At 31.7% G+C, this 90,085-nt stretch carries 80 protein-coding genes and 1 pseudogene; 7 read left to right on the top strand and 74 right to left on the bottom strand.

What is annotated here, in order from left to right:
- Positions 1–230 precede the first annotated feature (230 nt).
- The 11 genes from codY to ylqF form a co-directional block, all read right to left on the bottom strand.
- Positions 231–1,007, bottom strand: coding sequence for a GTP-sensing pleiotropic transcriptional regulator CodY (gene codY, locus AC2FB1_RS00005; RefSeq protein ID WP_490673241.1), 777 nt, complete (start codon positions 1,005–1,007; stop codon positions 231–233).
- Between the two features lie 21 nt (positions 1,008–1,028).
- Complete coding sequence (gene hslU / locus AC2FB1_RS00010; RefSeq protein WP_490673242.1) at positions 1,029–2,429, bottom strand: ATP-dependent protease ATPase subunit HslU; 1,401 nt, start codon at positions 2,427–2,429, stop codon at positions 1,029–1,031.
- A gap of 66 nt (positions 2,430–2,495) precedes the next feature.
- Positions 2,496–3,041 carry an ATP-dependent protease subunit HslV gene (hslV, locus tag AC2FB1_RS00015; RefSeq protein ID WP_002448739.1) on the bottom strand — a complete coding sequence of 182 codons (546 nt, stop codon included), beginning with the start codon at positions 3,039–3,041 and terminating at the stop codon, positions 2,496–2,498.
- Positions 3,042–3,935, bottom strand: coding sequence for a tyrosine recombinase XerC (gene xerC / locus AC2FB1_RS00020; RefSeq protein ID WP_490673243.1), 894 nt, complete (start codon positions 3,933–3,935; stop codon positions 3,042–3,044). It lies immediately after the preceding gene.
- A gap of 135 nt (positions 3,936–4,070) precedes the next feature.
- Positions 4,071–5,378, bottom strand: a complete 1,308-nt coding sequence (gene trmFO, locus AC2FB1_RS00025) for an FADH(2)-oxidizing methylenetetrahydrofolate--tRNA-(uracil(54)-C(5))-methyltransferase TrmFO (protein WP_490673244.1) — start codon at positions 5,376–5,378, stop codon at positions 4,071–4,073.
- Positions 5,379–5,401: 23 nt separating this feature from the next.
- Complete coding sequence (topA, locus tag AC2FB1_RS00030) at positions 5,402–7,471, bottom strand: type I DNA topoisomerase (protein ID WP_490673245.1); 2,070 nt, start codon at positions 7,469–7,471, stop codon at positions 5,402–5,404.
- A gap of 135 nt (positions 7,472–7,606) precedes the next feature.
- Complete coding sequence (dprA, locus tag AC2FB1_RS00035; RefSeq protein WP_490673246.1) at positions 7,607–8,479, bottom strand: DNA-processing protein DprA; 873 nt, start codon at positions 8,477–8,479, stop codon at positions 7,607–7,609.
- Between the two features lie 484 nt (positions 8,480–8,963).
- Positions 8,964–9,869 carry a succinate--CoA ligase subunit alpha gene (sucD, locus tag AC2FB1_RS00040; RefSeq protein ID WP_490673247.1) on the bottom strand — a complete coding sequence of 302 codons (906 nt, stop codon included), beginning with the start codon at positions 9,867–9,869 and terminating at the stop codon, positions 8,964–8,966.
- Between the two features lie 21 nt (positions 9,870–9,890).
- On the bottom strand, positions 9,891–11,057 hold the full coding sequence (sucC, locus tag AC2FB1_RS00045) for an ADP-forming succinate--CoA ligase subunit beta (protein WP_490673248.1): 1,167 nt from the start codon (positions 11,055–11,057) through the stop codon (positions 9,891–9,893).
- 129 nt (positions 11,058–11,186) lie between these two features.
- Positions 11,187–11,954 (bottom strand): ribonuclease HII, encoded by a 768-nt coding sequence (gene rnhB, locus AC2FB1_RS00050; RefSeq protein WP_490673249.1) that lies wholly within the window; start codon positions 11,952–11,954, stop codon positions 11,187–11,189.
- Positions 11,938–12,822 carry a ribosome biogenesis GTPase YlqF gene (gene ylqF / locus AC2FB1_RS00055; protein WP_490673250.1) on the bottom strand — a complete coding sequence of 295 codons (885 nt, stop codon included), beginning with the start codon at positions 12,820–12,822 and terminating at the stop codon, positions 11,938–11,940. The genes rnhB and ylqF overlap by 17 nt, the downstream gene beginning before the upstream one ends.
- Before the next feature lie 261 nt (positions 12,823–13,083).
- Between ylqF and AC2FB1_RS00060 the strand changes: the two genes are divergently transcribed.
- Positions 13,084–15,669, top strand: a complete 2,586-nt coding sequence (locus AC2FB1_RS00060) for a YfhO family protein (protein ID WP_490673251.1) — start codon at positions 13,084–13,086, stop codon at positions 15,667–15,669.
- A 13-nt stretch (positions 15,670–15,682) separates the two neighbouring features.
- Positions 15,683–18,307, top strand: coding sequence for a YfhO family protein (locus AC2FB1_RS00065; RefSeq protein WP_490673385.1), 2,625 nt, complete (start codon positions 15,683–15,685; stop codon positions 18,305–18,307).
- Positions 18,308–18,400: 93 nt separating this feature from the next.
- On the opposite strand, the gene rplS is transcribed toward AC2FB1_RS00065, so the two are convergent.
- From rplS to recG, 15 genes are all read right to left on the bottom strand, one after another.
- Complete coding sequence (gene rplS / locus AC2FB1_RS00070; protein ID WP_490673252.1) at positions 18,401–18,751, bottom strand: 50S ribosomal protein L19; 351 nt, start codon at positions 18,749–18,751, stop codon at positions 18,401–18,403.
- A 105-nt stretch (positions 18,752–18,856) separates the two neighbouring features.
- A complete protein-coding gene (gene trmD / locus AC2FB1_RS00075; RefSeq protein ID WP_490673253.1) occupies positions 18,857–19,594 on the bottom strand; it encodes a tRNA (guanosine(37)-N1)-methyltransferase TrmD in 738 nt (245 codons plus the stop codon).
- Positions 19,594–20,094: a ribosome maturation factor RimM gene (rimM, locus tag AC2FB1_RS00080; protein ID WP_490673254.1), complete on the bottom strand. Its 501-nt coding sequence runs from the start codon at positions 20,092–20,094 to the stop codon at positions 19,594–19,596. Before rimM ends, trmD begins: the two co-directional genes overlap by 1 nt.
- 139 nt (positions 20,095–20,233) lie before the next feature.
- Positions 20,234–20,509 (bottom strand): 30S ribosomal protein S16, encoded by a 276-nt coding sequence (rpsP, locus tag AC2FB1_RS00085; RefSeq protein WP_002448807.1) that lies wholly within the window; start codon positions 20,507–20,509, stop codon positions 20,234–20,236.
- A 618-nt stretch (positions 20,510–21,127) separates the two neighbouring features.
- Entirely contained in the window at positions 21,128–22,498 is a 1,371-nt protein-coding gene (gene ffh / locus AC2FB1_RS00090) for a signal recognition particle protein (protein WP_490673255.1), read from the bottom strand.
- A 20-nt stretch (positions 22,499–22,518) separates the two neighbouring features.
- Positions 22,519–22,851 carry a putative DNA-binding protein gene (locus tag AC2FB1_RS00095; RefSeq protein ID WP_490673256.1) on the bottom strand — a complete coding sequence of 111 codons (333 nt, stop codon included), beginning with the start codon at positions 22,849–22,851 and terminating at the stop codon, positions 22,519–22,521.
- Positions 22,838–24,067, bottom strand: a complete 1,230-nt coding sequence (ftsY, locus tag AC2FB1_RS00100) for a signal recognition particle-docking protein FtsY (RefSeq protein ID WP_490673257.1) — start codon at positions 24,065–24,067, stop codon at positions 22,838–22,840. Before ftsY ends, AC2FB1_RS00095 begins: the two co-directional genes overlap by 14 nt.
- The gene (smc, locus tag AC2FB1_RS00105; protein ID WP_490673258.1) at positions 24,064–27,633 is read right to left on the bottom strand and encodes a chromosome segregation protein SMC; all 3,570 of its coding nucleotides are present in this window, start codon (positions 27,631–27,633) and stop codon (positions 24,064–24,066) included. Before smc ends, ftsY begins: the two co-directional genes overlap by 4 nt.
- 69 nt (positions 27,634–27,702) lie before the next feature.
- Positions 27,703–28,434, bottom strand: coding sequence for a ribonuclease III (rnc, locus tag AC2FB1_RS00110; protein WP_490673259.1), 732 nt, complete (start codon positions 28,432–28,434; stop codon positions 27,703–27,705).
- A gap of 81 nt (positions 28,435–28,515) precedes the next feature.
- Complete coding sequence (locus tag AC2FB1_RS00115) at positions 28,516–28,749, bottom strand: acyl carrier protein (RefSeq protein ID WP_001830184.1); 234 nt, start codon at positions 28,747–28,749, stop codon at positions 28,516–28,518.
- Positions 28,750–28,879: 130 nt separating this feature from the next.
- The gene (gene fabG, locus AC2FB1_RS00120; protein ID WP_490673260.1) at positions 28,880–29,614 is read right to left on the bottom strand and encodes a 3-oxoacyl-[acyl-carrier-protein] reductase; all 735 of its coding nucleotides are present in this window, start codon (positions 29,612–29,614) and stop codon (positions 28,880–28,882) included.
- Entirely contained in the window at positions 29,607–30,533 is a 927-nt protein-coding gene (gene fabD, locus AC2FB1_RS00125) for an ACP S-malonyltransferase (RefSeq protein ID WP_490673261.1), read from the bottom strand. The genes fabG and fabD overlap by 8 nt, the downstream gene beginning before the upstream one ends.
- Positions 30,526–31,512: a phosphate acyltransferase PlsX gene (gene plsX / locus AC2FB1_RS00130; protein WP_490673262.1), complete on the bottom strand. Its 987-nt coding sequence runs from the start codon at positions 31,510–31,512 to the stop codon at positions 30,526–30,528. The genes fabD and plsX overlap by 8 nt, the downstream gene beginning before the upstream one ends.
- Positions 31,505–32,074, bottom strand: coding sequence for a transcription factor FapR (gene fapR, locus AC2FB1_RS00135; RefSeq protein WP_490673263.1), 570 nt, complete (start codon positions 32,072–32,074; stop codon positions 31,505–31,507). The genes plsX and fapR overlap by 8 nt, the downstream gene beginning before the upstream one ends.
- 139 nt (positions 32,075–32,213) lie before the next feature.
- On the bottom strand, positions 32,214–34,265 hold the full coding sequence (gene recG, locus AC2FB1_RS00140; RefSeq protein WP_490673264.1) for an ATP-dependent DNA helicase RecG: 2,052 nt from the start codon (positions 34,263–34,265) through the stop codon (positions 32,214–32,216).
- A 161-nt stretch (positions 34,266–34,426) separates the two neighbouring features.
- Between recG and AC2FB1_RS00145 the strand changes: the two are divergent.
- Positions 34,427–34,994: pseudogene (locus AC2FB1_RS00145) on the top strand (LysE/ArgO family amino acid transporter).
- 59 nt (positions 34,995–35,053) lie between these two features.
- On the opposite strand, the gene fakA reads toward AC2FB1_RS00145, so the two are convergent.
- Positions 35,054–36,712 (bottom strand): fatty acid kinase catalytic subunit FakA, encoded by a 1,659-nt coding sequence (fakA, locus tag AC2FB1_RS00150; protein ID WP_490673265.1) that lies wholly within the window; start codon positions 36,710–36,712, stop codon positions 35,054–35,056.
- Positions 36,713–36,726: 14 nt separating this feature from the next.
- Positions 36,727–37,101, bottom strand: coding sequence for an Asp23/Gls24 family envelope stress response protein (locus tag AC2FB1_RS00155; protein ID WP_002448841.1), 375 nt, complete (start codon positions 37,099–37,101; stop codon positions 36,727–36,729).
- Positions 37,102–37,370: 269 nt separating this feature from the next.
- Here AC2FB1_RS00155 and rpmB point away from each other — a divergent pair, with 269 nt between their 5' ends.
- On the top strand, positions 37,371–37,559 hold the full coding sequence (gene rpmB, locus AC2FB1_RS00160; protein ID WP_002448748.1) for a 50S ribosomal protein L28: 189 nt from the start codon (positions 37,371–37,373) through the stop codon (positions 37,557–37,559).
- Positions 37,560–37,612: 53 nt separating this feature from the next.
- Here rpmB and AC2FB1_RS00165 read toward each other — a convergent pair whose 3' ends face one another.
- The 9 genes from AC2FB1_RS00165 to AC2FB1_RS00205 all read right to left on the bottom strand — a co-directional run bounded on the left by AC2FB1_RS00165 (position 37,613) and on the right by AC2FB1_RS00205 (position 46,662).
- Positions 37,613–38,251 (bottom strand): thiamine diphosphokinase, encoded by a 639-nt coding sequence (locus AC2FB1_RS00165; RefSeq protein ID WP_490673266.1) that lies wholly within the window; start codon positions 38,249–38,251, stop codon positions 37,613–37,615.
- Between the two features lie 4 nt (positions 38,252–38,255).
- Positions 38,256–38,900: a ribulose-phosphate 3-epimerase gene (rpe, locus tag AC2FB1_RS00170; RefSeq protein ID WP_490673267.1), complete on the bottom strand. Its 645-nt coding sequence runs from the start codon at positions 38,898–38,900 to the stop codon at positions 38,256–38,258.
- Positions 38,900–39,775: a ribosome small subunit-dependent GTPase A gene (rsgA, locus tag AC2FB1_RS00175; protein WP_490673268.1), complete on the bottom strand. Its 876-nt coding sequence runs from the start codon at positions 39,773–39,775 to the stop codon at positions 38,900–38,902. The genes rpe and rsgA overlap by 1 nt, the downstream gene beginning before the upstream one ends.
- Before the next feature lie 312 nt (positions 39,776–40,087).
- Positions 40,088–42,112, bottom strand: coding sequence for a Stk1 family PASTA domain-containing Ser/Thr kinase (gene pknB, locus AC2FB1_RS00180; RefSeq protein ID WP_490673269.1), 2,025 nt, complete (start codon positions 42,110–42,112; stop codon positions 40,088–40,090).
- Positions 42,109–42,852, bottom strand: a complete 744-nt coding sequence (locus AC2FB1_RS00185) for a Stp1/IreP family PP2C-type Ser/Thr phosphatase (RefSeq protein ID WP_490673270.1) — start codon at positions 42,850–42,852, stop codon at positions 42,109–42,111. Before AC2FB1_RS00185 ends, pknB begins: the two co-directional genes overlap by 4 nt.
- Positions 42,853–42,857: 5 nt before the next feature.
- Positions 42,858–43,943, bottom strand: coding sequence for a dual-specificity RNA methyltransferase RlmN (rlmN, locus tag AC2FB1_RS00190; RefSeq protein WP_490673271.1), 1,086 nt, complete (start codon positions 43,941–43,943; stop codon positions 42,858–42,860).
- A 1-nt stretch (position 43,944) separates the two neighbouring features.
- Complete coding sequence (gene rsmB / locus AC2FB1_RS00195; protein WP_490673272.1) at positions 43,945–45,252, bottom strand: 16S rRNA (cytosine(967)-C(5))-methyltransferase RsmB; 1,308 nt, start codon at positions 45,250–45,252, stop codon at positions 43,945–43,947.
- The gene (gene fmt / locus AC2FB1_RS00200; RefSeq protein ID WP_490673273.1) at positions 45,249–46,181 is read right to left on the bottom strand and encodes a methionyl-tRNA formyltransferase; all 933 of its coding nucleotides are present in this window, start codon (positions 46,179–46,181) and stop codon (positions 45,249–45,251) included. Before fmt ends, rsmB begins: the two co-directional genes overlap by 4 nt.
- The gene (locus AC2FB1_RS00205) at positions 46,174–46,662 is read right to left on the bottom strand and encodes a peptide deformylase (RefSeq protein WP_490673274.1); all 489 of its coding nucleotides are present in this window, start codon (positions 46,660–46,662) and stop codon (positions 46,174–46,176) included. Before AC2FB1_RS00205 ends, fmt begins: the two co-directional genes overlap by 8 nt.
- A 175-nt stretch (positions 46,663–46,837) precedes the next feature.
- Here AC2FB1_RS00205 and AC2FB1_RS00210 point away from each other — a divergent pair, with 175 nt between their 5' ends.
- Positions 46,838–47,041: a TM2 domain-containing protein gene (locus tag AC2FB1_RS00210; RefSeq protein WP_490673275.1), complete on the top strand. Its 204-nt coding sequence runs from the start codon at positions 46,838–46,840 to the stop codon at positions 47,039–47,041.
- 116 nt (positions 47,042–47,157) lie between these two features.
- Here AC2FB1_RS00210 and priA read toward each other — a convergent pair whose 3' ends face one another.
- From priA to gmk, 4 genes are all read right to left on the bottom strand, one after another.
- Positions 47,158–49,566: a primosomal protein N' gene (gene priA / locus AC2FB1_RS00215; RefSeq protein ID WP_490673276.1), complete on the bottom strand. Its 2,409-nt coding sequence runs from the start codon at positions 49,564–49,566 to the stop codon at positions 47,158–47,160.
- On the bottom strand, positions 49,566–50,771 hold the full coding sequence (coaBC, locus tag AC2FB1_RS00220) for a bifunctional phosphopantothenoylcysteine decarboxylase/phosphopantothenate--cysteine ligase CoaBC (protein WP_490673277.1): 1,206 nt from the start codon (positions 50,769–50,771) through the stop codon (positions 49,566–49,568). Before coaBC ends, priA begins: the two co-directional genes overlap by 1 nt.
- A 262-nt stretch (positions 50,772–51,033) precedes the next feature.
- Positions 51,034–51,240, bottom strand: coding sequence for a DNA-directed RNA polymerase subunit omega (gene rpoZ, locus AC2FB1_RS00225; protein WP_490673278.1), 207 nt, complete (start codon positions 51,238–51,240; stop codon positions 51,034–51,036).
- Positions 51,240–51,863 (bottom strand): guanylate kinase, encoded by a 624-nt coding sequence (gene gmk / locus AC2FB1_RS00230; protein WP_490673279.1) that lies wholly within the window; start codon positions 51,861–51,863, stop codon positions 51,240–51,242. The genes rpoZ and gmk overlap by 1 nt, the downstream gene beginning before the upstream one ends.
- 158 nt (positions 51,864–52,021) lie before the next feature.
- Between gmk and AC2FB1_RS00235 the strand changes: the two genes are divergently transcribed.
- A complete protein-coding gene (locus AC2FB1_RS00235; protein WP_490673280.1) occupies positions 52,022–53,725 on the top strand; it encodes an Rqc2 family fibronectin-binding protein in 1,704 nt (567 codons plus the stop codon).
- 60 nt (positions 53,726–53,785) lie between these two features.
- On the opposite strand, the gene AC2FB1_RS00240 is transcribed toward AC2FB1_RS00235, so the two are convergent.
- From AC2FB1_RS00240 to bshC, 31 genes are all read right to left on the bottom strand, one after another.
- Positions 53,786–54,190, bottom strand: coding sequence for a VOC family protein (locus tag AC2FB1_RS00240; RefSeq protein WP_070719237.1), 405 nt, complete (start codon positions 54,188–54,190; stop codon positions 53,786–53,788).
- Between the two features lie 319 nt (positions 54,191–54,509).
- Entirely contained in the window at positions 54,510–54,725 is a 216-nt protein-coding gene (locus AC2FB1_RS00245; RefSeq protein ID WP_490673281.1) for a hypothetical protein, read from the bottom strand.
- A 27-nt stretch (positions 54,726–54,752) separates the two neighbouring features.
- Positions 54,753–55,361: an orotate phosphoribosyltransferase gene (gene pyrE / locus AC2FB1_RS00250; protein ID WP_490673282.1), complete on the bottom strand. Its 609-nt coding sequence runs from the start codon at positions 55,359–55,361 to the stop codon at positions 54,753–54,755.
- A 1-nt stretch (position 55,362) separates the two neighbouring features.
- Positions 55,363–56,055 (bottom strand): orotidine-5'-phosphate decarboxylase, encoded by a 693-nt coding sequence (gene pyrF / locus AC2FB1_RS00255; protein WP_490673283.1) that lies wholly within the window; start codon positions 56,053–56,055, stop codon positions 55,363–55,365.
- A gap of 106 nt (positions 56,056–56,161) precedes the next feature.
- On the bottom strand, positions 56,162–59,335 hold the full coding sequence (gene carB, locus AC2FB1_RS00260; RefSeq protein WP_490673284.1) for a carbamoyl-phosphate synthase large subunit: 3,174 nt from the start codon (positions 59,333–59,335) through the stop codon (positions 56,162–56,164).
- Entirely contained in the window at positions 59,328–60,434 is a 1,107-nt protein-coding gene (locus AC2FB1_RS00265) for a carbamoyl phosphate synthase small subunit (protein ID WP_490673285.1), read from the bottom strand. Before AC2FB1_RS00265 ends, carB begins: the two co-directional genes overlap by 8 nt.
- A gap of 1 nt (position 60,435) precedes the next feature.
- Positions 60,436–61,710, bottom strand: coding sequence for a dihydroorotase (gene pyrC, locus AC2FB1_RS00270; RefSeq protein ID WP_490673286.1), 1,275 nt, complete (start codon positions 61,708–61,710; stop codon positions 60,436–60,438).
- Between the two features lie 2 nt (positions 61,711–61,712).
- Positions 61,713–62,606 (bottom strand): aspartate carbamoyltransferase catalytic subunit, encoded by an 894-nt coding sequence (locus AC2FB1_RS00275; protein WP_490673287.1) that lies wholly within the window; start codon positions 62,604–62,606, stop codon positions 61,713–61,715.
- Between the two features lie 25 nt (positions 62,607–62,631).
- Positions 62,632–63,945, bottom strand: a complete 1,314-nt coding sequence (locus tag AC2FB1_RS00280) for a uracil-xanthine permease family protein (RefSeq protein WP_490673288.1) — start codon at positions 63,943–63,945, stop codon at positions 62,632–62,634.
- Between the two features lie 222 nt (positions 63,946–64,167).
- Entirely contained in the window at positions 64,168–64,695 is a 528-nt protein-coding gene (gene pyrR / locus AC2FB1_RS00285; protein WP_490673289.1) for a bifunctional pyr operon transcriptional regulator/uracil phosphoribosyltransferase PyrR, read from the bottom strand.
- 267 nt (positions 64,696–64,962) lie between these two features.
- Positions 64,963–65,880 (bottom strand): RluA family pseudouridine synthase, encoded by a 918-nt coding sequence (locus AC2FB1_RS00290; RefSeq protein ID WP_490673290.1) that lies wholly within the window; start codon positions 65,878–65,880, stop codon positions 64,963–64,965.
- Between the two features lie 11 nt (positions 65,881–65,891).
- The gene (gene lspA, locus AC2FB1_RS00295; RefSeq protein ID WP_490673291.1) at positions 65,892–66,368 is read right to left on the bottom strand and encodes a signal peptidase II; all 477 of its coding nucleotides are present in this window, start codon (positions 66,366–66,368) and stop codon (positions 65,892–65,894) included.
- 84 nt (positions 66,369–66,452) lie between these two features.
- Positions 66,453–66,929 carry a CHAP domain-containing protein gene (locus tag AC2FB1_RS00300; RefSeq protein ID WP_490673292.1) on the bottom strand — a complete coding sequence of 159 codons (477 nt, stop codon included), beginning with the start codon at positions 66,927–66,929 and terminating at the stop codon, positions 66,453–66,455.
- Between the two features lie 351 nt (positions 66,930–67,280).
- Positions 67,281–68,798, bottom strand: a complete 1,518-nt coding sequence (locus AC2FB1_RS00305; protein ID WP_490673293.1) for an NAD(P)H-binding protein — start codon at positions 68,796–68,798, stop codon at positions 67,281–67,283.
- A 202-nt stretch (positions 68,799–69,000) separates the two neighbouring features.
- Positions 69,001–71,751 carry an isoleucine--tRNA ligase gene (ileS, locus tag AC2FB1_RS00310; protein WP_490673294.1) on the bottom strand — a complete coding sequence of 917 codons (2,751 nt, stop codon included), beginning with the start codon at positions 71,749–71,751 and terminating at the stop codon, positions 69,001–69,003.
- 219 nt (positions 71,752–71,970) lie between these two features.
- Positions 71,971–72,648 carry a DivIVA domain-containing protein gene (locus tag AC2FB1_RS00315; RefSeq protein WP_490673295.1) on the bottom strand — a complete coding sequence of 226 codons (678 nt, stop codon included), beginning with the start codon at positions 72,646–72,648 and terminating at the stop codon, positions 71,971–71,973.
- Between the two features lie 60 nt (positions 72,649–72,708).
- Positions 72,709–73,482, bottom strand: a complete 774-nt coding sequence (locus AC2FB1_RS00320) for a YlmH family RNA-binding protein (protein WP_490673386.1) — start codon at positions 73,480–73,482, stop codon at positions 72,709–72,711.
- Positions 73,483–73,561: 79 nt separating this feature from the next.
- Positions 73,562–73,858 (bottom strand): YggT family protein, encoded by a 297-nt coding sequence (locus AC2FB1_RS00325; protein WP_490673296.1) that lies wholly within the window; start codon positions 73,856–73,858, stop codon positions 73,562–73,564.
- Between the two features lie 22 nt (positions 73,859–73,880).
- Positions 73,881–74,471 (bottom strand): cell division protein SepF, encoded by a 591-nt coding sequence (locus tag AC2FB1_RS00330; RefSeq protein WP_490673297.1) that lies wholly within the window; start codon positions 74,469–74,471, stop codon positions 73,881–73,883.
- A 5-nt stretch (positions 74,472–74,476) separates the two neighbouring features.
- The gene (locus AC2FB1_RS00335) at positions 74,477–75,151 is read right to left on the bottom strand and encodes a YggS family pyridoxal phosphate-dependent enzyme (RefSeq protein ID WP_490673298.1); all 675 of its coding nucleotides are present in this window, start codon (positions 75,149–75,151) and stop codon (positions 74,477–74,479) included.
- 62 nt (positions 75,152–75,213) lie between these two features.
- The gene (gene pgeF / locus AC2FB1_RS00340; protein ID WP_490673387.1) at positions 75,214–76,011 is read right to left on the bottom strand and encodes a peptidoglycan editing factor PgeF; all 798 of its coding nucleotides are present in this window, start codon (positions 76,009–76,011) and stop codon (positions 75,214–75,216) included.
- 185 nt (positions 76,012–76,196) lie between these two features.
- Positions 76,197–77,375, bottom strand: a complete 1,179-nt coding sequence (gene ftsZ / locus AC2FB1_RS00345) for a cell division protein FtsZ (protein WP_490673299.1) — start codon at positions 77,373–77,375, stop codon at positions 76,197–76,199.
- Between the two features lie 29 nt (positions 77,376–77,404).
- Positions 77,405–78,838 (bottom strand): cell division protein FtsA, encoded by a 1,434-nt coding sequence (gene ftsA / locus AC2FB1_RS00350; RefSeq protein WP_490673300.1) that lies wholly within the window; start codon positions 78,836–78,838, stop codon positions 77,405–77,407.
- Between the two features lie 103 nt (positions 78,839–78,941).
- Positions 78,942–80,087: a cell division protein FtsQ/DivIB gene (locus AC2FB1_RS00355; protein WP_490673301.1), complete on the bottom strand. Its 1,146-nt coding sequence runs from the start codon at positions 80,085–80,087 to the stop codon at positions 78,942–78,944.
- 18 nt (positions 80,088–80,105) lie between these two features.
- Positions 80,106–81,452 carry a UDP-N-acetylmuramoyl-L-alanine--D-glutamate ligase gene (gene murD, locus AC2FB1_RS00360; RefSeq protein ID WP_490673302.1) on the bottom strand — a complete coding sequence of 449 codons (1,347 nt, stop codon included), beginning with the start codon at positions 81,450–81,452 and terminating at the stop codon, positions 80,106–80,108.
- Between the two features lies 1 nt (position 81,453).
- On the bottom strand, positions 81,454–82,419 hold the full coding sequence (gene mraY, locus AC2FB1_RS00365) for a phospho-N-acetylmuramoyl-pentapeptide-transferase (RefSeq protein WP_490673303.1): 966 nt from the start codon (positions 82,417–82,419) through the stop codon (positions 81,454–81,456).
- Positions 82,420–82,593: 174 nt separating this feature from the next.
- Positions 82,594–84,840 (bottom strand): penicillin-binding protein, encoded by a 2,247-nt coding sequence (locus AC2FB1_RS00370; protein WP_490673304.1) that lies wholly within the window; start codon positions 84,838–84,840, stop codon positions 82,594–82,596.
- Complete coding sequence (ftsL, locus tag AC2FB1_RS00375; RefSeq protein WP_490673305.1) at positions 84,821–85,222, bottom strand: cell division protein FtsL; 402 nt, start codon at positions 85,220–85,222, stop codon at positions 84,821–84,823. Before ftsL ends, AC2FB1_RS00370 begins: the two co-directional genes overlap by 20 nt.
- Before the next feature lie 13 nt (positions 85,223–85,235).
- Entirely contained in the window at positions 85,236–86,171 is a 936-nt protein-coding gene (gene rsmH / locus AC2FB1_RS00380; protein ID WP_490673306.1) for a 16S rRNA (cytosine(1402)-N(4))-methyltransferase RsmH, read from the bottom strand.
- Positions 86,172–86,185: 14 nt separating this feature from the next.
- Complete coding sequence (mraZ, locus tag AC2FB1_RS00385) at positions 86,186–86,617, bottom strand: division/cell wall cluster transcriptional repressor MraZ (RefSeq protein WP_490673307.1); 432 nt, start codon at positions 86,615–86,617, stop codon at positions 86,186–86,188.
- Between the two features lie 141 nt (positions 86,618–86,758).
- Positions 86,759–88,372 (bottom strand): bacillithiol biosynthesis cysteine-adding enzyme BshC, encoded by a 1,614-nt coding sequence (gene bshC / locus AC2FB1_RS00390; protein WP_490673308.1) that lies wholly within the window; start codon positions 88,370–88,372, stop codon positions 86,759–86,761.
- Between the two features lie 193 nt (positions 88,373–88,565).
- On the opposite strand from bshC, the gene AC2FB1_RS00395 reads away from it, so the two are divergent.
- Positions 88,566–89,012, top strand: coding sequence for an N-acetyltransferase (locus tag AC2FB1_RS00395; protein WP_490673309.1), 447 nt, complete (start codon positions 88,566–88,568; stop codon positions 89,010–89,012).
- 66 nt (positions 89,013–89,078) lie between these two features.
- On the opposite strand, the gene AC2FB1_RS00400 is transcribed toward AC2FB1_RS00395, so the two are convergent.
- Entirely contained in the window at positions 89,079–89,765 is a 687-nt protein-coding gene (locus AC2FB1_RS00400; protein ID WP_490673310.1) for a YjjG family noncanonical pyrimidine nucleotidase, read from the bottom strand.
- A gap of 121 nt (positions 89,766–89,886) precedes the next feature.
- Positions 89,887–90,021, bottom strand: coding sequence for a beta-class phenol-soluble modulin (locus AC2FB1_RS00405; protein ID WP_490673311.1), 135 nt, complete (start codon positions 90,019–90,021; stop codon positions 89,887–89,889).
- Positions 90,022–90,085 lie beyond the last annotated feature (64 nt).

Here is a 90,085-nt window from a genome sequence, read left to right on the forward strand (position 1 = left end):
ATTCAAAAAATTAAAATTGAACGGTTTAGTTAAGTAATGCTTATTTTATTTGTAAATGCTTGACTAATCGTAGGAAAGGAGTGTGACAGAATTTATTTTGAATTTGTCGTCCCTTGTTGTCCTCTGATAGAATTGAAGAATTTTGATACGAGTTCAATTTAATCACGGACTGTCAATATATTAAAATTGCCTAAGACAATTCGTTTTGTCCTAGGCTCTGTAAAAATGATTTATTCACTTCGATTAAGTTCATCTAAAAATTTTTCTTTTTTAACTTTGATAAATGTACCTTTCATGCCAAGCGATCGTGACTCTATCACTCCAGCACTTTCTAATTTACGTAACGCATTTACAATTACAGAACGAGTAATACCCACTCTATCTGCTACTTTAGATGCAATTAATAGTCCTTCATTACCACCAAGTTCTTCAAAGATATGTTCAATTGCTTCTTTTTCAGAATAAGATAATGAATTAATTGCCATTGTAATAGCTGCTTTATCACGGGCTTCTTTCTCAACTTCATTATGTTTCTCACGTAAAATTTCCATACCAATAACAGTAGCAGCGTATTCTCCAAGTACTAAATCATTTTCATTAAAGTCATCTGTTACTCTTCCTAAAATCAGTGTACCTAAACGTTCGCCACCACCTAAAATTGGGAAAATAGTTGTTTTACTATCAATAAATACTTCTCTATGTTCTGGAGGGAATACTGTCAATTCTGAATCAATATCAATATTTGCTTCAGTTTGTTGAACTTTCATAAGTAAATCAGTATATTCACTTGGAATATGTTTACTTTCAGTCAACATATTACTGATTCGTTCACTCTTTAAAAGTTCATTTAAACTTGAACCTAAAATTTTACCTCGTCGAGAAACGATGAAGACATTTGTAACAGTTACACTACTAATAGTTTGGGCAACATCTTTAAAGTCTACCGCAATGCCTTTATGTTTTTGTAATAATGTATTTAATTCTCTAGTTTTAGATAATAAGCTCATAAAATTTCTCCTTTATTTATATTATAAAATAAATGCACTTAAATCTTTGTTTGTTGAAATAGATTTCAACTTATCATCAACATACTGTGGTGTTATATCTACTACTGCATTTGGCATATTTGGTGCTTCAAAAGATAAATCCTCTAGCATTTTTTCTAAAATAGTGTGTAATCGACGTGCACCAATATTGTCTGTATCTTGATTCACTTGATATGCCATTTCAGCTAATCGTGTTACCGCTTCATCAGAGAAGTTTACAGTAACTTCTTCAGTTTTTAATAGTGCTTCATACTGCTTGATAAGAGATAACTTAGGTTCTGTCAATATTCTATAGAAATCATTGACAGTTAAACTTTCAAGTTCAACTCGAATTGGAAAACGCCCTTGTAACTCAGGAATCAAGTCACTTGGTTTAGAAACATGGAAAGCGCCAGCTCCAATAAATAGCATGTGCTCAGTATTTACAGTACCATACTTAGTTTGAATCATGCTACCTTCAAGGATTGGTAATATATCTCTTTGAACACCTTGTCTTGATACATCTTGACCACTATTAGAATTATTTGTAGCTACCTTATCAATTTCATCAATAAAGATAATTCCCATTTGTTCTGCTAATTCTAAAGCTTCTTGATTTGCAGTTTCTTGATCAATTAATTCATCTGCAAAATCATCAGTTAGTATTTTACGTGCTGTTTTTACTGGTACTTCTCTTTCAACTTTTCGTTTAGGCATCAATTGATTCATCATATCTTGCATTTGTTGATTTTGACTTGTACCTAACATTCCTAGTGCACCAGGGTCTTGTTCAACTTTAATTCTAACTTTTTCTTCTTCTAACTTACCAGCTAAAAGTTGTTGTCTTATCTCTGAACGTTTTGTTTTGATTTCTTCTGTAGGGGCTTCTTCTTCCTCATCGTTTTGATTAAAATTAGGAATAGCACCACCTAAAAGAGATTCAAGTGGATTATTATTTTGAGCTGCTTTTTTCTTCATACTAGGAACAAGCAATTTCACTAATTTTTCGTTAGCTTTTTGTATTGCTTCATCTTTAACTAATGCTTTCTTTTGCTCTTTTACGAGTCTTACTGACACATCCACTAAGTCTCTAACCATACTTTCTACATCGCGTCCGACATATCCAACTTCAGTAAATTTTGTAGCTTCCACTTTAATGAATGGCGCCCCTACGATTTTTGCCATACGGCGCGCAATTTCTGTTTTACCTACACCAGTTGGGCCAATCATTAAAATATTTTTTGGTGCGATTTCTTGTTTAGCTTCTTCATCAAGAAGACTTCTTCTGTACCTATTTCTTAAAGCGATTGCTACTTTGCGCTTTGCATCTTCTTGACCTACAATATATTCATCTAATTTAGATACGATATCTTTAGGTGTTAGTTTTATACCGTTTGCATCCATTTACTACTACCTCCAACTTAATGTATGTCCATATCAATTCATTTCCATATTATTTGTATTTGCTATTTATAAAGTCTCGACAATAATATTATCATTTGTAAATACACAAATATCTGAAGCGACTTTTAAGCTTTCGTATGCCATTTCTTTCGCAGTCATGTGAGAAGCATGACGTTTAAGTGCTCTTCCTGCACTTAATGCATAGTTCCCTCCTGAACCAATAGCAATTAAATCATCGTCAGGAGCAATGACTTCACCTGTACCACTTACAACTAGGATGCCATCTTTGTCCATTACGATAAGCATAGCTTCAAGTTGACGTAATTGCTTATCTCCACGCCATTCTTGAGCAAGTTCTACAGCAGCACGTTCTAAATTACCACTAAATTGTTGTAATTTAGTTTCAAATTTTTCAAATAACGTAAATGCGTCAGCTACGCTTCCTGCAAAGCCTGCCAAAACTTTACCTTCATATAAGCGTCTTACTTTTCTAGCTGTTTGCTTCATAATTACTTGTTCACCAAGTGTAACTTGGCCGTCTCCAGCCATTGCAGCTTCTCCATTGTGTCTTACAGCATATATCGTTGTAGCATGTAATGATGTCTTACTCATTTATTTACTCTCCTTTTTTGCTCGAGGATGTGCATTTAAATACACTTTACGCAATTGTTGATTAGATACATGTGTATACTTACCAGTTGTAGAAAGGTTAACATGTCCTAATAAAGATTGAACTGTTCTTAGATCTGCACCTTGATTCAACAGATGTGTAGCAAATGTATGTCTTAATTTATGAGGATGAATTTCTGTTACACCTGCTGTACGTTTTACTACATCATTGAGAAGATATCTAACGCCTCTCTCAGTAATTGGATCACCTTGCATATTAACAATTAAATAAGGATGGCTTTTACTTTTGAGTGGCTTAAATTCTTCTAAATATTGTTCAATACTTTGTCTGCAAAATTCTCCAAAAGGTACAAATCGTTCTTTATTTCCTTTACCCAGCACCTTTACTCCTGGTAGATTCATATCTAAATCTGTGAGCTTTATATTCACAAGTTCTGAAACACGAATACCTGTAGCATATAGTAATTCAATTACTACCCTATCTCTTAACCCTTTTTTCACGTCGCTAGAAACAGTATTAAATAATGCTTCCATCTCTTCTTCATAAAAAAACTGAGGAAGATATTGCTCTCTCTTAGGATGCACAAGTTGTATAAAGGGATTATTTACGGATACGTCTTGAGTCATCCAGAACTCATAAAATGTTCTTAATGTTGATATTTTTCTTGATACAGTAGTACGTTTCAAATTATTGGAATATAAATAACTTAAATAATTTCTTGCATCTTTATATTCAAACGTTTTTAAATTTAATAGTTCCTGTTCTAAGAACTGATTAAATTGAATTAAATCGTCATGATACGCTTTTAATGTATGGTCGGAGAAATTTCGTTCAACTTTAAGCATATTCAAAAATTTCTTTTGGATTTCTTCCACTAAAAATCCCCTCCATCATATGCATTGTAGCATATAAACCGAGGGGGACTAAAATAATTAGCTATAGAATTCAAAATCTTTTGAGAATTTATGAATAATTTAAATATTCTTAAAAAGTTTTAGTGTGATTTGATTTTATAAAGTTTTTTTGAAATTTTCTAAATAGTCTAGAGCACGATACGCCTGTGCCTCATAACGTTCTTTTTTATCTTTAATACGACGTTCAAGTGATGGCAATAAACCAAAGTTAGCATTCATTGGTTGGAAGTTTTTTTCATTTTTAGCATGAGAAATATAATAAGCCATACTACCTATCATTGTTTCTCTTGGGAAAATAACTTCTCCTTTTCCAAGTAACTTATGAGCTAAATTAATACCTGCTACAAGTCCACTTGCTGCACTTTCAACATATCCCTCTACACCTGTCATTTGTCCTGCAAATTGAATTCTATCATTATGAATTAATTCATATTTTTCATTTAAAACATCAGGTGAATTAATAAATGTGTTTCTATGCATAACACCATATCTAACAATATCAACGTTTTCCAAACCTGGAATTAATTGGATGACTTCTTTTTGAGCACCCCATTTTAAATGTGTTTGAAATCCAACAATATTGTAAAGTGTACCAGCTGCATCATCTTGACGTAATTGCACTACAGCATAAGGACGCTTACCAGTTTTAGGATCTTCTAAACCTACTGGTTTCATTGGACCAAATAATAATGTTTTGCGACCTCTACTAGCCATTACTTCAAATGGCATACATCCTTCAAAATACTTTTCTTTTTCAAATTCATTTACAGGTGCAACTTCTGCTTCTAAAACTGCATCATAAAATCGATTGAATTCTTCTTCAGTCATAGGACAATTTAGATATGCTGCTTCACCTTTATCGTAGCGTGATTTCAAATAGACTTTATCCATATCAATTGAATCTTTTTCAATGATTGGAGCTGCTGCATCATAGAAATATAGCTGATCCTTACCAGTAATCTCCACAATTTCTTTAGCCAAATTTTCAGTTGTTAACGGCCCAGTGGCAATGATTGTATGTCCTTCTGGAATACTATGAATTTCTTTATTCAAAACAGTTACATTAGGATGATTTTTCAATGTATCTGTAATATAACCAGCAAAGTCATGTCTATCTACTGCTAATGCACCACCAGCTGGAACTCTAGCTTTATCAGCAGCTGCAATAATTAACGAATCTAAACGTCGCATTTCTTCTTTAAGCACACCTACACCATTTGTTAATGCATTACCACGTAGTGAGTTAGAACATACTAACTCAGCAAATTTGTCTGTATGATGGGCAGGTGTTTGTTTAACAGGTCGCATTTCAATTAAGTTCACTTTAATACCACGTTCTGCTAATTGATAAGCTGCTTCTGAACCAGCTAATCCTGCGCCTATAACATTAACAGTTTGACTCATATACATTCTCCTTTAATAAAATTCTATTTTTGTATTTCTTCTTTATAATCACAATTTGAACAAATTACTTGAGAACTACGTCCTTTCTTATGCTCCATCAAGTAGTGATTACATTTTGGACAATCTCTTCCTATTGGTTTATCCCAAGAAATAAAGTCACACTCTGGATAATTTGAGCAACCATAAAATAATCTATTTTTCTTAGATTTTCTCTCAACTACGTCGCCATCTTTACATTTCGGACAAGTGACACCAATAGTTTTAACGATGGCCTTTGTATTACGACAATCAGGGAAATTAGAACACGCCATAAATTTACCATAACGTCCCATTTTTATCACCATAGGGGCGCCACATACTTCGCAATCTTCACCGGCTGGTTCATCTTTAATTTCAACTTTTTCCATTTCTTCTTCCGCACGAGCAACATCTAATTTAAAACTACCGTAGAAATTATCGATAACTTTTCTCCAACCGATATCGCCTTCTGCAATTTTATCAAGCAATGTTTCCATGTTGACAGTGAATTCAACGTCAATAATTTCTGGGAAGTAATCCTTAACTTGCTCATACACGATTTCCCCTAGTTCAGTTGGTACAAAACGTTTGCTTTCAAGTTTAACATAATTACGTTTTTGAATTGTGTCGATGGTTGGAGCATATGTTGAAGGTCTACCAATTTTTAATTCTTCTAATGTCTTAACTAATCTTGCCTCTGTGTAACGTGGAGGAGGTTGAGTGAAATGTTGTGTCGGTTCAATCTGAGTTGCTGTTACTTTATCACCTTGATTTAATTTTGGTAATTTATTCTCTTTATCATTATCTTTATCGTCTTTTGTTTCAACATACAATGTCATAAAGCCCTTAAATTTAATTGTTTGTCCATTTGCTCTAAATTTAATGTCATTTTGTGTCACATCTAAAGCCACAGTATCTAAAATTGCAGGAGCCATTTGACTTGCTACAAAACGCTCCCAAATCAATTTATACAAACGGTGTTGATCACGTGTTAAAAATGCTTTCATTTCGTCTGGTGTACGTAATGTACTTGTTGGACGAATAGCTTCATGGGCATCTTGATCCCCCTGTTTACCTTTTGCTTTACGATTTGAAACATAATCATTACCATATTTATCTGCAATATATGATTTTGCTTCATCTTTAGCAGTTTGTGAGATCCTTGTTGAATCTGTTCTCATATATGTGATTAAACCAACTGTACCTTGCCGTTTCAAATCGATACCTTCATATAATTGTTGCGCAAGCATCATCGTCTTACGTGCTTTAAAATTAAGTTTACGTGCTGCTTCTTGTTGTAACGTTGAAGTTGTAAACGGATTTGCAGGATATCTCGTTTTTTCTTTTTTATTCACATTAGTGATTTCAAATTCATCACCATTTAATTCAGATGTAATTTTTTCTACATCTTTTTTTGTTTTTAATTTATATGGTTTATTTTTATAATGTAAGAATTTAGCAGTGAACTTTGCTTTTTTATATCTAAATTCGCCTTCAATTGACCAATATTCTTCTGGTTTAAAATTACGTATCTCATTTTCACGATCAATAACTAATCTTAAAGCAACTGATTGTACACGACCTGCTGACAATCCTTTTTTTACTTTCTTCCATAGTACTGGAGAAATATTATAACCTACAAGTCTATCTAAAATACGACGCGCTTGTTGTGCATCAACTAAGTTCATTTCAATACCACGAGGATGTTTAAAACTTTCTTTTACTGCATCTTTTGTGATTTCATTAAATACAACTCTGTTTTCTTTTGATTCTTCAAGTTCTAAAATTTTTGATAAATGCCAAGCAATCGCTTCACCTTCGCGGTCAGGGTCACTAGCTAAGAAAACTTTTTTAGCTTTTTTTGCATATTTTTTTAAATCTTTAACAACAGGACCTTTACCTCGAATTGTTATATATTTTGGTTCATAGTTATCTTCTACGTCGACACCCATTTGACTTCTTGGTAAATCACGCACATGTCCCATAGAAGCAATAACTTTATATCGTTTACCTAAATATTTTTCAATGGTTTTCGCTTTTGCAGGCGACTCAACGATGACTAAATTATCTGCCAAAGTGAATTCCCCCTTGCTTTTTCAATTACTAAAGATAAATGATAAACGGTTGATTTTGATTTTGTCAATATTTAAATACATATAAACTTTTTTTGATGAAAATCCTTTGATTTTCTCAATTACTTTTACATATATTTAATTGTTAAAAAAACGATAGTCGCACAATATATCTTCTGCTTCTGAAACTATCATTGCCCCTTCTTGAGCTCGTAATAAATTACCTTTCGTCAAAGGATTAAACATAGATCCTGGAAGTACATAAACATTTCTATTTTGATCCAAAGCGCAATCTATTGTAATTTGGCTACCACTTTTAATTTTAGCTTCAGTAATTAATACACCTCGTGATAAACCACTTATAAGACGATTTCTTTCAGGAAATTGATATTTGTTTATTTTTGTGAATGGAGGATATTCACTTATGACTAAACCAGTTTCTTCAATTATATTACGTAACCTTCGTGTTTCTTTTGGATAATGATTTAAATGACCAAATCCTAGAACTGCAATAGTTGGAAGTTGATGTTTTAATGCGAAATGATGTGCTATGCTATCAGCACCTTTCGCTAAACCGGATACAATCGTTAGTGGAACATTTACAAACTGAGAAAATAGATAATCTAGTGCATATTTAGAATAATTTGTTGCCTCACGTGAACCCACGACACCTAAAGTATAAGTAGAAGTTAATGAATGTATATTTCCACGGTAAAATAATACAAAAGGATAGTCATAAATATTTTTAAGCAATGTAGGATATTGAGGAGAAAAAGAAGTAACATAGTTAACTTGATATTTAGATAGTTGCTTTTGAATATAATCATAAGAAATTTCTTGTAATTGAGTATAACGTTTCTTTTTTAAATATATACATTCCCATTCGTTAATCATTTCAAATTGATCATGTTCATTAACATCGAAAAATTTTGGAAATACATTGAGTAAGTGATGAATATGTTGGGTCGTATAACCTACCCATCTCATTTTTAATAGAATAAAATCATTCATTAAATAACTGGCTCCTTTTAACTTATTATATCGTGAATTTTCAAAAGTAAAATTTCATTTATAAGACAATTTTGATATATAAATGTAAGGAGTAATTGTATTAAATGATTATGTATTCTTTTTGACTTCATAATTATGAAAAGCACTAGGACATAGTTAAATAACTTAGGAATTTTTAGTATATTAGCAGTCGATGACTAAAATAAAAATGTGCTTATAACAAGACTTTTTCAATTTAGTCCCGGGGGCCCAACACAAAGATCTTTTTTTGAAAGTCTTTGTGTTGGGGTTCTTGGGGGTACACATTCAAAATAAATTCTATTCTCCTCTCTTCTCATTATTTATATCTATCTTTTGTGTTAGTATAGCTAAAATTTTATAGATACATTTATTATCGATATATAAAAAAACTGCCAACAAATTTCAATATTTGTTGACAGTTTAAATTCAATTATTAATTATAAAAATTATAGTGATTATCGCACTACTTCACTGTTAATAATTCTTCATAAATACCTGCTTCTTTTGCCGCTTCAATTAATGTCGTACCAATTTCTGATGGTGTATCTGCTGTTTTAACACCACATTCATTAAGTGTTTTAATTTTTTCTGTAGCAGTACCTTTACCACCTGAGATGATTGCACCTGCATGACCCATACGTTTTCCTGGAGGTGCTGTTTGTCCACCAACAAAACCAACGACTGGTTTAGTCATGTTTGCTTTAATCCATTCAGCTGCTTCTTCTTCAGCAGTACCACCGATTTCTCCAATCATAACTACAGCTTTTGTTTCTTCATCTTCATTAAATTCTTTAAGTACATCGATAAAATTTGTACCGTTAACTGGGTCGCCACCGATGCCTACTGCTGTAGTTTGACCAATACCTTCTTCAGTTAATTGATGCACTGCTTCATAAGTTAAAGTACCTGAACGAGATACAACGCCTACGTGTCCTTTTTTATGAATATAACCTGGCATAATACCAATTTTACATTCATCCGCAGTAATTACACCAGGACAGTTTGGTCCAACTAAACGTGTTTTTCTACCTTCTAAATAACGTTTCACTTTAATCATATCAACAACTGGGATATGTTCTGTAATACAAATGACCAAATCTAATTCTGCATCAGCTGCTTCTAAAATTGAATCTGCAGCAAATGGAGCTGGTACATAAACAACTGATACATTAGCACCTGTTTCTTTTTTTGCTTCAGCTACTGTATTATATACTGGCACACCTTCAACAACTTGCCCACCTTTACCTGGTGTTACCCCTGAGACAATTTGTGTGCCATAATCAAGCATTTGTTTTGTATGGAAAAGGGCAGTAGACCCTGTGATACCTTGTACCATTACTTTAGTATTTTTATCTATAAATACACCCATCTTAGTGTTCCCATCCTTTCCTTACGCTTCTTTAACAAGTTTAACAATTTTTTGTGCACCTTCAGCCATTGTTGCTGCTGGTTCAATTGCTAGACCTGATTCATTTAAAATTTCTTTACCACGTTTAACGTTTGTACCTTCTAAACGAACAACTAAAGGTAAAGTTAATTCGACTTCTTTAACTGCTGCTACAATACCTTCTGCAATAACATCACATTTCATAATTCCACCAAAGATATTTACAAAAATACCTTTAACATTCTCATCACCTAAGATAATTTTGAATGCTTCAGTTACTTTTTCTTTTGTAGCGCCGCCACCAACGTCTAGGAAGTTAGCTGGATTACCACCGAAATGATTGATTGTATCCATTGTAGCCATTGCTAATCCGGCACCATTTACCATACAACCAATATCACCATCTAAAGCAATATATGATAAATCATATTTAGATGCTTCAATTTCTTTTGGATCTTCTTCTTCTAAGTCACGTAATTCTAAAATATCTTTATGTCTGAATAATGCATTATCATCAAAATTTAATTTCGCATCTAAAGCTAAAACATCACCATTACCAGTTGTTACAAGTGGGTTGATTTCAACAATAGAGCAATCTTTTTCAACAAAAACATTATATAAAGAAAGTAAAAATTTCGCTGCTTTATTTAAAGATTCTTTTGGAATATTGATATTGAATGCAATGCGACGTGCTTGGAAAGGTGATAAACCTACCACTGGATCAATAGTTTCTTTAAAGATTTTTTCTGGAGTTTTAGCAGCAACTTCTTCAATTTCAGTACCGCCTTCTTCAGAAGCCATCAATGTAATACGATCAGTAGCACGATCAATTACAAATCCTACATAATATTCTTTTTGAATGTCACAACCTTCTTCAATATACAAGCGTTTAACTTCTTTACCTTCAGGTCCTGTTTGATGCGTTACTAATTGCTTACCTAATAATTCATTGGCATAAGTTTCAACTTCAGATAGTGATTTAGCAATTTTAACTCCACCTGCTTTACCTCTACCCCCAGCGTGAATTTGTGCTTTCACCACATAAACATCTGAATTTAATTCTTTCGCCTTTTCCACCGCTTCTTCAGCAGTAAATGCTACACGTCCTTCTGGAACAGCTACGCCCATAGAACGAAATATTTCTTTACCTTGATACTCGTGGATATTCATCTTCCATCCTCCTGTTTCTTAGGTTAAGTTCATTTTAATTATAAAAAATGTAAGCGCTATTGTAAACTGAAAGCGTTATCTTTTTTTGCAATAATTTTTAAATTCAAACAATTTAAAAATCTATTGTATCTATAACATTGATTTAACAGGCTCAAACGTTTTACGGTGATATGGTGTAACACCTAATTGTTTTAATCCTTGAAGATGTGATTTTGTGCCATATCCTACATTTTTTTCAAAATCATAACCAGGATATTTCAGTGCCACTTCCTTCATTAAACCATCTCTATATTCTTTTGCCATGATACTAGCAGCAGCAATAGAAACACTTTTAGCATCTCCCTTAATAATAGAACTTTGAGGAATTGTATTATCTAGTGTCATAGCATCAATAAGCAAATGATTAGGTTGTTGTTTCAATTGATTAATAGCTCGTTCCATAGCTAGTTTTGTTGCATTATAAATATTTAACTCATCAATTTCTTCAGCACATACTATTCCGTAAGCATAGTCAAAAACGCCTTCTTTCAATTGTTCGTTAAGTATTTTTCGTTTTGATGCTGAAATTTTCTTGGAATCATCTAATCCTAAATAATGATGTCCTTTATTTAAAATGACTGCACAAGCTACAACAGGCCCAGCAAGTGGGCCTCGACCTACTTCATCAATACCACATATTAATGCATTAGGATTGTTTTTTAATATTTCATTTTCATATTTATTCATTTGTTGATATTGTTCTTGTACTTCTTGATTTTTTAAAAGTTGTTTACGACGTCGTGCTATATTTTGCTGTACGCCTTTTCTTGTGTCACTTATTAAATCATGCTGTTCAAGTGCTTCAATTGAATCAATTGTGTCTAATAATGCTTTAATTTCTTTAATTGTTTGAGGCATGATTTAAGTCTCCTTTCATTTCTATATAAATATCAAAACAATAAGTTCCAATTTTAGCATTACGCACATCATTGATAATTAATTCGATGACAGCCTCGTAGTCAACTTCATTTCCTTTTTGTAGCAATCCACGTCTACGTCCAATTGCGTCAAACCATTCTAAAATGTCCGCATCAGTTTCTACATCAATATTGTAATGGTTCTTGAATCTTTCAACATCATGTTTAATTAAGAACTGTAAACCGTATATTGCAACTTCATCTAAGTGCACGATACTATCTTTAATGGCACCAGTAAGGCTTAGTTTTTTCCCTACAGTTTCATCTTCAAATTTAGGCCATAAAATTCCTGGCGTATCTAACAATTGTAATGATTTACCTACTTTAATCCATTGTTGTTGTTTCGTTACTCCCGGCTTATTTCCTGTTTGAGCAATATTTTTTTTCGCTAACTTATTAATTAATGTAGATTTTCCCACGTTTGGTATTCCAACAATCATGGCACGTATTGCTCTAGGCTTAAGTCCTTTTGCTTTTTCTTTCTCAAACTTTTCTTTAGTTGCTTCAATTGCAGCATTTTCTACGCCCTTTAAATTTTTGCCGTGTTTAGCATCAACTGCTACAGGATAAAATCCTTTATCAGTAAAGAAACGTTCCCACTTTTGCATTTCATTTAGATTTGCCATATCTTTCTTATTCAAAATAACTACACGTGGTTTTTGTTTAATAACATCATCAATCATTGGATTTCTTGAACTATACGGTATACGCGCGTCAACAAGTTCAAATACAACATCTACTTTCTTAAGTTGTTCTGTCACTTCTCTTTTAGCCTTTGCCATATGTCCTGGATACCATTGAATCACCATGATATTCACCTTACTTTCATAAAATTTATTTATTTTAACTATTCGATTATACTCAATGATTAAAATCTTCACTACTATTATCAATTCTATTATATTTTAACATTCTATTTCATATTCATTAAATTGCTACTAATATAATCAAATTTCTAGTTTTTTATAAAACATATAAATGCTTTTATTAAGAAGTTTAATAATCTACAATTTAGTATGTAGTAAATTTTTTAAATTATTACTCGTATATTCTAACTATAGAGGTTCAATATGAAGAAGTTTTTTACTTATCTAGGATTATTTATTGTATTGTCCATAATAGGTCATAGTTATGTCATTTATCGTTTTATTCACGATGGTATAGTTTTTACTGGCCCAAATGATGGAATGGAGCAAATGGTTCCAATTCAAATGTATTTATTTGATAAATGGAGTAGTGGCAATTTGTTTTATGCCACCGATTTTGGATTAGGTGGAGATTTCTTTACAGATCTTAGTTATTACTTCTCCACAAACATTTTATTTATAATAAATATAGTGTTTATTATATTTATTAAAATTTTTATTCCTTTACATACACAAGATATATTATTTTGGATGATTAATGCACTGGTTATGTCGATAATTAAAGCAACGATAGCTATGTATTGTACTTACTTATATAGTAAATACATTTCAAATAACACATGGTTAAGCATAGTTATATCATTCCTATTTGTTATGTCGCCTTTATATTATCGTTTTACAGTGTATTGGCCTTTTTTTAGTGATGTATTTATTTGGATGCCTTTATTATTACTATCTATTGAAAGAGTCTTGCAAAAACAGAAGTTTGGACTATTCATTGTTACTGTTTCATTAATACTAATTAATAACTTCTATTTTGCTTACTATCTTTGTTTAATAGGAGCAGGTTATATACTTATTCGAATAATATTTAGACATCCAAAAGATATTCTTTCAAGAAACAAAACATTTTTAACTTTAACCATTAGCGCTCTATTAGGTTTGGGAAATAGTGTATTTATCTTTTATCATGGTGCACAAAGCTTTTTAAATAACCGACGTGTATCTTTTTCGGGAGCTGTTAATACATTTGAGAAATTAGATATTAATACAAATGTTTTCTTTGATAATTATTTAATTGTATTATTATTTATTACCATTCAAGCTCTTTTAAGTTTTAAATTATATAAACATTATTATTATAGATTATTTGCTATTCTTACATTTATATTCATTATTTTTAGTTTCATACCTTTTGTTGACCAAGTATTTAATGGTTTTTCAGCGCCTCAAAAGCGTTGGCATTTCATTTTAGCTTTTAATTCCGCAGTATTAATCGGATTGTTTTTAAAATATTTCAGAACACTGACTATAAAATCTTATCTTATAAGTAATATTATTGCAGAAGTAGTTATATTTATAAGCGCTATTGTATATCACAAATTTTTAGCTTGGTTAATATTAGTCCCTATTGTGTCTACTATTGGACTCGTTGTTCTTATTATTAAACACCGCGAATATCGTTTTAAATTAAGTTATTTGTACAGTATTTCAATTATATTATTAAGTATCTTTGTCTCTATAGTATTTATTAAAAATCAAATTTACTATAAAGATCATACTGATCGTGGAAATACCTTTTATATTAATTCCAGTTTATATAGCTCAGACTTACAACGCGCTCTTGTCAAAGAAATGAATCAAAATAAGCATGACGATGAACGTATCGATTGGAGAGTTAACGAGCAAGATAATACACCGATGTATCAGCATTTTAAAGGATTAAGTTTGTATTCAAGTATTTTCCATCATAATATACTTGATTATTATTACGATGCTTTAAAAATTAATTTAGCTGAGGAATCATTGAGTAGATATCAATCAACGAATGGACGACAAAATATCGCGAGTCTATTTTCAGTGCGTTATATGATGTTAAAAAATTATCAAAATAATTTACCTTCTTACTTCAAAAAAATAAAATCAAGTGGACAATATGATATTTATGAAAATACCCTTAATTTGCCATCTGTTAAAGTAACTGACTCTATATACAATAGTAAAAGTTTAACGACTGCAATCGATAGAGAACGTGCAATGTTAAAAGGCGTTATTTTAAATGATGAAGGCACAAGTTATAAAGATAAAGCGCCTAATTTATTAAATCAATCAACACTGAGTTATAAAAATCTAAAACATTTACATGATAATATATATAAAGTCATTGGTGATAAAGGAGGAACATTAACGATACACTTACCTCAATCATTACGCCAAAAGTATGATGATTTTTACGTTACGATGAAAATAAAACGAGGTAACCCAGATAGCAATCACACAGTAGCTGTCAATAATTATGCTAATCATCGACTATTTAACAATTCCACTTATCGAACTGGTGTGGATACACAACTTTACCGAACACAACCAGATAATAAAGGGAATATTAATATTACCTTATCTCCTAAAGGAACGTTTTATTTAAATCTTCAACAACTAAATGGTGAAAACTATAAGACATTAAAACAAATGCATAAAAAAGGTGATTTTAATAATAAATACAAAGATATTAAAAATGGTGTTGAAATCAATTTAGCTAAACACAATAAAGGTATTGCTTCAATTAATATTCCTTATAGAGAAGGTATGCAAGCGTACGTTGATGGACAACGTATTAAACCTATAAAAGTTAATTACATGATGACAGGCGTTCCTGTTAATTCATCTGTAAAAAAAATAATTATTAAGTATCAACCGCCTTATTGGAATACTATGATTTTAGTCTCAATAATCAGTATAATTGTAAGTGTTGTATTTGTTAGACTTGTTAATACAAAAAGAGAAAGATGAGGAAAAACAAACATTGATTAGTAAAATTCGGTCCAATCGTTTATTGACCTTTTTATCTATATTTATAATTGCTAATATCATTTCTTTAGCAATCTATTATCCATTTATTCGAGATTATTTAAAAGAAGGGTTCATATTTAGTGGTTCTGGAGATGGTTTTAGACAAATGATGCCATTTCAAATGTACTTGTATGAGCATTACAGTAAGTTTAAAGGAGCGTATGATCAATCTTTTGGATTAGGTGGAGACTACATTAAGGGGCTAGCCTATTATTATTCTTTATCCCCTATAATGTGGGGTAACTTTTTTATCATTTGGCTAGGTCATTTTTTATTTCATTGGCAACCTAGCCATATCAATTTTTGGGCAAACAATCAATTGATAGTAGCCTATGTTAGAACGATAATTACAATTATTGTTGTATTTTACTATTTAAAATGGCTAAAGTTGAAAACAGCTCCATTATTTATTGCAACTATTTTATATGGTGCGTCAACTCTTATCCTCTACTATAACTATACATGGTCATTTTATGGAGATTTATTAATCCTATTACCTTTATCTTTATGGGGGATGGAACGTTTTTTCCAAGAAAGAAGAATAGGGTTATTTATCTTCTCAGTTGCAATCACCTTATTTTCAAATTTTTATTTCAGTTACTACCAAGCTATTGTACTTGGAATTTATTTTATATTAAGAGTGATATTTAAATACCGTAACGATATTGTTTCTAGATGGGAAAAATGTTATTTACTCATTATCGGTACAATACTTGCCCTTTTATCTAGTATTTTAGGTTTCTATACAGGTGTCTCTTCATTCTTAAACAATGATAGAGTCCAAAATAATGATTTTAACATTACCTTGTTTACAGATTTATCACAAAATAAATATCATATTTTTTCTGATGGCTTTTATATTACGGTTTCGATTATTGCATTAATGGCTTTATTTACATTTAAGTTATATCGTCATTATTACTATAAAATCTTTGCTTTTATCACATGGTTTTTACTTATTGGATCTTTATCTCAGTACTTTGATAGTGCATTTAATGGTTTTTCATTACCACAACGTCGATGGGTATACTTTTTATCTATGTCAACTAGTATCTTAATTGCATTATATATTCAGCACTTATCTGAACTTACATTAAAACAATATTTAATTGTAGCAATCCCTGTATTTATATTTGGTTTATGGCGCTATATATTTACAAGTGATTATGTCAATTGGATGATTGTACCATTATTTTTAATCATCGTTTTAACTTTTGTAGTATGGAAAAAACAATGGTTACATCAACCTTATTTGCTATTAGCTATTGTGTTAGTGTTCTTTGTACAACAAATTATTATGACACACGATTCACGTGCTCGTACTATTGATCCTTATGCAACTACTACGGAAACATTAACAGATTCAAGTTATTATAATCATACACTTGCTAAAACAATTAACAGTATTAAGAAACAAAAAGATAGTAAAGACCCATTCCATCGTATCGATTATATGTCAGCCTATGCGCTCAATTCACCGTTTATTTATCATTATAATGGTATTTCACTTTACTCAAGTATCTTTGATGGTGACATATTAAAATACTACGATAAAAAAATGCAAATTAATATGCCTGTTGATAAGAACAGTACCTATCGATACTTAGGGAACCGCGCAAATTTAGAAGCCATGTGGGATGTTCAAGATCGTTTCCGTCATCCTAATGATCTTAATATGCCTTATGGTTTTAAAAAAGTAGATACTATCAATAATGGTTCAGATAAATTAATTCATTCAAAAAATACTATTAATTATCCAGCCACTCATGTTACCAACAAGATTTTTAACAAACACGATCTCAAATCTCCATTAGATCGTGAGCAAGCTATGCTACAAGGTGTGGTATTCGAGGATGATTCACCAAAAGCGAATACTTCTTTCTCTAAAAATAAAAATCTATTAAGTGAAACACGCCAATCTACAAATAATGCTACATGGAAAGATAGAACTCATTTAAATGTAGAGAAAGATAATGGTGGCATTACATTGAGATTACCTAAAACTTTAGCTAATCAATTTAAAGACATGTATGTCGAAATGGATGTAGAATTGTTAGCTCCGGATATTGAGCATTCTGTTGGAATAAATGAATATGTTCAAAATCGCAATATGTTAAGTTATAAATATCGACGTTTTGTAACTCCTGTGACAATGAGAGTAAAAGCATCAGATCAGTTAAAGATTCATCTTACTAAAGGACATTATCGACTGTCTATTAAAGGTATCTATGGAGAAGACTATCATACATTACACCAAGCTTCTAAATCACTTAAACCTGTGTCTGTTTCACAATATAGACGTGGCTATACATTTACTAAACCTAAAGGAACTTCTGGATATTTAGTCGTGCCAATCGTCTATGCTAACGGTATGCATGCACGTGTTAATGATCGTGGAGTAGAAGTAAAACAAGCTAATGGCATTATGACAGCTATCCCAGTTAAGAAAAATGATACACACATCGAATTATCTTATACACCACCACATTTTTATTTATTATTAATTTTCAGCGTTATCGGAATAATATGCAGTATAGTATTTAGTAGATACTTAAAAAGAAAAGATTTATTAAAATAAAAAGCTTCCAATTCTTTCTTATAAAAAGAATTGGAAGCTTTTTTAAATGCGTATTAACTTACCCATTTTTTAGTGTGGTTTTCTATATACTGATTAGCGAATTTCTTGAATTCTTGCAGCTTTACCACGTAAACTACGTAAGTAGTATAATTTAGCACGACGTACTTTACCACGACGTTTAACTTCGATTTTTTCGATTTTTGGAGTGTGTAATGGGAATGTACGTTCCACACCTACACCTGAAGAAATTTTACGAACTGTGAAAGTTTCAGAAATTCCTCCACCACGGCGTTTAATTACAACACCTTCGAAAACTTGGACACGTTCACGTGAACCTTCGACGATACGTACGTGTACACGTAAAGTGTCACCAGTACGGAAAGTTGGTAAGTCTGTGCGTAATTGTGATTTGGTAACTGCTTCGATTAACTTATGATTACTCATTATTTATACTCTCCTTCAACCTATGTTCTTGCCTAGACATTCATATAGCAGCGGATCATAGTGATTTTTAGTGTCTTTTCACACTTGATATATAATAGCATACTGCTAGTTGTTTTTCAATTGGTTTTTATAGCTTTCTAAAAATTCTTTGTCTTTATCACTTAATTGGTACTTTTCTAGTAAATCTGGACGTTTATTCAAAGTACGTATTAATTTTTGTTCATGTCGCCATTTTTCTATATTCGCATGATTTCCAGATAATAATACATCAGGTACAATCATATCTTTATATTCTCTTGGACGTGTATACTGAGGGAATTCTAGTAAACCATCAGAGAAAGAGTCATCTTGATGAGACTGTTCATTTCCTAGTACTCCAGGAATTAATCTAACAATAGCATCAGTCATGGTCATAGCCGGTAGTTCTCCGCCAGTCAATACATAATCCCCCATTGAAATTTCATCGGTCACTAAATGTTCTCTAATTCTTTCGTCATATCCTTCATAATGTCCACAAATAAATACAATGTGTTCTGCTTCACTCAATTCTTCAGCGATTGTTTGAGAAAATGGTCTGCCTTGGGGACACATAAGTATGACACGCGTTTTATCAGTACGCTTTAAATCTTTCATCGCATTAAACACGGGTTCTGGTTTTAACACCATTCCTTGACCGCCACCATATGGATAATCATCTACTTGGTTATGTTTATTTTCAGCGTAATCTCTGAAGTTTACAGTATTAACTTCAATAATATTTTTGTCTTGCGCACGCTTTAAAATTGAATGATTTAGTACGCCGTCGAACATTTCTGGAAATAATGTTAGGTAATCTATTTTCATTATTCTAACAATCCTTCCATTGGCGTAATACGAATCGTTTTATTTTCAATATCTACTTCTTTAACGACATCTGCTATATATGGAATAAGATATTCTTTGTCACCTTTCACAACCCATACATCGTTGGCACCTGTTTCAAAAATGTTAATTACTCTTCCAATTGGTGTATCGACATTAAATACCGTACACCCAATAATATCAGAATAGTAATATTCATTTTCATTCAATTCAATATCCTCATGATTACGTTCTTGAAACAAGTAATCACCTTTATATTGTTCGACGTCATTAATATTATTGATGCCTTCAAATTTAAGCATGTAGAATCCTTTATGTATACGATAAGAGGTAATAGTCAATTCTATTTCATTATTATGATGATTCACGATAAGGACTTCTCCAGGTTGAAAACGTGTATCAGTAAAATCGGAATTAGACTTTACTTTTACTTCTCCTTTAATTCCATGCGTATTTACAATTTGCCCTACTTCTACTTGCATCCTTATCCTCCTTACATAGTCGTTTATTTATACATATTAACATGTTTCTTATATATAGTGAGTATTTAAATATAATAAAAGCCTGTGACATACCTTATGCCACAGACCTGTTATTATATGATATTCATATTAATATCAATTATTTTGAACGTTTTTGTTCATCAAATGTTTTTAAAATACCTTGTTTTGATAAGATATTGTGAACAGTATCAGTTGGTTTTGCACCGTCTTTTAACCATTTTAAAGCTAATTCTTCATCAATTTTAACTTCTGGTGCATTAACACTTGCTGGGTTGTAAGTACCGATTTGTTCGATGATACGACCATCACGTGGTGAACGCGCATCAGCTACAACGATACGATAGAATGGATTTCTTTTTGAACCTAAACGAGTTAAGCGAATTTTAACTGCCATGTATAAAACTCTCCTTTAAACTTTTTAATTTTTATTTTCTACAAGAAATAATAATAACAGGAACATCCAACTTTGTAAAGACTTTTTTCTTTACCAAATATAGATTTTTTAAAACTTGCATTGTCATACGTATGCTAATGCATATATATTCCTTTCCTTATTCGTGAAAAGAGTCTGGGACATAAAGTTGCTAGATAAGTGAAAAAAGACAAGTTCTATTGAAATAATATAGAACTTGTCTTTTTTATAAATTTTTGATTATTTTCAACTCGTTGGGTTGCTCGTTTTCTTATATTGAGTGCCATTAGTAGAGTAAGTAGAATCATGTTATATTCTTTATATATAAGGCACCTTGTTAATTTAGTTTAGTGGTTTTTATTAAATTATACGAAAGTCCCTTATTTTTTAAGTATTTCAATGTAAAATTACATATAAACACAAAGTATTTTGCCGAGACTCTTGAGGGAGTAGGACAGGCTGAAACTGTCCCATAAGAAAGCGAGCCAACAATACATAGTATTGTAAATAAAGAAGCCAGTAAATGAATTTATAATACACTCATTTACTGGCTATTTTGCTAGGAATTATGTCCCACAGTCTCTTCATTAATTCTGTTATTTAGAATGGTAAATTCATGCCTTTTAACATATTTTCCATTTGGCTACGTTTACCTTTTTTACCTTTACGACCATTACCCGTAAATTGTTTCATCATTTTTTTCATATCATTAAATTGCTTCATTAAGCGATTAACTTCTTGCAATGAACGACCTGAACCTTTTGCAATGCGTTTCTTTCTTGAAACATTTAAAATTGCCGGATCTTGTCTTTCATTAGGTGTCATTGATTGAATGATAGCTTTAATATGGTCAATTTGTTTATCACTCATATTTAGCTTATCTAGACCCTTCATTTTATTCATTCCTGGGATCATTTTCATAATATCATCCAGTGGTCCTAGATTCTTCACTTGATCCAATTGCTCTAAGAAGTCATCTAATGTGAATGAAGACTCACGCATTTTCTTCTCTAAATCTTTAGCTTTTTCTTGGTCTACATCTTGTTGCGCTTTTTCGATAAGACTTAATACGTCACCCATACCTAGTATACGAGATGCCATACGCTCTGGATGGAATAATTCTAAACCATCCATTTTTTCACTCATACCTACAAATTTGATTGGTTTATGTGTTACTGCACGAATAGATAGTGCAGCACCACCACGAGTATCTCCATCTAATTTAGTTAAAGTCACACCAGAGACATCTAATTGCTCATCGAATGATTGCGCAACATTCACAGCATCTTGTCCTGTCATCGCATCAACCACAAGCATAATTTCATCTGGTTTTGAGATTTCTTTAACATCAGTTAATTCACTCATTAATGCTTCATCAATGTGTAAACGTCCCGCAGTATCGATAATTACAAAGTCCAAATGTTCTTCTTTTGCATATCTTAATGCATTCTCTACAATTTGTTGCGGTTTAACTTGATCACCTTCACTATAAACAGGTACATCAAGTTGTTTACCTACTGTTTGTAACTGATTAATCGCAGCTGGACGATATACATCGGCTGCTACTAACATTGGTTTTTTATTATATTTTTTACGCATTAATAATGCCAATTTACCAGCAGTAGTTGTTTTACCTGCCCCTTGTAAACCAACCATCATTACAACTGTTGGTGGCTTATTAGCCATTTTAATAGATGTATTTTCTCCACCCATTAATTGTGTTAATTCATCTTGTACTATCTTTATAACTTGTTGTCCAGGCGTTAACGACTGCATTACGTCTGACCCCAAAGCACGTTCAGAAACTGTTTTAACAAAGTCTTTAACTACCTTGAAGTTAACATCGGCTTCTAACAATGCTAGTCTAACTTCACGCATCATTGTTTTAATATCCGCTTCTGTTACTTTACCTTTACCACGAATTTTTTGCATCGTAGCTTGTAAACGATCGGATAATCCTTCAAATGCCATATTAACAACCTCCTTATAAATTATTCTAGTTCTTCTAATTCTTGTATTAAATGTTGCAATTTTTTTGTATCATAAATGGATTGTTTCATTTCGTTATAAATCTTTTGACGTTGTTCAAATTTCTCATATAACTTTAATTTATTTTCATAATCTTCTACTAAATCGCCAGTTCTTCTTATATTATCATAAACCGCTTGTCTACTCACTTTAAATGTTTCAGCAATTTCACTTAATGAATAATCCTTTAGATAAAATAATTCAAGATAGTTTTTTTGTTTTTCAGTAAGTAAAGAATGATAAAAATCAAATAGATAATTCATTCTTAACGTTTTAACTAAGTCATTTTTCCCCATTTTGGTATTCCTCATTATTATCTACTAAGTTTTGGACTTCATCAGGGATATTATCATTTTGCTCAATCATATCAGCAAATAATCCATATACATAACTTTCAGGATTAAATGGTTGTAAATCATCTAGTTTTTCACCTAGACCAACGTATTTTACTGGAATATGCAATTCGTTTCTAATAGCAAGGACAATACCACCTTTTGCTGTACCATCTAATTTGGTAAGAACAATACCTGAAACATTGGTTACTTCTTTAAATGACCGCGCTTGTGATAATGCATTTTGACCAGTTGTTGCGTCTAAACATAATAATGCTTCATGTGGCGCATCTGGAACAGCACGACTAATGACACGTTTCATTTTATCTAATTCTTGCATTAAGTTCGATTTATTTTGTAAACGACCTGCTGTATCACAGATTAAAATATCTATACCTTTATTTTTAGCCGCATTAATCGCATCATAAACGACTGCTGCAGGATCAGAACCTTCGTTTTGTCTGATTACCTCTACGCCTACACGATCGCCCCAAACTTGTAATTGCTCAATTGCACCCGCTCTGAAAGTATCACCAGCAGCCAACATAACTTTTTTACCTTCCATTTTATAGCGATGTGCCAATTTACCAATCGTTGTAGTTTTACCTACACCATTAACTCCAACCATTAAAATGATATTTAAACGACCATCTTCGATATTCATTGCTTCTGAATGATCGTCTTCTTGATGATATATTTCTACAATTTTTTCAACAATAACTTCTCTTAAATTTTCAGTTTCCTTGATATTACGACGTTGTGCTTCTGTACGTAATTCTTCAGTTAATTGCATGACAGTATTAAAACCAACATCTGCAGTAATCAGCATTTCTTCTAAAGCTTCGAAGAAATCTTCATCAACGGTTCTATAACGTGCAATCAAGTTATTAAGTTGCTCTTGGAAGTTTTCTCTTGATTTTTCTAAACCTGCTTTAAATTTCGCTCCCATTTTTTGAGCTTCAATTTCTTCAAAATCTTCAATCGAGATTAATCCATCTTCATCGAAGTCAGCTTCACTTAATTTACGTGGTTTTTTCTTTTTAGGAGCAGATTCTTCATTTTCTTGAACAGTCTCTTTTGTTGATGATTGATCTAATTCATCATCTTCTGTCAATTCTTTTTCAATATCTTCAGTCGACTTTGTAGAAAATTTGTCTTTTAGCCGTTTAAAAAAACTCATGCGTTTTCCTCCTTCATAACCTCATCTATTGTATTTAAATTTACACTTACTAATTTTGAAACACCTGACTCTTGCATTGTAACACCATACAAGCGATCCGAGTACTCCATGGTACCTTTTCTATGCGTAATTACGATAAACTGTGTTTTTTCTGATAAATCACTTAAAAATTGTGCATAACGAATAACATTAGCTTCATCCAAAGCGGCTTCTACTTCGTCTAGTATAACAAATGGTGCTGACCTTACCTTTAAGATAGCAAATAGCAATGCAATGGCACTTAATGCGCGTTCACCACCACTTAATAAAGATAAATTTTGCAATTTTTTACCTGGTGGTTGAACAATAATATCTACCCCTGCAGATAAGTAATCATCATCCGTAAGCTCTAATTTAGCATGTCCACCACCAAAAAGTGATTGGAAGACAGTTGTGAAATAATCTTGTACTTCAAGAAAAGTAGCTTTAAAGCGATCTTTTACTTCTTGATCCATTTCATCAATAATTTGTTCTAAGGTTTGTTTTGCTTCTCTTAAATCATTTCTTTGCTCATTTAAAAAAGTATAACGTTCATTTAATTCTTCAAATTGTTCAATTGCATTAATATTAACTGGACCTAATTCTTCAATTGACATCTTAGTTAATTTTACTTTTTTTCTTAATGATTCTATTGGAACATCAGATTGATAAGTTTCTCTCGCACGTTCAAGCGTAAGATGATACATTTCATTTAAATGATTCATTGCATGGTTAATAAGAACATCTAATTTAGATTGTTGGGCCTTAATATCTTGATAAAAACTTTCAATTGATATTAAATCTTGATGGCATTGTTCGAGTTTATACTCATGAATTTCAATATCTTCATTTACAGAGTCTTTTTGTTCTTTTAAAACATCGAGATTTCGTTTTAACTTATCACGTTGAGACGCTTTATCTTGGATATTGGATTGAAGCTGTTGAAATGCTTTTTCGCCCATCATATCATCAGAATTAAATAATTCTATTTTCTCTTTAGTTGCTATGATTTGTTGATTAATATGTGCAAGTTGTTTATCTATTCTTTCCAGTGACATTGTTTGATGACTTATTTTTTCCCTAACAACTGCAACATCAGAGCGTTTTTGATTTAATTGTTTTTCAACTTGCGATACATTTTCTTTACCCTCTTTAGAAAGTTTTGAATATACCTCTATGTCATTTTCTAGTTTTTTTAGTTGCTCTTGAATTTCAGATAAACGCGATTGTTGTTGTTTCAGTGTGTAACGACTTTTTTCATTTTGATAACCATCGTTTTTCTCAAATTCAAATTCTTCATGTTCACTTTTTATATGCGTTTCTTGTTTTTTCAATCGATCTAAAGTCAATGTTTCTTCGTGAGCAGTTGTTTTTAAATGATTATATTGTTGACTTAAATCTACATATTTATTACTTAATGTTTCAACTTCATCCTTTTGCTTTTGCAATCGATGCTCAAACTCTTTTGTTTGCGTCTCGTAATCTTGTAATTGTGATTTCATTGTTACCAATTCATCTTTTTTTGCTAAGATACTTTTTGATTGACGCATTCCGCCACCAGTCATTGATCCTCCTGGATTCACGAGGTCCCCTTCTAAGGTAACAATTCGTGCTTTATATTGAATCGCTCTTGCAAGTTCATTCGCAATTTTAAGATTCTCCACAATAATTGTAGTACCCATCAAGTTATCTATAACAGCTTGATACGTTTGATTAACTTCAACCGCTTCAGATGCAATATTAATAAAACCATCAAAATTTCGAGCTACATTTTGAATATTATGAGGTAAACTTCTTGCTCTAATGACATTTAACGGTAAAAATGTGGCTCTTCCTAAACCTTGTTGTTTTAAAAATTTTATCGCTTGGCGACCATCTTTTTCACTATTTACAATAATATGCTGTAATGAGGCTCCTAACGCTGTTTCAATCGCTTGTGTCAATTTTGAAGGTACTTTGATGACTTCAGCTACTGCATCGTGAATACCACTTAAAGTATGCTCTTTTGCCTTTAATATATGTTTTACTCCATTAAAAAAGTAGGCGTAGTCTTCTGCTTGTGTTTCTAAACTTTCCATACGCACACGCATTTTATCAGTATATCGATAGGCTTGATATAACTTATCTTCATATGTCGCTTCTATGTGTTTCGCTTCAGATAAACGATGTTCAACATCACGTATTTCTCTTTCTGTCACATTCATTTTTTGTGACGTCGTAGTATGTGCTTCTTCTGTTTGATGAATATCACTTTGAATCTGTTTAAGTTGATCAAATACTTCTATTAATCTTGCATCAAGACGTATTTTTTTGTTTTCATTTTCTTGAATTGTACGTTCTAAAAAACGAATATCGTTATTTACTTCTGATTGCTCAGACATTAATTCATAATACTCATTTTTAATAGTTTCTAATTTTTCATCATGTTGTTCATCTGTAAGATTTAGTTTTGATTCTAAATGTCTAATTTCTTTATTAAGTGATTTTTGTTGTTCTTTAAGCTTAGAAACTTGTTCTACAGAATTTTTTCTTTCATTTTGAACATTCTTTAATTCATACTGTAAATTATCTAATTCTTCTTCAAAACGTGCATTCGTTTCTGATTGATTTTTTTTTCGCTCTTCAAGTACATTTAATTTTCCAGTAAATTTTTCATATTCTTCAGTTGTAGTAATTAAATCTATATTAGCGTGTTCGATATCTTTTTCAATTTTTTGGCGTTGTGCTTTTTGTTTTTGTAAATATTGATTAAATTGAGCTTTTTGACCTTCTTTTTCAGCTTGTTGACTTTTCAGATGATTCAATCGTTCATCTAGTCGACGATTATCTTCATCGTATTGATTAATGTCGTGTACGGTCACGACAACATCGCTATGCTTCATCTCTTTTGATAATTGTAAGTATTCTTTAGCAATAGATGCTTCTGCCTTTAAAGGTTCTACACGCCCTTCTAAATCATATAAAATATCCTCTACTCGAGACAGATTATCTTCTGTGTGACCTAGCTTTTGTAAAGATTCAGTTTTTCTTTTTTTATACTTTAAAACACCTGCTGATTCTTCTATAATTTGACGTCGGTCAACAGGTTTAGCGTTTAAAATTTCATCTACTCTACCTTGTGAGATAATGCTAAATGCTTCTTTTCCTAGACCAGAATCTAAAAATAACTCTGTTATATCGCGTAGGCGTGCCCTTTCATTATTTAAATAATATTCACTTTCTCCACTACGATAAAGACGACGTGTTACAACAACATCATCAGCATCAATCTGCAACTCTCTTGTAAAATTATCTAATTTTAATTGTACTTCTGCATAATTTTGTGCCTGACGATGTTCTGCTCCTGAGAAAATAATGTCTTCCATTTTAGAACCACGAAGCGACTTAGCGGATTGTTCTCCTAAAACCCATTTAATAGCATCAGTAATATTACTTTTGCCACTACCATTTGGGCCAACGATTGCTGTCACACCTTTATCAAACTGTACATTCGTTCGATCTGCAAATGACTTAAAACCAATAGTATCTATAGATTTCAAATAAACCATACTCTTCTCCTTAATTCATTCATACTCATTCTTGTTGAAAAGAAGATAATATATGAAATACGTTCATTATTATTTGTTCTCATCTCTTAACATATGATAAGCACTTTCAGCTGCTTTTTGTTCAGACTCTTTTTTTGTTCTACCTTGTCCTTTTGCGATCGCTTTATTTTCTAAAATCAATTCAGATGTAAATAAACGATGGTGTGCTGGACCTTCTTCTTTAATTAAACGATACGTCACATCACCTTTACTTTGACTATGAATATATTCTTGGAATTGTGTTTTAAAATCGACTACACCAATTAATTCATTGTGTTCTACGTACGGAAAAATGACTTTTTGAGCAAATTTCCATACTACTTCTAATCCTTGATCTAAGTATAAAGCCCCAATAAACGCTTCAAAAGCATCTGATACTAATGAAGGCCTTGTTCTACCACCTGTTTTTTCTTCACCTTTTCCAAGTAAAATTAATTGATTTAATTCAATTTTATTTGCAAATATTACAAGTGAAGGTTCACATACTATTGTTGCTCTCATTTTAGTTAAATTTCCTTCAGGTAAATTAGGATATTTATCAAAAAGATAACGTGAAACCGTCAATTCTAATACCGCATCTCCTAAAAATTCTAAACGCTCATTATGAGCTAATCGATCCATATTAAAATCATTAATAAAGCTAGAGTGTGAAAATGCTTGTTGATACACATCTAATTGAGTATAACTAAGGCCAAGCATCTTCATTTTTTTATCAAATTTATATTTAAAGTCATTGAGCATTTCTGATTGTTTCGGATGCATTGTTTATAACCCTCCATTCATGTTATTGATGTCTTATGAAAAAAATCTGAGCCATCTTGACGACGACTCAGATGTAAGTTTTTATTTTTCAAGACTATTGATGTATTTAACTGCGTCACCAACAGTGTTGATTTTTTCAGCTTCTTCATCAGGAATTTCAGTACCAAATTCGTCTTCTAATTCCATTACTAATTCAGCGATATCAAGTGAGTCAGCGCCTAAATCATCTTTGAAAGATGCATCTTCTGTTACTTTATCAGCGTCAACACCTAAACGATCAACGATGATATCTTTTACTTTATCGAAGTTTTCCACGTCGATTCACCTCCTTTAAAATTGTCTATCCATAGACTATTATATTTTCCCATTTTAAGGGCTAAAACACAAGTATTTATTAAAAGGATATAATGACTATTTATCTCTTTAAACACATTGTGTGCATATATTACATATACATGCCACCATTGACTGATAATGTTTGACCTGTAATATATTTCGCACGATCAGATGCTAAAAATGACACCGCATAAGCAATATCTTTATCTTCTCCAAAACGTGATAATGGAATTTGTTCTAACATTTGTGATTTGAGATTATCATTTAATGCATTTGTCATATCTGAGACGATAAATCCAGGTGCGACTGCATTCACAGTGATGCCACGTGAAGCAAGCTCACGTGCGCTTGATTTTGTTAGTCCTTCAATACCAGCTTTTGTTGCAACATAGTTAGCTTGTCCAGGATTACCCATTGCCGCTACAATACTAGATAAATTGATAATAGCTCCACTACGTTGACGTAACATTTGTGGAGTAGCTTTTTGAATACAATTAAATGTACCTTTTAAGTTAGTATTAATAACGTCATCCCATTCTTGCTCTTTCATACGCATCAATAAATTATCTTTCGTAATACCTGCGTTATTTACAAGAACATCTAAAGAACCAAATTGACTGACAACTTCTTTAATCATTGCTTTGACTTCGTCACCTTCAGCAACATTTGCTTGTATTGCAAAACTTTCAACGCCTTTTTCTTTGATTTCTTTAACTACTGCTTCCGCTTTTTCTTTATTACCAGCGTAATTAACTGCTACATTGAATCCATCTTCTGCCAATTGTAATGCAATACTACGTCCAATACCTCTAGAAGCTCCAGTTACTAATGCACTTTTAGTCATTTTCATTCCATCCTTTCACATCTTCTAATGTTTGAATTGATGTAATTTTAACATCTCGATTAATTTTTTTAATTAAACCAGATAATACTTTACCAGGTCCAATTTCAATAAAATGATCCACGCCTTGATCTATTAACCACTCTGTAGATTTAATAAATTGTACTGGTGAATATAGTTGTTTCACCATATTTTGTTTAATAATGTCTGCTTTTGTTTCTCCTTGAGCATTATAGTTTTGTACGATAGGAAATTGCGCATCATTCCAAGTAAATTGATCAATAAACGAAGCAAAATCTTCTTCAATTACTTGCATCATTGAAGAATGGAATGGTCCCGATACCGCTAAAGGAATCACGCGTTTCGCACCTAAAGTTTTTCCTTCTTCAGTTAATTTATCAATCAACGCTTTATGACCAGATACAACAATTTGACCTGGCGCATTAATATTAGCAGGTTCAATTAATTGATCTCCAAATGAAATTTCTTTACAAATTCCATCTACTTCTTCATAACTTAATCCTAAAACAGCAGCCATACTTCCTACACCGTTTGGAAAAGCTTGAGTCATTAATTGACCACGCTTATGTACAATTTTCACTGCATCTTCAAATTTTAGTACTCCAGCAGCTACGAGACTTGAATATTCACCAAGACTATGACCCATTGTATAATCAGCATCTATATGGTTCAATGCTTTTAATAATGCAATACTGTGTGTTAACAATGCAGGTTGAGTGTTCTCGGTTTCTCCTAATTTTTCATCTTTATCCGTAAACATCGTTTCTAACAAATCGAAATCAACAGTTGCTTGTGCTGATTCTAAAATAGAAGTTGCATCTTCATTAACATTATATAAATCTTTAGCCATTCCTACTTTTTGTGCACCTTGTCCAGGAAAAACAATTGCAGTTTTACTCATTTTCACTACCCACCGTTTCTCTCATAATTTTTACTATTTGTTCATCACCAGCAATTTTAGCTTGTCGAATTGCAGAATAAAATGCACGTGCATTTGAACCACCATGTGCTTTTACTACAGTACCATCTAATCCCAAAAGAACAGAACCGCCATATTCTGCATAATCTAATTTTTTGGCAAACTTACTGATGTCTTTTTTCAATATTGCTGCGGCAAGTTTATTTTTTAAATTAGACAGTAGCGTGCCTTTTAACATTTTTCCGATTGATTTAGCAGTACCTTCAATATTTTTTAGAACCATATTTCCAGTATAACCGTCAGTGACTACTACGTCTGTGTCACCTTCCATCAATGTCTTAGCCTCAATATTTCCATTAAATCGGATAGTAGATTCATCTTTTAATAATTGATATGTTTTTTTAGTTAAAGCATTCCCTTTCGCTGGTTCAGTTCCAATATTCAACAATGATATTTTGGGTTGTTGAATACCTCTAATTTTTTGAGCGTAAATATTACCAAGTTGTGCATATTGCAATAAGTGGTCAGGCTTAGCATCTGCATTTGCTCCAACATCTAAAAAGACAAATCCTTTACCATCAATAGTAGGTAATGTTACAACTAGTGCTGGTCTAGCTACCCCCTTAATACGGCCGACGATAAATAGCCCTGCTGACATTAAAGCGCCTGTATTACCCGCAGACACACAACCATCTGCTTCACCAGATTTAACCGCTTCTGCCATACGCACCATTGAGCTATCCTTTTTTCTTTTAATTGCACGTACAGGTTCATCTTCCATCTCAATTTTTTCTGAACAATGTCGAAACTCTATACGTTCATGATTTAACGTATAATGTTTTTCATCACCAAATAGAATAATTTCTAAATCTTTAAAATCATTGATTGCTTTTTCTACAGCTTCTAATACGATTTCTGGTGCATTGTCGCCACCCATCATATCTACAGCAATTTTAACCATGGTTTTCATCCTCACTTATATAAAACATTTTAAATATTCCTGTAAAAACTAGTGTATCTTTTACAAAAGATTCGACTTTTATATCATAATGTTGATTTGTTCTATTGATTACGGTTGCCTCTGCCCTAACATTATCATGCAATTTTACTTTTTCAATAAATTTCAAATTACTTTCTTGAGTTAAAACAGTAGAATTATGTATAAGGGCTACACATAATGAATTAGCTTGAGCAAATAAAATATGCCCCCGCGCAATAAGTGTTTTTTGAAACACATACTCTTCTGTAATTTCTATAATAGATTGAGCAGAATGATTAGGTTTAACCTGAATAAGATCTCCAATCACTTCATTAGCTTCCAATCCTTTAATGTATTCATAATTTTGTTTAGCTACAGATTTAATACGTTTACGTAATTCAGGAATATTAAGATGTGTGCGATCTAGACGGATAGTTTGAATGCTTACGTTGAATAATTCACACAATTCATTATCCGTAATAAAGGGGTTTTCATTAATCGCCTTCTTAATCTCATGACGACGTTCTGTTTTTTTTAACTTCATATTTTTCTCCCCTTTAAATATTTTAGTACCAAGTCTTAATCATTCCTCACATATCATAACACTTTCTATTTATTATCCTCAACAAATAATACATTTTCATTTAATAAATAATTCAATTAATTAAATTTTAGTGTAATGACTAGTCAAAACTCATATTAAGTAAATGATCATTGATAAATGTTCTTAAACGTTCATATTTTTCAGTAAAAAATTCTCCTGATTGAATTAGTTCTGATGCTTCATACCGTGCTACTTCTAACATGCGATAATCTTCTACTATATTAGCAACCATAAAATCTGGTAAACCGCTTTGTTTAACTCCAAAGAAATCACCAGGACCTCTCATTTCTAAGTCGCGTTCACTTAATTCAAAGCCATCTGTAGTTTGTGTCATAATCGTCATTCTTTCTATACCTGTTTCTGTTTTAGGTGATGAAATTAATACACAGTAACTTTGATGTTCACCTCGTCCAACACGACCTCTAAGTTGATGTAATGTGGATAATCCAAATCGATCAGCATCATAAATCATCATAAATGTAGCATTAGGAACATTTACGCCTACTTCAACTACAGTTGTAGATACTAAGATATCAATATCATGATTACTAAAACGAGCCATTACATCATCTTTTTCGTCTGCAGACATTTTCCCATGTAATAATCCTACATGTGTTTTACCATAAAACTCTTGTAATGACTCAAAAAGCTCAACAACATTTTGCACATCTTCTAGATGTTCAGAACTTTCAATTAATGGACAAATCACATAGGCTTGACGTCCGTTTTTTAGTTCACTTGTCATTTGAGCTAACACTTGTTCATATTGTTCATGTTTCGCCCAATGCGTAATAATAGGCTTTCGACCTTTAGGTAATTGCTTAATTGACGATACATCCATTTCTCCAAATACTGAAATAGCTAACGTTCTTGGTATAGGGGTCGCGGTCATAAATAATACGTTAGTCATAGCACCTTTTTCTCTTAGCAATTGACGTTGATTCACACCAAAACGATGTTGTTCATCAGTGATAACTAACCCCACATTTTTAAACTGTACATCGTCTTGAATCAATGCATGCGTACCAATTAAACAATCTATTGTTCCATTCTCTAATTGTTCTAATAATACACGTCTTTTTTTTCCTTTTACCGATCCAGTTAATAAAGCAACATTCATATAATCACCGAAAAGTTCTGTTAAGCTATTCGCGTGTTGTTCAGCCAAAATTTCTGTAGGTACCATCAGTGCAGATTGATATCCAGCAGTTTTGAGTGCATACATACAAATTGCCGCTACAACTGTTTTACCTGAACCAACATCACCTTGTAATAAACGGTGCATGCGTATTGGAGCCTTCAAATCTCTAAATATTTCATTAACGCTCAATTTCTGTGCATCTGTTAATTCAAAAGGTAACGACTGAATAAATGACTTCACTTTATTAATATCATAATTGATTTCGATGGCTTCATCCGAAGATTTTTCTAAGCGATTTAACCATTGCATACGTAGCTCAAACATAAATAATTCAGTAAAAGCATATGTACGTCTCGCTCGCATAAGATCTTGCTTATTTTTAGGTAGATGCAACGTTTTAATAGTATCATCTAATAATTCCAATTTATACTTTTGTCTTAGTTCATCTGTAATCCATTCATGTATAGTCACATCATTAAGGGACTGGTGAATCATATCACGCATCTGTTTTTGTTTAATACCTTCTTTAAGTCGATACACTGGTTCTAATCTTACTTCTTCAGTAGAAGAATGAATGTCATTAAAAATAATACGATTTCCATTGATTTCCTGTTTAGCACGATTCCATTTCCCTTTTATTGTCACTGTTTGATTTAACTCAATTTTCTTTTTTAAATACGGTTGATTGAAGAACACGCATTTAACTGCGATATTATCAATCATTAAATGAACAGTTAATTTTGATTTATTTCGTCCAAAAAAAGCTACAGTGGGTACAGAATAAATTTCTCCTACTACTGTCACAGTCGATTGGTCTTCAGCTAAATTTAAATCTACGACGGTATTATCCTCATAACGTGTTGGTAAATACAACACTAAATCTTCTATTGTATGAATATTTAATTCATGTAGTAAGGCAATTCTCCTTGGTCCAAGACCTTTAATAGATTGAAGCGGATATGGACTTTCAATTAAACTAACTTTCGACATTATTTCTCACCTAATATTTTTAATCTTATTTATATTTTATCACGTTTGTTATAAAAATTTAGTGATACAATCTTACTATAGTTGGTAGACAAATGAACATAACCAAAATCATTTAAATGCACACTATTTACTTTTAACAATACTTCGAAAGAGAGTGTACAATGTTTCAATCTATTTTACATGTTTTTTATTAGCTCTTGGACTTCTTTTACCTTTAGGTGCATAAAATATTTTTGTGTTTAATCAAGGTGCAAATCAAAAACGTTTTATACATACATTACCAGTTATTATTACTGCTGGATTGTGCGACACTTTTTTTATTACTCTTGCAGTATTAGGTGTTTCCTTAATTATTAACTCTTTGCCTACTTTACAGCTTATTATTGATAGCATTGGCCTTCTTTTTTTAATATATATCGCTTGGCTGGCATGAAAAACCTAGTACAGTTAAAACTTATAAGTCTATGAGTGCTTTTATCTATCTCTCTTCTCAATCCACATGCAATAATAGATACTATTATGGTTATTGGTACAAATGCTTCTATGTATCATGGCATAGAGAAAATATCATTTAGTATCGCTACCATTTCAGTATCTTGGATATGGTTTTATTTGCTAGCTATTTTAGGGCACTTATTAGGCTCATTCGATAAAAGTCTTAAACTTATTATTTGGATCAATAAATTCTCAAGTATCATCTTATCTTTTAGTTCTTCTCTTAATATATAAAATAGGGAGTGACAACGACAATTATCTCATCGTTATCACTCCCATTATTAAGCTTCATTTTATTCTACAGCAAATAAATATGGATAAATTGGTTGATCACCTTTATGAACTTCTACTTCAACATCTGGATATTCATTTTCTACCCATTCTTCTAATTGAATTGTCATATCAGATTCTGCATTTTCACCAGTAATAACCGTTAATATTTCACTTTCTTCATTTAACAATGTACTTAATAAGCCAGTAATTGTTTTAAATTCATCTGCATTACTAGTTACAATTTTATTTTCAGACAATCCCATAAATTCATCTTTTTTAATATCTACGCCATCGATTTTAGTGTCTCTAACAGCGAATGTAATTGAACCAGATTTAACTGTTTCTATAGCTGTATTCATATGAGACGCGTTTTCTTCTAACGTAGATGCAACATCATATTGGAAAAGTGCTGCAATACCTTGAGGAATAGATGTAGTTGGAATGACTACTGTGTCAGCTTTAACGAGTTGTGCTGCTTGATCACTAGACATTCTAATATTTTTATTATTTGGTAAGATAATTGCACGCTGGCACTCAGACTGTTCAATCACCTTAACAATATCCTCCGTGGAAGGATTCATTGTTTGCCCACCACTAATAATGTGTGTAGCACCCATTGAAGTGAACAACTCAGAGATACCTTCACCCATTGAAATAGCAATTATTGCTGTTTCAACTGTTTTAGGTTGTTGCGAAGATGTTGCTTGTTGATGACTTTGTTCTTTTCTAATTACTTCACGATGTTGCTCACGCATATTTTCTACTTTTAATTTAATAAGTTCACCATATTGTTGCCCATAATTAAACACCTCACCCGGTGTTTCTGTATGTACATGAACTTTAACTATTTCATCGTCATTAATAACTAGTAACGAATCTCCAAATTTACTCATATCATTTCTGAACGTTTGCTCATTAAATTCTTTTTTATCTTTTCCAAAGCGGACCATCATTTCAGTACAATAACCGTACTTAATGTCTTCCGTATTAATGACCCCATGAAAATCATGTTCTTCATGAACCAAATTTTCTGTATCTAACTTTTGCTTATTAGCTTCAACTTTTTCGCCTTTTAGACCTTTTAAAAAGCCTTCATAGACACATAGTAAACCTTTACCGCCACTATCCACTACGCCTACTTCTTTTAAAACTGCTAATAAATTCGGCGTATTATTTAAAGATTGCTCGGCTTTTTCTATTGTATATTCCATTACTTCGATGCAATCTTCAGTTTCTTCTGCTTTAGTCATAGCCGCATTTGCTGCATCTTTAGCAACAGTCAAAATAGTTCCTTCTACCGGTTTCATGACTGCTTTATAAGCTGTATCTACACCTGCTTGAAAACTACTAGCAAATTGTTTAACATTGATTTCTTTTTCATCTTCAATATTTTTGCAAAATCCTCTAAATAATTGAGATAAAATAACGCCAGAATTACCACGTGCTCCCATTAAAAGTCCTTTAGAAAAAGTTTTACCTAATTCGCCAATACTTTGTGATAAATTATTTTCAACTTCTTCGCGACCTGAGGTAATTGTTAAATTCATATTTGTCCCTGTATCACCATCAGGTACCGGATATACATTAAGGGAATCAACTAAATCTGCATTATTAGATAAATTGTGTGCCCCTTGTATAATCATATCGGCAAATAATTTACCATTAATTTTGCTAATCATCGTGCTTTGTCCTCCTATACCTTCTTGCCCTTGTTATTAAGTCTTACGCCTTGTACAAAAATATTAATAGAATTTACTTTAATATTAAGTGAACTTTCAAGTGTATATTTTACTGATGACTGTACATTGTTAGCTACTTCAGAGATTTTCACACCATAGCTTACAATGATGTACATATCTATATCAATCACACCATTATCTTCTTTAACAACAATGCCTTTAGCATAATTCTCATGTCCTAATATTTCAGCAATACCGTCTCTTACTTGTTGTCTAGATGCCATGCCTACAATGCCATAACTTTCTACAGCTTTACTTCCTACAACAGAAGCAATGACCTCATTTGAGATATCAATTTTGCCATAGTCATTTAAGATTTCTAATGTCATACTCATTATCCTCCTGAATTATGGTTAAAATCATATTTAAAAAATGATGTATACATATATGATAAAGATAACTATTCATAAATAAGCCAATCTATATAAAAATATATTATAATAACTCCACAATAGCTAATTATACCATAGATTTACATTTTCAAAACAAATTATCATAAATTACATATGATTTTATTGCTTTAAATATTAATATATGGTATCTTATTTAAGTATATAAGTAGTTTGGTGTATTTATATTTATTAAAGGAGGTACTTTGATGGGTAAACAATGTTACGTAACAGGTCGTAAAGCTACGACTGGTAATAATCGTTCACACGCTTTAAATGCGAACAAACGCAGATTTAACGCTAACCTTCAAAAAGTTAGAATTTTAGTTGACGGTAAACCTAAAAAAGTTTGGGTTTCTGCTCGTGCTTTAAAATCTGGTAAAGTTACTAGAGTTTAATAAATATAATGCACTAAAAATGCCTTCATATGTGGTGAAGGCATTTTTTATTACTATAAATCTCTGCTTCTCATTTGCAATACTTGACCTTTTTCAACTTCGATCATCGCTTTCGGTCGATTAACTTCATTTGAAATTGTCAGTGTAGAGCCTATTTCTAAATGCTGATGATTTAAATTATATTTAAACCCAGATAAAGATAATATAACTTCTCCATTTACTGGAATGAATGAAACATATTTATATTCATCAGATGGATGAAGTTGGTGTGTACCAGTATCAAGCAGTACGATTTCATTTTGCTTATCTATCACTCTTATTAAAATTTCTTTTTTTATATAACGTGGTTTTAGAAGTATTTGTAGAGTTCCCATAAAATGATCTAATCTTCCACCCGTTGCCCCATAGATATTTATTTCTGTATATCCTTTTTGAATAGCTTGTTCTACTCCTAATGCTAAATCAGTATCATTTTTTTCTGCTTTAACTGGATGAATATTTAATGTCTTTTTCAAAATCTCTCTTTCTTCATCATTAACCGAATCAAAGTCGCCTACTGAAAAAATGGGTACAATATTTTGTTCAGAAAGAATTAACGTACCTCGATCTATTCCACCCCAAGATTCTGTTGATAATTGTGAAAAAATATAGGATGGTAAATGACGATTCCCACATAGTAAATTAATTTTCATTATCTCAACCTCTCAATGTTTTAGTCACTGTTTTATAATCATCTTGTTTAAAAAAGTAAGAACCAGTAACAAAAATGTTTGCCCCATGTTTTGCACAAATATCTATCGTTTTATCATTTATACCACCATCTACTTCAATATCAAAATTTAAATTAAAAGATGACTTCAAATCATTTAACAGCTTAATTTTTGAAGCACACATATCTATAAACGTTTGCCCGCCAAATCCAGGATTAACTGTCATTACTAGAACATAATCCACCATAGAAAGAACAGGTACAAGCATGTCTACAGATGTTCCAGGATTAATCACTACACCTGCTTTTTTATCTAGACTTTTTATATGTTGAATGGCACGATGAATATGAGAGGTTGACTCAATATGAACTGAAATCATATCTGCTCCATGTTTAGCGAATGTCTCAATATAGTTTTCAGGATTTTTAATCATTAAATGAACATCAATTGGCAATTGTGTGGTTGATCTTACAGCATCTAATATGGGTAATCCTATTGATATATTTGGTACAAACTGACCATCCATAACATCAAAATGTAAACCGTCAACGTTTGCTTCTTCTAATAACTGTATTTCATGTTTTAAATTTAAAAAATCAACTGATAATAAAGAAGGGAATATTTGTCTCATTAATATCTAACCTTTCTATTCGAAATTTCATTAAATAATTGTATATAGTGTTCATAGCGAAAATGTGCTAAATTATCTTCTTCTAACTGATGCTTCACGTTACATTTAGGCTCTTTAATATGATTACAATTTCTAAATTTACAATTATTTCCGAAATCATTAATTTCTTTAAAGTAATACTTTAAATCATCTTTTTCAATATGATCGAAATCAAGTGCACTAAAACCAGGCGTATCTGCTATAAAACCACTTTCTCTTTCAAATAACTCTACATGTCTCGTCGTATGTTTCCCTCGATTAAGTGACTTTGAAATATCATTTGTTTCAAGATTTAGCTCTGGTTTAAACGTATTGATGAATGTTGATTTTCCAACACCTGATTGTCCACTCAGCACAATTAAACCATTGAGCCAACTATTTACAATATCAGCTTTATCAGTTTCTTTACCTACAAATTGAACAGAATATCCTATTTCCTTATATGTATTTAATATTGTTTCAATATGCTTGATTTCTGTTTCACTAGCAATATCTTTTTTAGTGACTAATATACTGGGAGATAAGTTATAAGAATGCGCTATCACTAAAAATCTGTCTAACAATTGTGTTGAAAACTCAGGTTCAACAGCACTCATTACAATAATCAGACCATCAATATTACTTACTGGAGGACGCTTTAATGCATTGTGGCGCTCATGCACATGGTGAATGTAACCTTCGTTTTCATTTTGAATGTCAAAATCAACGATATCTCCTACTACAGGAGAAAACTTTTTCTTTCTAAAAAGACCACGAGGTTTAGTATTATATTTTTTTCCACCAACATCTACTTGATATACTCCACTAATTAGTTTAACAATACGTCCTGTTTCCAAATTAACACCTCAAATTATGTTTTTATGTTTAAATTATTATAGCAAACATAGAATTAATAATATATAAATATATTCCATACTGTCATAATAATGATAATAAAAAGTAAGATATAAAATGTTTTTAAGAAGTCATATTTGTTTACATAATAAAATTATAGTTAATTTTTAAAAAAGACAATTTCTATATTATTTCAATAGAAATTGTCTTTTTTAATTGACATAATGTATGTCGTAATATAAATGTTAACGTATCGACAGTAGACGACGAATGGTTTATGAATACTATTTCTCTCTTTTTCTAAAGTTTTAACTTTATTCGTAGTCAATATCTTTATCTGCTATAACATTGTCATCAACTTCAATCGTATATCCAGCAGAATTACCTTCTTCAATTTTTAGTGGAATAGTAATGATTTTATCTTTGTGAATATTGTATGTTTGACTTACCTGTGTACCACTATTATTTTTATCTCTAATATAAACTTTTACATTTTGGCTTTCATCATCTTCTCCTGTATAAGGAATATGATAAGTTTCCGTATAATTCTTTACACTTGTCATATGGTTATCTTTCTTATCATCTGAAGAATCTGAGCCATCTTTCGAATCTTTTTTTTTATCTTTACCCTTAGAAACCATAAGTTCTACTGTACTTCCTTCGTTGACTTCAGTTTGTTTTGGTGATTGTGAAATAATGATATCCTTATCTTTATTATCGCTATTAGTCATCTTTACTTGTACTTTTAGCCCTAGTGACTCTAATTCCTTTTTAGCAGTTTGATAAGTCTTATTTTCATAATCTTTGACGTAAACTTTTTTTATACCTAGTGATTCAGTCAGTACAATATGATGATCGTTAATTTTCACTGATTCATTAGGATTAATACTTTGTCTAAAAATAACTCCTTTTGGCATTTGACTGTTATATTCTTGATTAATCGTTACATGATTTAATTTATGATTTTTAAGCTTATTAATAGCATCTTCTCTTTTTGATCCTATCACATTAGGCATATTTACCTTTTCTGGGCCTTTTGATAACACAATATCTACTTTTTCTTGTTGGTTAACACGTTCTCCTGCTTTAGGATTGGATTTTATAATTTTATTTTCAGGATAATCATCATTATATTCTCTAGATATATGTCCTATTTCTAAATGCGAAGATTTTAATACTTTTTCTGCTTCATTTTCAGTTTTACCTGTTAAATCAGGCATTTCCGCATATTTATTTCCTAGCATTCCCCAAGCGATAAATCCAATCAAACTTAGTAATAATAGCGCTAAAATAAAAATAATAGCAAACTTTTTCTTTTTAGAACGTTTTTTACGTTTAGGTGTGTAAACATTACTTTCACTTGCTTGTAATTTATGCTGATTAATAATAGGAATTTGCATCGTTTGCGCTATATCTTTTTTATGATTTTCTTTTTCAAGTCTGTCTTTTATTTCTTTTTTATCAATAGGTACTGTTTGTGTTGTATCACTTATGCGAGTATGTTTTTCTTCATTTAATCTACTTGTAACAAGCACACTACTCAAATCATTATACATTTCTTCTATCGTTTGATAACGATCTTTAGGATCTTTTTCAGTCGCCTTAAGTACCACATTACTTAAAGATTGTGGAATATCTGGATGAGTATCAGTGATGTTAGGGACCGTTTCTTGAATATGTTTAATAGCAATACTTACAGCTGTCTCCCCACTAAAAGGTGGTTCACCTACTAACATTTCGTACATCACTACACCTATTGAGTAGATGTCGGTTGTTTCATTCGTCTTTTCACCTTTAGCTTGTTCGGGAGATAAATATTGAACCGTCCCTAGCACATGATTAGTTTGAGTCATTGATGTCTCACTTAACGCTTTTGCGATGCCAAAATCAAAAATTTTTAAAACTTTATCTTTATTAATTAACACATTTTGAGGTTTAATATCTCTATGTATAATACGTTGGTCATGGGCTTGTTTTACCCCATTTAAAATTTGCTTAATAAAATCAATAGCAGTTTCTATATTTAATGGACCATGGCTATGTATATACTCAGATAGTGTTGGTCCATCAATATATTCCATAATAAGATAAAAATTATCATCATCTTCTTCAACATCATAAACTTCTACAATATTTTCATGAACAATTTGTGTAGCACTATTTACCTCTCTATAAAAACGTTTCATAGTTTCATCTTTTTCATTTTGTGGAATAGAGATTGCTTTAATAGCAACTTTACGTTCAAGTATAGTGTCTTCAGCAAGATACACAATACTCATTCCTCCACCACCAAGTTTATCTAGGAGTTGATAGCGATCATTAATTAGCTTACCATTCATACTTTATTACCCTCAATTTCAGCTAATAGTACACTCACATTATCTTTAGACTGATGATTTAAGGCAGCTTGTATTAGTGCTTCTCCAAGTTCATTTAATGATGTAGATTGATTTATTAACATTTTTATTTCATGATTTCTTACATAATCTGACAGTCCATCAGAATTAAGTAATAAATAATTATAGTAACTGATGCGCTTTGTAAAAATATCAGGACTTACTCGGCGATCAGTACCCATTACTTTAGTAATTATATTACGTTGTGGATGATGAAAAGCTTCTTCTTCAGTAATTTGTCCTGTCATAACTAAATGGTTAACAAATGAATGATCATGTGTAATCTGTTCAATTTCTCTTGAGTTAATTACATATGCTCTAGAATCACCAATATTTGCTACTACAATTTTATTATCAAATATGAGGACACATACACACGTTGTGCCCATACCACGATATGCTTCATTAGTTGTTGCATATTCAAATAATTCGATATTAATATCTTTTAATGTTTTTCGTAACCATAATTCAGCTTGTTCTAATTCAATAAAATTTTCTCTTTCAAAATATTCTTGTAGTTTGTGAGTTACAAATTGACTTGCAACTTCACCTGCTTTATGACCACCCATTCCATCACACAGCACTAACAATTGTTGATGTGTTTGGTTATAAAATATACCTCCCGCGTCTTCGTTCTTTTCTCGATATTGTCCAGTATCAGTGAAAAACTGTGCGTTAAGCATAATGATTACCTCGTTTCTACTTGTCGTTCCTTAGCTCTTAATTGTCCACATGCTGCATCTATGTCTGAGCCTTGTTCTCTTCTAATTGTTGCATTGATGCCTAATCGTTTCAATTCTTTTTCAAATTTAAAAATATCATCTTTCGGCGTTTTAACATAATTACGTTCTGGGACGTGGTTTACTGGTATAAGGTTCACGTGACAATTTAAATCTTTAATTAGATGTGCTAAATCTCTTGCATGTTCAAGTTGATCATTTACGCCTCCAAATAATCCATATTCGAATGTAATTCGGCGATTCGTTTTTTCTTGATAATATTTAATTGCTTCCATTAATTTTTCGACATTATATGCTCTATTAATTGGCATTAATTTTGAACGAATTTCATCTTTAGCGGCATGTAAACTGACTGCAAAATTAATTTGAATTTGTTCATCAGCAAAGTCATAAATACGTGGGATAATTCCTGACGTTGATACTGTAATATGTCGCGCCCCAATGTTTAAACTATTATCATCATTGACTATTTTTAAAAAGTCCATCATTTCATCATAATTTTCGAAGGGTTCACCAATTCCCATAATAACAATTTGTGATACACGTTCATTAGTAGCATCAAGTGCTTTTTGAACTGTGAGTACTTGAGATACAATCTCGCCAGCTTCTAAGTTACGCTTTAAGCCACCTAAAGTTGAAGCACAAAATGTACAACCGATTCGACAACCAACTTGAGTCGTCACACATACAGAGTTACCATAACCATGTCTCATTAATACCGTTTCGATTGTATAACCATCTTGTAATTCAAATAAAAACTTAATTGTTCCATCTTTACTTTCTTGTTTAACTACAGTAGTTAAGGTTGTCATAACAAAATGATCTTTTAATAATTGTCTTAAATCTTTAGATAAATTAGTCATCTCATCAATAGTGTTCACACGTTTTTGATATAACCATTCAAAAATTTGCTTAGCCCTAAATTTTTGTTGTCCATGCTCAATTAACCAATTTTGCATTTCATCATATCTTAATGAATATATCGATTGTTTTTCAAAATTTGGTAAGAATTTATTTTTTTCAGCAGTTATCATCTTAACTTTCCTTTCTTTTTATTTTAGTAATGAAAAAGCCATCTGAATTAAAGTCTTGTGGTAAAATTTGTAATGTTTTTACTTTTTCGCCAGTAATAGGATGTGTGATCAATTCAAATTCGAAATCTTTATTTTCTTTTAAAAATGTATAAATTACATTTTCATTTTCCATTTGCTCAATTGTGCAAGTTGAGTAAATAAGTGAACCACCTGGTTTCAAGTGATGTTTAACATTGTCTAATATACTTAATTGTATTTCAACAAGGTTGTTAATACTATCTTTAGATTGTATATATTTAATTTCAGGCTTATGTCTTAATACACCTAAACCACTACAAGGTGCATCTACTAATATTTTGTCATATAGTTCTGAATATGGTTGTGTTGCATCATGATCGAAAGTTGACATGTTCTTTAATTTTAACTTTTTGATATTTTCTTTTATTAAACCAATTTTATGCTTATGAATGTCAGTAGCATCTACATGGCCAGTAGATGATAGTAATTCTGCCATATGACAGGCCTTACCGCCAGGAGCACTACATGCATCTAGTATGTTATCTCCTTTTTGAACATCCATTAGATATCCTACTAACATTGAACTTTTATCTTGAATAGAAATCAATCCATCTTTAAAAGCACGAGATTCAATCACTGGTTTACCTGTAAGATGTAAGCAATATGGTATGAGTTGATCGATATTAACATGATACCCTTCTTGTAAAAGCGCCTTACTTATTGTTTCAACATCCGTACGACTTGTATTCACTCTTACTGTACTTGCAGATTGCACTAGAAACGATTTTGCAATCTTATGTGTCATTTTTATTCCGTAATGTGTAATCCAATGTTCAATAATCCATCTTGGTATACTATACTCAATAACCATACGTTGCTTTTCATTCTTAATTGTGTCCAACGTCGGCAAGTCACTTTTAAATATATGGCGAAGTATAGCATTAACAATGTTACCATTGTGCTGTCCACCACGTCGTTTAGCAATATTAACCGCTTCATTTATAATAGCGTGATTAGGTATTTTATCTAGAAAAACATATTGATATAAACTCATCCACAATAATTGTCGTACCCAACCTTTAATTCTAGTCTTAACAAATGGCTTTAAATAAAAATCTAAAGTCATTTTACGTTTTATTGTTCCGTAGACTAACTCTGTAAATAACGCTTTGTCGACAGTAGCAATATTATATTGATTAATGACTTCGTTAATCTTTAAGTTACTGTAAGCATTATCATTTAAAATGTCTTGAATGGTATGAAATGCAAGTTCTCTAACTGATTGTGTCATACTAATTTAATCCCTACTAATGAATCTTGCATACCACTTAAATATTGAGCAGCAAGCATTCGTTTTTTCCCAGCTAATTGAATATCTGTTAAAGCAATAGCATCTTTAGAGCCAGTTCCTACAATAATTGCAGTTTTAGTGGTTTCTATAATTTCACCGGGTTCTCCGTTTTTTCCATTTTCAATATGAGCCTGATATAGTTTTAAATTTTTATCATCCATTGTTGTATAAGCTACTGGCCATGGTGATAATCCACGAATATGATTGTGTATCTCTTTAGCACTTTTTATCCAATCGATACGTTCATCTTTTCTACTAATATTAGATGCAAACGTTGCTTTTGAATCGTCTTGAGGAATGCTTTCATTTGAACCATCTATAATAGAAGGCAATGTTTCTTTTAATAAATCTGCACCTAAAAAGCTTAATTTATCATGCATTGTTCCTACATTATCATCCTCTTTAATATCAATGGCCTTTTGAGAAATAATATTACCTGCATCTAACTTTTTCACCATATACATTATTGTAATACCCGTTTGTGCTTCACCATCTATAATGGCTTGATGAATAGGCGCTCCACCACGATATTTCGGCAATAATGATGCATGTACATTTATGGCACCTAACTTAGGCTGGTTTAATAGACTTTCAGGTAATAATTGTCCAAATGCTGCCGTTACAATTAAATCGGGTTTTAAATTCATAAGTTCATTTAACTCATTAGAATCTTTTAATTTTTCAGGTTGATACACTGGAATATGGTACGTTTCTGCTACTTTCTTTACAGGAGGAGGCGTTAATACACGCTTACGCCCTACTGGTCTATCGGGTTGAGTGACTACTGCGATGACTTCATGTTCAGCGACTAACATCTCTAGTATTTTTGTTGAAAAATCTGGTGTTCCCATAAAAATTATTTTACTCATTGTCAAAATATGCCTCCACTTCTTTTTCAGTCAATATTTTTGTAGCACGTTCGGTAAATGGAATACCATCTAATTGATCGATGATGTGTAGTATCATTCTAGCTACATCATCATAAGCAGTTAATTCAATCTCGTGACCTTCTAAATCATATGCTTCCACAGTAATCATTTTACTACGTTCTACCTCACCAAATATATTAGGAAGATTTACTGAACCTTCTAAATCAATGATTTTCTCATTAGATTCTGCTTTGATTCTGGGATTAATTAATTGCAAGAGTCCTTCCGCTTCCATGTCAACCATAGCGACACGTTGACTTACACCAATTTGAGGTGCTGATAAAGCTGATGCTTCTTCAGAATATAGTGTGTCTTCAATATCTATTAATAAACGTTTCAAATTTTTATCAAAAGTTGTTATCTTTTTTGCTTTTTTAGATAAAATAGGATGAGTTGATGAAACTAATTTCTTTATTGCCACTTAGAATGCCTCCCGAAAAAATTCATCATATCATTATAACGTAATTCAAATTAAAAAGCGACCTTAGTCTTAATTTTACTCTTCTCGGGTAACTTTATTTGCTTTTAATTTTTTCCATATCTAGAATAATCATGAAGGTAGTTTATATATTAAACAGACTAAGGAGGCGTAAAGAATGGAAGTCAATAAAGTGATTTACATTATTTTAGCTATCTTTTTAGGTGGCTTTGGCGTACACAAATTTTATGCTGGTAAAATAATGTCTGGTCTTCTTCATTTAATATTTTGTTGGACAGGAATTCCTCATATTATTGCAATCATCAGTGCGATTCTGACATTACTAAGACCAGCAGATGAAAACGGAAACGTAACAATGTAACATGGAAGTACAAAAAAAGTTACACCACGCATTTAAGTACAATAATGTGTATTCCAAAGTTGGACTTAAATCTAACTTTAGAATGCACATCAAAGTGCGAGCGGTGTAACTTTTTTTTACATTAATATTTGAGGATTGATATCAATCTTTAACGATAATTTATCTTTAATATATGCTTCATGATAATAATCATCTAAGTACTGTAAAGCATGGATTAGTTCTGGCTCACTTTTATACTTAACCAATATTTGAAAACGATGTTCGTTATTAATTCTAGCAATTGCTGCTGGAGAAGGTCCAAGCACGAGTGCTCTTTGCGAAAGATGTTGCAGTAAAATTTGATGAACATGTTTAGCGGCTTCCATTACTTTTTTCATATTTTTATGTGAAATAGTAAAATTAATTAAAAAATAATAAGGTGGATATTTACCTATTTTTCTAAATTGCATTTCTTTATGATAGAAAGTTAGATAATCATTTTTTTGAACATCTTCTATTGCATAATGAGTTGGATTATATGTTTGAATAATAACTTTACCAGGTTTTTCATGACGACCAGCACGACCTGAAACCTGTGTAAGTAACTGATACGTTCTTTCACTCGCTCTAAAGTCAGGCAAATTTAACATTGTATCGGCATTAAGCACACCAACTAACGTAATATTAGGATAATCCAAACCTTTTGCAATCATTTGTGTCCCTAATAAAATATCACCTTTACCATTTTCAAAATCAGTCAATAGCTTTTCATGAGCACCTTTTCTAGACGTCGTATCAACATCCATACGAATAATCCTTGCCTCTTCAAATTCTTGTTGTAAAATTTCTTCTACTCTTTGTGTTCCTGTTCCAACCTGTCTGATATGCGGGCTTTCACAATTAGGACACAGATTAGAAGGGATTTCTTGGTAACCACAATAATGACATTTTAGTTGATCTGTAGTCTTATGATAAGTTAAAGAAATATCGCAATGTGGACATTGTGGGACATAACCACAATCTCGACATAACATAAATGAAGCATAACCACGTCGATTTAAAAATAAAACAATTTGTTCGTTTTTATTCAATCTATCTTGAATCGCTTGTCTTAAGTCTTCAGAAAACATGGAACGATTACCTGAACTTAGTTCTTCTCGCATATCAATGACATCTATTGAAGGTAATGCTTGTTGATTAACTCTTTCAGGCAAAGTAAGTAATTGATATACATTCTTTTCTGCTCGTGCATAAGATTCGAGACTTGGCGTCGCACTTCCTAATACTAATGGGCACTGATGAAATTGACTTCTCCATTCTGCAATATCTCTTGCATGATAACGAGGATAATCTTCTTGTTTATAAGTTGATTCATGTTCTTCATCAATAATAATAATGCCTAAGTTTTTAAAAGGTGCAAAAATACTTGATCTAGCGCCTACGCTTACACGAGCTCTTCCATCTCTAATTTTTTTCCATTCATCATACCGTTCACCATTTGACAAACCTGAATGTAAGACAGCTACATCATCTCCGAACCGTCGCTTAAAGCGTAAGACCATTTGTGGTGTAAGTGCAATTTCTGGAACAAGCATCATAGCTTGTTTATCATTTTTTAATACCTCTTCAATTGCTTGTAAGTAAACCTCTGTTTTACCTGAACCTGTCACACCATGTAATAAAAATGTCCGTTGTACATCATTATCTATCTTTTCTTTAATTTGTTGAAATGCATCATTCTGAGCAGAAGTTAACAACCGTTTTTCTTCTTTTTCAAAGATACGATTTGCAAAAGGATCTCGTTCAATTTCTGCATCATATTTTTCAAGGAACCCTTTTTTAACGAGTCCATCTATACTTGATTTAGAAAAGCCCATATCTTCAAGTTCTTTTAAAAATACATCTCTATGATGCTCTTCAACAAGATACGCATACACATCATATTGTTTCAATTTCTTTTCTAATAAAGCTAATACATCATCTGGATTGTGCCCTTCAACTATCCGTACTGCACGCTGTGTTTTTCTTTTCGTATGTTGAGATAATATTGTTTCTTCTTCTACTAAATGTTGTTCAAGTAATGCATTTAATATATTTAAATGATTATTTTTTTGCGCATCTTTATACTTATAATATCCGTTGTGATCAAAGTATTTTAATATATCATCTTCAATATCATTATGGTGTACTACTTTAAATACTTTAGTATATTTTGCTTTAATCGCACTTGGAAGCATTGCTTCTAACACAGAAATACGTTTCGATACATGATAATGACTTAACCATTCACTTAATTGAATAAGTTCAGGTGTTAATTCTGGTCGAATATCTTGAATTTCTTTAATTACTTTCAATTTATCTATATTGACATCATCACTGGGTTGTCGTTGGATATCCATAACATATCCTTGAATTGTGCGGGGACCAAACGGTACAACAACTCTTACACCAACTTTTATAAAATCTTTTAAATGGTCAGGTACGAGATAATCGAATTTAAAATCAACACTCTTAGAAGGAATATCTACAATGACCTTCGCAATCATTATTGCCACCTAGTTTCCAGTTCATCTAAAATTTGTTGTGCAAGTTGCACTTTCTTTCCTTTTTTTATATTCATACGTTGTCCATCTTTAAAATGCATAGTGAGTTCATTATCATCAGATTGAAATCCGATGGTCTGATCACCTACATTATTAGAAATAATAACATCAGCGTTTTTACGTTTTAGTTTATCTTGTGCATAAGCATTAATATCTTGTGTTTCAGCTGCAAAACCGACAAGGTATTGATGCGTTTTATGTTCACCTAAATATTTCAAAATGTCTTTTGTTCGTTTAAATGTGACAGAGAGATTGCCATCTTGTTTTTTCATTTTATGATTCAGTACATCGATTGGAGTATAATCTGAGACTGCAGCCGCTTTGATAACAATATCTTGTTCTTCATATCGACTTATTACTGCATTAAACATTTCTTCAGCACTTTCTACATGTATGACTTCTACATTCTCTGGATTATCAAGCTGCGTTGGACCTGCCACAAGCGTCACCATTGCACCTCTTTTAGCTAAAGCTTCTGCCATCGCATACCCCATTTTCCCTGAAGAACGATTAGATACAAATCTTACTGGATCAATCACTTCAATTGTTGGACCTGCAGTAACTAAGGCACGTTTCCCTTCAAAAGTAGTATGCTGTACAGTTGTTTTATCCTTATCATTAAAGTAGTCATTTATTGTTTTAACAATTTGAAGAGGTTCTTCCATACGTCCCTTTGCAATGTATCCACATGCTAAAAACCCATCTCCAGGTTCAATAAAATGATATCCATCGTCTTTTAATACAGAAATATTATGTTGTGTACGTTTATTTTCGTACATATGAACATTCATAGCTGGAGCAATAAATTTAGGTGTTTCTGTAGCAAGTAGTGTTGATGTGACGATATCATCAGCAATGCCTACACTTAATTTGGCAATGGTATTCGCAGTAGCAGGCGCTACAATAATACAATCTGCCCAATCACCTAATGCTATATGCTGAATGTCTTTAGGACTTTCTTCAATAAATGTATTGGTATATACAGGATTTCTACTAATGGCTTGAAAGGCTAAAGGTGTAACAAATTCTTGTGCATGATCATTAAGCACTACTCTTACATCATAATCCGCTTGAGTAAGTTTACTAGTTAGATCGATTGCTTTATAAGCAGCAATGCCTCCTGTAACAGCTAATAGAATGTTCTTCATGATTCGACTCCTTTAGTTATATTTATAGTCTTCACTTTTAAATTTATTATACACAACTAAGTTGAAAAACTAAAAACACGGGAGTAGAACAGATTTTTAATTCACTGTCCTACTCCCGCAAGATAACTGATGCTAAAAACGCTTATATAATGCAATTTTCAACTACATCAGGGATTGCAAAAATGTTTGAAAGTCTGAAATATATCATAAGTTTTATTTCAAACCAACATCTTAATTGATAACGAAATAATTTTATTTATGCTTAAAATCCTTCAGGTACAACAGGAGAAATTTTTCCGCTTGCGATTTCTTCTAATGCTTCACCTACAGGTTTTGCAGAATGATAACCATTTAGTAATGCAGTTTCAGGCTTTTCATCTAATTCACGTGCACGCTTAGCAGCTGTTGTTGCAATTAAATATTTTGAATTAATTTTTGATTGTAATTGATTTAATGGTGGGTTTAACATTATTTTTTTGCCTCCAATAACATTTTTCTATATATCGCTTCAACGCGTTCTCTTTTTAAGTGCTCAGCTTCTACAATTGATTGAATTCTTTCTTTAGCCAAATGAACTTCATCATTAACAACGACATAGTCATATAGATTCATCATTTCGACTTCTTTACGTGCTTCATTTACTCTACTTTGAATTTTTTCATCGGTTTCTGTACCACGGCCAATAAGACGTTCTTTCAAATGATCTAAGCTTGGCGGTGCAAGAAAGATAAATAATGCATCAGGAAATTTTTTTCTTACTTGTTTCGCACCTTCAACTTCAATTTCTAAAAACACATCATGACCTTCAGCCATTGTGTCTTTAACGTATTGTACAGGTGTACCATAGTAATTCCCTACATATTCGGCATATTCAATAAATTGATCTTCTTGAATTAATGCTTCAAATTCTTCTTTCGTTTTAAAAAAGTAATCTACACCATCAATTTCTCCTTCTCGCATTTGACGTGTAGTCATCGAGATTGAGTATTTGTAAGATGTAGTTGGATCGTCAAATATCTCTTTACGAACAGTTCCTTTACCTACTCCTGAAGGACCTGAAAGAACAATTAGTAATCCTTTTTCATTATCCATGCCTTACGACCTCTCTAAGCTATTCTTCTATTATTTAAATATAATATCATATTGTGGTTTCAATTGTATAGAGCGTACTACGATAAACTTAACTCATGACGCTCTATTGTTACCATGTTACAATATAATGAACGACAAAACTGAAGGTGGAAAAAATTATGGCTTATGATGGCTTATTCACAAAGAAGATAATAGAATCACTACAATTTTTAGTAACAGGTAGAATTCATAAAATTAATCAACCTGAAAATGACACAATTATTATGATTATTCGTCAAAATCGTAAAAACCATCATCTATTGCTATCTATTCATCCCAACTTTTCAAGACTGCATCTTACAAATAAAAAGTACGACAATCCCTTTAACCCACCAATGTTTGCACGTGTTTTTCGTAAACATTTAGAAGGAGGTATTGTTAAATCAATACGACAAATAGGAAATGATCGTAGAGTAGAAATTGATATTGAAAGTAAAGATGAAATTGGCGATACGATTTATCGAACAGTCATACTAGAAATTATGGGTAAACATAGTAATTTAATCCTTGTAGATAATCAGTATAAAATTATTGAAGGGTTTAAACACTTGACGCCCAATACAAATCAGTACCGTACAGTGATGCCTGGTTTTAAATATGAAGCACCCCCTACACAAAACAAACGGAATCCATACGATATTTCAAATGATGAGGTACTTAAATTTGTTGACTTTAATGCTGGAAGAATTGCTAAACAATTACTAAACGCTTTTGAAGGCTTTAGTCCTCTAATTACTAATGAAATCACAAATCGCTATCAATTTATGAATCAAGACACTCTTCCCAAAGCTTTTGAGGAAGTAATTACCCAATCATTAGAAGAACCAGTACCAGTATTTCATAAAAATCATGAAACAGGTAAAGAAGATTTCTATTTTATGAAATTAAAACAATTCTCGGATGATGTCGTTATATATGATTCGTTACATGATTTATTAGATCGTTATTATGATGCTAGAGGCGAACGAGAACGTGTAAAACAACGTGCGAATGATTTAGTACGCTTCGTACAACAACAATTACAAAAATATCAACACAAGTTAAGTAAGCTTATAGATGAATACGAAAGTGCTAAAGATAAAGATACGCAACAATTATATGGTGAACTTATTACTGCTAATATTTATCGTATCCAACAAGGTGATGATTCTGTAAACGTTCTAAATTATTATACTAATGAAGAAATAACGATTCCATTAGACCCTACTAAATCACCATCAGTGAATGCTCAATACTACTATAAGCAATATAATCGAATGAAAACACGAGAAAGAGAACTTGATCATCAAATCGCTCTTACACGTGACAATATTGACTATTTTGCCAATATTGAACAGCAATTAGAACATATTACAGTTGATGAAATTGATGATATTCGTGATGAATTAGCTGAACAAGGATTTATGAAGCAACGTAAAAATACTAGAAAGAAAAAGCAAGATAAAATCCATTTACAAACATATATATCTTCAGATGGTGATACTATTTTAGTAGGTAAAAATAACAAGCAAAATGATTATTTAACGAATCGTAAAGCTCAAAAATTACATTTATGGTTCCATACTAAAGATATTCCGGGTTCACACGTTGTCATTTTAAATGAAGCTCCTAGTGAAACTACGATAAAAGAAGCAGCAATGCTTGCGGGATATTTCTCTAAAGCTGGAAATTCTGGTCAGATACCAGTAGACTATACAGAAATCAAAAATGTTCATAAACCTTCTGGTGCTAAACCTGGATTTGTCACATATGATAATCAAAAAACTTTATATGCAACACCCGATTATGATCATATTCAACATATGAAGCAAGATAAAAATTAAAAAAAATAAAAATCCGTAGATGTTTTTTTAGTCATCTACGGATTATATATATCATAGTGTTTATTTTTCTGGTAATGCAAGTTGGAAACTTACTCCAAATTTATCTTGGACCCAAGCAAACTCACGAAATGGTGGCATAGAAGTTTTAGGCATAAGTATAGCGCCTTCTTTTTTTAGACCATTAAATAAATGTTCCATTTCCATAGCATCTTCAACGGTAATATATAAAGAGATGGAAGGATTCATCGGTAATTCTTCACCATTATTAGCATCTATCGCCATGAATACTTGACCATTTAATGTAAAAATAGAATGTTGAACTGTCCCAGGTTCTCCAGGACCTTCTTCTCCGTATTTTACCATTGTTAAAATCTCGCTGTTTTTAAATAAGCTCGTATATAAATTGACTGCTTCTTCAGCCTGATTATTAAACATTAAAAATGGTGTTACTTTAGGTATTTCCATTGTAATCCTCCTATAATTTATAATTAATGTCTATTTTAAACTATTTTTTAAAATAATAAAAAGTTAGCTATTAAGAACTTTGAATTAAAAGTATCTTTAATTTTGAAAACTTTCCATAAACAGTTAAAATTAAATAAAAGTATAATAGGAGGCATTTAATATGATGCATTATATTCTACCACTATTAGCAATGGTCATCGTTTTATTAATCGGATGGGTGTTAATTAAAATCTTTATACGATAAGTTAGCTATAAATTGATATAAAAAGATACATATAAACAAGTTAATTCATTGTTTATATGTATCTTTTCCCTATATTTAGATTTCGTCTTTTTGACGTAAGCGTGCTTTGGCTTTTTTAAAGAAGTCACTTGTATGCTCAAAAGATTCCATATGTGTGTGATGCATTTGTTTAATACTTTCTTTGATGGTTAAAACATGCGTAGTCTGTTTAAACTCTTTTTCACTATATAAAAATTGATTTACATGTTGTAATTGACTATAAAATGCATTACCATCTTTTTCTTTAGACATCTTTATCACCCTTTAATCTATCTCTACTTAGAGATTATCTCGCCAATCCACTAATGTTTGAATATCGTTTTCTGAAATTTTGCCTTCTTCCTTTGCTACTTCAATAAGTTCATTATAATCACTTAGTGTATAGAATGGTAGATTTGCTTGTTTGAACATGTCATCTGCTTTAGCTAGACCATAAGTGAAGATTGCAACTACGCCTACTACTTCCGCCCCTGCTTCTCTTAAAGCTTCCACTGCAGTAATTGATGATCCACCTGTTGAAATTAAATCTTCAACGACAACGACTTTTTTACTTTTACTTTGTGCACCTTCAATCTGATTTTGTTTACCATGACTTTTACTTTTAGATCGTACATAGTTCATTGGTAAGTTTAATTTTTCAGAAATATAAGCAGCATGCGGAATACCAGCAGTTGCTGTTCCTGAAATAACCTCTACATCACCAAAATGTTCAGTAATAAGTTCACTTAATCCATCGCGAATGTCTTGACGTACATTAGGGTACCCTAATGTAATACGATTATCACAATAAATAGGTGATTTAATTCCTGAACTCCATGTAAATAAGTCATTCGGCGATAAACTTACTGCTTCAATATCTAATAAAGATTTTGCTATGTGTTTTGACATATTAACCTAACCAACTTTCTTTTATTTTTGTATAACTCTCTTTTGGATGCTCACTTTGAGTTATTGGACGACCCACTACGATGTGAGTTGAACCTAATTGTTTCGCCTCTTCTGGAGTTGTAATACGTTTTTGATCATTCACAGCTGCACCTTTAGGTCTGATACCAGGCGTTACTTTTAAAAATTCAGAGCCTAGGGACTTTGTCAGTAATTTTGCTTCTAATGGTGAACATACAACGCCATCTAATCCTGACTCTTTCGCTAATTTTGCATAATTCAATACTGCTTCTTCAATAGATGTTTGAATATTTTGTTCTTGATGAAGCATTTCTTCAGTCGTTGATGTTAACTGAGTCACTGCTATTATTTTAGTATTTTCATTGTATTTACGTAATCCTTTTACAGCACGTTTCATCATTTCAGTTCCACCCGCAGCATGCACATTAACTAAATCAACATCCAACTTACCTAAACCTTCCATAGCTTTTTGAACTGTATTTGGAATATCATGTAACTTAAGATCTAAAAATATATCATGTCCACGTTCTTTTATCTTCTTAATCAATGTAGGTCCAGTTTGATAATATAATTCCATTCCTACTTTTACAAAAAGTGGTTCATCAAATTGATCTAAAAAAGCAAGAACATGATCCAGAGAATCAAAATCCAAAGCTATAATTGGTAAATCTCTCATTCATTAAACTCCTTTAAATAACTCACTTATATTTTAATAAAGAAGCGACTTGTGTTTAAACATAAAACAAGTTAAAACATAAGTCGCTTGTAATCATGTCATTTCATTACATATTTCTCATTGAAAATGTCATACTTTCAATTACATTTGTTAATGCACTTGCAGTATCTAATGAAGTTAAACATGGCACTCCATTTTCTACAGTAGTACGTCGAATTTGGAATCCATCTCTCTCAACTTCTTTACCTTTTGTCATTGTGTTAATAACAATTTGTACATCGCCATTTTGAATACGTGTTAATAAATCATCTTCTCCACCGATTTTACCTACAACTTCAACAGGAATATTGTGTTCTTCTAATTTTTGTGCAGTGCCTTGGGTAGCTAAGATTTTGTAACCTACTTCATTTAAACGGTGAGCAATATCAACGATTTCTTTTTTATCTTTATCGCTTACTGTTATTAAGACTGTACCATGATCTTTTATCTCTACACCACTACCTGTTAAACCTTTATATAAAGCCTTTTCAAGTGTCAAATCTTTACCCATCACTTCTCCGGTAGATTTCATTTCAGGTCCAAGAGTAACGTCAACATTTTTTAATTTATTAAAACTAAATACCGGTGCTTTAACAAAAACGCCTTCTGAATATGGTTGGATACCTTGTTGATAACCTAAATCTTTAAGTTTTGTGCCCATAATAGCTTGCATGGCAAGTTGCGCCATTTGAATATCAGTAATTTTACTTAAGAAAGGCACTGTACGACTTGCACGTGGGTTAACTTCTAATACATAAACACCATCATATGCGATAACGAATTGAATATTGATAAGACCCACAATATTTAATCCTTTGGCTAATTTAATTGTATAATCTTCAAGTGTTTTTATTTCTTCATCGCTTAATGTTTGTGGTGGATACACTGCAATTGAGTCACCACTGTGAACACCTGCACGTTCAATGTGCTCCATAATACCAGGAATGATAACTGTTTCACCATCAGAAATTGCATCGACTTCAATTTCTTTACCTGTTAAATATCTATCTACTAATACTGGATGTTCTGGGCTTGCTTTAACAGCTTGTTCCATATAGTCTTCTAATTCTGCATCACTATTTACTATTTCCATGGCGCGACCACCTAATACATAAGAAGGACGTACAACTACTGGATAACCAATTTCACGTGCATTTTCTAATGCTTCTTTTGGAGAAGTCGCTGTTTTACCTTTAGGTTGTGGAACATCAATTTTTCTTAAAAGTGCTTCAAATTCTTTTCTATCTTCTGCACGATTTAAATCTTCTAGTGATGTTCCTAAGATTTTCACCCCATGTTTAGCTAATTTATCAGCTAAATTAATCGCTGTTTGACCACCAAATTGTACAACTACACCTTTAGGTTGTTCTAAATTAATGATATTCATTACATCTTCTTCAGTAAGCGGTTCGAAATATAGTTTGTCTGAAATTGAAAAGTCTGTTGATACTGTTTCTGGATTATTATTAACAATAATCGCTTCATATCCTGCATTTTGAATTGCCCAAACTGCATGCACTGTTGCATAGTCAAATTCTACACCTTGACCAATACGTATTGGTCCAGAACCTAATACTAAAATTTTCTCTTTATCAGTAACTACAGATTCGTTTTCTGTTTCATATGTTCCATAATAATATGGTGTAGATGATTCAAATTCTGCTGCACACGTGTCTACCATTTTATATACAGGTTTAATATCATTATCTTGACGTAATTGATATACTTCTTCTTCTGACATATCAAAGCGATGGGCAATCACTTTATCACTGAAGCCATAATCTTTTGCATATTTAAGATATTCTAAGTCTCCAGGATGCGCTTTAAGTTCATGTTCAATATGAATAATATTAAGAAACTTGTTTAAGAAGAAATAATCAATCTTAGTCATTTCATGAATTTCTTCTAATGATGTACCACGTCGAATCGCTTCACCAATAAAGAATAAACGCTCATCATCTTGATGACTAATACGTTCTTTAATGTAATCTAAGTCATAACTTTCACCGTTTGGTAACCCAAGATGATGCACACCATATTCTAGTGAACGAATCGCTTTTAATAATGATTCTTCATACGTACGACCAATAGCCATTACTTCACCAGTAGCCTTCATTTGTGTACCTAGTTCACGTTCACCTTTTTCGAATTTATCAAATGGGAAGCGTGGAATTTTTGAAATTACATAATCAAGTGTTGGTTCAAAAGCAGCATAAGATGTTCCAGTTATAGGGTTTAACATCTCATCTAATGTTAAACCAACCGCAATTTTAGCCGCTAATTTAGCAATTGGATAACCTGTTGCTTTTGATGCAAGTGCAGATGAACGAGACACACGTGGATTAACTTCAATAATGTAATAATTTAATGAATATGGGTCTAAAGCCAGCTGTACATTACAGCCACCTTCAATACCTAATGCACGAATCACTTTAAGTGATACATCACGTAACATTTGGTATTCAACATCTGATAGTGTTTGACTAGGCGCAACAACAACTGAATCTCCAGTATGGATACCCACTGGATCAATATTTTCCATATTACATACTACAATGGCATTGTCATTTTTATCACGCATAACTTCATATTCAATTTCTTTATATCCTGCTATTGATTTTTCAATTAAACATTGAGTTGCTGGACTATAATGTAATCCATTACTTACAACTTCTTTTAGTTCTTCGTCATTATGGCAGATACCGCCACCAGTACCACCCATTGTAAAGGCAGGACGTACAATTAATGGATAACCTACTTGTTCTTTGAATGCAAATGCCTGTTCTACCGTATTTACTATATCACTTTCAGGCACTGGAACCTCTAAGTCATTCATCAATGTTCTGAATAATTCTCTGTCTTCTGCTTGTTGTATTGATTCTAATTTTGTACCTAATAATTCTACATTATTTGCTTTTAATACACCGCTATCATGTAATTGTATTGCCATATTTAAACCTGTTTGGCCACCTAATGTAGGTAGTAATGCATCAGGTTGTTCTTTACGAATGATACGTGCAATAAAGTCATGAGTTAAAGGTTCAATATACACTTTATCTGCAATTTCTTTATCTGTCATAATGGTTGCAGGATTTGAATTCACTAAAATAACACGATACCCTTCTTCTTTTAAAGCAAGACATGCTTGTGTTCCAGCATAGTCAAATTCTGCAGCTTGTCCAATAATAATAGGACCTGAACCAATTACTAAAATCGTTTTAATATCGTCACGTTTAGGCATTCGTTTTACTCTCCTTTTTATTATCTTTAAAATCTCTCATCATTGCTAAGAACTCATCAAATAAGTAATTTGAGTCACTTGGGCCTGGTCTTGCCTCTGGATGATATTGTACTGAAAATGCTGGTAATGTTTTATGTCTTAATCCTTCAACGGTACCATCATTTAAAGCAATATGTGTCACTTCTAAATCTGTATTTTCTAATGAATCTTTGTCTATAGCATAACCATGGTTTTGGCTTGTAATATCTACTTTGCCTGTGCGTAAATCTTTGACAGGATGATTTGCACCACGATGTCCAAATTTCATCTTAAATGCTTTAGCTCCTTGAGATAATGCAAATAACTGATGACCAAGACAAATTCCAAAGAATGGTATATTTCCTAAAATACCTTTAATCATATCTAAAGCAACATCTACTTCTTCTGGATCTCCAGGTCCATTTGAAAGCATGACACCATCTGGTGACATTGCTAATATTTCCTCGGCTGAAGTATCATAAGGTACTACGGTAACATTACATCCTCTTGAATTAAGCTCTCTAACAATATTTTGCTTTTTACCAAAGTCTAATAACACAACGCTTAAATCTGAGCCTGTTGATACATATGGTGTTTTTGTTGACACAGTCGTCACTTCATCACGAGGTAATTCTGCAGTTTTTAAGTTAGTTGAAAGTGTTTCAATATCCTCTTTATTATCAGTGAATCCTGCTTTTAATACACCATGCTTTCTGATTTTTCTAGTAATACTACGTGTATCTACACCTGAAATACCAGGGATATGATATTGAATAAGCACTTCATGTAATGTTTTTTGCTTTCTAAAATTACTAGGATGCGTACTTGCTTCCTTAACCACTACTCCATTTAATGTAGGCGTAAGTGATTCAAAATCGTCTCTATTAATTCCGTAATTTCCAATTAAAGGATAAGTAAATGTAACGATTTGACCAGTGTATGACGGATCAGAAATCGTTTCTTGATATCCAGTCATAGCTGTATTAAATACAATTTCACCAATTGATAATTGATCTGATCCTAATTTATATCCTTCATAATATGAACCATCTTCTAATACAAGATATCTACGTTCAAACATTTTACTTGTCCTCCTTAAATTTAACTTCGCCTTCAATCATTGTTAAAACAGGGTTCCCATATACTTTATATCCGATAAATGGTGTATTATCTGCTTTAGATAAGAAGTCTTCACCACGAATTTCTCTTTCTTCATCTAAATTGATGATGGTTAAGTCTGCATAGCTACCTTCTTCTAATTTTCCATATGGTAAATCAAATGTTTGTGCTGGTTTAATTGTTAAGTAATCAACAAGTTGTTGTAATGACCAGTCACCATTTTTAACAAAGTGTGTATATAATAATGGGAAAGCAGTTTCACTTCCTACAATGCCAAATGGTGCTTTTGTCATTGGTTGAGCTTTTTCTTCTTTAGCATGAGGCGCGTGATCTGTAGCAATGCAATCAATTGTGCCATCTAGTAATCCTTCTAATAACGCATCTCTATCTTCTTTACTTCTTAATGGTGGATTCATTTTAAAAATAGCATTATCATCTGGAACGTCATCCTCAGTTAATAACAGATGATGTGGAGTCACTTCAGCAGTAACATGAATGCCTGCTGCTTTAGCATCACGAATTGTTCTTACACTTTCTTTTGTTGAAACGTGGCACACGTGATAGTGACAATTTGCTGCTTCTGCTAATAAAACGTCTCGTGCAATTTGTACAGATTCACAAATGTTTGGAATGCCAGGAATACCTAATTCTTCACTACGTTTACCTTGGTGCATAGCACCGCCATAAATTAAGCTATTATCTTCACAATGAGCAACAACTGCTTTATTTAATTTTGATGCTTGTTGCATCGCTTCGTACATCATCGCTGATTCTTGAACACCTACACCATCATCTGTAAATGCAAATGCGCCATCTTTTGCAAGTGCTTCAAAATCAACATGTTCTTTACCAGCTTGACGAATTGTAATCGATGCATAAGGTAAAACACGGACGTGTGCATTTTCTTTAATTAATGTTTGTAATTGATCCATATGTTCTACAGTATCAGGTACAGGACGTGTATTAGGCATTGGACATACTGTTGTAAATCCTCCACGTGCAGCTGCTTTGGTTCCAGTATCAATTGTTTCTTTGTGTTCCCCGCCTGGTTCTCTTAAATGTACATGTACATCAACTAAACCTGGTGCTACAAACTGACCATTTGCATCAATGACTTCAGTATCTTTATCAATATTAATATTTTCATTAATTTCCTTGATATATTGTCCGTCAATTAAAATTGATGTCGTTTTAAGTTCACCATTGTTTAAAATTTTAGCATTTTTGATAAGTTTCATAATTATTCTCCTTTTCTTGATAAAAGTTTATCTATTACAGCCATTCTTAAATACATTCCATTTTCCATTTGTTTAAAGATTCTTGACTTAGGTGCTTCAACTAATTCACTATCGATTTCGACGCCACGATTTACTGGAGCAGGATGCATCACTATCGCATCATCTTTTAAACGATGATATCTTTCTTTAGTTAGCCCATATTGTTCATGATATTGATTGACTTTAAAGTTTGCTTCATCAGTAATGCCATGTCTTTCATGTTGGACTCTTAAAAGCATTACGATATCAACTTTATCAATCACGTCATCAATATTTACATATGGAGCATCTAGTGTTTCATCTACCCATTCATCCGGACTTGCGAACATTACGTTAGCGCCTAGTGAAGTTAAACTTGTATAATTACTTCTTGCTACGCGAGAGTTTTTAATATCTCCACATATTAAAACATTTAATCCTTCAAACGTTTCGTATTCTTCATAAATCGTCATTATATCTAATAAACTTTGAGTGGGATGTTGACCACTACCATCTCCAGCATTGGCAATTGGAATATTTAAATTGTCGAGTTCTTCATAATATGCATTTTGCGGATGTCTAATAACTAATAAGTTAACACCAATACTTTCTAACGTTTTACACGTGTCATAAAGTGATTCCCCTTTTTGCACTGAAGACGTGCTTGTCTCAAAATTAACTTGCTTTAATCCAAGATTAAGTTCAGCTACTTCAAAACTACATTTCGTTCGTGTTGAATTTTCAAAAAATAAGTTAGACACATATTTCCCTTCGTATTGAGGTAACGTTTCTTTTCCTGTTTTAAAACAAATTGCTGTTTGAATTAGATTAAAAATATCATCGTTTGTTAAATGTTCCATTGAAAGTAAATTTTTCATGACGTGCCTCCTAAAAGATCCACTTCTATTTAATATCTGATTCTTCTTTTTCTTTTGGCAAAATAAGATTTAATGTGATTCCTGCTAAAGCTGCTAAAGCCATGCCTTCAATTTGTAAGTTCATACCAAGACTTTTTAAATTGATCAGTAAATTTCCAATACCAACTACTAATACCACTGACGCAATAACTAAATTACGATTACTAGCAAAATCTACACGACTTTCTACCAACATTCTAAGTCCACTTGCTGCAATGATACCGAATAACAAGATAGATACACCACCCATAACTGGTGTAGGAATTGATGAAATTAATGCTGAGAACTTACCAATAAACGATAAGATAATGGCAATCACTGCTGCACCGCCAATGACGTAAATGCTATATATTTTTGTAATCGCAAGTACACCAATATTTTCACCATAAGTTGTACTAGGTGGTCCTCCAATGATACTAGCGAACATTGTTGAGACTCCATCACCTATAATCGAACGATGTAAACCTGGGTCTTCAAAGAAATTTCGACCTACAATTTTATTTATCACCATTTGATGTCCTATATGTTCACTAACAGTTACAAATACTATAGGCAACATGACTAAAATAAGTCCGACATGTATCGATGGAACATAGTCTTTAAATGGTAAATATATATCTGGAAAATCTAACCAACTGGCTTTAACAATCGGTTTGAAATTAACAATGCCTACAAAAATTGACACAATATATCCTACAATAATTCCAATTAACACAGGTATAAGTGAAATGAAACCTTTAAAGAATCCTTGAACAATAATAGTTACTAATAAGGTCACTAATGCTACTAACAAATAGCTTAAGTTATATCCTTTCATGTCTCCTGAATTTTCATACATTGCCATGTTGACTGCTGTTGGTGCAAGACTTAATCCAATAACCATAATGACTGGCCCAACAACAACTGGCGGTAAAAGATGCATCAACCAACCGGTACCACTTAATTTTATGAAGATACCAATAATGATATACATTACTCCACTAGCAAATAATGCAACTAACATATCTCCTAGACTATGTGTACTTAAACCCGTAATAATTGGAGTAATAAATGCAAAACTCGAACCTAAATAGGCAGGTATCTTTGCTTTAGTTATTAATATGTATAGCAATGTTCCTATACCAGATGCCAATAATGCAGCAGAAATAGGTAAGCCTGTTAAAAATGGAACAAGAACAGTTGATCCAAACATTGCAAATAGATGTTGTAAGCTTAAAAATGCCCATTGTGCTGGTTTAGGTTTATCTTTTACGTCTAGTACTGGTTTAACAGTACGCTCAAACATTTGTTCATTTTCCATGATATGTTCTTCCTTTCTTAAAAAAGTCTCTTTACCTATTGGTAAAGAGACTAAAAAGTTAACATAATGTTATTTGAATCTTTCAAAAGATACTGTAACATCACACAGGAAAAGTATTTAAATTTATATGAGACATTTAATCTATTCGTTTTAAAATACATTACACGCTCAACATTAAATACTTTACCTTTTTCAGTCTCTCGTACTGATTTAAAAGGTCAATTATTCAATTACTACTGCATTTTTTCCATCTGTTTCTTCAAGATAAACTGAAACTGCTTCATCTTTCGCAGTAGGTATATTTTTTCCAACAAAATCTGCTCTAATTGGCAATTCACGATGGCCACGATCCACAAGGGCAGCGAGACCAATCTTAATAGGTCGAGAATGTAATAAAATTGCATCTAAAGATGCTCTAACTGTTCGTCCAGTATAAAGTACATCATCAATAATAATCACTATCTTATCTGTGACATCTTGATCAATTTCAATTGCTTCTTTAGTGGTAGGTTTTTTCGAGTTTTCAATATCATCTCTAAAATGAGTAATGTCGATCGTACCAGTTGGAACTGCATGACGTTCAATTTGTTTAATTTTTTCTTGAATACGACGTGCTAAAAATTCGCCTCTTGTTTTAATACCTAAAAGAACAAGTTGTTCAGTTCCTTTATTATACTCTAGAATTTCATGTGCTATACGTGTAACAGTACGTTGTATAGCTGCCTCGTCCATAATAATACGTTCAGACATAATTTCACCTCTTAAAAGAAAAAAACCTCATATCTTTTATAAAGACATGAGGCTTAATGTATATAAAAATATTTTACATGATTAGTCTGATAGTGATAGAACAATTAAAGTTAATCATATTTATATCATTAGTCACTCTGTCTTTGAAGCCTCTCTGGACTCTTTTTAAAAGACAATGTTTTTTAAATTTTTACTGTTATTAGCTTAAATCTTTTTAGTTCATAAGTCAATATGCTTTCTTTTAAATTATGACTTTATTCGCTAGTTTTACGATTCTCTTAATCGAATATCTTCTAATAGCGCTTGGAAGTCTTTAGGTAAATCAGCATGACGCTCAATATATTCATGAGTTACAGGATGTTCAAAGCCAATAACTCCAGCATGTAGAGCTTGGCCACCAATATCTAATGTTTTTCTAGGCCCATATTTAGGATCTCCAACAAGTGGGAATCCAATATATTTCATATGAACACGAATTTGATGAGTACGACCTGTTTCTAATTGACATTCAATCAATGTATAGTCATTGAAATGTTCTAGTACATTAAAATGAGTCACGGCTTCTTTTCCATCGTCAACAACATCCATAGATTGTCGATCTTTTTTATTTCTGCCTATTGGAGCATCAATTGTTCCATAATCATGAGGAATATTACCATGTACTAAAGCAGTATACTTACGTTTTACCGTTTTATCCATAAGTTGTTCTACTAGACCTCGATGTGCCACATCGTTTTTAGCTACCATAAGTAGCCCTGATGTATCTTTATCGATACGATGAACAATACCAGGACGTATCTCACCATTGATACCTGATAAGTCTTTGATTTGATACATTAATCCATTAACTAATGTACCAGTATAATGACCTGGCGAAGGGTGTACAACCATACCTTTAGGCTTATAAACAATGGCTACATCCTCATCTTCATAATAAATATCTAAATTGAGATTCTCTGGCAAAATATCCGCTTCAACCACTTCTTTTTCAATCACTTGAATTTCATCATTTAATTTAACTTTGTAATTTGCTTTTATTACTTTACCATTAACAGTGACTAAATCATTTTTTATCCAATCTTGAAGTTGACTTCTAGACCAATCACTATTGAAATTAGACAATAACTTATCAATACGCTGACCAACGAGTGTATCATCTTCTATTTTATATTCATACGTTTCCACTACGTATCCTCCTATTCTTTTGTTGTTGCATCCTTAACCAATGCAATAATGACAAAAATAACACCAATTGTTAAACTTGAATCTGCGATATTAAAAATTGGAAAATCATATCCAAAAATATTTGTATCAATGAAATCAACAACTTCACCATTGAATACACGATCGATAAAGTTACCTAACGCACCTGCAAAAAGTAAGCTAATTGCAACTTGCATAAATGCATTGTATTTAGCTTCTTTAATATAAAATACAATAAGTATAGCTAAAATAATAAGGGTAATAATATAGAAAAATCCCATTTTACCACTTAAAATCCCCCATGCTGCACCATTATTTCTATGTGATGTAATATTTAAAAAATGAGGAATCACTTCATAAGAATCGCCAATATTCATTGTTGTTGCAATTATTTTTTTAGTTAATTGGTCTATAATTAAAATTGCAATTGCTACTATTAAAGATAAACCAATATAATATTTCTTTTTCATTCATGTGCCTCCATTCAGACCGCAACTCTTTGACAACACTCTACATTATAGCCTACTACTTAGCATAAAAAAAGCTACAATCTTCTATGTCATATTTGTGTTACTTTTAGGATGAATATAATTAAATTGATCGACTTGATAAAAATCTATAAAACGTGTTGTAATTTCGTAAGGTTTTCTGAAATTCATATCAGAGACTATTAAAGAGCCATCATTATTTACTTGTTCTACATAAGCAACATGTCCATGTTTTCCTTTTGGATAATGTAAAATAGAGCCCTTAGTTGGATTTTCATTGACTGTATACCCTTGTTTCTTAGCCTTGTTCGCCCAATATTTAGCGTCACCCCATTGGTTACTTATTAAATGATGATCTTCTTTTACTCTATCAAATACATAGTAAGTACATTGACCTTTAGCGTATGTGTTATATTTCATAGGATTTTTTTCCCAAAAATGAATTGTAGGTTCAGTCATATCTTGATTGTCTAGACCATCTAAAATTGCACCGCCAGTAATTAACATACATATGAATAACATCAAAAAAATCCATTTTTTCATTTCATCACTCCACCTCTATAAAATTAATTTTAAATTGTACACATCTAGTTCTTTTATATTGATATGATGTGTTTCTAAATAATAAAAATTAAGATACATATATTTTGTTCTCTAGCATTAATAGGTATCTTATAATCATTTAACTTTTCTATTAAATCTGCAAGATGATGTGTAAATGTCTCTTTCAATTAAAAAATTTATGATTAATAATTATTCTATAATAAAATATTTAAAATTTTATCAGTCTTAATACGTAATATTCAACCATTTAGCTTAAATAAAAAAAGCTTTCGATAGAGAGAACATCATCGCTCTCACATCGAAAACTTTTAACTTAATATATAAAGTATACTATTTTTTAGCAAAAAATTTGTTATACATTCTTGCGCCAACGAATGCACCAGTAATTGCACCGGTTGTCATAGCAAGATTAGTAAAGACTTTACTAACTGGATCTTGCTTTTCTTCTTCGTCACTAGCTAAATGATTCATATGTTGCTTAAATACATTCATCACAAACTTATGTGCATTAGCTTGAGTAAACTTATAAACTTCCCATGGTAATGTTGGTTCATATTCTTGCAACGCCGCAATACCTTCATTTGTATCTAATATACGTCTAAATTCAAATCGTGCATTCCCACCATCTTTAGCCATAGCTAAATATCCACCAACAATTCTATAAACCATCATTTCATTAGTAGAATCATGGTTATCTCTTTTCATTTTTAAAATGGGTTTTTTTATTAACGGTAATTGAATATTAAATTCATGTTCATTAATTTTACCATCTACTAAATGAAGCGTGATATTATTAATAAATTCTGCATATTCTTTTGTTACATCACTCATTGAATAACTTTCAGGTATTCTAAAACGTGTAATTGCTCTAACATCTTTAACTTCATTTTTCTTTTTTTGTTTCGATTTAGGTTTAGTTTGTTGTATAGTTGTTGTTCGTTGTTCATCTTGTTCTTCTTTAAGTGCATTTTTTACACTTTCTTCATACTTCTTTTTTCCTAGTGATATTTCTGGTTTTATACGGTCAGGTTGTGGAATCATGTCGTTTACTAAACTATCCATAAGTGGATATGCTATTTCTTTAGATACTTGAGAAATCAGTCTAATCCAAAACCGACTTAACCAAATAGAAATGATTGGCAAATTTAATGTAGGTAAGCGTTTATTAAGAATAGATGCTGTATGTTCAAATAATTCTTGATAATTCATCACTTCGGGACCTGTAATATCAAATATTTCATTTTCTTGAGGAGAGCGTTCTACTAACATAGCTAGTTTATCAATAACATCATCAATAGATATTGGTGCAATCATATTATGAGTCCAATTCGGTAGAATCATTGCTGGTAAACGCTCTATCATTCTTTTAAAAATAGGATATGAGCTACCTTTTGAACCAATAATGAGACCTACACGTAATGTGCTTACAGGTACACCATAATATCCTAATATTTTTTCACATTCTAAACGACTTTTTAAGTAAGGTGATACATGACTATCATTTGGGATAATGCCACTCATAAATATAATATGTTTAACACCTTGTTTTTTTGCTGCACGTCCAAAATTATCGGCTAATAGTGCATCCATATCTTCAAAATTAGCTTGTGTAAGTTTAGCACTTGACATCATTGAATGCACAAGATATATTGCAATATCAATACCTTCCATCACTTCAGTTATAGCATCTAAATCAAATAAATCTGCTGATTTCCAAGTTACATTTTTTTCATTCTTTTTATTCTGAGCATTTCTTGATATTGAGATAATTTCATGATTATCTTTTAATTTGTCTTTTAAATGATTACCAATATATCCAGAAGCACCTGTTAGTAAAATCTTACTCATTATTTTATCCCTTTCTATAAATTTATCGTAAACGTACAATAAACATTCAATCACTTATTCATTGGTATAACCTAATTCATCTTAATCTAAATACGACCTTTTTCAGCTATATGTTTAAAATATTATTATTTAAAATTTATATACTTAATAAAAAAACGCTCATAACCTTTAATTAGATTACAAGCGTTCCATCTCTATTTAATTAAACTAAAGTTTTTACTACTTCTTGACAACGTGGACATAAATGATCAAGTTCACCAACAGATCCTAATGATTCACTATAATTCCAACATCTTTCACATTTTTCACCTAAAGCATGTTCAATACGAACATCACCATATTGATATTCATTTCCATTGTCTACTTCTTCAGTAACTTCAACTTGAGATACGATAAATAATTGTTGTAAATCATCAAATTGTTGTAAAAATTCTGCAGCTTTAAAATGATCATTATTTCCAATCACTACTTTAGCTTCAAGAGATTTACCGATAACTTTTTCATTACGTGCTGCTTCTAATGCACGGTTTACATCATCTCGTAACGACATAAATTGATTCCATTTATTTAATAATTCTTGATCAGCGTCAACAACTTTTGGCATGTCTGCTAAATGAACGCTTTCTTCTTTAACATGTGGTGTATGAGACCATACTTCTTCAGCAGTGTGTACTAAAATAGGAGCAAGTAATTTAGTCATATCTACTAAAATTTGATATAACACTGTTTGCATACTACGACGTTTATGTGCATCTTTTTGTTCAATATAGAGAATATCTTTACCATAATCTAAATAGAAGTTACTTAACTCCACATTGATAAAGTTTTGAACTTCTTGATAAATATTTAAGTAATCAAAGTTATCGTAATGATTAATAGTACTAGCAGTGAATTCACGTAAACGATTCAATAAGTAACGATCTACTTCTAATAATTCATGTTCCGGTACACTATCTGTTTCAGGATTAAAATCATTAATATTACCTAACATAAATCTTAAAGTATTTCTAATTTTTCTATAAACATCAGACGTTTGTTTTAAGATTTCATCTGAAATACGTACATCTGCTAAGTAGTCTGTACTACTCACCCATAAACGTGCAATATCTGCACCTTTTTGTTTTACAACTTGATTAGGAACGATAACGTTACCTAATGATTTACTCATTTTTTTACCTTCGCCATCCATTACGAAACCATGTGATAATAAGAATTTATAAGGCGCTTGTCCTCTAGTCGCAACTGCTGTTGTAATTGAAGAGTTAAACCAACCACGATATTGGTCACTACCTTCAAAGTATAAGTCAGCTGGAAAACGTAATTCTGGGCGATTTTCTAACACGCCTCTATGAGATGAGCCAGAGTCAAACCAAACATCCATAATATCTGTTTCTTTAGTAAATTCTCCATTAGGGCTTCCTGGATGAGTAAATCCTTCAGGTAATAAATCTTTAGCTTCTCTTTCAAACCAAACATTTGAGCCATATTCTGCAAATAAGTCAGCTACATGATTGACTGTTTCTTTTGTCATGATGATATCGCCATTTTCAGCATAAAATACAGGTAATGGTACACCCCATACACGTTGACGAGAAATCACCCATTCGCCACGATCACGAATCATATTATAAATACGTGTTTTACCCCAATCCACTTTAAAATCAGTGTCTTCAATCGCATCTAAAATATCTTGTCTTACTTTATTGATTGAAGCAAACCATTGAGGTGTTGCACGGAAAATAACTGGTTTTTTAGTACGCCAATCATGTGGGTAACTATGTGTAATAAAGTCTAGTTTTAATAAAGCACCATTTTCAGTTAAAACGTCTGTTACAGCTTTATTTGCTTTATCATAGAACATACCTTCGAATTGTCCGCCTTCTTCTGTGAAGACACCTTTATCATCTAAAGGACTGATGACTGGTAAATCGTATTTTTGACCAACAATATAGTCATCTTCCCCATGACCAGGCGCAGTATGTACACAACCAGTACCCGCATCTGTAGTAACGTGACCACCATTAATGACTAATGACACGCGGTCTATGAAAGGATGTTGTGCTTCAACATACTCTAACTCTTTTCCTGTAAATTCTTTTTCCAATTGAATAGCATCTTTATCCCAACCTAATGCTTCAGAAACACTCTCAGCTAAAGCTTCAGCAATAACGTATTTTTTACCATTTACATTATACTGACCATATTTCAACTCTGGATGAACTGTAATGGCTACGTTAGAAGGTAATGTCCAAGGTGTAGTTGTCCAGATGATAAATTGAGCATCATCATCTACAGTACCTTTTGAATCTTTAACATCAAAGGCTACATAAATAGATGCTGAACGTTTATCGTGATATTCAATTTCAGCTTCAGCAAGTGAAGATTCACTAGATGGTGACCAATATACAGGTTTTTTACCTTTATAAATTAAACCTTTATCAGCCATTTCACCAAACAAACGAATTTGAGCTGCTTCATATTCTGGTTTGAGTGTAATATAAGGGTTATTAAAGTCACCACGTATACCTAAACGTTTAAAATCTTGCTTTTGAAGTTCAACTTGTTCTAAAGCAAATTCTTTACATTTTTCTCTAAACTCAGCAATTGACATTTTTTTGCGGTCAACGCCTTTTTTAGTCAAAGCTTGTTCAATTGGTAAACCATGAGTATCCCATCCTGGAACGTAAGGTGAATAAAATCCTTGCATCGTTTTATAACGTACAATAATATCTTTAATAATTTTATTTAATGCATGTCCCATGTGAAGATTACCATTCGCGTATGGTGGGCCATCATGTAAAATATATGATTGATTTCCTTCATTTTTCTTTAAAGCTTTTTGATAATTATTGTTTGCTTCCCATTGCTCTTGAATTTTTGGTTCTTTATTAGGTAAACCACCTCGCATTGGAAAGTCTGTTTTTGGCATTAATAAAGTTTCTTTGTAATTCATATTTTTCACTCCTTAAATATAAAAAGAACTCTAAGTTCAATTAATAGGGACGGGGAATCCGCGGTACCACCCTTCTTAACTCAACTTAGAGTTCTCTTCTTAATATTATAAAATTTTAATATATCAGTGATATAAAAAATAGACTCATATTAGGCTTCCACCTTTTCCTAACTCGCTGTGAAAAGTTTATTATTTTTTACGTGTCTGACATTTTGTTGTTTATTTATTTGATGTAGATTCGCTATTCAAACCATTATTGCTATCAGATAAAGACTCACTTGTACTTGTTGAATCTGTTACTATTTCATTAGAATTGATGGACTGTTTATCTTCAGTTGTCTCGCTTACTGAAGTCTCGCTATTAGCATTAGGATTTACATCTTGAGGATTTAAATGCTGAATATTTTCTTGTGTCACTTGTTCAGCATCAAAATCATAATTTAATAAGTAATCCCAGTCATCATTCTTCAATAAATCCAATTGAGCTTCTACAAGCATACGAAATCTTGATCTAAATATTTTAGATTGACGTTTCATATCTTCAGTTTGGAATGATAAATGTCGTGCTTTTTCAATAGCATCATTTACAATCAAATCTGCTTGAGCTTTTGCTTTAGAAATAATTGCTTCTGATTCCTTCGTTGCAGCAATTTTTGTTTGTTCTCCAGCTTGTTGAGCTTGAATAAGCGCATCACTTACCGATTGATGAACATCTTGATAAGATTTAATATTAGTATCTCTCTCTTCAATCACTTTTTCAAGTTGTTTTTTTTCTTCTTTAAGTCTTTCAATTTCATTACTTAATTGATTTAAAAAGTCGCTAACTTCAGCAGGCTCCAAACCATTTTTTATTCTTGTGAATTCTTTATTTTTTATTTCATTAGGTGTAAAAGGCATCTGTTATCCTCCTTAAAACAAACTATCATACAGTTGTTTTTATTATTTATCGATTATCATTTACTTAAATAGTGTTTGATACGTTATATGAACTTTTTCTTTTTTAGTTTTACCGCCTATGTCAACAATTTGAGCACGTCCAAATCCTTGAATAGAGAGCAAATCATTATTTTGCAGTTGAAAATCGGGAGAATCAATCAAAGTATGATTCACTTTTACCCGTTTTTTTTCAATTAATTGTTTAGCAATCGATCTAGATTTTCGAATCATTTCTTTTAAAACAACATCTAATCTTAAAGCACTTACTGTACTATGATGGATATTCCAATTCTCTTTTGATTGTATCATATCTTTAAATGGAATAGAATCAAGTTTAACTGTAGCACCTTTAATCTTTGTTAATTCCATCATAATATAAGATTCCAATTGCTTTGTCAAAACAAACTGAATAGTATCACCAACAAGTATATCTCCTACTTGTTCTCTTTCTATGCCTAAAGACATTAAAGTTCCAAGTACATGTTGGTGTTGAATAGACACAAATTTCTCAGGATAATTAATTTGGATTAACACCTCTTCGAAATCATCTTCAGTAGGTTCAAAATAGCTAGGCGCAATAATTGCTCTTTTTCTTTCTACCGATTGACCACCGAAATAGCTCACTTTCATATCTTCAAAACTACCCACTATCACTTTCAATATATATTGTTCTCTAGGATCTAAGAACGAAGTCAATACAGGTGCATATTGATGATGAACTTGTTCACATTTATCTAATAATTGATCAATAAGCGGTTGTTCTTCATTTCTAAAGTGTTGGTAAATATCGATGATGAATGCCTCCTTATTTAAAGTGTTAAAGAGCCTGAGACATTATGCATATCACAGGCTCTACTATCTTATTATCATAAAACTATTTTAGTGCTAAATAATTTAATATCATATTAAAAATACTTTGTAATCCATATTGAAATAATACAAGTACAAATAATGCTACAATCGATGAAATATCAATCATACCAATGGGTGGAATAATCTTTCTAAATGGTTCTAAGAAAGGTTCATATATCTTACTCAAAAATGCTCCAAATTTAGATTCTCTAATTGATGGAACCCATGAAGTAAAGAAATAAATAATCATTCCCCAGTAATAAATTTGAACTAGTAATAATATAAAATGAAATATACTAGCTAATATACCAACATCCATATAATATATTCTACTCCTTAAATTATTCGTAGTGTTGTTGCGTACCCATTTGTTCAAGGTGATCAGTAATACTACCTGTAACCTCAACATTATCAGGTGTACAAAGGAAGATATCAGAACCTACGCGTTGTATATCTCCACCAATCGCATAAACTGTTCCACTTAAGAAGTCAATAATACGTTTCGCTGATACTTTATCAATACGTTGTAAATTAACTAATGTCGCACGACGATTTTTAAGTTCATCTGCAATATCTTGAGTATCTGAAAATACACGTGGTTCAAATAAGCACATTTTTGAATTCTCGTAATTATTATAATCAGTACTAGCTGTTTGATTCATAGTAACAACATTTTTTGAATTGGATTTATTTGATGTATTTCCCATACGATAATTCCTTTGTTCAGTATTGTAATTTCTTGATACTTTCTTTTGAGGTACCGTTTTTAAGTGATTTTGATTATTTTGCTTTCTTTCAATAGGTTGTTGTTGCACATTATGATTTTGATTTTTCTCATTTTGCGTTACACGCTGTTGTCTTTCAGCAGGGCTTTCAACCTCTTCTTCATCTTCCATTAGAAAAAAATTATTAAATAAATCTTTGATAGCCACGGGGCTCACTCCTTTTCTCCAACAAGTTTAGTCCCTATTCTTATAAATGTAGCACCTTCTTCTACAGCAATAGTATAATCATTACTCATTCCCATAGATAAATATTCACATGGTGCGTAATTCAATTTAAGGTTTTTAATTTCATCTCGTTTTAATCTCAATTGTTTAAATAACTGACGTATATAATCTTTATCATCGGTAAAAGGTGCCATTGTCATTAATCCAACAATTTTTATATTATCGAATTCTTTAATTTGTTCAATAAAATCATTAACTTCATTCAGTGCAATACCGTGTTTAGTTTCTTCACCAGAAACATTCACTTGGATAAAACATGAAATAGTATGAGTTGCTCTTTTATTAATTTCTTTTGCTAAACTCAAACGATCTAATGCATGTAAATAATCAATGTCATTAATCACATCTTTTACTTTTCTAGACTGTAATGAGCCGATAAAATGCATAGTCACGTCTTTAGGTAAGGCTTGTTTTTTTTCTAAAAAACCTTCTAATCTATTTTCTCCAAAGTGTCTTAAACCAGCATCATACGCTTCTTTTGCTCGGTCTATTGTAACATATTTTGTGACTGCAATCACGTTTGGAGAGGTTTTAGTCACACTTTTCTCAAGATGATGGTTTATTTCTGCTTGTATTTTTTCTAAATTTTCTATCACTTTCATTATATATCAACCTCTTAATTTTGTAATGAAATAAAGGAATATAGTATTTTAACTATATTACACTAAGCTTCACCCTTTTGACCTATAAAAGCTAGCATTCTACCTGTTTTACCCTTTTCAACACGATAGGAGAAAAAGAGTGATAGGTCTTCTGATGTAGTGTATTTTGTAATATCAATATTTTCTGCTGGTACGCCACTCTTCTCTAATAACAAAGCGTTAGCTAATTTTAAATCAATACCATGTCGATCAGTACCTCGTGTTTCAATATATTTACCAGAATTAATAGGTAATGTTTCAAATTTATTTTTAATATCATCATTTATTTCATAGGTTGAGGAAGTCGCTGGACCTATGACTACATTTAAATCGTGATAGTCAAAATCTACATAATTAAGCATTTCTACGACTATTTGTCCATATGTTCCTCTCCACCCCGCATGAGCTAGAGCAATAAAATGATGTTTTTCACTATAAAAGTACACAGGTACACAATCAGCATAACACATCGTTAATAATATTTCTGAATCATACGTATACATGCCATCAATTCCATATAACTCATTACCTAATTCATTTATATTAGCGCCTCGATGTGTTTTGGTAATGTGAGCGATTTTATTTTCATGTGTTTGAATAGGAAAAACCCATTGTTGTGTCGGGAAATTTATAGCATTGGCTAATATCTCTTGATGGTGCGTAACATGACTAGGTGCATCATCAATATATCGTGCCATATTAAATGCATGGCTTGGATATGGACTCTTTCCATCTTCACGTGTAGTAAAACCAAGTGTTAACTGATTGTATTGTGATGTATAACTCAAATAATGTGGCTGTTTTATAAATTTTTCCACGATGTGATATCCACCTTCATTAAAAAATAATCATACCTAGACTATTTTTTTATTTTTTATCTGCATTTCAATTAAATAAAGTATATAAACTTATTATATAACATATTTCTTTTTAAATTAAACAAAACAAAAAGAGCAGCATTCCCATCAGAAATAACTGCTCCTTTCTTTATATTTATACTTTAATATTAGCGTCTAGTTCTTCTAGAACGTCTTTCTTCTCTATTACGAATAAAGCTAGGAATATCATCATCTTTAGTAGTATGACTTCTTTCGCTTAGACCATCAGAAGGACGTGAATTAGATGTACTTTGTGTAAATGAGTCTTCTTTAGGTGTATTTTGAGTTGATACACTAGAAGATGCACTTGAACCAAATCCAGTACTTGATGCTTTGCGTCCTTGAGATGTTGGTTTATCTTCAAATCCAGTTGCAATTACTGTTACGACAATTTCATCTTGTAATTCTGGATTAATTACAGTACCAAAAATCATATTTACATCTTCATCTGCTGCATCTTGTACAATATCAGCTGCTTCTTGAGCTTCGAATAAAGATAAAGATTCGCCACCTGTAATGTTCATTAACACACCTTGTGCACCAACAATTGATGTTTCAAGTAATGGTGATGAAATAGCTTTTTTAGCAGCTTCCACCGCTCTATTTTCACCTGAAGAAACACCAATACCCATTAAAGCGGAACCTTGGTTAGACATAATTGTCTTAACGTCAGCAAAGTCTAAGTTCACTTCACCTGATACAGCGATTAAGTCAGAAATACCTTGAACACCTTGACGTAAAACATTATCTGCTTCTTTAAATGCTTCCATCATAGGTGTTGATTTATCAACGATATCTAATAAACGATCGTTAGGAATAACGATTAACGTATCAACTGCAGCTTTCATAGCTTCAACACCTGCTGCTGCTTGTGTAGAACGCTTACGTCCTTCAAAGCCAAATGGACGAGTTACAACACCAACTGTTAATGCTCCCATTTCTTTAGCAATTTTAGCAACTACTGGTGCAGCACCTGTACCAGTACCGCCACCCATACCAGCAGTAACGAATACCATATCAGCGCCTTGAATAGCATCTTCAATTTGTTCGCGTGATTCTTCAGCAGCTTTTTTTCCAATTTCTGGATTTGCGCCTGCACCTAAACCACGAGTTAATTTTTCACCGATTTGGATTTTAGACTCTGCTTTAGATAAGTTTAATGCTTGTCCATCAGTGTTAATTGCAATAAATTCTACATTATTCATTCCATGATCAATCATGCGGTTAACAGCGTTGTTACCACCGCCACCTACACCGATGACTTTTAATGTCGCCAAATGATTAAATCCTTGTTCAAATTCTAACATTTATTTTTCCTCCTAGTCTTAATGGCCAATTATTCAAATAGAGATTTCATGAGCTTTTTAAATTTACTTTCTTCTTTATCAGATTTTTCATGTTCATCTTCATAATGATGTGTTACTTCTTGATGGTCGTTTTCATCATACGTTTCATAATCATCATGTTTCTCCGCTTTATCACGTACTTCTGGTTGATGATTGTCGTAATTTTCTTCGTTTTTATTAGACTTACGTTTAAACCAGTCAAAACCACCTGATTTTGAAGTATGGTTACTCTCGTCATTTTCAATGACTTCTTCTTCAAATTCATCATTATCTTGATAATTTATTGTAACATAATCTAATAATTCATCAAATGTGATACTACTAGAAATAGTAGAAATCGCTGAAGTAAATTCAGGTTTTCTAATTCCCATTTGAGAAGGTGTATGGATTCTTATTTTTTCATTAACCATTGTATTTAGTAATTCTTTAACACCTAGTAAGTTTGAAGAACCACCTGTAACAATAAATCCACCATTTACTTTAGTTAATCCTAAATCTACTAACACATCAAATACCTCATCAAAGATATCTTGCATTGTTCTTTCAATAATTGCACTTAAATCTTTTTGAGTATATTCTACTAATTCATCACTATCTACTTGATCAACACTGAAGACATCTTGATCAGACGCTGATTGTGTAAAAGCGTGTCCATATTGGTGTTTAATTTTTTCAGCTGTTTCATATGTAGTGTTTAATTCTTCTGCGATATCATCTGTAATATCACGTCCAGCTAATTCAATTGAATCAGCATCTATAAGTTCACCACGTTCATAAAAGGCGATTTGAGTAAGGTCTTCACCAATATCAATAACACATGCACCTAATTCTTTTTCAGTTGCAGTTAAAATAGAGCCATAGTTATAAGCATCTGAATAAACATCTAATACATCTACTCCACAAGATTCAACACATTTAATCATATTAATTAAAATTGACTTGTGAATTGCAATAACGCCTGCTTCTACTTTTAATGAATGTCTTGCAATGAGTTCTTTAGGGTCAGAAACCTCATTATCTCCATCTACAATGAATCTAATCGGGAACACATCAATAACTTCTGTATCAGAAACGTCATTTTTTTGACGTATACCTTCTAAGACATTTTCAATATGTGAACCACTAATTTCTGTATCTTCATAAAAATCAATTTCATTTGCTTCATCGTACACTTCAGTACCGATGATAGGTAGTTTTAAGAAAACTTCTTTTATATCCACACCTGATGCGATAGAAGCTTTTTTAATTGTATCTTTAATTGCTTGTTTCGCAATATCAAAATCATCAATCAATCCATTCTTAATACCGCTAGTGTAGGTTTGCCCTGTACCTATCACATTAATACCGTTGTGAAATTTTTCGCCTACTATTGTTTTAACACTTGATGAACCAATATCTATGCTTACATAGTAATGTTCCTCCATAGATAGGCACCTCCTGACAAAATACTATTAAAATACACTATATTTAGTTTACAATACGTCGTTTAGCTTGTGAACTATAAACACATATTATTATCGAAATTTTTTAATTATTTGTATCCGATTGTTCGCTTATTTTATTTAATACACTTTGTAATTCATTTTTTGCCTCTGTTTCTTCTTGTGTTTTTTGACGAACGTTTTGATCGGACTTAGAATTTACACTGCTATTTTCATTATATGGAATAAATGATGCTCCTACAGATAAATCAATATATCCTTGTGTTTTTAAGTTACCTGAACTATCTTTTTCAAGAGATTGAGACATTTGAGGATAATACTTGATTTTATTAGCTATTGTATTTATATCTCCTACTACTTGCATTCCATCTTTCATATATAAAAGGACTCTATTTTGTTGGTTCTGTAAAGGCGCATATTTAATTTCTGAAATCATGTTTCTCGTTTCATTAGACATTTTAGATAATGCTTTAGTAATATTATTTAAATCTTCACCTTTAAAATCTTCTAACATAGGTGCACTACTAGCAATATCTCCATTATAGTTTTTTAACTTTTTATTTCCTTCAATTATTGGAACATATTTATTTTTATCTTTTACAAAACCTACTAAGTTATTTTCAATAATTTTAACATTCAAAGTATTAGGTAACTGTTTATGAATCTCAACATCTTTGATTAATGAATTTTTCTTTAGATTATTTATAGCTTTACTTTTACTAAAAGTATAAATACGTGTTCCATCTTTAACATTTAATTCTTTTTCAACTTGACTATTACTTACATTATGATTACCACTAATATTAATATAAGAAATTCTACTTAATGGTGTAAACATATATAGTAAAAATATTAAAATTAAAAGTATTAAAGCTGTAATGATAATATATTGAATACGTTTTTGTCGTTTTCTTTTATCTTTTTTTTGTTGTTCTCGTTTTTCAGCTACCGTTAAGTGCGCATATTTATTATTTTGAAATTTACTACGCTTATTTCTTAAACTTGTTTTTATTTCTTCTTTTAAGTTTCTATTTTTACTTTTCGAAGAATTTAAATGTTTATTTGACGTTCTATTATTTGAAAGATTCTTTTCTTTTTGGATATCATCTTTTTGTTCAACATGATTTTCACTTTTCTTCTTTTCATCATTTTCTAATTCAGCTTTATCTTCATCAAAAGTACGCTTGATAGAACGAATCTTTTTGTTTCTATTACCTCTTTTATCATCCAATTACTTCACATCCTTTAATTAAGATGGTAGGTATGTACGGAAACTTTCAATAAATCTTTCACCACGTTCTTCAAATGTTTTATATTGATCCCAACTTGCACATGCTGGTGAAAGTAAAACAACATCATTAGGTTCAATGACATCTTGAACTTTTTTTACTGCATCTTCTATATCGACTGCCTTAATAACTTCTTTGCCTTGACTATTACCTAATTTAGCAAATTTATCTTGAGTTTCACCGAAAACCACCATCACTCTAACATGTTTCATATAAGGAATTAATTCATCAAATCCATTACCTCGATCTAAACCACCACATAACCAAATAATAGGTTGTTTAAATGAGTTTAAAGCAAACTGTGTCGCTAAAGTATTGGTTGCTTTAGAGTCATTATAATATTTATTTGTTCGATTCGTTCCAATATATTGTAATCGATGCTCAATCCCTGAGAATGTTGTCAAACTATCCACGATAGCCTTAACTGTTACGCCTGCAAGTATTGCAGCTAAAACAGCAGCTAAAATATTTTCTAAGTTATGTTTTCCTGGTAAAACTAAATCATCAATATTAATAATCTTAACGTCATTATAAACAATATAATTATCTTTAATATAGATGCCATCTACTTCTTGTTGAGTAGAAAAATATAATACTTTAGCTTTTAAATCTTCAGTTTCAATTAAATGACGTTGATGATAATTACAAATTAAATAATCATTTTCTGTTTGATTTTTATAAATACGTCGCTTAGCATTTTGATAATTTTCTAATGACTCATGATAATCTAAATGAGCAGAATAGATATTTGTAATGATGGCAATGTGAGGTTTGTAATGTTCAATGCCCAGTAATTGGAATGATGATAATTCGGTAATTAAATATTCATCGGGTGATGTTTCTTGAGCAACTTTAGAAGCAACATACCCAATATTTCCCGAAAGTCTTCCAGTTAATCTACTTTTTTTAAACATGTCTCCAATGAGAGAAGTTGTTGTTGTTTTACCATTTGTACCAGTCACTGCAATAATTGGAGCTTCAGAAATTAAATAACTCAATTCTACTTCAGTTAAAATTGTAAGACCACGTTTATATGCTTCATCAATAATTGAAACTGTATAAGGTATACCTGGGTTTTTAATAATAATTGGGTTATTATCAAGTAATGATAATGGATGACTACCATCAACAATTTTTACACCTAATGTTTCTAAGTCTTTTGCATGGGGATCTTTAGATAAATCTTTTCCATCATTTACTGTTACATTTGCGCCTAACTTAATTAATAATTTAGCTGCTTCATAACCACTTTTTGCTAATCCGACTACAAGAACATCTTTATTTTCTAATCCTGTATAATTTAGCATTCTAATGCACTCCTATCCATAATCCAATTAATCCTGAAATTAAACCTACAAGCCAAAAAACTGAAACAACTTTCCATTCACTCCAACCACTAAGTTCAAAGTGATGATGAATTGGTGTCATTTTAAAGATTCTTTTTTTAGTTAATTTATAAGATGACACTTGCAACATTACTGATAATGTTTCGATAACAAATACTAACCCTACAAAAAGTAATGAAAGTTCTTGATTTAACATGATTGAAATTGTAGCAAAAATGCCTCCTAATGCTAAACTTCCTGTATCTCCCATAAATACTTTAGCTGGATTTAAGTTATACGGTAAGAAACCGAGTAATGCAAAAATCATAATAATACAAAAAGCACCAATTGAAGGAGCATTTAACATGAAACTCATAATTGCATACATAATGAATCCAATTATTGATAAGCCAGTTGCTAATCCATCTAATCCATCAGTTAAATTCACTGCATTTGAGAATCCAACTTGCCAAAAAACAATAAAAATAACATACGCAAACGACAATGGAATTCCAAAATTAGTAAATGGAATATTTACATTTGTTGAAAATTCTATTAGATGGAAAACGTCGCTTAGAATAAAAAATATAATTGCTATTGCAATTTGAGCTAAAAATTTCTGCTTACTTGTAAGTCCTTGGTTATTTTTTTTAACTACAATAATGTAATCATCAATAAAACCAATGAGCCCAAATCCTATTGTTACGAAGAGTAATAGAATAATAGGATTAGAATGATCTATAAAAAATATGGCAATGATAGATGTAATAATAATACTAATTAAAAAAGTTAAACCACCCATAGTTGGTGTGCCCGTTTTTTTCATATGACTTTGAGGTCCTTCTTCACGAATGCTTTGGCCAAATTTCATTCTTTTAAGTGTCGGTATAAGTACAGGAACTAAAATAAGTGTGATAAGTAATGCAATAATCGCAAGTATAAAAAGCATGGTAATCTCCTTTATATATTTTAAATTTATTCGTTTTTCGCTTTATTTTCTTTATAATCTTATCAATTTTCAAACTAATTTTATATATATTATGTAAGAAAATGAGTCTATAAATAAGGTATACATCATAAATGACACCTTATTTATACTCATTTAAAGCAACTTCATTTATCCTTAAGAATCATTTTTATCATTAGAAATTGAATCAGTTGAATTATCTGAAGTATTATTTGAATCAGTTTCATCCGAATCAGTTGAGGATGTACTATCATTAGGATCATCAGTAGACAATTCTATTTCAACTTTATTATTACTTTTAAGTGTTGAACCACTTGCAACAGATTGTTTTGTTACATATCCACTGCCTTTAGTCGTAACATTGATTCCAGTTAATTCTTGAAAAGCTAGAACATCGCCTGTTGTCCAACCTTTCATATTTGGCATAGTAATATCACCATCTGTCACTGCTAATACTTTACTATTCGGTAATAATTTTGCATTAGCTTTAGTAGATTGAGTTTTTATTGTATTACCATTACCAATAATTACAGGTTGTAAATCTTGTGCTTTAAGACTATCTTGTGCTTTTTGACTTGATTTTCCTACAACATTTGGCACTTTACTATACTGTGCCGATTGAATTTCATCTTTTTTGGAGCCTACATTTAAATACTTAAGTGTATTTTCCATAATAGGTTTAAAGGCTTTACTTACACCTAATTCATATGCTTCTTGATCGTTTTTCTGAGCCAGACTCATCCCGGCATAAACAATAACTCTAGGATGCTTTTTAGGCGCATCTCCTATAAAGCTTACAAAGTAAGGATTTGACCCTTTAACATAACCACTACCATTTTCATTAACTACTTGAGCAGTACCTGTTTTCCCTTCAATATCATAACCATCAACACGATAATTTGAAGCGTGACTTTTATCACTATTTACTACTTTATCTAATTCTGTTTCAACTTTATCCGCAGTGTCTGAAGTGATAGGTTTTCCAGCTATACTCTTTTCACCAGTGTAAAATGTTTTCTTTGAAATTGGATTCTCTATACTTTGGACAAACCAAGGTTTTAACATGTTTCCTTTATTAAAGAAAGCTGATTGTGCTTGTATCATTTGTACAGGTGTCACTGTAGTTGATTGACCGAATGATGACGTTTTTTGTTGTAATTCATTTGACCAAGCAATATTCCCTTTTAATTCGCCATCAAACATACCATTTGTAGACTTACCAAATCCAAAGCGCTCATACCAAGATTTCATTTTATCAGCACCAACTAAATCTTGAAGATGCATCATCAATGTATTAGATGAGTATGTGAAACCTAATGACATTGGAATTTCTCCCCAACCAGTTTTATTCCAGTCAGAAATTCTCGAACCCATAATATCACGATGACCAGATTCATATTTTTCTTTAGGATTAAATTTACCTTCTTGGATAGCTGCTGCTAATCCATACGATTTAAATGTTGAACCTGGCTCATATGCATTTTGATATAAGTCATTAGCCCATTTTTTTCCAAAGTTTTTACCCGTTTCAGGATTAAACGTTGGGCGTTGACTGTATGCTAGAATTTCTCCTGTTTTAGCATCCATAACCACTGCAAATAAATCTTTTGGTTCATATCGTTTCACCATGTCATCAAGTGCCTCTTCGACAAATATTTGTATATTGGAATCAATAGTTAGATGAACGTCATCACCACGTTTTGGTGCTTTTTCATTTTTACTATTTGGTGCAATATAACCCCAAATGTCATGTATATATGATAGTGAGCCTTTCTGTCCATTTAGGTAACTATTAAAAATCTTTTCTACTCCTAATGCACCGTTTAATTCACCAGTATCCGGATTTTTTTGAGCCATGCCAATTAAATGAGAAGCAAAATTACCGTTAGGATAAAATCGTTCAGTTTCTGGATATAAGGTAATTCCTGGTAAATCCATTTTGTCGAGCTTAACTTTATCTTGGTATGTTAAATTTGTTCCTTTTTGTCCAAATTCAACTTGAAAGGCTTTTTTTTGATTAAGTCGTTTTTCGATTTCATCGGGTTTCATATCAATAATTTTTGATAATTGTTTTGCTGTTTTCTTTTTATCTTTAACATACCGTGGTGTATCTCCAACTTCCCCAGCACTTTTATCAATAATGGCTACTAATTTATACCTTTGAACATCTTCGGCTAAAATTTTACCGTTTCTATCGTAGATTTTCCCTCTTTCCGGCTGTTCTTGCATTTTTACGAGATACTTTTCATTAGCGCGCATCACTAAATTTTGTCCATCTGAATGCCCAGTTATCATGATATATGAATATCTTAAAAGCAATACAAAAAAGAGCAGTCCGAATAATCCAACAAGGAGGACTGCTCCTAATTTATTTTTTCTAATTTTAATTTTTCGCTTCGCCATTAGTACGCACTACCTTTACATTATCGTTCTTTAGGCTCATACCTTGTTTTTTAGCCTGATCGTAAATGCGCTCGTAAGAAGAATTTTTCTTAATTTCAGATTGAATTGCATTGTTCTCATTAGATTGTTGTTCAATTTTTTGGTCTAAATCGGCAATTTTGTCATTTGTATCGTACGCATCCATTTTTAAAGATAGCATATAGATTGCCAAAACAGCAATTGCTGTAACAAGCGTTATGTATAAAAACTTCTCAAATCGCGTAAGTTGAACAACAACCTTTTTAGTTACTGTTCTCGTTTCAGGTTGTGTCTTAGGTTGTTCTTTCGGTATGCTAGTGTGCTGAATGTGTTCATATGGTTCGTAAATTTTTTCTACAGCCATCCTCAATTACTCCTTATTTTAATATTTCAGCAACACGTAATTTTGCACTACGTGCTCTATTGTTTTCGTCTAAATCCGCTTCTGTAGCAGTAATTGGTTTACGATTTACTCGTTTTAACTTAGGTGTATAGGCTTCAGGAATAATTGGTAAACCTCTAGGCACGTCAGGTCCTTTTTCGTATTCTTGGAAAATTTGTTTACATAGTCTATCTTCCAAAGAGTGGAAAGTAATAACTGAAATTCTACCTCCTACTTTAACATGCTCAATGGCTTGTTCAATTGAATCTTCGAAAGCAGAGAGTTCATCGTTCACTGCTATTCTAATCGCTTGAAAAACGCGTTTAGCAGGATGACCACCTTTTCTTCGAGCTTTGGCTGGAATACCTTCTTTAATAATATCTACAAGCTCTAACGTTGTTTCAATAGGTTGTTGTTCACGGTGTGCTTCTATTCTTCTCGCTATTTGTTTAGAAAACTTTTCTTCTCCATAACGATAGAAAATTTTAACCAATGCCTCATAAGGCCAATCATTAACAATATCATATGCAGTTAGTTCTTGCGTTTGGTCCATACGCATATCTAACTTTGCATCATGATGATAACTAAATCCTCTTTCAGGTATATCAAGTTGTGGACTTGAAACACCTAAGTCATAGTAAATACCATCTACTTTTTCAATTCCTAAATTTTTCAAAATATCAGTTAATTCTCTAAAGTTATTATGTACAAACGTGACCTTGTGTAAGTGATCTTTTAGTACTTCTTTAGCATTTTCTAATGCAGTAGTATCTTGATCGATTGCAATCAGCCTACCGTCATCGTTTAATTGATTTAATAAATAGAGTGCATGACCAGCTCCACCAAGCGTACAATCTACATATATGCCATCTTCTTTGATGTCTAATTTATCTATTGTTTCTTTTAGCATAACGCTTACATGATGAAACACTATAAATTCCTCCATTAAAAATCAAAATCTATTAAATCCTCGGCAATATCTTCAAAATCTTCTTCTGATTCTTCATAAAAATCCTTCCAAGTTTCTCTGTCCCAAATTTCTATACGATTTGAAACACCTATTACCGTACATTCTTTTGTTAAATTTGCGTATTTCCTCAAATTTTGAGGAATATTAATACGCCCTTGTTTATCTAGCTCTACTTCGATAGCTCCAGAGAAGAACATACGCATAAACTTACGTGCGTCTTTTTTTGTCATAGGTAAGGTTTTCATTTTCTCTTCAATCTGTTGCCATTCTTCAAGCGTGTAGCCAAACAAACATTTATCAAGGCCTCGTGTGATAATAAAACGTTCATTTAAGTCATATCGAAACTTAGATGGAATTATCATACGTCCTTTAGCATCTAATTGATGCTCGTATTCTCCCATGAACATTATTATCACCTCACCTTATTAATAATTTACCACATCTCACCACTATCCTCCACTAATTATGTAAAATATCTTAAAATTCTTTAATTTGACATAAAAAGACCCATATTATCTAAATAGATAATATGGGTTTTTCCTTATAAATCAAGGTTTTATAACAATTTGATTAAATGTGTATTTAAGTGGGGGATAAGTGGAGGGACTGAACATATCTATCCCAAATTCATTCAACATTTGAAGTGGGTTCCAAATTCTTTCTTGTAAACCACCCATTGGATGCAATACATGTTCAATTTCTCTAAAATGTTTCATACTAATATCGTTATCTCTTTCAATGTTAAGTAAATAACGTTTTAATAAATAATCAAATTGTTTGTTATGAATCTCGTAATTTTTCTTTACTAAATTGATATTATCTTGATTATCATTAACCTCTTTACAAAGTAATTCATATATTTTGTCATGATTTTCTTTCAAAGACTCCACATTTTGAATAAATGTATCTGAAGCTTTACTACGAACAAATTTTTCTCTATCATTTTCTATTCCATATATAATGATATTTTCAATATCTAGCTGATATTGATTAATTAATTTTTCTATTCTATTTGGTAAATAAGTGATTTTCATTCTTGGTAAGACAATAGGCATTTCAACATCTAAAATTTTAAATACTTCATTCAATTCAGCCCAATATTTAATTTCACTCGGCCCACCAATAAAAGCTACTGTATTGAATAGCCATTCTTCCATAACTGGTCTAGTTACTACATTATTAGAGAAACGAGCCGGTTCTTTTTCAACTAATTTTAATAATTCATCTTCATTATATGTAATATCTGATTTACTCAACTTGAATACATTATCTTTTTTAGTAATTAGTTGACGCATACTATCTTCATTAAGGAACAAATGAACATTGGTCTCTGTTTCAATCATTTTGCTTAAGCCTGATTGCGTAGTTAATTTTTGTGTATTTCTAAACGCATGATTAATTTCATTATGTTTTTGAATAATATTTTTCAGTAATGGCTTTTCCAATTCACGAACTTTTTCATATTGAGCGTCAATAAATAGTACACCATAGTCTTTAAAAACTTCTTGGAGTAACCCTTTAAAAATATCGGTCCAATTATTGTACTTTTCTATAATTTCTAAACACATTTGATAAAGTGCATTAGTATGTGTCGTTTCTTTTAATTCTTTAAAAAATTGATTAAGTGCTTCAATCATCTGTTCTTTGTCTGGAATATAACGAGTAACGTTTGTTTCAGGTGGCGTCATCGTATGATACTTCACTTTATGTAATTGAGCATCTTTTGAATTATAAGCATACGTATGATTTACTTCTTCAAAGTCATGGTCTTCACCCGCAATCCAAAAAACAGGTACAACAGTTTGTTGATATTTTTCAGTTAATTCACGACTTAAATTAACAATTGAAAGAATTTTATGAAACGTATATAAAGGTCCTCCAAAAAGACCAGCCTGTTGGCCACCAACTACCACTTTAGCTCCTTCACTAAGTGCAGTAAGATGAGTCTGTTGAATTTTTGTTATATTCAAATCGGACATATACGATTTAATCACTTGAGCAAGTTGTTGCTCTCTACCATTATTAGAACGCTTCATTCTTTGATCAAAACTAGATGGTTTAACTGGATTATATTGATAAAATTCCAATAATGCTTCATCACTGTTTTCTAACTTAGTAATAAATGAATCTTTTTCTTGAATATTAGTTATTTTACAGTTCATTCCCTTACTCCTTCGATATAACATTACTTATTTAGTATAAAGATTATATCCTTAGATGACAATTTTACGGCTTAAATATTGAAAATCAAAACCATTTTATCAGACTATTGAATAATTAATATGTTACTAAATGAAAAAAACATATGAATTACGATATAATATATATAAAGAATTTAAGGGGGGATAGGAGAACATGACTAAAGTTCATCATCTTGAAATAAATTATAAAACTGATGAATTATTTAAAACATTTAGAGAATTAGGTAATAAAGACTTATATATGGTTGAAGAATTTAAGGGGCAAATGATCGACGCAAGTTCAGACTCACCATTTTATGGTATTTTTAATGGTGATAATTTAGTAGCACGAATGGCCTTGTTAAAAAAGGGTGATGTCGAAGAAAGCTATTTTCCAAATTATGATGATTATTTATTACTTTGGAAATTAGAAGTGTTAGACGCGTATCAACAACGCGGTTATGGTCAAGCATTAATTGATTACGCTAAATCATTACAATTACCTATTAAAGCTATTGCACGTCAAGATTCTAAAGCGTTTTTTACTCATCATGAATTCAAAGACGTCAATTCTAAAAACCCAGAAGGATTTGATATCCTTGTATGGTATCCAAATGATTAAGATATAAACTCTATTTGCATAAAAGAAGCCTGGGTTATTATTTTATCTTAGGCTTCTCATTAATTATTATTCCACTAAATTAACCAATTCGTGTAAAGATTGTATTTCATAATCTGGCACAATATTACTGTTATTTTCTTTATTACGATAGTTAAACCAACATGTTGTAATACTAGCATTTTTTCCCCCTAGTATATCTGAGGTAAGAGAGTCTCCTACTATCATTGCAGTCTTTCTTTTTTCTTCACCAATTCTTTCAAAGATGTAATCAAAAAATTCACTCATAGGTTTTTGATAACCTGTTTCTTCTGAAATATATACTCCTGCTAAGATATCTTTAAATTCCAATTGAGCAATCCGACGTTTTTGGGTATCTGTAACCCCATTAGTCACAATAAACAATTCACATTCTTGGCTTAATCGATCAATTGTTTCTAAAGTAGAGTTGAAGAATTTTAATGGCGCTTTAGCTAATTCATCTCTAAATAAAAAATCAGCTTTTTTACCATCTACGTCTATACCATACTCTTTAAAATAATTAATAAAACGATGAGTTAATACTTCTTCTTTAGATAGGTCATTTTTTTGAAACGCTTCCCAATGACTTTGATTTACTTTCTTAAAAAATTGAAAATCTTCTTCAGTTGGATAATGACCAAAATGTTGTGCCATTTTATGAAAAGCTCGATCTTCTGCATCAAAAAAGTCAACAATTGTATCATCAAAATCAAGTAAAATAGTATCGTATTTCATTTATATTCTCCTAATCCGTTTATATCTATTATTTTATCAGATATAAACAGAATAAAAAAAGCACTTAAGAAGATATCTCTCCTTAAGTGCAAAACATCAAACTAACTGTCTCAAATTTTAATTAGAAACCAAATACTTTTCCTAAGATACTTACGCCGCTTTCTACGATGTCTACGATGCTTGTACCTAGTTTTGTCCAGTCTTGGTTTTGTGCTGATGTTACAGTATTTGCAATTGCTTCTGCTAATTTAGTCATTTTAATTTCTCCATTCTTATTTTAATTTTTAAGTATAATAAATTAGAATCCTAAGTATTTACCT

Source organism: Staphylococcus sp. CoH_129_LAB_1 (assembly GCF_058191515.1).

Excerpts from the sequence above, each read along its gene's own strand:
- codY (WP_490673241.1), bottom strand. The coding sequence starts at position 1,007 with ATGAGCTTATTATCTAAAACTAGAGAATTAAATACATTATTACAAAAA.
- hslU (WP_490673242.1), bottom strand. The coding sequence starts at position 2,429 with ATGGATGCAAACGGTATAAAACTAACACCTAAAGATATCGTATCTAAA.
- hslV (WP_002448739.1), bottom strand. The coding sequence starts at position 3,041 with ATGAGTAAGACATCATTACATGCTACAACGATATATGCTGTAAGACAC.
- trmFO (WP_490673244.1), bottom strand. The coding sequence starts at position 5,378 with ATGAGTCAAACTGTTAATGTTATAGGCGCAGGATTAGCTGGTTCAGAA.
- dprA (WP_490673246.1), bottom strand. The coding sequence starts at position 8,479 with ATGAATGATTTTATTCTATTAAAAATGAGATGGGTAGGTTATACGACC.
- sucD (WP_490673247.1), bottom strand. The coding sequence starts at position 9,869 with ATGGGTGTATTTATAGATAAAAATACTAAAGTAATGGTACAAGGTATC.
- sucC (WP_490673248.1), bottom strand. The coding sequence starts at position 11,057 with ATGAATATCCACGAGTATCAAGGTAAAGAAATATTTCGTTCTATGGGC.
- rnhB (WP_490673249.1), bottom strand. The coding sequence starts at position 11,954 with ATGCCTCAAACAATTAAAGAAATTAAAGCATTATTAGACACAATTGAT.
- ylqF (WP_490673250.1), bottom strand. The coding sequence starts at position 12,822 with ATGGTGATTCAATGGTATCCAGGACATATGGCAAAGGCTAAAAGAGAA.
- AC2FB1_RS00060 (WP_490673251.1), top strand. The coding sequence starts at position 13,084 with ATGAAGAAGTTTTTTACTTATCTAGGATTATTTATTGTATTGTCCATA.
- rplS (WP_490673252.1), bottom strand. The coding sequence starts at position 18,751 with ATGAGTAATCATAAGTTAATCGAAGCAGTTACCAAATCACAATTACGC.
- trmD (WP_490673253.1), bottom strand. The coding sequence starts at position 19,594 with ATGAAAATAGATTACCTAACATTATTTCCAGAAATGTTCGACGGCGTA.
- rimM (WP_490673254.1), bottom strand. The coding sequence starts at position 20,094 with ATGCAAGTAGAAGTAGGGCAAATTGTAAATACGCATGGAATTAAAGGA.
- rpsP (WP_002448807.1), bottom strand. The coding sequence starts at position 20,509 with ATGGCAGTTAAAATTCGCTTAACTCGTTTAGGTTCAAAAAGAAATCCA.
- ffh (WP_490673255.1), bottom strand. The coding sequence starts at position 22,498 with ATGGCATTTGAAGGATTATCCGATCGTTTACAAGCTACGATGCAAAAA.
- AC2FB1_RS00095 (WP_490673256.1), bottom strand. The coding sequence starts at position 22,851 with ATGGGGAAAAATGACTTAGTTAAAACGTTAAGAATGAATTATCTATTT.
- ftsY (WP_490673257.1), bottom strand. The coding sequence starts at position 24,067 with ATGAGTTTTTTTAAACGGCTAAAAGACAAATTTTCTACAAAGTCGACT.
- smc (WP_490673258.1), bottom strand. The coding sequence starts at position 27,633 with ATGGTTTATTTGAAATCTATAGATACTATTGGTTTTAAGTCATTTGCA.
- rnc (WP_490673259.1), bottom strand. The coding sequence starts at position 28,434 with ATGCATCCGAAACAATCAGAAATGCTCAATGACTTTAAATATAAATTT.
- fabG (WP_490673260.1), bottom strand. The coding sequence starts at position 29,614 with ATGACTAAAAGTGCATTAGTAACTGGAGCTTCTAGAGGTATTGGACGT.
- fabD (WP_490673261.1), bottom strand. The coding sequence starts at position 30,533 with ATGAGTAAAACTGCAATTGTTTTTCCTGGACAAGGTGCACAAAAAGTA.
- plsX (WP_490673262.1), bottom strand. The coding sequence starts at position 31,512 with ATGGTTAAAATTGCTGTAGATATGATGGGTGGCGACAATGCACCAGAA.
- fapR (WP_490673263.1), bottom strand. The coding sequence starts at position 32,074 with ATGAAGTTAAAAAAAACAGAACGTCGTCATGAGATTAAGAAGGCGATT.
- recG (WP_490673264.1), bottom strand. The coding sequence starts at position 34,265 with ATGTCGAAAGTTAGTTTAATTGAAAGTCCATATCCGCTTCAATCTATT.
- fakA (WP_490673265.1), bottom strand. The coding sequence starts at position 36,712 with ATGATTAGCAAAATTAATGGTAAATTATTTGCCGATATGATTATACAA.
- AC2FB1_RS00155 (WP_002448841.1), bottom strand. The coding sequence starts at position 37,101 with ATGACATTAGAAATCTTAAATGACTATGGCAAAATTGATATCTCAAAT.
- rpmB (WP_002448748.1), top strand. The coding sequence starts at position 37,371 with ATGGGTAAACAATGTTACGTAACAGGTCGTAAAGCTACGACTGGTAAT.
- AC2FB1_RS00165 (WP_490673266.1), bottom strand. The coding sequence starts at position 38,251 with ATGAAAATTAATTTACTATGTGGGAATCGTCATTTACCATCCTATATT.
- rpe (WP_490673267.1), bottom strand. The coding sequence starts at position 38,900 with ATGAGACAAATATTCCCTTCTTTATTATCAGTTGATTTTTTAAATTTA.
- pknB (WP_490673269.1), bottom strand. The coding sequence starts at position 42,112 with ATGAATGGTAAGCTAATTAATGATCGCTATCAACTCCTAGATAAACTT.
- AC2FB1_RS00185 (WP_490673270.1), bottom strand. The coding sequence starts at position 42,852 with ATGCTTAACGCACAGTTTTTCACTGATACTGGACAATATCGAGAAAAG.
- rlmN (WP_490673271.1), bottom strand. The coding sequence starts at position 43,943 with ATGATAACTGCTGAAAAAAATAAATTCTTACCAAATTTTGAAAAACAA.
- rsmB (WP_490673272.1), bottom strand. The coding sequence starts at position 45,252 with ATGACACAATCAGTTAGAGAACTTGCATTTCATACCATTCAAGACATT.
- fmt (WP_490673273.1), bottom strand. The coding sequence starts at position 46,181 with ATGAGTAAAATAATTTTTATGGGAACACCAGATTTTTCAACAAAAATA.
- AC2FB1_RS00210 (WP_490673275.1), top strand. The coding sequence starts at position 46,838 with ATGGAAGTCAATAAAGTGATTTACATTATTTTAGCTATCTTTTTAGGT.
- priA (WP_490673276.1), bottom strand. The coding sequence starts at position 49,566 with ATGATTGCGAAGGTCATTGTAGATATTCCTTCTAAGAGTGTTGATTTT.
- coaBC (WP_490673277.1), bottom strand. The coding sequence starts at position 50,771 with ATGAAGAACATTCTATTAGCTGTTACAGGAGGCATTGCTGCTTATAAA.
- rpoZ (WP_490673278.1), bottom strand. The coding sequence starts at position 51,240 with ATGTTAAACCCACCATTAAATCAATTACAATCAAAAATTAATTCAAAA.
- gmk (WP_490673279.1), bottom strand. The coding sequence starts at position 51,863 with ATGGATAATGAAAAAGGATTACTAATTGTTCTTTCAGGTCCTTCAGGA.
- AC2FB1_RS00235 (WP_490673280.1), top strand. The coding sequence starts at position 52,022 with ATGGCTTATGATGGCTTATTCACAAAGAAGATAATAGAATCACTACAA.
- AC2FB1_RS00240 (WP_070719237.1), bottom strand. The coding sequence starts at position 54,190 with ATGGAAATACCTAAAGTAACACCATTTTTAATGTTTAATAATCAGGCT.
- AC2FB1_RS00245 (WP_490673281.1), bottom strand. The coding sequence starts at position 54,725 with ATGTCTAAAGAAAAAGATGGTAATGCATTTTATAGTCAATTACAACAT.
- pyrE (WP_490673282.1), bottom strand. The coding sequence starts at position 55,361 with ATGTCAAAACACATAGCAAAATCTTTATTAGATATTGAAGCAGTAAGT.
- pyrF (WP_490673283.1), bottom strand. The coding sequence starts at position 56,055 with ATGAGAGATTTACCAATTATAGCTTTGGATTTTGATTCTCTGGATCAT.
- carB (WP_490673284.1), bottom strand. The coding sequence starts at position 59,335 with ATGCCTAAACGTGACGATATTAAAACGATTTTAGTAATTGGTTCAGGT.
- AC2FB1_RS00265 (WP_490673285.1), bottom strand. The coding sequence starts at position 60,434 with ATGTTTGAACGTAGATATCTTGTATTAGAAGATGGTTCATATTATGAA.
- pyrC (WP_490673286.1), bottom strand. The coding sequence starts at position 61,710 with ATGAAACTTATCAAAAATGCTAAAATTTTAAACAATGGTGAACTTAAA.
- AC2FB1_RS00275 (WP_490673287.1), bottom strand. The coding sequence starts at position 62,606 with ATGAAAAATTTACTTTCAATGGAACATTTAACAAACGATGATATTTTT.
- AC2FB1_RS00280 (WP_490673288.1), bottom strand. The coding sequence starts at position 63,945 with ATGGAAAATGAACAAATGTTTGAGCGTACTGTTAAACCAGTACTAGAC.
- pyrR (WP_490673289.1), bottom strand. The coding sequence starts at position 64,695 with ATGTCTGAACGTATTATTATGGACGAGGCAGCTATACAACGTACTGTT.
- lspA (WP_490673291.1), bottom strand. The coding sequence starts at position 66,368 with ATGAAAAAGAAATATTATATTGGTTTATCTTTAATAGTAGCAATTGCA.
- AC2FB1_RS00300 (WP_490673292.1), bottom strand. The coding sequence starts at position 66,929 with ATGAAAAAATGGATTTTTTTGATGTTATTCATATGTATGTTAATTACT.
- AC2FB1_RS00305 (WP_490673293.1), bottom strand. The coding sequence starts at position 68,798 with ATGAGTAAGATTTTACTAACAGGTGCTTCTGGATATATTGGTAATCAT.
- ileS (WP_490673294.1), bottom strand. The coding sequence starts at position 71,751 with ATGAATTACAAAGAAACTTTATTAATGCCAAAAACAGACTTTCCAATG.
- AC2FB1_RS00315 (WP_490673295.1), bottom strand. The coding sequence starts at position 72,648 with ATGCCTTTTACACCTAATGAAATAAAAAATAAAGAATTCACAAGAATA.
- AC2FB1_RS00325 (WP_490673296.1), bottom strand. The coding sequence starts at position 73,858 with ATGGATGTTGGTATATTAGCTAGTATATTTCATTTTATATTATTACTA.
- AC2FB1_RS00335 (WP_490673298.1), bottom strand. The coding sequence starts at position 75,151 with ATGAAAGTGATAGAAAATTTAGAAAAAATACAAGCAGAAATAAACCAT.
- ftsZ (WP_490673299.1), bottom strand. The coding sequence starts at position 77,375 with ATGTTAGAATTTGAACAAGGATTTAATCATTTGGCGACATTAAAAGTC.
- ftsA (WP_490673300.1), bottom strand. The coding sequence starts at position 78,838 with ATGGAGGAACATTACTATGTAAGCATAGATATTGGTTCATCAAGTGTT.
- murD (WP_490673302.1), bottom strand. The coding sequence starts at position 81,452 with ATGCTAAATTATACAGGATTAGAAAATAAAGATGTTCTTGTAGTCGGA.
- mraY (WP_490673303.1), bottom strand. The coding sequence starts at position 82,419 with ATGCTTTTTATACTTGCGATTATTGCATTACTTATCACACTTATTTTA.
- AC2FB1_RS00370 (WP_490673304.1), bottom strand. The coding sequence starts at position 84,840 with ATGGCGAAGCGAAAAATTAAAATTAGAAAAAATAAATTAGGAGCAGTC.
- ftsL (WP_490673305.1), bottom strand. The coding sequence starts at position 85,222 with ATGGCTGTAGAAAAAATTTACGAACCATATGAACACATTCAGCACACT.
- mraZ (WP_490673307.1), bottom strand. The coding sequence starts at position 86,617 with ATGTTCATGGGAGAATACGAGCATCAATTAGATGCTAAAGGACGTATG.
- bshC (WP_490673308.1), bottom strand. The coding sequence starts at position 88,372 with ATGAACTGTAAAATAACTAATATTCAAGAAAAAGATTCATTTATTACT.
- AC2FB1_RS00395 (WP_490673309.1), top strand. The coding sequence starts at position 88,566 with ATGACTAAAGTTCATCATCTTGAAATAAATTATAAAACTGATGAATTA.
- AC2FB1_RS00400 (WP_490673310.1), bottom strand. The coding sequence starts at position 89,765 with ATGAAATACGATACTATTTTACTTGATTTTGATGATACAATTGTTGAC.
- AC2FB1_RS00405 (WP_490673311.1), bottom strand. The coding sequence starts at position 90,021 with ATGACTAAATTAGCAGAAGCAATTGCAAATACTGTAACATCAGCACAA.